Source organism: Thalassospira sp. ABL2_045, from assembly GCF_056161285.1.
The window spans coordinates 1-100,826 of the sequence record NZ_JBSWYV010000017.1; the positions used below are offsets into that span (position 1 = coordinate 1).

At 55.1% G+C, this 100,826-nt stretch carries 84 protein-coding genes; 32 read left to right on the plus strand and 52 right to left on the minus strand.

Translation table 11 applies throughout. The features are described 5' to 3' along the window. Positions 1–115 precede the first annotated feature (115 nt). From ACXAIA_RS18535 to ACXAIA_RS18585, 11 genes are all read right to left on the minus strand, one after another. Positions 116–1,576 carry an NAD-dependent succinate-semialdehyde dehydrogenase gene (locus tag ACXAIA_RS18535; RefSeq protein ID WP_475345376.1) on the minus strand — a complete coding sequence of 487 codons (1,461 nt, stop codon included), beginning with the start codon at positions 1,574–1,576 and terminating at the stop codon, positions 116–118. A 278-nt stretch (positions 1,577–1,854) separates the two neighbouring features. Next, the gene (locus tag ACXAIA_RS18540; RefSeq protein ID WP_475350653.1) at positions 1,855–2,979 is read right to left on the minus strand and encodes an ABC transporter substrate-binding protein; all 1,125 of its coding nucleotides are present in this window, start codon (positions 2,977–2,979) and stop codon (positions 1,855–1,857) included. Between the two features lie 7 nt (positions 2,980–2,986). Then, the gene (locus ACXAIA_RS18545; protein WP_475350654.1) at positions 2,987–4,201 is read right to left on the minus strand and encodes an MFS transporter; all 1,215 of its coding nucleotides are present in this window, start codon (positions 4,199–4,201) and stop codon (positions 2,987–2,989) included. A gap of 23 nt (positions 4,202–4,224) precedes the next feature. Next, the gene (locus ACXAIA_RS18550) at positions 4,225–6,132 is read right to left on the minus strand and encodes an IucA/IucC family protein (protein ID WP_475350655.1); all 1,908 of its coding nucleotides are present in this window, start codon (positions 6,130–6,132) and stop codon (positions 4,225–4,227) included. Next, positions 6,129–7,307 carry an NAD/NADP octopine/nopaline dehydrogenase family protein gene (locus ACXAIA_RS18555; protein WP_475350656.1) on the minus strand — a complete coding sequence of 393 codons (1,179 nt, stop codon included), beginning with the start codon at positions 7,305–7,307 and terminating at the stop codon, positions 6,129–6,131. Before ACXAIA_RS18555 ends, ACXAIA_RS18550 begins: the two co-directional genes overlap by 4 nt. Further along, positions 7,304–7,774, minus strand: a complete 471-nt coding sequence (locus ACXAIA_RS18560) for a hypothetical protein (RefSeq protein ID WP_475350657.1) — start codon at positions 7,772–7,774, stop codon at positions 7,304–7,306. The genes ACXAIA_RS18555 and ACXAIA_RS18560 overlap by 4 nt, the downstream gene beginning before the upstream one ends. Continuing rightward, positions 7,771–8,814: a PLP-dependent cysteine synthase family protein gene (locus ACXAIA_RS18565; RefSeq protein ID WP_475350658.1), complete on the minus strand. Its 1,044-nt coding sequence runs from the start codon at positions 8,812–8,814 to the stop codon at positions 7,771–7,773. Before ACXAIA_RS18565 ends, ACXAIA_RS18560 begins: the two co-directional genes overlap by 4 nt. After that, positions 8,811–10,217 (minus strand): Y4yA family PLP-dependent enzyme, encoded by a 1,407-nt coding sequence (locus ACXAIA_RS18570; protein ID WP_475350659.1) that lies wholly within the window; start codon positions 10,215–10,217, stop codon positions 8,811–8,813. The genes ACXAIA_RS18565 and ACXAIA_RS18570 overlap by 4 nt, the downstream gene beginning before the upstream one ends. 88 nt (positions 10,218–10,305) lie before the next feature. Then, entirely contained in the window at positions 10,306–12,765 is a 2,460-nt protein-coding gene (locus ACXAIA_RS18575; RefSeq protein WP_475350660.1) for a TonB-dependent receptor, read from the minus strand. Between the two features lie 122 nt (positions 12,766–12,887). After that, positions 12,888–13,856, minus strand: a complete 969-nt coding sequence (locus tag ACXAIA_RS18580; RefSeq protein ID WP_475350661.1) for a FecR family protein — start codon at positions 13,854–13,856, stop codon at positions 12,888–12,890. Positions 13,857–13,976: 120 nt separating this feature from the next. Further along, complete coding sequence (locus ACXAIA_RS18585; RefSeq protein WP_475350662.1) at positions 13,977–14,495, minus strand: RNA polymerase sigma factor; 519 nt, start codon at positions 14,493–14,495, stop codon at positions 13,977–13,979. A gap of 432 nt (positions 14,496–14,927) precedes the next feature. Here ACXAIA_RS18585 and glpD point away from each other — a divergent pair, with 432 nt between their 5' ends. The 8 genes from glpD (at position 14,928) to ACXAIA_RS18625 (ending at position 23,560) form a co-directional block, all read left to right on the plus strand. Then, positions 14,928–16,484, plus strand: a complete 1,557-nt coding sequence (gene glpD / locus ACXAIA_RS18590; RefSeq protein WP_475350663.1) for a glycerol-3-phosphate dehydrogenase — start codon at positions 14,928–14,930, stop codon at positions 16,482–16,484. Beyond that, positions 16,481–17,581, plus strand: a complete 1,101-nt coding sequence (locus tag ACXAIA_RS18595; RefSeq protein WP_475350664.1) for an ABC transporter ATP-binding protein — start codon at positions 16,481–16,483, stop codon at positions 17,579–17,581. The genes glpD and ACXAIA_RS18595 overlap by 4 nt, the downstream gene beginning before the upstream one ends. Before the next feature lie 15 nt (positions 17,582–17,596). Further along, positions 17,597–18,691 (plus strand): ABC transporter ATP-binding protein, encoded by a 1,095-nt coding sequence (locus tag ACXAIA_RS18600; protein WP_475350665.1) that lies wholly within the window; start codon positions 17,597–17,599, stop codon positions 18,689–18,691. A 14-nt stretch (positions 18,692–18,705) separates the two neighbouring features. Continuing rightward, complete coding sequence (locus ACXAIA_RS18605) at positions 18,706–19,578, plus strand: carbohydrate ABC transporter permease (RefSeq protein ID WP_475350666.1); 873 nt, start codon at positions 18,706–18,708, stop codon at positions 19,576–19,578. 1 nt (position 19,579) lies between these two features. Then, complete coding sequence (locus ACXAIA_RS18610) at positions 19,580–20,383, plus strand: carbohydrate ABC transporter permease (protein WP_475345367.1); 804 nt, start codon at positions 19,580–19,582, stop codon at positions 20,381–20,383. A gap of 24 nt (positions 20,384–20,407) precedes the next feature. Beyond that, positions 20,408–20,680: a DUF2160 domain-containing protein gene (locus tag ACXAIA_RS18615; protein ID WP_475345366.1), complete on the plus strand. Its 273-nt coding sequence runs from the start codon at positions 20,408–20,410 to the stop codon at positions 20,678–20,680. Positions 20,681–20,817: 137 nt separating this feature from the next. Beyond that, entirely contained in the window at positions 20,818–22,566 is a 1,749-nt protein-coding gene (locus tag ACXAIA_RS18620; RefSeq protein ID WP_475350725.1) for an ABC transporter substrate-binding protein, read from the plus strand. Between the two features lie 196 nt (positions 22,567–22,762). Next, positions 22,763–23,560 carry a tetratricopeptide repeat protein gene (locus ACXAIA_RS18625; protein WP_475350667.1) on the plus strand — a complete coding sequence of 266 codons (798 nt, stop codon included), beginning with the start codon at positions 22,763–22,765 and terminating at the stop codon, positions 23,558–23,560. Here the strand turns inward: ACXAIA_RS18625 and mobA are convergent. Beyond that, on the minus strand, positions 23,557–24,204 hold the full coding sequence (gene mobA, locus ACXAIA_RS18630; RefSeq protein WP_475350668.1) for a molybdenum cofactor guanylyltransferase MobA: 648 nt from the start codon (positions 24,202–24,204) through the stop codon (positions 23,557–23,559). The genes ACXAIA_RS18625 and mobA overlap by 4 nt on opposite strands. A gap of 258 nt (positions 24,205–24,462) precedes the next feature. Between mobA and sugE the strand changes: the two genes are divergently transcribed. Then, the gene (gene sugE / locus ACXAIA_RS18635) at positions 24,463–24,783 is read left to right on the plus strand and encodes a quaternary ammonium compound efflux SMR transporter SugE (protein WP_062955423.1); all 321 of its coding nucleotides are present in this window, start codon (positions 24,463–24,465) and stop codon (positions 24,781–24,783) included. On the opposite strand, the gene ACXAIA_RS18640 is transcribed toward sugE, so the two are convergent. The 8 genes from ACXAIA_RS18640 to aptA form a co-directional block, all read right to left on the minus strand. Next, positions 24,745–25,539, minus strand: coding sequence for a hypothetical protein (locus ACXAIA_RS18640; protein ID WP_475350669.1), 795 nt, complete (start codon positions 25,537–25,539; stop codon positions 24,745–24,747). The two genes, sugE and ACXAIA_RS18640, sit on opposite strands and share 39 nt — an antisense overlap. Before the next feature lie 145 nt (positions 25,540–25,684). After that, positions 25,685–27,136 carry a dihydropyrimidinase gene (hydA, locus tag ACXAIA_RS18645; protein ID WP_475350670.1) on the minus strand — a complete coding sequence of 484 codons (1,452 nt, stop codon included), beginning with the start codon at positions 27,134–27,136 and terminating at the stop codon, positions 25,685–25,687. A gap of 181 nt (positions 27,137–27,317) precedes the next feature. Further along, the gene (locus tag ACXAIA_RS18650) at positions 27,318–28,298 is read right to left on the minus strand and encodes an ABC transporter substrate-binding protein (RefSeq protein ID WP_475350671.1); all 981 of its coding nucleotides are present in this window, start codon (positions 28,296–28,298) and stop codon (positions 27,318–27,320) included. A 61-nt stretch (positions 28,299–28,359) separates the two neighbouring features. Next, entirely contained in the window at positions 28,360–29,517 is a 1,158-nt protein-coding gene (locus ACXAIA_RS18655) for an ABC transporter permease (protein ID WP_475350672.1), read from the minus strand. Then, the gene (locus tag ACXAIA_RS18660) at positions 29,514–30,443 is read right to left on the minus strand and encodes an ABC transporter permease (RefSeq protein ID WP_475350673.1); all 930 of its coding nucleotides are present in this window, start codon (positions 30,441–30,443) and stop codon (positions 29,514–29,516) included. The genes ACXAIA_RS18655 and ACXAIA_RS18660 overlap by 4 nt, the downstream gene beginning before the upstream one ends. Beyond that, the gene (locus ACXAIA_RS18665) at positions 30,433–31,224 is read right to left on the minus strand and encodes an ABC transporter ATP-binding protein (RefSeq protein ID WP_475350726.1); all 792 of its coding nucleotides are present in this window, start codon (positions 31,222–31,224) and stop codon (positions 30,433–30,435) included. The genes ACXAIA_RS18660 and ACXAIA_RS18665 overlap by 11 nt, the downstream gene beginning before the upstream one ends. A gap of 253 nt (positions 31,225–31,477) precedes the next feature. Beyond that, on the minus strand, positions 31,478–32,314 hold the full coding sequence (locus ACXAIA_RS18670; protein ID WP_475350674.1) for a nitrilase-related carbon-nitrogen hydrolase: 837 nt from the start codon (positions 32,312–32,314) through the stop codon (positions 31,478–31,480). 276 nt (positions 32,315–32,590) lie between these two features. After that, on the minus strand, positions 32,591–33,922 hold the full coding sequence (gene aptA, locus ACXAIA_RS18675) for an omega-aminotransferase AptA (protein WP_475350675.1): 1,332 nt from the start codon (positions 33,920–33,922) through the stop codon (positions 32,591–32,593). A 492-nt stretch (positions 33,923–34,414) separates the two neighbouring features. Here aptA and ACXAIA_RS18680 point away from each other — a divergent pair, with 492 nt between their 5' ends. The 3 genes from ACXAIA_RS18680 (at position 34,415) to ACXAIA_RS18690 (ending at position 36,993) form a co-directional block, all read left to right on the plus strand. Next, positions 34,415–35,053 (plus strand): TetR family transcriptional regulator C-terminal domain-containing protein, encoded by a 639-nt coding sequence (locus ACXAIA_RS18680; RefSeq protein ID WP_475350676.1) that lies wholly within the window; start codon positions 34,415–34,417, stop codon positions 35,051–35,053. A 126-nt stretch (positions 35,054–35,179) separates the two neighbouring features. Next, positions 35,180–35,944 carry a substrate-binding periplasmic protein gene (locus tag ACXAIA_RS18685; protein WP_475350677.1) on the plus strand — a complete coding sequence of 255 codons (765 nt, stop codon included), beginning with the start codon at positions 35,180–35,182 and terminating at the stop codon, positions 35,942–35,944. 233 nt (positions 35,945–36,177) lie between these two features. After that, a complete protein-coding gene (locus tag ACXAIA_RS18690) occupies positions 36,178–36,993 on the plus strand; it encodes a substrate-binding periplasmic protein (protein WP_475350678.1) in 816 nt (271 codons plus the stop codon). A 133-nt stretch (positions 36,994–37,126) separates the two neighbouring features. Here ACXAIA_RS18690 and ACXAIA_RS18695 read toward each other — a convergent pair whose 3' ends face one another. Genes ACXAIA_RS18695 through ACXAIA_RS18705 form a run of 3 tightly spaced genes read right to left on the minus strand, consistent with a single transcriptional unit; the run spans position 37,127 to position 41,095 of the window. Further along, on the minus strand, positions 37,127–38,398 hold the full coding sequence (locus tag ACXAIA_RS18695; RefSeq protein WP_475350679.1) for an allantoate amidohydrolase: 1,272 nt from the start codon (positions 38,396–38,398) through the stop codon (positions 37,127–37,129). 34 nt (positions 38,399–38,432) lie between these two features. Continuing rightward, positions 38,433–39,710, minus strand: coding sequence for an NAD-dependent dihydropyrimidine dehydrogenase subunit PreA (preA, locus tag ACXAIA_RS18700; protein ID WP_475350680.1), 1,278 nt, complete (start codon positions 39,708–39,710; stop codon positions 38,433–38,435). 26 nt (positions 39,711–39,736) lie between these two features. Next, positions 39,737–41,095 (minus strand): NAD(P)-dependent oxidoreductase, encoded by a 1,359-nt coding sequence (locus tag ACXAIA_RS18705; RefSeq protein WP_475350681.1) that lies wholly within the window; start codon positions 41,093–41,095, stop codon positions 39,737–39,739. 529 nt (positions 41,096–41,624) lie between these two features. Here ACXAIA_RS18705 and ACXAIA_RS18710 point away from each other — a divergent pair. After that, positions 41,625–42,050 carry an acyl-CoA thioesterase gene (locus tag ACXAIA_RS18710; protein ID WP_475345350.1) on the plus strand — a complete coding sequence of 142 codons (426 nt, stop codon included), beginning with the start codon at positions 41,625–41,627 and terminating at the stop codon, positions 42,048–42,050. On the opposite strand, the gene ACXAIA_RS18715 is transcribed toward ACXAIA_RS18710, so the two are convergent. The 6 genes from ACXAIA_RS18715 to ACXAIA_RS18740 form a co-directional block, all read right to left on the minus strand. Next, the gene (locus tag ACXAIA_RS18715) at positions 42,041–43,105 is read right to left on the minus strand and encodes an osmoprotectant NAGGN system M42 family peptidase (protein WP_475350682.1); all 1,065 of its coding nucleotides are present in this window, start codon (positions 43,103–43,105) and stop codon (positions 42,041–42,043) included. The two genes, ACXAIA_RS18710 and ACXAIA_RS18715, sit on opposite strands and share 10 nt — an antisense overlap. 33 nt (positions 43,106–43,138) lie before the next feature. Beyond that, positions 43,139–44,008, minus strand: coding sequence for a FadR/GntR family transcriptional regulator (locus ACXAIA_RS18720; protein ID WP_475345348.1), 870 nt, complete (start codon positions 44,006–44,008; stop codon positions 43,139–43,141). A 37-nt stretch (positions 44,009–44,045) separates the two neighbouring features. Continuing rightward, positions 44,046–45,053, minus strand: a complete 1,008-nt coding sequence (locus tag ACXAIA_RS18725) for an ABC transporter ATP-binding protein (protein WP_475350683.1) — start codon at positions 45,051–45,053, stop codon at positions 44,046–44,048. Beyond that, on the minus strand, positions 45,046–46,983 hold the full coding sequence (locus tag ACXAIA_RS18730) for a dipeptide/oligopeptide/nickel ABC transporter permease/ATP-binding protein (protein ID WP_475350684.1): 1,938 nt from the start codon (positions 46,981–46,983) through the stop codon (positions 45,046–45,048). Before ACXAIA_RS18730 ends, ACXAIA_RS18725 begins: the two co-directional genes overlap by 8 nt. Beyond that, positions 46,980–47,927 (minus strand): ABC transporter permease, encoded by a 948-nt coding sequence (locus tag ACXAIA_RS18735; RefSeq protein ID WP_475350685.1) that lies wholly within the window; start codon positions 47,925–47,927, stop codon positions 46,980–46,982. The genes ACXAIA_RS18730 and ACXAIA_RS18735 overlap by 4 nt, the downstream gene beginning before the upstream one ends. 80 nt (positions 47,928–48,007) lie before the next feature. Next, positions 48,008–49,576 carry an ABC transporter substrate-binding protein gene (locus ACXAIA_RS18740; RefSeq protein WP_475350686.1) on the minus strand — a complete coding sequence of 523 codons (1,569 nt, stop codon included), beginning with the start codon at positions 49,574–49,576 and terminating at the stop codon, positions 48,008–48,010. Between the two features lie 242 nt (positions 49,577–49,818). On the opposite strand from ACXAIA_RS18740, the gene ACXAIA_RS18745 reads away from it, so the two are divergent. The 5 genes from ACXAIA_RS18745 to ACXAIA_RS18765 all read left to right on the plus strand — a co-directional run bounded on the left by ACXAIA_RS18745 (position 49,819) and on the right by ACXAIA_RS18765 (position 55,951). Next, positions 49,819–50,484 (plus strand): DUF1028 domain-containing protein, encoded by a 666-nt coding sequence (locus ACXAIA_RS18745; protein ID WP_475350687.1) that lies wholly within the window; start codon positions 49,819–49,821, stop codon positions 50,482–50,484. A gap of 20 nt (positions 50,485–50,504) precedes the next feature. Continuing rightward, the gene (locus ACXAIA_RS18750) at positions 50,505–51,752 is read left to right on the plus strand and encodes an allantoate amidohydrolase (RefSeq protein ID WP_475350688.1); all 1,248 of its coding nucleotides are present in this window, start codon (positions 50,505–50,507) and stop codon (positions 51,750–51,752) included. A 349-nt stretch (positions 51,753–52,101) separates the two neighbouring features. Beyond that, the gene (locus ACXAIA_RS18755) at positions 52,102–52,536 is read left to right on the plus strand and encodes a universal stress protein (RefSeq protein ID WP_475350689.1); all 435 of its coding nucleotides are present in this window, start codon (positions 52,102–52,104) and stop codon (positions 52,534–52,536) included. A gap of 33 nt (positions 52,537–52,569) precedes the next feature. After that, positions 52,570–54,090 carry an alanine/glycine:cation symporter family protein gene (locus tag ACXAIA_RS18760; RefSeq protein WP_475350690.1) on the plus strand — a complete coding sequence of 507 codons (1,521 nt, stop codon included), beginning with the start codon at positions 52,570–52,572 and terminating at the stop codon, positions 54,088–54,090. Positions 54,091–54,304: 214 nt separating this feature from the next. Continuing rightward, positions 54,305–55,951, plus strand: coding sequence for a U32 family peptidase (locus ACXAIA_RS18765; protein WP_475350691.1), 1,647 nt, complete (start codon positions 54,305–54,307; stop codon positions 55,949–55,951). 81 nt (positions 55,952–56,032) lie between these two features. Here ACXAIA_RS18765 and ACXAIA_RS18770 read toward each other — a convergent pair whose 3' ends face one another. Next, the gene (locus ACXAIA_RS18770) at positions 56,033–56,638 is read right to left on the minus strand and encodes a DedA family protein (RefSeq protein WP_475350692.1); all 606 of its coding nucleotides are present in this window, start codon (positions 56,636–56,638) and stop codon (positions 56,033–56,035) included. A 110-nt stretch (positions 56,639–56,748) separates the two neighbouring features. Beyond that, positions 56,749–57,162, minus strand: coding sequence for a DUF3830 family protein (locus tag ACXAIA_RS18775; protein WP_475345337.1), 414 nt, complete (start codon positions 57,160–57,162; stop codon positions 56,749–56,751). A gap of 897 nt (positions 57,163–58,059) precedes the next feature. On the opposite strand from ACXAIA_RS18775, the gene ACXAIA_RS18780 reads away from it, so the two are divergent. Both ACXAIA_RS18780 and ACXAIA_RS18785 read left to right on the plus strand, forming a co-directional pair. Next, complete coding sequence (locus ACXAIA_RS18780) at positions 58,060–59,193, plus strand: type III PLP-dependent enzyme (RefSeq protein ID WP_475350693.1); 1,134 nt, start codon at positions 58,060–58,062, stop codon at positions 59,191–59,193. Positions 59,194–59,216: 23 nt separating this feature from the next. Continuing rightward, on the plus strand, positions 59,217–59,723 hold the full coding sequence (locus tag ACXAIA_RS18785) for a GNAT family N-acetyltransferase (RefSeq protein WP_475350694.1): 507 nt from the start codon (positions 59,217–59,219) through the stop codon (positions 59,721–59,723). Positions 59,724–59,917: 194 nt separating this feature from the next. Here ACXAIA_RS18785 and ACXAIA_RS18790 read toward each other — a convergent pair whose 3' ends face one another. The 3 genes from ACXAIA_RS18790 to ACXAIA_RS18800 form a co-directional block, all read right to left on the minus strand. Then, a complete protein-coding gene (locus tag ACXAIA_RS18790; RefSeq protein ID WP_475350695.1) occupies positions 59,918–60,358 on the minus strand; it encodes a hypothetical protein in 441 nt (146 codons plus the stop codon). A gap of 103 nt (positions 60,359–60,461) precedes the next feature. Then, complete coding sequence (locus ACXAIA_RS18795) at positions 60,462–62,024, minus strand: YbaY family lipoprotein (RefSeq protein WP_475350696.1); 1,563 nt, start codon at positions 62,022–62,024, stop codon at positions 60,462–60,464. Positions 62,025–62,158: 134 nt separating this feature from the next. Further along, complete coding sequence (locus ACXAIA_RS18800) at positions 62,159–63,049, minus strand: SMP-30/gluconolactonase/LRE family protein (protein WP_475350697.1); 891 nt, start codon at positions 63,047–63,049, stop codon at positions 62,159–62,161. Positions 63,050–63,353: 304 nt separating this feature from the next. Here ACXAIA_RS18800 and ACXAIA_RS18805 point away from each other — a divergent pair, with 304 nt between their 5' ends. The 4 genes from ACXAIA_RS18805 to fhuB are packed head-to-tail and all read left to right on the plus strand — an operon-like array spanning position 63,354 to position 68,095. Then, entirely contained in the window at positions 63,354–64,130 is a 777-nt protein-coding gene (locus ACXAIA_RS18805) for an ABC transporter ATP-binding protein (RefSeq protein WP_475350698.1), read from the plus strand. Between the two features lie 42 nt (positions 64,131–64,172). Continuing rightward, positions 64,173–65,138 (plus strand): iron-siderophore ABC transporter substrate-binding protein, encoded by a 966-nt coding sequence (locus ACXAIA_RS18810; protein ID WP_475350699.1) that lies wholly within the window; start codon positions 64,173–64,175, stop codon positions 65,136–65,138. 12 nt (positions 65,139–65,150) lie between these two features. Continuing rightward, entirely contained in the window at positions 65,151–66,086 is a 936-nt protein-coding gene (locus ACXAIA_RS18815) for an ABC transporter substrate-binding protein (protein ID WP_475350700.1), read from the plus strand. Next, positions 66,083–68,095: a Fe(3+)-hydroxamate ABC transporter permease FhuB gene (fhuB, locus tag ACXAIA_RS18820; protein WP_475350701.1), complete on the plus strand. Its 2,013-nt coding sequence runs from the start codon at positions 66,083–66,085 to the stop codon at positions 68,093–68,095. Before ACXAIA_RS18815 ends, fhuB begins: the two co-directional genes overlap by 4 nt. A gap of 15 nt (positions 68,096–68,110) precedes the next feature. Here fhuB and ACXAIA_RS18825 read toward each other — a convergent pair whose 3' ends face one another. The 4 genes from ACXAIA_RS18825 to ACXAIA_RS18840 all read right to left on the minus strand — a co-directional run bounded on the left by ACXAIA_RS18825 (position 68,111) and on the right by ACXAIA_RS18840 (position 72,820). After that, a complete protein-coding gene (locus ACXAIA_RS18825; RefSeq protein ID WP_475350702.1) occupies positions 68,111–68,527 on the minus strand; it encodes a hypothetical protein in 417 nt (138 codons plus the stop codon). Between the two features lie 90 nt (positions 68,528–68,617). Further along, entirely contained in the window at positions 68,618–71,023 is a 2,406-nt protein-coding gene (locus ACXAIA_RS18830; RefSeq protein ID WP_475350703.1) for a TonB-dependent receptor, read from the minus strand. A gap of 126 nt (positions 71,024–71,149) precedes the next feature. After that, entirely contained in the window at positions 71,150–72,220 is a 1,071-nt protein-coding gene (locus ACXAIA_RS18835; protein WP_475350704.1) for a FecR family protein, read from the minus strand. 75 nt (positions 72,221–72,295) lie between these two features. Beyond that, a complete protein-coding gene (locus ACXAIA_RS18840; protein WP_475345325.1) occupies positions 72,296–72,820 on the minus strand; it encodes an RNA polymerase sigma factor in 525 nt (174 codons plus the stop codon). 249 nt (positions 72,821–73,069) lie between these two features. On the opposite strand from ACXAIA_RS18840, the gene ACXAIA_RS18845 reads away from it, so the two are divergent. After that, a complete protein-coding gene (locus tag ACXAIA_RS18845) occupies positions 73,070–74,416 on the plus strand; it encodes a flagellin N-terminal helical domain-containing protein (protein ID WP_475350705.1) in 1,347 nt (448 codons plus the stop codon). Positions 74,417–74,527: 111 nt separating this feature from the next. Here the strand turns inward: ACXAIA_RS18845 and ACXAIA_RS18850 are convergent, their stop codons facing one another. From ACXAIA_RS18850 to kdgD, 5 genes are all read right to left on the minus strand, one after another. Continuing rightward, positions 74,528–75,322 (minus strand): NAD-dependent epimerase/dehydratase family protein, encoded by a 795-nt coding sequence (locus tag ACXAIA_RS18850; RefSeq protein ID WP_475350706.1) that lies wholly within the window; start codon positions 75,320–75,322, stop codon positions 74,528–74,530. Between the two features lie 37 nt (positions 75,323–75,359). Beyond that, entirely contained in the window at positions 75,360–76,646 is a 1,287-nt protein-coding gene (locus tag ACXAIA_RS18855; protein ID WP_475350707.1) for a TRAP transporter large permease, read from the minus strand. Continuing rightward, on the minus strand, positions 76,647–77,192 hold the full coding sequence (locus tag ACXAIA_RS18860; protein WP_475350708.1) for a TRAP transporter small permease: 546 nt from the start codon (positions 77,190–77,192) through the stop codon (positions 76,647–76,649). Positions 77,193–77,288: 96 nt separating this feature from the next. After that, positions 77,289–78,281, minus strand: coding sequence for a TRAP transporter substrate-binding protein (locus tag ACXAIA_RS18865; protein WP_475350709.1), 993 nt, complete (start codon positions 78,279–78,281; stop codon positions 77,289–77,291). 246 nt (positions 78,282–78,527) lie between these two features. Beyond that, positions 78,528–79,454, minus strand: coding sequence for a 5-dehydro-4-deoxyglucarate dehydratase (kdgD, locus tag ACXAIA_RS18870; protein WP_475345319.1), 927 nt, complete (start codon positions 79,452–79,454; stop codon positions 78,528–78,530). 278 nt (positions 79,455–79,732) lie between these two features. Here kdgD and ACXAIA_RS18875 point away from each other — a divergent pair, with 278 nt between their 5' ends. After that, positions 79,733–80,497, plus strand: coding sequence for a 2-keto-4-pentenoate hydratase (locus tag ACXAIA_RS18875; protein WP_475350710.1), 765 nt, complete (start codon positions 79,733–79,735; stop codon positions 80,495–80,497). Between the two features lie 84 nt (positions 80,498–80,581). Here ACXAIA_RS18875 and ACXAIA_RS18880 read toward each other — a convergent pair whose 3' ends face one another. The 3 genes from ACXAIA_RS18880 to ACXAIA_RS18890 form a co-directional block, all read right to left on the minus strand. Then, positions 80,582–81,478 (minus strand): SMP-30/gluconolactonase/LRE family protein, encoded by an 897-nt coding sequence (locus ACXAIA_RS18880; RefSeq protein ID WP_475350711.1) that lies wholly within the window; start codon positions 81,476–81,478, stop codon positions 80,582–80,584. 103 nt (positions 81,479–81,581) lie between these two features. Continuing rightward, complete coding sequence (locus ACXAIA_RS18885; RefSeq protein WP_475345316.1) at positions 81,582–82,298, minus strand: FadR/GntR family transcriptional regulator; 717 nt, start codon at positions 82,296–82,298, stop codon at positions 81,582–81,584. Positions 82,299–82,396: 98 nt separating this feature from the next. After that, the gene (locus ACXAIA_RS18890) at positions 82,397–83,386 is read right to left on the minus strand and encodes an aldose epimerase family protein (protein ID WP_475350712.1); all 990 of its coding nucleotides are present in this window, start codon (positions 83,384–83,386) and stop codon (positions 82,397–82,399) included. A gap of 163 nt (positions 83,387–83,549) precedes the next feature. Here ACXAIA_RS18890 and ACXAIA_RS18895 point away from each other — a divergent pair, with 163 nt between their 5' ends. After that, positions 83,550–84,281 (plus strand): FadR/GntR family transcriptional regulator, encoded by a 732-nt coding sequence (locus tag ACXAIA_RS18895; protein ID WP_475350713.1) that lies wholly within the window; start codon positions 83,550–83,552, stop codon positions 84,279–84,281. Here the strand turns inward: ACXAIA_RS18895 and ACXAIA_RS18900 are convergent. Continuing rightward, positions 84,278–85,039, minus strand: coding sequence for an HAD family hydrolase (locus tag ACXAIA_RS18900; RefSeq protein ID WP_475350714.1), 762 nt, complete (start codon positions 85,037–85,039; stop codon positions 84,278–84,280). The genes ACXAIA_RS18895 and ACXAIA_RS18900 overlap by 4 nt on opposite strands. Positions 85,040–85,254: 215 nt before the next feature. Here ACXAIA_RS18900 and ACXAIA_RS18905 point away from each other — a divergent pair, with 215 nt between their 5' ends. Beyond that, the gene (locus ACXAIA_RS18905; RefSeq protein ID WP_475350715.1) at positions 85,255–86,844 is read left to right on the plus strand and encodes an FGGY-family carbohydrate kinase; all 1,590 of its coding nucleotides are present in this window, start codon (positions 85,255–85,257) and stop codon (positions 86,842–86,844) included. Positions 86,845–87,092: 248 nt separating this feature from the next. Here ACXAIA_RS18905 and ACXAIA_RS18910 read toward each other — a convergent pair whose 3' ends face one another. Next, complete coding sequence (locus ACXAIA_RS18910; RefSeq protein WP_475350716.1) at positions 87,093–90,239, minus strand: efflux RND transporter permease subunit; 3,147 nt, start codon at positions 90,237–90,239, stop codon at positions 87,093–87,095. A gap of 11 nt (positions 90,240–90,250) precedes the next feature. Next, positions 90,251–91,390: an efflux RND transporter periplasmic adaptor subunit gene (locus tag ACXAIA_RS18915; protein WP_475350717.1), complete on the minus strand. Its 1,140-nt coding sequence runs from the start codon at positions 91,388–91,390 to the stop codon at positions 90,251–90,253. Between the two features lie 25 nt (positions 91,391–91,415). Between ACXAIA_RS18915 and ACXAIA_RS18920 the strand changes: the two genes are divergently transcribed. From ACXAIA_RS18920 to ACXAIA_RS18930, 3 genes are all read left to right on the plus strand, one after another. Further along, positions 91,416–92,222, plus strand: coding sequence for a TetR/AcrR family transcriptional regulator (locus ACXAIA_RS18920; protein WP_475350718.1), 807 nt, complete (start codon positions 91,416–91,418; stop codon positions 92,220–92,222). Positions 92,223–92,464: 242 nt separating this feature from the next. Beyond that, complete coding sequence (locus ACXAIA_RS18925) at positions 92,465–93,646, plus strand: hypothetical protein (protein ID WP_475350719.1); 1,182 nt, start codon at positions 92,465–92,467, stop codon at positions 93,644–93,646. Between the two features lie 3 nt (positions 93,647–93,649). Further along, on the plus strand, positions 93,650–94,021 hold the full coding sequence (locus ACXAIA_RS18930) for a VOC family protein (protein WP_475350720.1): 372 nt from the start codon (positions 93,650–93,652) through the stop codon (positions 94,019–94,021). An 85-nt stretch (positions 94,022–94,106) separates the two neighbouring features. On the opposite strand, the gene ACXAIA_RS18935 is transcribed toward ACXAIA_RS18930, so the two are convergent. The 3 genes from ACXAIA_RS18935 to ACXAIA_RS18945 form a co-directional block, all read right to left on the minus strand. Beyond that, positions 94,107–96,509 (minus strand): TonB-dependent siderophore receptor, encoded by a 2,403-nt coding sequence (locus ACXAIA_RS18935; RefSeq protein ID WP_475350721.1) that lies wholly within the window; start codon positions 96,507–96,509, stop codon positions 94,107–94,109. Between the two features lie 225 nt (positions 96,510–96,734). Further along, positions 96,735–97,829 carry a FecR family protein gene (locus ACXAIA_RS18940; RefSeq protein WP_475350722.1) on the minus strand — a complete coding sequence of 365 codons (1,095 nt, stop codon included), beginning with the start codon at positions 97,827–97,829 and terminating at the stop codon, positions 96,735–96,737. A 138-nt stretch (positions 97,830–97,967) separates the two neighbouring features. Continuing rightward, a complete protein-coding gene (locus ACXAIA_RS18945; RefSeq protein WP_475350723.1) occupies positions 97,968–98,495 on the minus strand; it encodes a sigma-70 family RNA polymerase sigma factor in 528 nt (175 codons plus the stop codon). Between the two features lie 485 nt (positions 98,496–98,980). Between ACXAIA_RS18945 and ACXAIA_RS18950 the strand changes: the two genes are divergently transcribed. Further along, entirely contained in the window at positions 98,981–100,720 is a 1,740-nt protein-coding gene (locus ACXAIA_RS18950; protein WP_475350724.1) for an autotransporter outer membrane beta-barrel domain-containing protein, read from the plus strand. Positions 100,721–100,826 lie beyond the last annotated feature (106 nt).

Below are 100,826 nucleotides of genomic sequence, written 5' to 3' on the forward strand. Positions count from 1 at the left end.
TGCCGTCGTCAGAAAAATGGTCACGATCCTCAATGCGAGAATGCGTGACCACTATGCTTTAATACTTGACGGTTAATACCGCTGCTTTTTCATTTCTGTAAAACGGTCGTGAGACTTATTCGTCAACGCCACCGATGCAGACATATTTGACTTCGAGGTAATCCTCGACACCGTATTTGGAGCCTTCGCGGCCGACACCGGACTGCTTGAAGCCGCCGAACGGTGCAACCTCGGTCGCCATGACGCCGACATTGACGCCAACCAGACCACTTTCAAGGCCCTCAGCCAGCTTCCAGATGCGCGAGATATCACGCGAGTAGAAGTAGGACGCCAGACCGAATTCGGAATCATTGGCCATCTCAAGCACTTCGTCATCGGTTTTGAACCGGATCAGCGGTGCCATCGGGCCAAAGGTTTCCTCGCGGAAGACCAGCATGTCGCGGTTGGCATCGGCAATCACGGTCGGCTGGAAGAACGAACCGCCTTTTTCATGACGCTTACCACCGGTAAGGATGCGGCCACCTTTGGAAAGGGCATCTTCAATCTGGTTTTCAACCTTCTCAACCGCCTTTTCGGTGATCAGCGGGCCGATGATCACGCCGTCTTCTGCGCCATTGCCCACCGGCATTTCGGCGACCTTGGCAGCGTATTTTTCAGCAAACTCGTCATAAACCGCATCATGAACGAACAGGCGGTTGGCACAGACGCAGGTCTGACCAGCGTTGCGGTATTTCGAAGCAATCGCGCCTTCGACGGCCGCATCGATATCGGCATCTTCGCAGACGATAAACGGTGCGTTTCCGCCAAGCTCGAGGCTGATTTTCTTGACCGTATCGGCACACTGACGCATCAGCAAACGCCCGACCGGGGTCGAACCGGTGAAGGTCAGCTTGCGAACCTTGGCGTTTTCGGTCATTTCCGCGCCAATTTCCTTGGCATCACCGGTGACGACCGAAAGCAGACCTTTCGGCAGGCCGGCACGTTCGGCCAGGATCGCCATGGCAAGAGCGGAATACGGCGTTTCCATTGCCGGCTTGACCACCATCGCGCAACCAACGGCGAGCGCCGGGGCCGCTTTACGGGTGATCATGGCGGTCGGGAAGTTCCACGGCGTGATTGCGGCACAAACGCCAACCGGTTCTTTCAGAACCATGACACGGCGGCCTTCGGCATAGGTCGGGATCACATCACCATAGATGCGTTTGCCTTCTTCGGCGAACCATTGCAGGAAACTTGAGGCATAGGCGATCTCGCCCTTGGCTTCGGGCAGTGGCTTGCCCTGTTCGGCAGTCATCAGCGCGCCAAGATCATCCTGATTTTCCATCATCAGGTCGTACCATTTCATCAAAATGGCAGAGCGTTCCTTGGCGGTGCGTTTTTTCCAGGCCTTTTGCGCCTTTTCGGCAACGTCAACCGCATGGGCAACCGCATCACGGCCAAGCACCGGAACCGTGCCAAGCACTTCGCCGGTTGCCGGATTGGTGACCTGTTCGGTTTTCCCGTCTGGGGCATCGACCCATTCCCCGCCGACATAGGCCTGCTGGGTGAAAAGAGTGGGGTCTTTAAGCGAAATCATTTGAGTGCCTCCGGAAAGCATTATTGGGAGCGACATGATCGAACACTGGTCCCTATCTAGTCTGCTCCGTGGTGGATGCCACATTTTTGCGAGATATTTCCCCAAAGGCAATCGCAAACCGGGCTTGCCACCCGCTTTGCCAGAAGATTGCACATATCTGCAGCCTTCGCGCAGAAATTAGAAGAAACTGCGACACTTACGCAAAAAGGCGGGAACAACCATCGTCGTTCCCGCCGCGATGTCGAATTTGGCCGTGCTGCCAAATGCCTGATGAAAGCCTAGTTTGAAAGCGACCCGAAATAGCCCGGCTGATAGTCAATTGGCAGAAACCGGTCATGAAGCTGCTTAAAGGTTTCATCAGGGCTCAGATCCGCAAACAGATCGGGATGGAACCACTTTGCCATCTGCTGAATGGCAACAAACTGATACGGGCTGTTGTAAAACTGATGCCAGACGGCATGAAAATTCCGTGTCTTTTGCGCATCTATCCCAAGATAGGCCGGACGGGTCGGATAGAATTCAAGCTTCTGCGTAATTTGCTTTTGATCAGCGCCCGGGCCAACCGGCACCCACTTTCCGCCTGGCACATAGACATCCCACATCGCACTGGTCACGATGATATGTGCCGGGTTTGAGACGATCACTTGTTCTGCATTGATCTGACCGAACGTTCCCGGGATCAGGTCCTTGGCAATGTTATCACCACCAGCCAGCTCAACCATCGCACCGAAATTGCTATCGCCAAATGAATGACAGCAATCCTCATAAAATCCGGCGGCACGGTCGATAAAGACCTTGGGGCGTTTTGGTTTTGCTCGCGCCAATCGGTCCGTAACCTTGGCAATTTCAGCAGCACGAAACGCAATCAGTTCCTCGGCGCGTTCTTCCTGGCCAAACAGCTTTCCAAACAGGCGGATGGAGGGCTCAGTATTGATTTCCGGGCTATTGCGGAAGTCGACATAGACCACCGGGATATCAAGTGCGCCAAGCTTTTCGATATAGGCGGCTTCTTCCACCGCGCGCTTGGTTTCAAGATTAAGGAAGACGATATCTGGTTTCTGCGCAATTGTCGTTTCGATATCAATCAGGCTTTGTTCCAGCCCCTCAAAGGCCGGGATGTCCGCAAAGGCCGGAAATCTGGTCAGATAAGCCTGATATGTCGCCGGGTCTGCCTCGATCAGGTCTTTGCGCCAGCCGACAATGTGCTTGGTCGGGTTTTCGCGATCAAGGGCGGCAATAATGTAAAGCTGGCGCCCTTCGCCAAGAACCGCGCGTTTGACCGGCACGTTAACGGCAACCTCACGCCCGGCAACATCGGTGACGGTGATGGTTTCTGCTTTGGCGGGTGCAAGGAAACCCGCGCCCAACAGCAGCGCAACCAGCATTTGAAACAGCTTGCTCATTGTCGTTTTACTCCCCTGGTACTTCCGTCGGGTTTGCCGCGCGATAAACAAACACACGCGTTACCGCGGTCAGCATCAGACCGACGAGATAGACAAAACCGACAAGAAAATAGATGTTTGAAAGTCCGGCACCTTGCGCAAACCAGCCGCCAACTGCGATCCCGGCAATGGATGAAAACTGTGCAGTGCTTTGCGCCAGCCCGAGCAAATGCCCCTGTTTGTGATCAGACGTGCTCCGCGATAGCAGTGCGGTCAGAACCGGCGTTGTTGCACCCAGAAGCATTCCCCACAGGAAATACATCGTGGCAAAGACAATGACAGAACTGGTCACGCCCGCCGTAAAGGTCACGACGACACATCCGGTGATTACCAGACAGATGCCGGTCAAAACCGCGCGCGCGGAGCGGCCCTCAAAACAGCGCGCCCAAAGCGACGCGGTTGTGACAAACCCCATCGCCAAAAGGCCGTAACACAACCCAATAACCCAGTTGCCGACATCAAACGTGCTGAGCACGTAAATCGAGAATGGCGATTGCGTCACCATCCGTGCCAGCAACAGGACACCAATGATCGCAAGCAAGGATATGACCTGTGGTGATCGCAGCATGCTGGGCGCAGTCCGTACGCTTCCGGCTCGATCCGTCTTCGCCCGGACCGGTGCTGAAACAGCCGGAAGCAATGCCCAAACCGAAATCATGCAAATCGCACACAGGATGGCAGCAGAGAAATTGATCCAAAAGAAGCTGGCGAGATCAAGGATCACCCCGCCGACCAACGCCCCGCCCAACGAGCCGAGATTGGTTGAAACCTGCAAATAGGCAAACAGCTTCGCCCGGCGTGCGGGGCTTTCGATGCTAACACCATAGGCCTGCGCTGGCGCGATATAGCCCGCACAGGCGCCTTGCAGGAACCGCAAGATCAGGATCGAGAAAACATCGCCGGCAAAGGCAAGTGCAAGTTGGGTTGCGGCCAAACCAAACAGAGCCCGCATCATCATCGCCTTGTGCCCGAACCGATCCCCCATGCGCCCCCAAAAGGTGCTGGTCAACATGATGCCCAGCATCGGCCCGACATACACACCGATGCTGGCAATGGAAAACAGATCATCTGAACGGGTCATTGAACGCAGATGAACGGGCCAGAACGGCCCGCTCATTTCCATAGCGCCCATCGACACCAGTTGCAGGACAAACAGGAGATGGATTTTCCATCGCACCGGCATCGTGTCCCTGAAGTGCAAGACCATTATGCAGAGGCCTCTTTGCCCATCGGATTTGGCAATTGATGCTGAACACGGTAATCGGCGTATTTCTGCAAATGCATCCGAAGAACCGAGCGTGTTGACCAACCTGCCTCAAGGAAAGTTTTGCGTTCTTCCTGCCAGAATGCATCGTTTCCAATGCGCGCTTTACTTTGATAAAACACGCGTTCGGTTTCTTCGCGCATGACATGCCACAAACGATCGTCGTCCAGCCCGTAATGGGATGTCAGTGACATTGCCATTTCGTGCAAGTGACAGACGTAACAAGCATCAATCACAAAGGATCGAACCGGTTCGATGTCATCATCGAACACGGTCGGCAGGATGCCCGTGTAGTAATAGGACTTAAGCTCCAACCCTTGGGCATTGAGCAGCGGCGCGAAGGTCCGTCCATCACCAAAGTCGCGGATCAACATGCGAACAGGATTGCCGTCTTCGTCAAACAGGATGGATGTGTTTTGCTGATGAGCTTCGAGCGCGATGCCATAAAGCATGTAAATCTGCAGCACCGGCTTCAGAACAATCTGCACGTAATGCCGGAAGAAACCGCTAACATCAAGATCAGCATCTACTGCACAAGCCCGATCAACCATTTCGGCAATCAGCGGTCGTGCGCCATCAGGCGTACGCGTCAATAGCGCTGCGACCGTTACCGGCAGCAATCCATCACTGCGATCAAACAACGTGTTGGTGGATCTGAAAATAACCGAGAGCAGTTTGCCCTCGGCATCATCCTGACGCTCGGCATGTTTGTAATGGATGCCGATATCTTCGGTGAAAAATTCCAGCAAATTGTCAAAGCCGTTTTCCTTTGCAAGGATTTGGCTGATCACTGTGCTGGACCGTGGTCCCATATGGATTGATTTCGCCTGAAGGCTACGCAGTTCACTAGTCAACCAGATCGCGATGGGCAATTTGATGAAGGGATCAATCGCTGCATCAACTGGCAGCATGGTCCGAAAAGACATGCTGGGTCGTGTTTGAATGTCGGGTCCATCGACGATCAGGATTTCATCAGAAATCAGATCAGCGAAATGACTTTTGACATGGTTTTCCAGATGCCAGCTATGAATTGGCAGTGGCAAATAGTCGTCTACCGATAGTCCCTTGGCCTCCAATGCAGTACGCCACTCGCCGTAAACACGACCCAGCTTATGGGCAATCCATACATAAATATCTGTAACACCCGCCATTAACTCAACATGGGTCATGTCACTGCGAATGGCTGCAAGGCGGACAGGGACTTCGGCGGCAAATTCCGGAGAAAGTTCGCGAACTTCCGACTGTGAGAGGTTTGGTTTGGTTTTCCAGGTCGGGTAAAATGGATGGCCTTCAAGCGACCCCCATTGATCAAGCAAGATGGCCGCTGTACGCGGATCTTTGCTTTCGCGCCAAAGCGCGATCAGACCATCCACACCGGCATCTGCCATTTCCGAAAGTAGCTCTACATTCCAGCTTGCCCTATGCTGACGCGCCAATGCGTCATTCTCGACGCTGTTTTGAATGTCGAGCTTAAGCTTTTCAGCCCCGATGTCAGCTGGTTCAAAGTCGAATTCCGGCAGAAGCGCACCAATCAAATCTACAACATCTGAAATCCTCCGCCATTGGCCATCAACACCTTCGATCTTGACGTCACCTTCATTGACAAAGGTGTTGGCAGGCGCGCTGCGCAGGACTTCGAACCAGATTGTTTCACCGTTCGACAATGCCAAAAGAGCTGAGCGGTCCATGCTTGAAAATTCAAGCCGCGCCGGATCAACGATGTTTTCGGCAAAGACGCAGCGAATGATGCGCGTGATCGCATTGCGCTGTGCCAAGCTCAATGCATCCCCCATCGTGAATTCAGATGAGTTTGTCGTTTGCGTTGCCTGAATTGGAAGTTCCTTGTTCATAGCTTGTGTCCTTCCTTCGGCCAGCTGTGGGGGAAGTAGTCGAGTGAAGATTTGGCAAGTCCGCCCATATAGGTGACGCACCAGTCAAAAATTTCTTCGATATGGGGAAGCGGAACCGAAAGCCGCCGCCCCATTTCGACAAGAAGGGCCAAGCCAAAGGCGACATCTTCTTCAAACGCACGGCTTTTCGGATCCATGATCAAGTTTTCTGATGAAGGGGTATCGGGGATCAGAGGTGCATGAATTCCGGCATAGGCCTGATTACTGCGCAGGACTGAGAGCATCGTATTGCTATCCTGAATTTGATCGCCATAGGCATCGACGATTTCATCCTTGAGCGGACGAACCGAGGATAGATCGACCGAAAGTTCCCGTTCAATCACCTTGCAAAGCTGCTGGCTTTCGCCATCACATCGTTCAAGGAAATAGGCTCCGATTTCCGGGCATTCCGACCACCAACAAATCGGCTTGCCAAACTGCCGATTATGCCACTGTCCGAACGGCCCGATCAGCCCATAAATCACCGAGCTGTGCATGATCGGATTGCCCGGTGTCAGCGTGATCTCGAGAAAGCTTTCAAGCATCACGACCGGAGCTTCGTAAAGCCGATTTAAATGCGCCAGCAACTGATCACGGCTTAGATCAACTTCCCGGTCATGGGTCGCAGCATGAAGCGTTGCCTTGGGCCCGCCCATGCGGACCGAACGGCCCGGATCAAGCTCGAACGCCGTGTGAGGCACATCCTTCATACCCCAAATCACGACATTGGGCAGGTCCCCCAATATCCTTTCCGCCAACCAGTCAAAGCCACAAAAGCCGGGAGTGGAGCCGACAAAGACCGGTTTTTCAGTTGCGACATAAGGGGCGATTTGCTCAAGCAACGCCATTCTGGCATGGGCCGGAAGCGTCACAATGATCACATCCGCATCGGGAATGACATCAGCGGCATTCGTGCTAACCCGGTCAAAATGCGCGGAAATTTGCCTGTTATCGGGCAAATGAGCCACAACAGGGTTACCCGAATTATGGGCGACCAAGACATTCGGGTTTCCGGTTAAAAGATTGACCGTCACGTCAGACAATTGTTTGAACAGGACAGCATTGAGATGCCCTGTTCTACCACCACCGCAGATCGTCACGGTAAGCGGGGTTTGAGGTGTGCTTTGGATCGTCATTGCTCATACTCCGACGTGCTTGCGACAAATCTATCTGCCATCGGCAAAGCAGGAACAAATCCACCCAAAACTGAAAGCGGTACCGAACTGCACGCCACCCAATCTGATGGAATGTGATGACGCGTTGTTTTCGGCGGATAGAGCAATCCACTATGCGCTCGCCTTCGGATTTCATCGGGTGTGACGATGAAATCCGGACGTCGGCTTTCGACTTGAATGGCTTGATAGTCTGCCAGAATACAGGGAACATATGTCAGCCTGACCTGGCGCGCGACGGACAAGCGATGATGCCCGTCCATCACGATCAGATCTTTCCATTCGACGACTATCGGTGTCGTCCAGTTGCCCGCCGCCATGATCTGTCCGCGAACATGATCCGCATTTGACGGAACATGTTCCTCGTGACGGCGCAGGCGATCGGTTTCAATCAGAACAATTGGCAGATGTGTCTTTGAGACGGCTGTCATGCCACATCTCCGACCGGAACATACCCGGCATTGGCATAGGGCCGATGAATTGGCAACCAGCGCGCCAATTTCTGCCAGATTGACGGATCTAGCAGCTTGCGTTCTGCCAGCCATGCTTCGTTGAAAACGGTATGAAGGTACTTTTCCCCACCATCGGCAATAGTGCAAACGACCGTGCCTGAAAGTTTGCCGGAATGGATAAGTTCAAGCGCCTTATAGATCGCGCCACCGGTCGAACCACCAACAAGAAGGCCAGTGTTTTGCGCCAGAAAACGTGCCGTTTCAAACGCCTCGGCATCGCCGACCTGGGTTCCGATATCAATCACGCTGAAATCAAGGACCTTGCCGATTTCATCACCCTTGGGGGTTCCGGTACCTGATTGATAATACGGATGCCCCGGCTGACCAAAGACGATGGATCCTTTGGGCTCCACACCCACGGTGGTGATGTTTGGGTTGAAATGCTTAAGCCCGGTGGCAATCCCGGTCAGCGAACCGCCCGTTCCCGTGCAGCCACAAAACGCATCGACCTTGCCATTGGTTTGTTCAAGAAGCTCGTCAACAAAACCGCGATAACCTTCCGGGTTGGCGGGGTTGTCGGACTGGTTCATGAAGATGGCACCGGGAATGGTGCTTCCCAGTTCGGCAGCTAGTCGTTGGCGTTCAACAACGGCGACTTCGTCTTCGGCATAGTCACCTTCAACGAAGCGAAGCTCTGCCCCCATTGATTTCATGACCGCCAATTTGTCCGGGGCTGCGTGATGGTCGACCACGGCAATAAAGCGAAAACCAAGTTCGGCCGCAACGATTGCCAAGCCAATACCGGTATTGCCCGAAGACGATTCAACGATTGTCCCGCCCGCCGAAAGTCTGCCATCGCGGATGGCCGCCATGACCATGCTGCGCGCCATGCGGTCTTTCATGCTGCCGCCGGGATTGTTCTTTTCGATTTTAAGCAACAGCCGTGCATTCGGGGCTGCTACTGGGACCTCCATAAGTGGTGTATTTCCAATCAGATTGCTTACCTTCGTCTCTATCATCGGGATGCTCCCTTGTGATCGTCCGATTGAACTGTCGCCAGATCGGCGCTGATGGAAACGCGGCGCGGCATTGGCACCCTGTGGAATTCATTTTCCAGAAGGTCCATCTGATAGCCGGCCGTGTTGGCGTAAACGAGCAAGTCGCCCGCTGACGGTTGGAATGGGAATGGCAGAAGGCGGTTGGTGATAACGTCTTCTTCAAGACAGCTATGGCCCGCGATATAGGCCCGCACCGGACCATTCTGCTCACGGGTCGAACTGGCGCATGACACCAAGATCGGATCGATCAGAAATTCCGATGCGAACCAGGTTTCACACGCGCTAAAGCTGCTGCCTTCGACAAACAGAACAAAGCTGCCATCAGGCTGGCGTTTGGTGCGTGCAATCCGAAAGACCGTGATTGCCGATTGATCAACAAGGCTCCTGCCCGGCTCAAGCGCCAGGGTGATGCCTTCGTCTTTCAGATATTGCGCAACCGATTTGCCATTTGGTCCGGCAGCCGACAGGAATTGATTGAGCCAATCATCAGCTTCATTTGGTCCGCCATAGGGGTAATAGGATCCCGGCACCTTGCCATTGCGATAGTGGCTTGATGGTTGCGCTTCAATGAAGTCAGTGTAGGTCGCGGTCTCAAGATAACGGATCGGAAGACCACCACCGATATCAACCATCTCGACGCGCAGCCCGTATTCACGGGCCACCATAATCCAGTCGGAAAGCTCTATCAGGGCCTGAACGCGGTTATCGGCCTGATATCCGCCAAGATGGAAATGGAACCCTTCAAACGCCAAATGGTTTGAGTTTTGCGCAACGACCTGCAAGCACGCATGAAGTTGTTCATGGGGAATGCCAAACCGGCTGTACTTGTTGCTGGTCGGGCGGAACCGCAAAAGAATGCGGGCCTTGGTCCCGGACACGTCGTCGGGCAAAAGCGCCAGCAGGTCCTGAAGTTCTTCGAATGAGTCGATGGAAATCAAGGCATTTAGGGCAATCAGTTCGCGATGAAATACATCGCCCTTTGCCGGACCGGATGCACAAAGATCCGAACCATGACACCCCGCCTCCAAGGCATCGCGAAGTTCAAAACGGCTTGAGACATCGACACCCAGACCGCATTGAACGGCCTCGGCAACAAGTGAATACGACTTATTCACTTTTGCGGCATAAAAAATTTTCGACTTCACGGCATGCGCATCCAGTACGCCTGCCAGTCGTGCGTGATTGATCTCGATGGTATGGGGAAACACCACATTTAAGGGCGATCCATACGTTCCGACCCAATCGTGCAGTTTGCTCTGTTGTTCGGTCGCCAAGGTCTGAATGACCGGATCAAGGAGTGGCTCCAGGATCGGCAATCTGGTTTCCTGAACGAAACCCGGTTTGTGTAAAGATTGATGGTTCATACGCTCCGTCCCATGACCCTTTGGGGTCTCTTTGCCAATTGACTTGGCTTGGAACAGGTGGCCCCACGACGGGACCACCTGATAAAAATCAGAAGTCCGCCGTAACCGTCAGCAAAGCTGTGCGAGGTGCGCCAAGTGAGAGCAGTCTGTAATCGTTGACGCCTGACCAGTATTTTTCGTTTGTCACATTCTGAACTGATGCGCGCACCGTCAACGGCGTTCCATACAGCTCAGTTTTGTACCGAGCACCAAGGTCAAGGGTCGTCCAGTCGGGAATACCCTGCACATTGTTTGTATCCACGAACTGTTCAGATGTGTGGGTAACCGTACCGCTTAGCGTCAAGCCATCCACAAACGGGGTATCCCATTCACCAACAAGGTTGATCTGCATTTCAGGCGTACCAACCGGCCGCTTTCCTTTGTTTGAAGAAATAACTGCTTTGGTGATTTCGGAATCGAGAAACATCACGCCGCCCATCAAGCGAACTTCATCGGTGACCTCGCCAAATACGTTAAGCTCGATACCGCGATTACGCTGTTCGTTATCGGCACGATAGACGTTCGTATCCGGATCTTCATCAGCACTCGGCTTGGTAATCTGGAACGCCGAAATAGACCCACCGATTGTCCCGAAATCAAGCTTAACACCTGTTTCAATTTGTTTAGCGACATAAGGGGCCATTGCCTCGCCCGAATTCGACGCTGTTGACGGGGCAATGTCGCCCTTGTTCAAGCCTTCAATATAGTTGGCGTAAACGGAAACCGTTTCGATCGGCTTGACCACGACCCCTACCATTGGTGAGATCGCACTATCTTTGTACGACGTGCTGACTACACCGTTGCTATAGCTGTCGGACTCGATGGTTTGATGACGAGCGCCAATGGTGAACAGTATCTGTTCATTCCAGAACGACATCGTGTCAGCCAACGCATACCCGGTTAATTTTGTCTCTGAAAGTTTTGGTCGTCCGGTAGGCGCACTGACAGCTATCGGTGCTGAGTACTGTACATTGTAGATGTTTGATGTCGCACCAGTTGCGGAGCTGCCAGTTCCTCGACTTACAGCATCTTGATAATGGGAGGCTTCAAAAGTTGCCTTGTGTGTTACGTCAAGAGTATCGAATTCTCCGCGAACACCTCCACTGGTAGACCAGCGATCTGTCAAAAAGCGGCGATAGGTCAAACCACTTTCTGCATAGTCACCATCCGAGTTCTGTAGGATAGGCGTACCGAACAATCTATCCAATTCAGTACGACCACCACCAAAGGCCCCAAACACTGTCAAGTTATCAAGTGCATCATATTCCGCTTTGATCATACCGGAACGATCAACTGCATCGGACCATTCCCATTCCTGGATGGGGTTTGTTGATCCGTCAGGTGCATCTGGAACGGCAAAAGTCGCTCCGCTGGATATGAAGAATTCTCGTGCTGGAGCATCCAGATTTTCGCGCTGATCAATCAGATCAATAGAAGCCCGGAAGTCATCGCCTTTGTAATCCAAAGCCAGAGCTGCTAGCGATCTCTCACGCGTTTGATGATCAAGATAGGTATCACCATTGTGGTAACCGCCGTTAAAGCGCACGCCAAACTCATCGTTCGCGCCAAAGCGTCGGCTGAAATCAAGGTTGCCACCACCCTGCTCGCCACGGCCGTAATCAACGCTGACCCGGTTCAGGTCTTCGTCTCCTGCACGTTTGGGTACGATATTGATAGCTCCCCCGACAGCGCCGGTGGGGGACATTCCGTTCAACAACGCATTGGGGCCCTTGATCACCTCGATGCGTTCCGCAAGGTTGGAATCAACGCGGAACGTAGGAGCGACCCCATAAGACCCATTAAATCCAACCTCACCGGCGTTAAACAGGTTCACGCCAAACCCACGGATTTGATAGGTATCAAGATTTGATGTTTCTGCATTCGGCGCGCGCACAGACGGATCATATTGCAAGACATCTGCAATGGTTTCGGCCTGCTGATCGGCTATATATTCGCTGGTGTAGCTGGTGATGCTGACCGGGGCGTCCATGATGTCGGTATTACCCAACATGCCCAGACGTCCACCGGTTGCCACCTGCCCACCGGCATAGGCCGGGGCCAGGTCGGATTGCGCGCCAGTGGCTTCGACAATGACCGGATCGGTCACCAATTCGCCACTTGCATTATCCTGCACGGTTGCATCGGTAATGATCAGTGAACGGCTGCCCGCAGCCCGGTAAGACAATCCCGTCCCGCGAATGAGAATGTCAATTGCTGCCGGCACGGAGAGATCCCCGCGAATTTCGCGCGTTCCTGAAATCTCGGGCAGTTCGATCATGTAGGCGATGCTCCAGCCGGAAACATCGCCAATCTGGCTGATGCCATCGGCGATGGAGGTCACGCTCAGATCAAAGCTGTATAGCGCCTGTGCGACTTCGACCTGATTTCCCGACAGGATCTGTTTATTGGTTTCTGCGGCCATCAAACCGGTCGGCAGACCGATAGTAGTCGTCATCAATAACGCCGAGATCAGGACATTCTTTTTTGATTTTGCCTGCTTGGAATACAAAATTCCCACTCCATTCCATGATTGGTTTTTTCAGGCAGGTCCCCCTGCATCTAGAAAAACAAACGAGCGGGAAAAAGAACTCCTCACATGAGGATCACGTTTTTTGCGAATTTTTCGCAATCTTAATAAATAACGGTCAACCAGGGTGAGGTTCTGACAACCTGTCCACCCACGGCAACACCAAGGGTTTCAAGGGATCTGGCCACATCGTCGGTCGGGAAACTCCCCGAAACCGTCTTGTTTCCGATCTCACCCAAAACCATCAAACGCCCCGGCGCAAAATTGTCCAGCCGGGCAATCAGGTCCGCAAGACGCACATTCTGCACGCTAAGACGCCCATGCATCCAGCTTTGAACGGAGGCGATATTAACCGCCTGCTTGACCTGCAGGCCGCCATCCCGGACAGCAACCTGATCGCCCGGCCCCAACAGAACAACGTCATCTGTTTCCACGCCGGTTGAAACCCGCACGGCCCCTTCTTCAACGCCGACCTGTGTGTTGTCTGTCAGGTAATCGACATTAAAGCGCGTCCCGACCACTTCCACCGTCGCGTCACCGGCCTGTACCCGGAACCGATCACCGTCACGATGCACGACATCGAAAAAGGCCTGCCCACGCAGGAGTTCGACATCGCGGTGCCCATCCTCAAAATCGGTTGTCATTGCACTGTTGGCCGCAAGAAAAACGGTTGATCCATCCGTCAGCGTAACTTCGGTGACGGTTTGGGCATTGGTCACAATATCGGCTTCGAAGTTTTCCAATGCATCCGGATTAAGGAAGATACCCACCGCCACAACCGCCGCTGCGGCAACAGAGGTGGTAACAATCCGCGCCGGAGAACACCAATCCAGAACCTTGCGCCAAGCAGAAACCCGGTGCGTATTTACCGCCGCAATGCGTACGGCCGGTTCTTCAACCTGTGCCCACAGAACGCGCATCTGATCATAGGCAAGCCGGTTACCGCGATCAGCATTAAGCCAATCGTCAAATTCGCTTTCCTCTGCGGATGTCAGCGATCCTCCGGCCCGTTTAACGTGCCAAAGTGCTGCTTCATCCTTTTGCGCATCGGTTGGTTGGGTGTCGCCTTGCATTGATCTTATGTCTGTCCACACGTTACCGGCCGCAGAAACAACCACGGGGCTGTTCTGTGATGTCTATACCTAATAAACGGATAACAGGGAAACATCCTCAAGCCGTTATCGCCAAACATTTCAGTCAGCATCACGATAGGCCTCCAACCGTTGCTGACAATGACGCATTGTGCGTGCGAGCTGCTTTTCCACCGCACTGACCGAAATGCCATACTTCTTTGCCAGCTTCGCGTTCGACACGCCCTCTACCCTATGCAAGACAAACATCTCGCGTGCCTTGGGGGAAAGTTCCTGCAAAGCCTGATCAAGTGCAGAAAGCGCCTGGCGTGACTGGGCATGTTCCTGGGGCGAAGACGTTTCCTTTTGCCAAAGCTGTGTTGGCAAAATGCGGCTCATGACATTTGTACGCCCGGCATTGCTGCGGTGATGGTCAATCACGGCATTGCGTACAGACGCATACAGAACCTTGACGTTTTCTTCCTCTGTTCCATGATCACCGGATCGCAGGAGCCGCGCATAAACATCCTGCACGATCTCAAGTGCGGTCTCACGATCTCCGACGCGCCGGTTCGCCATCGACACCAATTGTCGACGGTGATCCTCAAACAGCTTTGAGAGCGTGTTCTGCCAGCGCTTCATATTCAGATAATACCACCACCCATTGGTCACCCCTGACCGCGCCTGTTTGATCCAAAGTCACAAAACAGCCGGGTGACGCAACCTAGCAACAATGATAATCATTAGCAATCGCAAAACTTATAACGACCTTCAACACCGCAGATTCCGGGATACTTCCAGCTCTTTTTTTCAGTTTTAACCGATTCACTCGGATTTACCTGCCTGATTGCAAATGAAATAAAGCATCAGAAACCCCACTTCCCCATATGGCACTCAACAATATTTCAGTAATTACAATCTGTTACAAACCCGCAAGTGACGTTCGTTATCGAAAATTTCAAATCATCATAATTTTCGCTTGCAATTATTTTAGGCCATCCGTAACTTTTGTGAAACAACAGAACGGCAGTTGAGAACAGCTGTCACAAATAAGAGCAATTGGGGAGGAATCGGTTGCTCACTCCAGAAACATTTGACATCGCCATCATTGGCGGTGGGATCAATGGCACGGGCATCGCCCGTGATGCGTCGGGGCGCGGACTGAGCGTTTATCTTTGTGAAAAAGATGACCTTGCCAGCGCGACCTCGTCGGCCAGCACGAAGCTGATCCATGGTGGCCTGCGCTATCTTGAACATTATGAATTCCGCCTTGTGCGTGAGGCGCTGATTGAGCGCGAAGTTCTGCTGCGCGCCGCTCCGCACATCATCTGGCCACTTCGTTTCGTCCTGCCGCATGTAAAGGGCCTCCGCCCGGCATGGATGATCCGCCTTGGTTTGTTCCTGTATGACCATCTTGGTGGGCGCGAAAAGCTGCCCGGGTCCGAAGGCATCAAGCTTGCCACCCACCCGGCCGGTGCCCCGCTGGTCAAGGGCATGGAAAAGGCATTTGTCTATTCCGATTGCTGGGTTCAGGACGCCCGTCTTGTGGTTTTGAATGCCATGGATGCGCGCGCACGCGGGGCTGATATCGAAACGCGCACCGAATGTGTTTCGGCCAAACGCGAAGGCGATCTGTGGACTGTTACCCTGCGCGATATCGATACCGGCTCGGAAAAAACCATCAAAGCCAAATCACTGGTCAATGCCGCAGGGCCCTGGTGTGCGGAGCTTCTTGAAAGCCGGGTTGAGGCCAAGAAGAAACAGGGCATTCGCATGGTTCAGGGCAGCCACATTGTGGTGCCCAAACTGTTTGACCATGAATATTGCTATATCTTCCAGAACCCGGACGGGCGCATTGTCTTTGCCATCCCCTACGAGCAGGACTTTACCCTGATCGGCACCACGGATCGCGATTACAAGGGCGATCCGGCCAAGGTCGCGATTAGTGCTGATGAAACCAAATATCTATGCGAGCTGGCCAACACCTATTTCGAAAAGAAAATCACCACCGATGATGTTGTCTGGGCCTATTCCGGCGTTCGCCCGCTTTATGGCGATGGCAGCGAAGACGCATCGCAGGTAACCCGCGATTATGTTCTGGAAATTGACCGGGGCAATCAGACCGATGATGGTGCACCGCTTCTAAACATCTATGGCGGCAAGATTACCACCTATCGCAAGCTGGCTGAATCCGCGATGAGCAAGCTTTGCCCGCTGCTTGGCCGCGATGACACACGCTGGACGGCGGAAAAACCGCTTCCGGGCGGTGATATCCCCGATGCGGATTTCGAGCGGTATCTTACCGCGATGCACAAGAAGTTTCACTGGATTCCGGACGCACAAATCTACCGCTACGTGCAAAACTACGGCACACTCACCAACACGATCATAGGCGACGCCAGTGATCTGAAAGGGCTTGGAAAGCACTTGGGTGACGACGTATATGAGTGCGAATTGCGCTATCTGGTGGATCAGGAATGGGCCAGAACGGCCGATGATATTTTGTGGCGCCGCTCCAAATTGGGGCTGCACCTTTCGGATGAGACGCGTAATGCCATTGTCCAATGGTTCAAAACCGAACCGACATCGAAAAACACCGTGAAAGCGGGCGAAGGAAATACTGGAAAATGACCCTTACGCTTGAAAACATAACCAAGACCGTGGGTGGGGAGACCCATATCGACGATGTGTCGATGACGCTCGAACCGGGATCGTTCAACGTCCTGCTTGGGCGCACACTTGCCGGGAAAACCACCCTGATGCGGATCATGGCCGGGCTTGAGCCCCCGACCAAGGGCCGCATTCTGGTTGATAATGCCGATGTGACCGGCATGGCCGTGCAAAAACGCAATGTCGCCATGGTCTATCAGCAGTTCATCAACTATCCGTCGATGAACGTTTACGACAATATCGCATCACCGCTGAAGTTGCAGGGTGTTGAAAAGGCCGAGATCGACAAGCGTGTGCGTTCGACGGCTGAACTCATGCATATCGAACATCTGCTTGATCGCCTGCCCCAGGAACTTTCCGGCGGTCAGCAGCAACGTACCGCCATGGCGCGCGCCATGGTCAAGGATTGCAAATTGCTGCTGCTTGATGAGCCGCTGGTCAACCTTGACTACAAGCTGCGTGAAGAACTGCGCGAAGAGATCCCCAACCTTCTGGCTGAACGCGATACCATCGTTGTTTACGCCACGACCGAGCCGATGGAAGCGCTGCTTCTGGGAGGTAAATGTGCGGTCATGCATGAAGGCCGGATGACCCAATTTGGTCCGACGACGCAGGTTTATCACAACCCGGCCTCGGTCGAGACCGGCCTGATCTTTTCCGATCCGCCAATCAACCTGGTTGAAGCCGAAGTGCGCGATGGCGCGATATTCATGAAAAGCGGCCATCAGGTCCCGCTTGCGGGGCATCTGGCAAACCTTGGCAATGGTGATTACACCCTTGGCATTCGCGCCAACCACCTGTCGGTTGATCCGACCGGGGATGACACGGTCGCCATGCAGGGACAGGTCGAACTGGCTGAAATCACCGGTTCGGAAACCTTTGTCCATGTGCATTTCAATGATGTGTCCTGGGTCATCCAGGAAGAAGGTGTTCACAACCCGCGCCTTGGCGAAGCCACCCAGTTCTATGTCGACCCGACACGCCTGTTTGCCTTTGATGCGAACGGTGCGCTCGTGGCCGCGCCGCCGGTCGAAGTCACCAACGGCAAAGCGGCGTGAGGAAGAGTAAGTAAAATGGCACGTATTGATCTTAAAAGCCTTGCGCATTCCTACTTCCCCGATCCGAAAACGGACGAGGATTATGCGCTGCGTCGGATGGAACATGTCTGGGAAGATGGCGGGGCCTATGCCCTGCTCGGCCCGTCGGGCTGTGGCAAGACAACTTTGCTGAACATCATTTCCGGTCTTTTGCCCCCGTCACATGGGCAGGTCCTGTTTGACGGCAAGGATGTCACACAACTGGCCCCGGAAGAACGCAACATCGCGCAGGTTTTCCAGTTCCCGGTGATCTATGACACTATGACGGTCTATGACAACCTGGCCTTCCCGCTGCGCAACCGTGGTGTGGATGAAAAGCGCGTTGATGCCCGTGTGCGTGAAATCGCCGGCATGCTAGACCTCACCGGCAAGCTCAAGCAAAAGGCGCGCGGCCTTGGTGCGGATGAAAAACAGACGATCTCGCTTGGGCGTGGTCTGGTGCGTGACGATGTCTCGGCCATTCTGTTTGACGAACCGCTGACCGTGATTGACCCGCATCTGAAATGGGTCCTGCGTCGCAAGCTCAAGGAAATTCACAACAAGCTGCGCCCGACCATGGTCTATGTCACCCATGACCAGGTCGAAGCCCTTACCTTTGCCGACAAGGTCGTTGTCATGTATGGCGGCAAGGTCGTGCAGCTGGGAACCCCGCAGGAACTGTTCGAAAATCCGGCGCATACCTTTGTTGGCTACTTCATCGGAAGCCCGGGCATGAACATCATGGATTGCAAGATCGATGATGGTGCGGCCTGGGTTGATGGGCAGCGTATCGGTCTTTCGGATCGTCACCTTGACGCCATTTCAAAACAGAGCGGCAAGATCGAACTGGGCATTCGCCCCGAATTCCTGACCCTTGAAACCGGCAATGCCGACAAGGGTGCAGACGGGATCGAAGTCAACATCACCAAGGTCGAGGACCTTGGCCAGTTCAAGATCGCGACCACCCGGTTTGGCGCATCTGAAATCAAGGTCAAGCTTGGCGAAGACGAACAGGTTGTCGGCCAGTCCGGCATTCTGCGTTTCGCACCGGAATGGACCAAGCTTTACGCCGACAGTCAGTTGGTCGCGTAAGGGGGGATGAGGAAATGAACAAGATTACCAACAACAAGGCCTGGTTCCTCGTCCTGCCAGTGTTCTTTATCGTCGCGATCAGTGCGATCATTCCGCTGATGACGGTTGTGAACTATTCGGTTCAGGACATTTTCGATCCGCAGACGCGTTTCTTTGTCGGCACCGAATGGTTTGAACAAGTTCTTGGTGACAGCCGCCTGCATGACGCCTTGCTGCGTCAGATCATCTATACCCTTTCGGTTCTGTTTATCGAAATCCCGCTGGGTATTGCGGTTGCACTGACCCTGCCGCGCAAGGGCTGGGGTGTTTCGGCATCGATGGTTCTGCTGGCCCTGCCGTTGCTTATTCCATGGAACGTTGTCGGCACCATCTGGCAGATCTTTGGCCGTGCAGACATTGGTCTGGGTGGCTATCTGATCAACCTGATGGGCATTGATTACAACTATGCCCAGAACCCGATGGATGCCTGGCTGACCGTGCTTGTCATGGATGTCTGGCACTGGACCAGCCTGATTGTGCTGCTGTGCTATGCCGGTTTGCGCTCCATCCCGGATGCCTATTATCAGGCGGCCAAGATTGACGGCGCATCGCGCTGGGCCGTGTTCCGCTTCATTCAGCTGCCGAAGATGCAGTCGGTTCTCGTGATCGGTGTTCTGCTGCGCTTCATGGACAGCTTCATGATCTATACCGAGCCGTTCGTCCTCACAGGTGGCGGTCCGGGTAACGCAACCACCTTCCTCAGCCAGTTCCTGACCCGGATGGCAGTCGGTCAGTTTGACCTTGGTCCTGCTGCGGCCTTCTCGCTGGTCTACTTCCTGATCATTCTGTTGGTTTGCTGGGTTTTCTATACCGTCGTGATGAACGCCGGAAAGCAGGGGGAACAATAAAATGCAGTTCCAGAAACGTCATATCGGACTTCTTCTTTATATCCTGTTCCTGTTGGTTCCGATCTATTGGCTGTTCAACATGTCGATCAAGACCAATACGGAAATCCTGGGCGCAATGACCCTGTTCCCGGACAATCCGACATTGGCCAACTATGCAACCATCCTGACCGATCCGGCATGGTATACGGGGTATATCAACTCGATGATCTATGTCGGCATCAACGTGGTGATTTCACTGGTTGTTGCCCTGCCTGCGGCTTATGCATTTTCGCGGTTCAACTTTACCGGCGACAAGCATCTGTTCTTCTGGCTTCTGACCAACCGCATGGCACCGCCGGCCGTGTTCCTGTTGCCGTTCTTCCAGCTCTATTCAAGTGTCGGCCTGTTTGACACCCATATTGCTGTGGCGCTTGCGCACTGCCTGTTTAACGTGCCGTTGGCGGTCTGGATCCTCGAAGGTTTCATGTCGGGCATCCCCAAGGAAATCGATGAAACCGCCTATGTGGATGGTTATTCGTTCCCGCGCTTCTTTGCCACGATCTTCATTCCGCTGATCCGTTCGGGCATTGGTGTAACGGCCTTCTTCTGCTTCATGTTCAGCTGGGTGGAGCTTCTGCTGGCCCGTACGCTGACCTCGGTCGATGCCAAGCCGATTGCCGCCACCATGACCCGTACCGTTTCGGCATCGGGGCTTGATTGGGGTGTGTTGGCAGCCGCGGGTGTTCTCACAATCGTCCCGGGCGCCTTGGTGATCTGGTTCGTTCGCAACTACATCGCCAAAGGTTTCGCGATGGGCCGCGTGTAATCGGAAAACAGGAGGAATATCAAAATGGCATGGATGGCCTGGACCCCGATTACCGCCGCATTCTTTGGCTGCATCTTCTTGATGCTGATCGGGATGGGAATTTGGCAGGCGGTTTCACCGACCGTTCCGCGGCGTGGCTTTTTGCCACTGACCACCACACGCGGTGATCGTCTGTTTATCAGTTTGGTGGGCGCCGCCTACATCCATCTGGGCTGGCTGGCATTTACCGATGCCGCCCTTTGGATCGGCTCCATCATCGCACTTGTCTGGCTCGTCATTGTGATGCGCTGGGGCTAAGTCACCGGAACGGCAGTGCGTCCTACAGCGCTGCCGTTCCTGATCTATTCATTGCGCTGGGCTGTCCGTCTTCCCCCAGTGTTGATGACCGGGTTTACCGGATGAGCAATAAGGAAGACGACCAGGGAGAAAACGACATGATCGTTAAAGCCAAAGGTGCTTCGAGCGTTGTTAAAGGCAGCGCAGTTGCCGTCGCCCTTGGTCTTGCTGTGCTGGCAAACCCGGCCATGGCAGATCAATATACCGACGCAGCGAAGAAATGGGTCGACAGCGAGTTTCAGCCGTCGAGCCTGAGCAAAGACGCCCAGATGGCCGAACTGGAATGGTTCATCAAAGCAGCAGAACCGTTCCGCGGCATGGACATCAACGTGGTGTCCGAAACCATCACCACGCACGAATATGAGTCCAAGGTTCTGGCAAAGGCCTTCTCGGAAATCACCGGGATCAACCTGACCCATGACCTGATCGGCGAAGGCGATGTGATCGAAAAACTGCAGACCCAGATGCAGTCGAACCGCAACATCTATGATGCCTTCATCAATGACTCCGACCTCATCGGTACGCATGCGCGTTATGACGCGGTTGTGCCGCTGACCGACTGGATGGCTGGCGAAGGTTCGGACGTAACATCCCCGACCCTGGACCTTGATGACTTCATCGGTCTGTCCTTCACCACCGGTCCGGATGGCAAGCTTTATCAGCTTCCTGACCAGCAGTTCGCGAACCTGTACTGGTTCCGCTATGACTGGTTCCAGCGTGAAGACCTGCAAAAGCAGTTCAAGGACAAGTACGGCTATGACCTCGGTGTTCCGGTCAACTGGTCGGCTTACGAAGATATCGCCGAATTCTTCACCAATGACGTTGGTGAAATCGATGGCCAGAAAGTCTATGGCCACATGGATTACGGCAAAAAAGACCCGTCACTGGGCTGGCGCTTTACCGATGCGTGGCTGTCGATGGCAGGTGCAGGCGACAAGGGCATCCCGAACGGCCTTCCGGTCGACGAATGGGGTATCCGTGTTGAAGGTTGCGCACCGGCAGGTTCGAGTGTGACCCGTGGTGGTGCTGCCAACGGCCCGGCAGCGGTTTATGCCCTGACCAAATACATTGACTGGCTTAAGGCCTATGCCCCGCCAGAAGCAGCCGGCATGACCTTTGGTGAAGCGGGTCCGGTTCCGGCACAGGGTCAAATCGCACAGCAGATATTCTGGTACACCGCCTTTACCGCGGACATGGCGAAAAAAGGCACCCCGGTTGTGAATGACGATGGCACGCCGAAATGGCGTATGGCCCCGTCCCCGCATGGCCCGTACTGGGAAGAAGGCATGAAGCTTGGTTATCAGGACGTGGGATCCTGGACGCTGATGAAGTCCACCCCGCTTGAGCGCCGTAAAGCTGCATGGCTCTATGCACAGTTCACAACGTCGAAATCGGTTTCGCTGAAAAAGACCCTTACCGGTCTGACACCGATCCGTCAGTCTGACCTGGATACCCAGGCCATGACCGACATCGCGCCGAACTGGGGTGGTCTGGTTGAGTTCTATCGTTCCCCGGCCCGTGTTCAGTGGTCGCCGACCGGTACGAACGTTCCGGATTATCCGAAACTGGCACAGCTCTGGTGGCAGAACGTTGCCGAAGCTGTTACCGGCGAACGGACCCCGCAGGAAGCCATGGACAACCTTGCGAACTCCATGGACCGCGTCCTGCAGCGTCTGGAACGTGCCGGCATCGGTGGCGAATGTGCACCGAAGCTGAACGAAGAGCGTGATGCGCAGTACTGGTACGACCAGCCGGGCGCACCGAAACCGCCGCTCGACAACGAAAAACCGCAGGGTGAGACCGTCAAATATGACGATCTGATCGCGGAATGGCGTGCAGCCCAGTAACTCGGGCTACACTACTGGGGGTGTCGGGGGCGATTTTTTCGCCCCCGACCGTCCCGAGCTTTGTTGATCCCTTTTGATTTTTTCATATCCGACCGCCCGGTATTTTGCGGGCAAAGGTAACGTTTCCATGCGCCTGTTTTCCTCCCCCCGCCGGACTGTTCCCGCTCTTGGCCGTGCTGCCCTCACGGCATTGGCCATGAGCGGTTTTCTTTCCACCGGCGCTGTGGCGTCCTCGGCCCTTGATGACGGCATCAATGCTTATCGCCACGGGGAATTTGAAAAATCGGCGGGCATCTTTTCTTCGCTGGCAGACAATGGCGATGCCACCGCGCAATATCTTCTGTCCTGCCAGACCATCAATGGGGTCGGTGTCGCGGCCAACGAAGATGCCGGCTGGGCGCTGATGGAGCAGGCATCCAAAAACAATAATCCGGATGCCAGCGTTGTCATGGCGCGGCGTCTTGAAGCCATGGGCGGTGACAAGGCTGAAATTCGTGCGCTTTATACCGGTGCCGCCCAACATAACAACACCCAGGCGATGCTGTGGCTGGCCCTTGATGCCCTTGATCAGGGCAACGGCGCAAAGGCCGAAGCCCATCTGAAACAGGCGTGGGAGCTTGGTGATCCGCGTGCGGCCACCCTACTCGCCAACCGTTTTGCCAAAAGCGATATTGATCGCCTGACCTACTTGCGGCGCGCCGCCCAGCACGGTGAAATGCGTGCGGCGGCCTATCTCGCCGAAGAAGCCCGCACAGTTGATGACAAGGCCGAAGCGGTTGGCTGGTGCGCGATTGCGACCGGCATGCCCGGCCATAACGAAGATGTCGACTGGAAAACCATTGGTGATGCGGTGGAGGAAAATTGCGGCCAGTTCGACAAGGACCTGTCGCCAAAAGACCGCGCGATTAACCGCGAACGCGTCGATCACTTCCTGGCCGGGTTTTTCAAGAATTACGAGCCGTGGCAACCGTGGCGGGCCTGCGCGGTCGACTAACCCTGCTTTGATATAGCGCAGGCAAGGGCACTGTTAATCAGCTTCAGATCTTCAGGCGTGTTGACGTTTGTAAAGGGCTCCAGCCCGGAAACCTTATCTTCAAACACCACCCGCGGCGCATCCAGCGCCTGCAACGGTCCGCGCACACGGCGATCATCACGCGCCAGCAAATCCGCAATGACTGAGGCCGCATCGCGGTGCCACATGCTTGAAAGATAATGGTCACGGTCGGCATGGCTGGCAAAGGCAGCTTTGGCTTTTCCAGCTTGGGCTGCGCCCAGCAACCGCCCCAACATATCAAGCGGCACAATCGGGCAATCGACCGGGAAGGTCACCAGCCAGTCAATGCCATCGGGCAGCGCATTCAATCCGCCCAGAATACCCCCCAGCGGCCCCTGCCCCGGTTTGGGCGCATCACCAACCACCGGCAGGCCATAATCCGCAAACGCCTCTGCCCCGGCATTGGATGAAATCATCACCTGATCACATTGCGATTGGGCAACATCAATCACCCGCCCGATCAGGGTTTTGCCGCCGACCTCGCGAAACGCCTTGTTCCCACCCATGCGCCGTGCCTCGCCCCCGGCCAGAACAAGGCCAAGGGTCGGGATGTTGGTGGATCGCACTTGATCAGGTTTCGTCACGGTGTCGGCAAACCTTTGAATTGGGCCACGTAATTTGATGCCCTCATCATAGTCGAGAGCTTGGCGGCATGCATCCACCGTCTTTCCGCAAAAGCATATTCCAGCCCGCCCCATGCTGCACTGCGTCATTTTTACATTGTCGCGGTTAGCGCGTTGAACTAGACTGATTACAGATACTTCGACTTTCCACCTTGATACCGGACGACCGGTATTCCTGATCCGATCAATGGGGACGGTCCCGCAAGACAGGAGGCCCCCATGGCCTGGACAGCGTTGGTTATTGCCGGATTTCTCGAAATTTGCTGGGCGATTGGCCTGAAATACACCGAAGGCTTCACCAAGCCGATCCCAAGCGCGCTTACCATTGCAGCAATCGCGGCGAGTTTCTGGCTGCTTTCAATCGCCATGCGCTCCATCCCGATCGGAACGGCTTATGCGATCTGGACTGGCATCGGTGCGGCGGGTGCCGTGATCTTTGGCATCATCATGGTCGGCGAACCGGCCAACCCCGGACGACTGGTCGCCATCGCACTGATCCTGTCAGGGATCGTGATGCTGAAGCTGTTTAGCCCCAGTTGAGTTACCGCTCCCTTTTTGGTCATTACTTTGTCTCTCCGCAATTATTCGTTCTGCACCTTGATCAAAAAGGACAGAAATGACTTGGTATGCTCTGTCTGTGAACAATCCCGCAAGTATTGCAGCCAACGCACATCCATAAGGGTTTATTAGATTAGTTGTTTCGGAAGCAGGAGTAAGCATCAGAGACTCTCCGCCTTTGACGACGAAAAAAGCAACGAAGCCCGCAGTTATTCCTAAGAATTGATCAGCCGTGATTGAAGGTAAAACTCTACCCAGCTCTTCTTGTTTCAAAACTGCAGGTTTGTTTTTCCTCAAACTTGAGATGGTTGCTCCGACACCACCACAAAAAATCATTGATATTGCTAAAAGTAAATCAGAGCTAAAAAACATTTCATTATTATACGAAAAACTATATCCAAGTCCAAACGAACTACTTACTTCGAGACTCAGCAACCTTTTCAAATCATCCTTATAAGCCTCCTTTTCATTTAGATAGCTATTCAACCTTGAATCAAACATATCACTCGGGATACCGCTCGATGATAAATCTGATATTTGCTCGTTTATTTTTGAGATATTGGAATTCAATACATAATGTATTGAATTACGCGATGACAATTCTGAAACGCATATGACCGAAAATAGAATAAATAGCACGGTCAACGTAGCAATAATGGCAGCGCTTACTTTATTTAGAACACGTTCAACGAATAACGCTGATTTCGAATTCTGATGCTCATCCGATGAAGTTGTCATGTTAACATCCCCCCACAAACCGACACAAATCCATGGTGGAGCAGATCCAAACCCAAGACAATCTAAAATTTAGTTGGTAATAATGTAAAAGAAGACTGGAGGCGCAAGAAAGCGCCTCCAGGGATGGATACTTGAGATTTGCGCGTCAAACGCCTGCCGGAATCCCCTTACGCTCGACCTTACGCGGCGAGGTGATTTCTTTCCATTTGGAAAGCGCCTTGTTGACGGCCGGATACGGTTCGCGGGCGATGAATTCGCCGTCGCCGCATTTGGCAAGCACCACACCTTCTTCAGCCGCAATGCGGCCTCGGCTGAGTGTGTAGCGCGGAAGGCCTGTGACCTCGATGCCTTCGAACACGTTGTAGTCAATCGAGGACTGCTGATGTTCGGCGGTGATGGTTTTCGATGCCTTCGGATCCCAGACCACAAGGTCAGCATCTGCACCCACCAGAACCGCACCCTTGCGCGGATAGATGTTGAGGATCTTGGCAATGTTGGTCGAGGTGGCAGCCACGAACTCATTCGGGGTCAGACGACCGGTACCAACGCCATAGGTCCAGAGAAGCGGCATGCGGTCTTCGAGGCCGCCGGTGCCGTTCGGGATCTTGGTGAAATCGCCAACGCCATAGCGTTTCTGATCGGTGGTGAAGGCACAGTGGTCAGTTGCGACAACCTGAAGGCTGCCCGATGCCAGGCCATTCCAAAGGCCATCCTGATGTTCCTTGCTGCGGAACGGCGGGGACATGACGCGACGTGCGGCGTGGTCCCAATCGGGATTTTTGTATTCGCTGTCATCCAGAATAAGATGCTGGATCAGCGGTTCACCAAAGACGCGCTTGCCGTTCTGGCGCGCACGGCGGATCGCTTCATGCGCCGGTTCGCACGATACATGCACGATATAAAGCGGCACATTGGCCATATCGGCAATCATGATCGCGCGGTTACATGCTTCGCCCTCAACGTCGACCGGACGGGAATAGGCATGTGCTTCCGGTCCGTTATTGCCTTCGGCCAGCAGTTTGGCCTGCAGGGTTGCGACCACGTCGCCGTTTTCAGCATGAACCAGCGGCATGGCGCCCAGTTCCGAACAGCGCGAGAAGGATGCGAACATTTCGTCATCATCAACCATCAGCGCGCCCTTATAGGCCATGAAGTGCTTGAAGGTGTTGATACCCTTTTCCTGAACGATGGTCTTCATTTCATCAAAGACCTGCTCGCTCCACCAGGTGATCGCCATGTGGAAGGAATAGTCACAGACCGCCTTGGAGGATTTGTTATCCCAGGCCTGCAGCGCTTCCAGCAGCGACTGGTTCGGGGCCGGAAGGCAGAAATCGACAACCATTGTCGTGCCGCCGGCAACCGCCGCCTTGGTGCCGCTTTCAAAATCGTCTTCGGAATAGGTGCCCATAAAAGGCATTTCCATGTGGGTGTGCGGATCAATACCGCCGGGCATCACATAGCAGCCGTCGGCCTCGATCACCTTGTCCCCGGTCAGGTTGTCACCGATCGCGGCAATCTTGCCGTCTTCGATCAGGATATCGGATTTGTATGTCAGGTCTGCGGTAACAATGGTTCCGCCACGAATAACCATGGACATGGGTGGCTCCTTGTCTGTCTGAGGGCTGAAAAGTTGCGGGCCATCCCGGCATTTCACCCGTTGTCTGCAAACACCCCGAGGGTATTCAATCGTCGTCGCTCTTCGTACGTCGTTCGGGAGGCAATCCCGTCCGGCGAGGCCAAAACCCCGCCGGACGGACAAAGATCACAAGACGTTGAAATTACATCTTGTCGGTTACAGCGTGGGTCCACGCACCTTCCGGCTCCTTGGTGATCACCGGATCGGAACCACCCGAAAGCAGGCTGTCAACGGTACGCTGATAAGCTGCTTCGTCGAGAACCGCGGAATCACCAAGCAGTTTGGCGATTTCGGTCATCATGCGGACCTGGTGTTTTTCGGTCTGGGCACCGGTCATGTCGTTATCAAGAACGATCATGGCGGCATCTTCCGAGTTTTCTTTCGCCCAGTTCCAGCCCTTCATGCTGGCATCGACAAAGCGTGCCATCTTGTCGACGAAGGCCGGATCCGACAGGTTGTCTTCAAGAACATAAAGACCGTCTTCAAGGGTTGCGACGCCCTGGTCTTCGTATTTGAAGACTTTGAGGTCTTCGGCCGGGATACCGGCATCAATCACCTGCCAGTATTCGTTATAGGTCATGGTCGACACGCAATCGGCCTGCTTCTGGATCAGCGGATCAACGTTGAAGCCCTGCTTAAGGACGGTCACGCCATCATCGCCGCCTTCGGTCGGAATGCCGAGTTTCGACATCCAGCTCAGGAACGGATATTCGTTACCGAAGAACCAGACACCAAGGGTACGACCCGGGAAGTCATCCGGGCTTTCAATGCCGGTTTCCTTCAGGCAGGTCAGCATCATGCCCGATTTGGCGAACGGCTGTGCGATGTTGACCAGCGGCACACCCTTTTCGCGCGATGCCAATGCGGACGGCATCCAGTCAATGATCACATCGGCACCACCACCGGCAATCACCTGCGGCGGGGCAACGTCCGGACCACCCGGATTAATCGTCACGTCAAGATCGGCTTCTTCGTAAAAACCTTTGTCGAGTGCGACATAGTAGCCTGCAAACTGGGCCTGCGTGACCCACTTAAGCTGCAGGGTTACCTCGTCTGCTGCCATCGCGGAAAACGATGCCAACCCGAAACTCAACCCCATAGCAGTCGAAATAAACTTATTCATTCGTCGATGTCTCCTCAGGTTGTAGTCAAGTCCTCCCGGCGGGTCGTCTTGTTTTATGCCTTTAATGGCGACGTACCCGGAATGACGGATGCCATGACGTTGCTTTTCTCTCAATATAAGCCACGGCTCCGTAGAAGGCGGTCCCCGCAAGGGCCGCCAATGCGATTTCCGCCCAGACCATGTCGATATTCATCCGCCCCACCTCGGTCGAGATGCGGAAGCCCATACCAACAATCGGGGTGCCGAAAAATTCGGCGACGATTGCGCCAATCAGCGCAAGCGTGGAATTGATTTTAAGTGCGTTGAAAACAAACGGCATGGCTGCCGGCAAACGCAGACGAAACAGCGTTGACCAATAGCCCGACGCGTATGTCGACATCAGATCTTTTTCAAGGTTCCCGGCCGCATTCAGCCCGGTGACGGTATTCACCAGCATCGGGAAGAAGGTCATGATCACGATCACGGCTGCCTTTGACTGCCAGTCAAAGCCAAACCACATCACCATGATCGGCGCGACACCAATGATCGGCAGGGCCGAAACCATGTTGCCCAACGGTAAAAGACCGCGTTTGAGGAACGGCACACGGTCAACCGCAATCGCGACGATAAAGGCCGATCCACAACCCATGACATAGCCACTCAGCACCGCCTTCACAAAGGTCTGGTGGAAGTCGGACGCCAGAATGTCGGTGGAATTGACAAACCGTTCACCGATCATGCTGGGCGGCGGCAGAAGAACCTGCGGCACGCCAAAGCCCGAAACAACGACTTCCCAGACAAACAGAAGCCATACGCCAAAGGCCACCGGCACAATCACGTTGGCCAGATGTTGCTTGCCACGGTCCAGGCTGTGGAAATTGGCAATCACATCAATCCCGCGCCAGACAAACGCCCAAAGCGAAAGAATGAACAACCAGAAACCAAGCCCGGCATAGCCGGCGACACCATGGTCATAGAGAACACTCACCGCCTGCCAGCAGCCAAACACGGCAACCGCCAGAATGACGACGCCAGCCTTGACCGACCGCACACCAAGCCAGGTAAAGGCCGCACCGGCGATCACGCAAAGCGCCATGGCAATGGCAAGACCGGGAATATCACCAACAAAGGCAACCTGTTTGCCGGTATCACCATCAATCCCCGACAACGGAAAGATCAGGGCCAGCAACGCCGTAATCGCCGCAACCAGACAGAATTTATCGAGTTTCATCTTGGTCATGGCTTTACCCCCATGCGCGCAAGGACCTTGCGTTCACACCAGCCCACGATCACCACAAGGATGGCCGCCACAAAGGCCGCTGTCAGAAGGGCCGACCAGATTTGAATGGTCTGTCCATAGTAGGAACCGGCAAGCAAACGCGCACCAAGCCCGGCCTGCGCACCGGTCGGCAATTCGCCAACGATGGCACCAACCAGACTGATCGCAATCGCGACTTTCAGGCTGGCAAACAGATACGGCATGGCGGACGGCAAACGGAGCTGCCAGAAGGTCTGCCATTTCGAAGCATTATAGGTCCGCATCAGGTCAAGCTGGATCACTTGCGGCGAACGCAGGCCTTTGACCATGCTGATCGTGACGGGGAAGAAGCACAGATAGGTCGAAATAACCGCCTTTGGCACCAGTCCCTTGATCCCGATGGCGCCCAGAACAACGATGATCATTGGCGCGATGGCAAGGATCGGAATGGTTTGCGATGAAATCACCCATGGCATCAGGCTTTTTTCAAGCGTCATGACATGAACAATCCCCACCGCCAGCAACACGCCCAGCAAGGTACCGATCCCAAAGCCCAGAAGGGTCGAGGAAAGCGTCACCCAGCTGTGATACACCAGCGAGCGTTTCGACGTGATCTTGATGGCAAAGATGGTTTTATACATCTCGACCGCGACCTGATGCGGGGCGGGCAGGATCGGACGATCCTGTGCCAGCGTATCCTCGATCAACTGGCCGGTGGTCCAGGCCTGATCGGCACGGTCATAACGGTCAATCTGGGTCGGCGCGTTCATGAAAACGGCCCCGACATACCACAAAACAAGAAGCGCGATCAGAACAACGCAGACAGGTCCGGTTTGGCCCGACATCATGCGCGTCCAGATCGATGGTCCGGCAAGCGTGTCGGTCATGGAAGCAGCATTACTCGTCATTGCTGTGCCCCGCACGCAGCCCTTCACGTACCCGATGCGCAATCTCGAGGAATTCCGGCGTTTCGCGGATATCGAGTGTGCGGTCTTTCGGGAAGTCGGTTTCGATCACATCAATGATCCGTCCCGGACGCGGTGACATGACGACAATCTTGGTCGACAGATAGACCGCCTCGGGGATGGAGTGGGTGACAAACGCCACCGTCTTGTTGGTCCGCGCCCACAATTTCAGAAGCTGCTCATTAAGGTGATCACGCACGATCTCATCAAGTGCGCCGAACGGCTCATCCATCAACAGCAGATCGGCATCGAAGGACAGGGCACGCGCAATCGATGCACGTTGCTGCATGCCACCAGACAGTTGCCATGGGAATTTCTTTTCAAAGCCATTGAGCTCGACCAGTTTCAGGGCCTCCTGGGCGCGCTTGACGCGCTCTTCCTTGGAGATCTCCATGATTTCGAGCGGCAAGGTCACGTTGCGTTCGATCGAGCGCCACGGAAGCAGGGCCGGTGCCTGAAATACATAGCCATAAGCACGCTTTTCACGCGCTTCGTGCGGCGTCACACCATTGATCGAAATGTCACCGCCGGTGGCTTGCTCCAGATCGGCAATCACGCGCAGAAGCGTGGTTTTGCCGCAACCTGACGGACCGATAAAGGAAACGAAATCGCCTTCTTCGATGGTCAGATCGACATCGGAAAGGGCGTACACAGGACCATCTGCCGTCTGAAAGGTCAGCGACAGTTTTTTGATATCAACAACAGCTTTTTTTGATGCGGGCATCTCAGCAACATTATTGACGACTTGTTTTAGCGTCATGGGGTTTCCCCTGATCGTATGTCTCTCTTCCGGACCAGAGATTTCTGGCCCGACTTATTGGAAGCCTCCCTCAGGGACGTTGCCCTGAACCCTGTCGACATTTGATCAAACGCATAAAGCCCTTGCCCGGTCATTGCCGGGAATGGGGAATGATACCCCAGCTGTCGATCAAGGCAAAACGGCGAGCAGCAAGAGGCCGCTCGCCGGTATCATGAAATCAGTTTCCGTCGGTCAGACGGCTATAGGTCGACGGGCGACGGTCGCGGAAGAACTGCCAGTTGTCGCGAATTTCGCGCACCATCGACATATCCATGTCATGGACCAGCAATTCGTCCTGATCGCGTGATGCCTGGGATTCAATCTCGCCGCGCGGGTTGACGAAATAGCTCTGACCGTAAAACTCGCCAATGTTCCAGGGCGCCTCGGTGCCAACGCGGTTGATCGCGCCGATGAAGCAGCCATTGGCCACAGCCGATGCCGGCTGTTCGAGTTTCCAGATATATTCCGACACCCCGGCAACGGTCGCCGACGGATTGACGATATATTCCGCCCCGTTCAGTGCGAGCGCACGCCAGCCTTCCGGGAAGTGGCGGTCATAGCAGATGTAAACGCCAAGTTTGCAATACTGGGTGTCAAAGACCGGCCAATCCGATGCGCCCGGCTTGAAGAAGAATTTCTCCCAGAAACCGGCGACATGGGGGATGTGGGTTTTGCGGTATTTCCCAAGATAGGTACCATCGGCATCAATCACGGCAGCGGTGTTGTAATACACGCCGGTGATGTCTTCCTCATAGATCGGAACAACGATCACCATTTTGTATTTTGCTGCCAATTCACACATCAGTTGCGTGGTCGGGCCATCGGGGATTTTTTCCGCGGCCGCATACCATTTCTTGTCCTGGCTCGGACAGAAATAAGGCTGGGTGAAAACTTCCTGAAAGCACAGGACCTGCACACCTTTTTTGGCTGCCTCTTCAATATAGGGCAGATGTGCGTCAATCATGGCCTTGCGGATTTCTTCTGGCGTCTGATCGGTTGACCCTTTCAGACTCATTTGAATCAGTCCGCCTCTCAGCATCGACATCCGAGATACCTCCTTGATCTGATATTTTTATGTCCTTGCCAGCTTTTGCTGATCTTTGGACTTATGTCTTCTCGCGCCCCAAGAACCCTGTTTTGTTTTGTGCGGGTCCATTCCCAGACGGGACGCGATCAGAAAAATCGCGAAACAGATGTTTCCTCCGAGCGTTGCAGAACCGTTTGATTTTTATCAGCCCTGCAAGCTGTTGCCCCTGCCCGGTTGAACGGGCAAGGGGCGCATGTCGTGATCTTAATCGATCTCTTTAAGCACTTCGCGCAAGGTGCCGAACAGCTGATCAATGTGTGATTTTTCAAGGATCAGCGGCGGCGACAGCGCAATAATGTCACCCGTGGTACGGATCAGGATGCCTTTCTCGAACGCCTTCAGGAAGGCATTGAAGGCACGCTTGGTCGGGAAGCCTTCAATCGGCTCCAGCTCGATCGCACCGATCAGGCCCAGGTTACGGACATCCTTGACCAGCGGCAGGTCGATCAGGCTGTGCACTGCATCTTCCCAATACTGACCAAGATCCTGGCCCTTGGTATAAAGACCATCCTCTTCATAGGTCTCAAGCGTTGCCATGGCTGCCGCACAGGCGACCGGGTTACCCGAATAGGTGTAACCGTGGAACAGCTCGATCATGTTTTCGGCACCGGTCATGAAGGCATCATGGATGTCATCGGTGGCAAACACAGCGCCCATCGGAATGGTGCCGTTGGTAAGGCCCTTGGCCGTCGTGACCAGATCCGGCTGAACACCAAAGTAATCAACAGCGAACGGCGCGCCGAGGCGACCGAAACCGGTGATGACTTCATCAAAGATCAGAAGAATGCCGTGCTTGGTGCAAATCTCGCGCAGGCGTTCCAGATAGCCCTTCGGCGGGATCAGAACACCGGTGGAGCCCGCAACCGGCTCAACAATCACAGCCGCAATCGTTGACGGATCATGCAGCGCGCAAATGCGTTCAAGATCCTCGGCCAGATATGCCCCATGTTCGGGCATACCGCGGGTGACACCGTTTTCTTCGGGCAGATAGGTGTGACGCATGTGGTCAACACCACCCAGCATCTGGCCAAAGGTTTTGCGGTTGCCCGAAATACCCCCGACGGAGATACCGCCAAAGTTCACACCATGGTAGCCGCGTTCGCGACCGATCAGACGGGTGCGCTGGCCATCGCCGCGTGCACGGTGATAGGCCAGGGCGATTTTAAGCGCGGTCTCAACCGATTCAGAACCGGAATTGGTATAGAACACATGGTTGAGATTGCCCGGCATCAGCTGCGCAAGACGGCTTGCAAGTTCGAACGCCTTGGGATGGCCCATCTGGAACGCCGGTGCGTAATCCAGCTCATCCATCTGTGCCTTGACCGCTTCGACGATTTTCGGACGCTTGTGACCGGCGTTGCAGCACCAAAGGCCTGCAGTGCCGTCAAGAATGTCGCGGTTGTCGTCAGTTTTGTAATACATGCCGTCCGCCGAGACCAGCATACGCGGGGTCTGCTTGAACTGACGGTTGGCCGTAAACGGCATCCAGAACGCCGAAAGATCGTTCGGACGGCTGATTTTCGTGGTGGCTGTCATCAAAAGGTCTCCCGTACCTTTTTAAGTGCTTCTCTCGACCGGTTCGGTGGCGGGCACCGTCCACCGGCATCTGATTTTGTTCTTCCCGTTTCGCGAAAGGTATCTGGTCCACTGACCAAAATGTCGCACATTCGCCTTCCGGAAAGGCCCGTGAAACGGGCACGTCAAAGTCGTTAGCATGAGACATGCCCATGCACTAGCGCTTTAACACCACCGCGGAACTGTTTCGAATATTCGACCGTCAAACACCATTTCGGCGACCCTGATTTTTGTTTACGGCGTCTATTTTGTGTTTATCTTTCATCGGTACTGTTCGATATTTCGGACAAAACCGACTCTTGACCATGGCTTGGCACGACGCGCATAAAAAAAGTTTCTTTTTGATATTAGAAGTAGAGGTTATTTTAACCTGACCAAACGGTCAAGATAAATGACACAAAACACAAAGCCCGATTGAGAACCACCAAAATCGGCGCGAAACGGGACCATAAAATGAGCACAAAACCCGCAGTAAACGGCGCACACAAGGCGGCGATCCGTCAGGAAAACGAAGAACAGATTCTGGCGGCTGCCGAACAGGTCTTTGCCGATTTCGGGTTCAAGGGCGCAACCACAGCGCGGATTGCTGAAACCGCCAATGTTCCCAAGGCCAATGTGCATTATTATTTCAGCACCAAAGAAGCACTTTATCGCCGCATCATGGAAGATGTCTGCGACCACTGGCTTGAAGCCGCGATGACGTTTGACAACAGTGCCGACCCCGCCCTAATCCTGCGCGGATATATCGAAGCCAAGATGGATCTGTCGCGCGTGCGCCCCTATGGGTCGCGCCTTTGGGCCAATGAAATCATTCGTGGTGCCAAGTTTTCTTCGGAATACATCTCGACCACGGTCAAAAACTGGCTCGATAGCCGTGTGGTGGCAATCCGGGGCTGGATCCGTGAGGGCAAGATGGATGACGTCGAACCCTACACCCTGATGTACATGATCTTCGCCACCACCCAGCACTATGCCGACTTTGGCCGCCAGATCGAAATTTTCAACAACGACAAACCGCTTAGCGACGCACAGTTTGCCGAAGCCAAGGAAAATGTCGTGCGCATTATCCTCAAGGGTGTAGGCCTGTCCTGACTTTCAACCACCGCCATCTTTTTTCGGCCCTAAACGCCCGTTTGCGGTCGACGCAAGTTGAATAGATAAGCCCCCGTTCATATCTGCATAATCAGTCATAACGCGGAAACGGACGGGGCGGGAAAAATGCGGCTAAAGCTGCCACACGCCAAATTTATTAGAATATTTTCATTCTGTGCGATAGCTGCACTGACAGCAGGCGCTGTATCGCCGCTCAAAGCCCAGCAACCCGGTGCTCAAAGAACAACCTGTGACCGGATCACCATCGGCGGTCCGGCAAGCTGGCAACCGGTTTCCTATATCGCACCCGATGGTCGGCAAACCGGTCTAGGGATTGATATCATCCGCGAATACGCAAAGCGTGAAGGCATCAATGTCCAGGTTGATATCGAACTCCCCTGGGCCAGGGCCCTTGATTTGTTGCTTCAGGGCAAGATCGATGTCACCGCCGGTGCCTATTTCAATGATGAACGCAAACGGGTGTTTCAGTATAGCGATCCGTTTTACACCGATGACATCATGGTCTTTCAGCATGTCGACCGGCGATTTGGCTATGCCGGGATCGATGATCTGAAGGGATATCAGGGCGCGCGTCCGCATGGCGGCAGCCTTGGCAACAAGATCGACGCCTATTCCGAACAGCTGCTTGATATCGTTTATTCACCAATCAATGACCACATCTTCGATCTACTGCTTGCAGATCATGTCGACTATGTTTTGCTTGCACGTTACGATGGGGTAGCAACGCTTCAAAAACTGGGCGCCCAGAACACGATCATCCCGGTGGAGCCGTCGGTTGATCGCAATCCCGTCCGCCTGATGTTTTCGCGCAATAGCCCGTGCGTTGAACATGTTGAACGGATCAATCTGCTGATTGCCGAACTTACGTAAAACGGCACCATCAATGAACGCACCCAGTATCATCTGGAGCAGACCGTTTTCGATCATGAGGCCGGGAGCTGATCCCACCCTTTTGCGCCTCTTTTTCGCAGTTTTTCGCCGAATACACACCACCTCTGTATAGTTGAACAATCTAAAGAACCACCCAACTTTAGATATCACTTATAATAACGACGTTTCAGACGAACATGGTGTGCATCAGGCTCTCAATTTGTGCAGTCGGCATGTTTCTGCTTGCCGGGGTTCTTTGGAGGGGAATACCGCAGCTGGTATCCCCCGCCCTTGCCCAATACGCCTCGACCAAGCCAGCACAGACGGCCGCAGTCAAAACCACCTGCCGTACTCTTTCGGTTGGCGGTGCCAATGGGTGGGAGCCCATCACCTATATCAACGATAATGGTCAGCATACCGGTCTTGCCATCGACATTTTGCAAAGTTACGCCAAGCGCAGTGACCTGAAGCTTGATCTCAATCTTGATATCCCGTGGCCGCGCGCCATTCAGATGTTGCGCAATGGCGAACTTGACATCATTGCCGGGGCCTACTTCACCAATGAACGCGACCAGATACACTTTTACAGTGTGCCGTTCGCCAATGACGACATCATGGTGTTTCAGCATCGCGACAACCGGTTTGCGGTCACCGACCTGCATGATCTGATCGGGTATCGCGGGGCCCGCCCGCAAGGTGGCAGCTACGGCGAATATATCGACAAGTTCGCCGAACAACGGCTTGATATGATTTTTTCACCGACGGGCAACCGCATCTTTGACGTGTTGATGAAGGGCCGGGTGGATTACGTCATGCTGGGCCGGTTTGACGGGCTGATCAACATCTATCGCGACAAACTCGGCGACGATATCAAGATCGTCGAACCGCCGGTCGACAGTAACGAAGTGCGTTTCATGTTCTCACGCAAAAGCCCCTGCATGGCGCATGTCAAACAGATCAATCTTCTGATCGAGGAACTGAGCGAAAACGGCAAGATCGAATTCTGGACCCGTAATCATCTGACCGACATATACGAAGGCGAAAGCTAGGCTCAGGCCCCGCGCTTCTCTCCCCTCGCCCACGTGCCCACCTGAAAACAAGAAAGCAGGGCCCATGATACGCCCTGCTTTCTCAATGTCTTGTATCTGGTTCGGGAGGTTTTCCTTCCCGAAACAGAAATACCTATTCCGTCATCACGGTTTCATCGGCCTTGGCCAGAACCGCATTGAGCAGAACCTGTCCACCGGCATCCGACCATGGCTTGTGGATTTCCTCGATCTCGTTGTGGGAAATACCATCGACACACGGGATGAAGATCATCGCCGTCGGGCAAACCTGTGCGAGATAGCAGGCGTCATGCCCTGCCCCCGACACGATTTCGCGTGCCGAGAAACCACCAAGTTCTGCGCCCTTGCGCACCGCATCGACGCAGGATTTATCGAACGGAACCGGTGCGTAATAGAATATCTGCTCAAGCTCGGTCTCAAGGCCGATGTCAGAAGCGATTTTCTCAACCCCTTTACGGAACGCCTTGTCCATATCGGCCAGAACCGCATCATCGGGATGCCGGAAATCAACCGTAAAGAAGACTTCGCCCGGGATGACGTTGCGCGAGTTCGGATGGATCTGCATCATGCCGACCGTGGCACAAGCCAGCGGGGATCGATCCAGACCGATCTTGTTGACCAGTTCGATCACGCGTGCTGCACCCAAAAGCGCATCCTTACGCGTTTTCATCGGGGTCGGGCCGGCATGGGCTTCGACACCGGTGAACTTGACTTCATACCAACGCTGGCCCTGGGCATCGGTGACGATACCGACATCCTTGCCTTCGTCTTCAAGGATCGGACCCTGTTCGATATGTGCTTCGAAATAAGCCCCCATCGGGTGGGCATCAATGGTGGCTTCGTCCGGCCCCATATAGCCGATCCGTTCTAGTTCCTCGCCCATGGTTTTGCCATCGACGTCGGCACGGGAATGACCGTATTCAAGATCAAAGACCTTGGCAAAGACGCCCGACGCCACCATTGCCGGCGCAAAGCGCGAGCCTTCCTCGTTCGTCCAGCAAACGACTTCGAGCGGCGCTTCGGTTTCGTATTTGGCTTCATTAAGCGTGCGGATGACCTCAAGCCCGGTCAGAACGCCATAAACGCCATCATACTTGCCGCCGGTCGGCTGGCTATCGAGATGGCTGCCCATCACGACCGGGGGCAGGTCTGGGTTGCGGCCTTCGCGACGGGCAAAAATGTTGCCCATCTTGTCGATACGGATCGAACAGCCCTCGGCCTTGCACCATTCGATGAACAGATCACGGCTTTCACGGTCAAGATCGGTCAGGGCCAGACGGCAAACGCCGTCCTTGTCGGTTTTGCCGATCTTGGCCATTTCCATCAGGCTATCCCAAAGGCGGTCACCATCAATAGACAGGTTACGTGCACTGGGTTGAGCAGTCATTTAGTCAGTCCTTCTTGGTTGGTGGCGCTTTGGGTTATTCTGCGGCCATGCGCATCGGGTTAAGCGGATGTTCCGGCCAGGTCATGGGCGGCTTGTCGGTCTTGACCGGTTCCATGGTGATGCAATCGGGTACCGGGCAAATGTGATAACACAGGTTACAACCCACACATTCCTCGTCAACGACCTCGAACACACGGCCGCCTTCGGGCTTGTCGGTCATGGTAATTGCCTGGTGCGAAGTATCTTCACACGCAATGTGGCAACGACCGCACTCGATGCAGTTATCCGGGTTGATCACTGCCTTGGTGTCGAAGTTCATGTTAAGCTCGTTCCAGTCGGAAACCTGCGGAACGGCTGCACGGGTGAACTGTTCGACACTGGTATAACCCTTGTCGTCCATCCACTGGCTCATGCCGTCAATCAGGTCATCAACCACGCGGAAGCCATAGATCATTGCAGCGGTACAGACCTGAACCGCGTTCGAACCCAGCGACATGAATTCGACCGCATCTTTCCAGGTGGTGATGCCACCAATACCGGAAATCTCGAGATCGCGGGTTTCCGGCGCGCGGGCGATTTCCGCAACCATGTTGAGCGCAATCGGCTTGACCGCCGATCCGCAATAGCCGCCATGGGTGCCTTTACCGTCAACAACCGGTTCCGGGACCATGTTGTCGATATCAACCGAAATAATCGAGTTAACAGTGTTAATCAGCGATACGGCATCTGCCCCGCCCTTCAACGCTGCTTCGGCCGACCACAGGATGTTGGTGATATTCGGGGTCAGTTTGGTGAAGACCGGAATATCCACCGCGTCCTTTACCCAACGGGTGACCTGTTCGACCATTTCGGGCACCTGACCAATGGCCGAGCCCATGCCACGTTCGCACATGCCATGCGGGCAACCCAGGTTAAGCTCCAGACCATGCACACCGCTTTCGGCGATCTGCTGGGCCAGGTCCTTCCAAGCGCGTTCCTCGATCGGGGCCATCATCGACCCGATGATAACATGATCAGGGTATTCGACCCGGCACTCGCGGATTTCCTGAAGGTTGGTTTGAAGCGGACGGTCCGAGATCAGCTCGATATTGTTGATACCCAGCAGACGACGGTTCTGGTCATGGTGCGCGCCATAGCGCGAGGATACGTTGACCACGGGCGGATCAATGCCCAGCGTCTTCCAGACAACCCCGCCCCATCCGGCTTCAAAGGCACGAACGACGTTGTATTTCTTGTCCGTCGGCGGCGCGGATGCCAGCCAGAACGGGTTTAGCGAATCAATACCGGCGATTTTGCAGCTTAGATCAGCCATTTTTCTCTCTCCCTTTGGCTAGCGGTTCACGCGGATTTCAGGAATGCATCAATGGCGATGGCGGCCTGTTTGCCGTCCTCGACCGACTGAACGGTCAGGTCTTCGCCACTCTTGATGCAGTCCCCACCGGCGAACACGCCCGGGGCGGTTGTCTGATAGGACTCATCGACCACGATCTTGCCGCCGGTGATCTCCATGCCGGCGAGGTCATCGGTTTTGATTTTTTGTCCGATGGCCTTCAAAATCTGGTCTGCACGCACGTCAAAGGTTTCGCCAGTACCGACAAGCTTGCCATTGGCATCAAGTTCGGTCTTTTCGAACTCCATGCCAAACAGCTTGCCATTGGCCTTGATCGCAACCGGTTTTGCCCAATAGCGCACGACAACACCGTTGGTTTTGGCAAGGTCCTGCTCGAACTCGGTCGCAGACATGTTTTCCGCACCCCGGCGATACACAAGGGTCACTTCCTCAGCCCCCAGGCGTTTGGCCTGAACCGCGGCATCAATTGCGGTGTTACCACCGCCAATCACGATGACCTTGTCCCCAACCGGCATGTCGGATTTCGGTTCGGTCTGACGCAGTTTTTCGATGAAGGTGATGGCATCATCAACGCCCGGGAAATCTTCGCCCTTAAGGCCCAGATCATTGGTCGACCCAAGGCCGACACCGACAAAGACGGCATCATATTTGGCTTTCAGGTCGGCAAGATTGATGTCCTTACCAAGCGCCTTGTTATATTCGATTTCGATCCCGCCAATGCCCATCAGGAATTCGACTTCGCGCTGGGCGAAATCGTTGGTCATCTTATAGGCGGCCAGACCATATTCATTAAGCCCGCCCGGTTTCGGCTTGGATTCAAAGACAACAACGTCGTGACCCAGCATCGCCGCGCGGTGCGCGCATGACAGGCCCGCAGGACCGGCACCGACAACGGCAATCGTCTTGCCGGTTTTGGGCGCCCGTTTGAACGGATGGGGCAGATCGCGCTCCATCAGATGATCAACCGCATAGCGCTGCAGGCTGCCGATCTCAACGGCGGTATCTTCGGCGACGTTACGAACGCAGGCCTCTTCACACAGCACTTCGGTCGGGCAAGCCCGGGCACAGGTGCCGCCCATGATGTTGGCTGACAAAATGGTCTTTGCCGCGCCATCCGGGTTGCCGGTGCTGATTTTGCGAATGAAGCTTGGAATATCGATTGATGTCGGGCATGCGGTCACGCATGGCGCATCATAGCAATACAGGCAGCGGTTGCTTTCCGCCATGGCCTGCAGCGTGGAATAGGCCGGGTGCAGATCGGAAAAACCGTCAACTGCGTCATTGTGACCAGCACCGCCATGAACGGCGCCGGATTTTGAAGCTTGCTTGGCCTGCAAGGTGGTCATTTGTTTGTCTCCCTGCCAAAAAGGCGTCCTCTCCTGACGTCATCGAGAGACAAAACAAGAATGAAAATACAATCGACCGCGGGCCAGATGTGATCGCAGCTTCTGCGCGATCTGGATACAACTATGGCGTCACGTGGACGGGCGGGCCCGACCAACTCAGGATCTCTCGTACTGACATTCTTGGCGTATCCGTTCAGCTTAAGCTGAACTGTTTCCCAGTATTTGATCTGCCGTGTTTTTATGGTTTCGGGGTTATCCCCGGTTGATGACACGTGCAGATGCCTCTCTCTGACAGAAACAGCATGTCCAATCCTGATCATTTGGTCAAGATTAAAAATCCGAATTCTTGGTTGAAGACCAAAACACCCCTGTTCGCCTTGGAAAACCGCGCTTTGGCATAAGCTGGCAGCGATGGTTTTTCAGGGCATCGAACATTTCGCATGTCCCTGATTTGGCAATATTTTATGCTGGCTTTAATTGGACGAACTAAAGTAACGTTATCGCATAAACCCATATCGGAACGCCTTTGATGACCCTTAAAAACGATGCAACCGACACCCTGCCCGACCGTCAACCGTCGGTTCGTGCCGTTGCCATGCCATCTGATACCAACCCGACCGGGGACATTTTTGGCGGCTGGCTGATGTCACAGATGGACCTTGCGGCTGGCACCGCCGCCGCACGGCGCGCAAAGGGCAGAACGGCCACCGTCTTTGTCGACAGCATGTCGTTCCTGCGTCCGGTTCATGTGGGGGATGAGGTTTCGTTCTTTACCGACATCATTCATGTCGGGCGCACATCACTTCGCATCAATGTGCAAGCCTGGCGCCAGACCCGGTTTGAAGAAACATCTGATAAAGTGACCGAGGGCGTGTTTACCTTTGTCGCACTGGATGAAGACGGCCGTCCCCGCCCGCTTGATCCCACGCCAGAAGAAAGTGCGTCTCAGGCCTGATCGACCATCGGACTTTTAAGATAAGCCACCAGCAATTCCGCGACGGAAACGAAGCTGAAGATATGGGCGCGCTCATGCCCGTGCGACGCATCCAGCCCAAAACAGATCAGAGACGCCCGCGTGTCATATCCGGCCTCAAGGGCGGCGGCGACATCGCTGCGGTAAAATTTGAAAACATCGCGCGAATGTTCGATCCCGCCGGCTTCACAAAGATCAAGCAGATGGCGGTTAAGTTTGCGATCAAACGGACCTGACATGTCCTTCATGGCGATGGTCACGCCATATTCGCTGGTGTTTTGGCCCGGCGCAAAGGTGCCGTTATCCACCGCCACCAGTTCGGCAATGTCATCATCAAGAATATGCGGCGCCCCAAGACCGACTTCCTCGGCAATGGTGAACAGGAACTTGCAGGTTACCGGCAGCTTTTCCCTGCCCGTGACCACCGCCCGGATCGCCGCAAGCACCGCCGCTACACCGGCCTTGTCATCAAGATGGCGCGACACGACAAAACCGCTGTCGGTAAATTCGGCGTTGGTATCAACCGCAACCATATCCCCGACATTAACGCCAAGCGCACGCACATCAGCGCCGTTTGACACCCGCGCATCAAGACGCAATTCAAGCTGCTCCCAGGTTGCGGGCTGGGTATCAATTTCGGTGTTATAGGTATGACCCGACGCCTTGATGGTCAGGATGGTACCGCGGATGGTCTTGCCGTGATCGGTATAGACCGTCACACGCGCGCCTTCGGCAAAGCGCGATGACCAATGCCCGATCATGGAAACTTCAAGACGGCCATTATCCTTGATCTGTTTGACCATCGCCCCCAGCGTATCAAGATGTGCGGCAACGGCCCGGTGCGGTTTTTGCTGTTTACCCGGCACGGTCGCACGGATCGCCCCACGACGGGTCAGTTCAAACGCAACCCCCATATCGCGCAATTCCGCACAGACAAACTCAACCGCTTCCTCGGTCATGCCCGTCGGGCTGTCAATCGTCAGAAGCTTTGCCAGAACAGCGCTGAGATACTGCCGTTCGATATGGGTTTCAGACATGATCCCCGTCCTTGAATATTATCTGCTTTGACATCAGTGTTTGGTCGCAAGTCCCGAAAGTGCCCGCAGTTCGGCACTTGGCGACAGATCACGCGGCACATCGATATTGCCAGACCGGAAGAAACGGTTTTCAACCACCGCTTCCTGTTCTTCCATCAAACGTTGGGCGGCACACATATGCTGATAGGTCACCGCACGCGCGGTTTCCCCGTCCCCCTTACGAAGGGCCTCGATCAGGCGAAACTGATAGTTGCGGCCGGTTTCGCGCAGTTCGGTATTGGGCTGGTCATAGATCTTTTTGCAGACCGTCAAATTCATCAGCAAATCGATCATGAAGCGGCAGATAAAGGACAACAGCGGATTGGGGCAAAGCTCCACCAGCATCAGATGGAATTCCAGCTCCTTGATGCGTTGCAGCCGGGCTTCCTCGATCGAGGTCGGATGGCTTGCATACCATGTCATGACCTCTTCAAGGCGTTCGAAATCATCTTCTTCGAGATGGCCGATACAGGCCGCGGCCATTTCTGGCTCCAGCAAAATCCGGAGCTCGTAAATGTCGCGGATCGTCAGATCCTTGAAAAAGAAATAATTGGCCAGTAGTTCGACCGCGCGCCCCTCGGACACGGTATCGATAAACGCCCCGCCGCCCGGTCCGGTGCGGGTGGCGATAATCCCTTGGGTTTCCATGGATTTTAACGCTTCGCGCACCGTGCCCTTTGATGCCCCCAGAAGGGTGATCAATTCGGCTTCCTGTGGCAGACGTTCGCCCGGGCGCAGGCCGGTTTGCGCGATGTAATCCTTTAGCGCGTCGGCAATGATATCGGAACGCTTCCGCTCGCGCTTGCGCGGGCGTGTGGTCAGTTCCAAGTCCTGTTTCGGCCCCTTGATCGGGTTCTTTGTCATTTGTGTTTCCCTGTCGCGCCAAAAGGCATTTCGGCGCCTATTCTATCCTGTTTGCCGACGTTGTCACCGGATTGAGCGGATGCAGACATGCCGCATCGTGATTATCAAGCCCATATTGTGCATCCGGCACGGTGGCAACACAATCATCCTGGGCTCGTGGACACCGCGGTGCAAAGGCACATCCCGGTGGCGGGGCCAGCGGATCGGGCAATTCCGCGCTGGCATCTTCGACCGTCAGGCCGCGTTTGCCCGGCACCGGCGCACTATCAAGCAACAACCGGGTATAGGGGTGCTGCGGCTTTTCAAAAAGCGCGCGTCCGGGCGCCTGTTCAACCACCCGGCCGAAATACATCACCGCCACCCGGTCACTGACCGCCTCGACCACCGAAAGGTCATGACTGATAAACACATAGGTCAGGCCAAATTGCGCTTTGAGCTCGGCTAAAAGGTTAAGCACCTGCGCCTGAACGGACACATCAAGGGCCGATACCGGCTCATCAAGCACAATAATTTCCGGTTCAGCGGCCAATGCCCGGGCAATGCCAATGCGCTGCGCCTGCCCGCCGGAAAATTCATGCGGATAACGATCAAGAAATTCCGGACGCAGATTGACCGCGTCCATCAATTCCTTCATCCGCTGATCAAGCGCATCGCCCGAAAGCCCGCGCAAATGACGCAAGGGTGCCGCCAGCGTTTCACGGATCAATTTGCGCGGATTAAGCGAGCTGATCGGATCCTGAAAGACATACTGAATGCGCTTGGACAGGGCATTGCGATCAGCCGCCATCAGATCGTTCATATCCGATCCGGTCAGCGTAATCGTGCCTTCCGTCGGGTGATCAAGACCGACCAGCATGCGCGCCAGTGTCGACTTGCCACAGCCAGATTCCCCGACAATGCCAAGTGTTTCGCCCTTGCGCACGGCCACATCAATACCGCGCACGGCATAGACCGTCGGCTTCTGCCCTCCCAACAATGTTCGCCCCCCACCAAAGGTGCGAACAAGGTCGCTTGTTTGCAAAACGACGTCAGACGTCTCAGACATTTGCCGCCTCCATCGGTTTGATACAGCGCACCCCATGCCCGTCGCCCAGATCATCAAAGCTGATCTCGCCAACCCGGCATTTATCCTCTGCCCTCTCGCAACGATCAGCAAAGGCACAGCCGGCAGGCAGGTTGTTCACCGCCGGCGGCAGGCCCGGAATAGCGGCCGTGCGGCGGTCCGGTTCACCCAAACGCGGCACGCAATCAATCAGCCGCTTGGTATAGGGATGGGCCGGATGGCGAAGCACCTGTTCGGTCGTTCCCATCTCAACAATTCGTCCGGCATACATCACCGCCACGCGATCACAGATTTCCGACACCACACCAAAATCATGGGTGATGAACAGGACCGACGTCCCGTGATCGGTACGCAGATTGTTCATCAGTTTCAAAATCTGCGCCTGCACGGTGACATCAAGGGCCGTGGTCGGTTCATCGGCTATGATCAGTCGCGGCTCATTGGCAAGCGCCATGGCAATACCGACACGCTGGCGCATGCCACCCGAAAGTTCATGCGGATAGTTTTCCGCCCGGCGTTCCGGATTGGGAATACGCACCATGCCCAAAAGCTTGACCGCCTTTGCCCAGGCATCCTTGTAACTGATGGCATTATGGGCGCGGATCGCCTCAACCAGCTGATCGCCAATCGAAAACAGCGGATGCAGCGTTGAAAGCGGGTCCTGGAAGACATAGGCCGCCTTGCCACCACGAATGTCACGGACCTGACGTTCGGACATGTCAAACACGTCTTTGCCATCAAACATCACCCGACCGCCGGCAATCGTGCCAGGTGGGGATGCGACAAGCCCCAAAAGCGAAAGCGCGGTAACCGATTTGCCCGATCCGGACTCACCGACCAGCCCCACGCATTCATTTTTCCCGACCGAGAAACTGACACCGCCGACCGCCTTATAGGTATCATCGCCCAGAACAAATTCGGTGCGCAGCTCATCAACGGCGAGAACCGTGTCATCGGAAACGGCGTTGCCTGTGCCTTCGTCGCTGCGATCAATTTTGGTCAGCGGTGCCGGACGGGCCAGTGCGCCTGATTTCAAACGCGGATCCAGCACATCGCGAATACCATCGCCCAGCAAATTGATGCTCATCACCAGGATAAAGATCATCGCACCGGGAATGGCCGAAAGATGCTGTGCGGTTGTGATCAGTTTGCGCCCCTCGCCCAGCATGGAGCCAAGGTCGGCCTGCGGCGGCTGCGCGCCAAGCCCCAGGAAGCTAAGCCCTGCGGTTTCAAGGATCATCCAACCCACCGTGGTCGAAATCGTAATCACGATCACCGGCATCACATTGGGCAGGATTTCGGTCAGAAGGATCCGGATATGTCCCTTGCCAGACAGCTTGGCGGCATCAACGAATTCCCGGTGCGCGATGCCAACTGTGACGCCGCGAATATTACGGGCAAAGAACGGGATATTGACGACCGCAATGGCATAAAGCGCATTCATCAAGCCCGGACCAAGAGCCGCGACAATTGCCAGTGCCAGCAGGATATAGGGAAAGGCCATCAACATATCGATGCCGCGCATCATGATGTTATCGGTCCGCCCGCCGAAATAGCCCGATACGATCCCAATAGTCGATCCGAACAGGGCCGCGACCAAGGATGCCGAAATCCCGACTGCCAGACTGACCCGCGTGCCCCACAGCAAACGTGATAGCAAATCACGGCCAAGGTGATCAGTGCCCAGGAAATGCCCATCGGATAATGGCGGCAACAAGCGTTGCGCCGGGTTGGTCACATCCGGATCGGGCTGCGGCAGGATTGGCGTAATCAGGACAATCGCCACCACAAGGGCCAGGATCACCGCCCCCATCAGGGCAAGCTGGTTGCGCGCCAGAAGCCTGAAGGCCGATGGTCGTGCGGAGCGCTTTTTGGTTTTGATGTCCTGTGCTGTTGCTGTGTTGCTGGTCATGCCTTCACCCTCGGATCAAGCAGATGCTGCAACACATCGGCAAACAGATTGAACAGAACATAGCTGCCCGCGACAAGAACAACCCCACCCTGCACCAGCAGGATATCACGGGTTGAAATCGCATTGACCAGCATGCGGCCGATGCCCGGCCACTGGAACACGGTTTCAATATAAACTGCCCCGCCCAGGACAAAGCCCGCCTGCACCCCGATCACCGGAATGACATTGACGAGTGCCGCCTTGAAGGCATGGCGATAAATCACGCGGTTTTCATCAAGTCCCTTGGCCCGTGCGGTACGAATGAAATCCTGACGCAGCACTTCAAGCATGTTTGAGCGCGTCAGTCGGGCAATAATCCCGGTCGCCACGACCGCGAGCGTGATAGAGGGTAAAATCAAATGGCGGATTAGATCAGGCAAATCCCCGCCGCCATAAATCGCATACATACCGCTGACCGGAAGCCACCGCAATTCAACGGCAAAGAACATCATCAATAAAAGACCCAGCCAGAAACTGGGCACGGAAATGCCAATCAGAACCGCAAAGGTCAGCGCCTTGTCGGCCCAGCCATACTGACGCACAGCGGAAATAACACCGGTCAGAAGGCCAAAAATTGTACAGAGAACAAGAGACGTTCCCGCAAGGATCAGGGTCGCACCAAACCGTTCGAGAATTTCATCCAGGACCGGTCGGTTCAGGCTGTAAGATCGCCCGAAATCGCCCTGAAGCATATTGGTCAGCCAGATCCAGTATTGTTCGACCATGGTTTTGTCCAAACCAAGATCGGCGCGCAATTTCGCGACATTTTCCGGCGTGGCATAGGATCCAAGGATCGCCAATGCCGGATCACCGGGGATCATCGACATAATCAGAAAAACGATCACGGTCAGGCCGAATAACACCGGCACCATCAGGATCAATCGACGTAAAATATAGACGTGCATGGCAGGCTCGTCTGGCTAAGTGCGGGAAACGGAAATTAAAACAAGAATGCCGGGGCAGGCTGGCCATGCCCCGGCATTGATCAGTTCTTTACGACGTCATCAAGCAGCAGGAAGAAGGACGGCTGCAATTTGAAGCCATCAACCAGCGTGCTTGAAACCGCGTTCTGTTTCCAGTTCGCGATAAAGGCCCACGGCGCATCGTCATAGACGATTTCCTGCATCTCGCGATACAGCTTGGCGCGTTCGGCCTGATCGGTCGAAGAGCGGGCTGCTTCAAGAAGCTTGTCGACTTCCGGGTTGGAATAATAACCCGAGTTGAAGCCACCCTTGTCCGGCCATGCATCGGTGCGCAGTGCCAGATACGGCAGGGTGTCCGGATCGTTGGTCATCCATGCCATTTCTGCCATGTCCGCCTTGCCTTCAAGACCCGGGTTCACCTTGCCAAGGAAGGTGTTCCACTCATAGGTCTCGATGGCCACGGTCAGACCGATCTGGGCCAGGTCTGCCTGAATGGCAGCGCCCATCGGCACCGGATCAAGCATGCCCGAACCGCCTTCGGTGACATAGAAGGTCACCTCGGCACCTTCGGCGCCAGCTTCCGCGATCAGCTGTTTGGCCTTTTCGATGTCATGCGGATACGGCTGCAGTTCCTCGTTATAGGCCCATGCAAATGCCGGCGGGGTCGGGCCGGTTGCGATTTCGGCGGTCCCCTGAAGCACGTTTTCAACCAGTGCCTTTTTGTCGATGGCATAGTTGATCGCCTGACGGACTTTCTTGTCCTTGAACGGACCTTCCTTGAGGTTCAGGATCAGGAACCACAGGTGCGGACCTGCCTGTTCATAGACGCTGAAGTTATCGTCACCCGAAAGCTGGGTCAGGCTGTCTGGCGGCACTTCGACCATCAGATCAATACCACCTGCCATCAGCTCGGCCACACGGGTATTGGCATCCGTGATCGGACGGAACACCACCGCCTCAAGCTTGGCGGGATCTTCCCAGTAATCGTCGTTGCGCACGACAACCACCTTGGCATTGCTTTCCCATTCGGCAAACTTGAACGGGCCGGTACCCACCGGATTACGACCGTAATCCGCACCACCTTCACGCACTGCTGTCGGCGAGACGATCAGACCGGTCGGATAGGCAAGGTTGGACAGGAACGGCGCATAGGGCGCGTTCAGTTGGAATTTGACGGTCAGGTCATCAACGACCTCGACCTCTTCCACCGCACTAAAGAAGAAGGAAAGCGGGAAAGGACCAGTGTCATGTTCGGGATGATTTTCATCAAGCATACGGTCGAAATTGTATTTCACCGCCTCGGCATTGAACGGTGTGCCGTCATGGAAGGTCACACCATCGCGCAAGGAGAAGGTGTAAACCGTCCCGTCATCAGAGATCGTCCAGCTTTCTGCAAGGGCGGGCTCAACTTCAAGCGTGCCGTCCTTGTAACGCACCAGACCATCGTAAACATTCATCAGAATGCGGAAATCATTCACGGCGGTCACCGCCGCCGGATCAAGTGATTTGGGTTCGGCAATCTGACCGACCACCAGCACACCTGGTGGTGTCTGGGCTTCGGCCGGGCCGAAACCGATTGCGGAAACCGCAAGGGCTGCTGCTGCAAGCACCCCCTTAAACAGGCTTTTCATTCAAGCCTCCCATGTTGAAACCTTCCTGTTACCCCCGGTTCATACCGAACCGATCGACAACGCACCGCTTGTGAGGTGTTCTTTTTTGATTGAACGTTTCCCGAGTTCCGAACCCGTTGTCGATGCATTCGGATGTCACGGTTGCAAAACATATTTATAATGATAAATTCGAATTGAGCAAATATTTATCATGATAAATGCAAGACAGCATCCTCGACCAAGCTGTCCATCAGGCGGGAAACATGACCTACACAATCGTTGCCAGAGACCCGAAAACCAACGCGATCGGCATCGCGAGTGCGACGGGAAATCTGGCTGTGGGCGGCTTTGTTCCACATATCAGACCCGGTGTCGGTGCCATCGCCACACAGGGATTCTCGACAAATTTCTGGTACGGGATCAACGGGCTTTCACTGCTTGAACAGGGCGAACGTGCGGAGTCGGTGCGTGAAAAACTGACCCGTGAGGACAATGGACGCGACTGGCGACAACTGATCATCCTTGATCACAATGGTGAAACCGCCGTCTGGACCGGTGAGAAAAACCGATCGGAAACCGCCCAGATTACCGAACGCGATCTGGCGATTGCCGGCAATATGTTGGCCCATCCCAACGTGCCCGATGCCATGCGCGAACGGTTCGAAACCATGCGCGACGGCGACGAACCGTTTGAAAAATGCATCCTCGAAGCCCTGATTGCCGGGTTTGATGCCGGCGGGGATGTGCGCGGCACGACATCGGCCATGATCAAGGTCATGTCACCAGATCGCCTGCCGCTTGATCTGCGCGTTGATGACCATTCCGATCCGCTGCGCGAACTGATGCGCTTGTATGGTAAAACCCAGGATCCGGAATATCGCCGCTTCTTTGATCGCCTGCCGACCCCCGACAATCCCCACCAATACTAGGAAACAGGGCCCCAACCGCCATGCTTGGCCAACTGATTTATGACCGCCTTGAGGACGCCGCCACCCACAGCCAGCCTGGCCCGGGCGTCACCCGCCTGTTTCTGAGTGACGAGCACCGCGCGGTCACCCCGATGATTCAGGACTGGATGACCAAGGCCGGCTTGATCAGTGAAATTGATGCCGCAGGCAACATTGTCGGGCGCGACCAGAAGGCACTTGATGGCGCGCCAACCCTCATCATGGGATCGCATCAGGACACTGTCGTTTCAGGCGGGAAATATGACGGCATGCTGGGCGTGGCCCTGCCGATTGCGGTGATTGAGCACCTCAATAAATCTGGCGTCGATCTGCCATTCGGGATTGAAATCGTCGCCTTTGGCGATGAGGAAGGCACGCGCTTTCAATCAACCCTGGTCGGATCACGCGCCCTTGCCGGTAAGCATGACCCGAAATCACTTGAAGCCACCGATGACAAGGGCATTTCGGTTGCTGATGCCTTGCGGGATTTTGGCTGCATGCCAGAAGACATCCCTGCCCTCAAACGTGACAAGGCCAATGTGCTGGGCTTTATCGAAACCCATATCGAACAGGGTCCGGTTCTTGAAAAACGTGACCTGCCGGTCGGGGTTGTCACGGCATTGACCGGTATTGAGCGCCACCGCATTCGCATTCAAGGGAAGGCCAGCCACGCTGGCACCACGCCGATGAATGACCGGCATGACGCACTGGTCGCCGCCGCCGATGTCATTCATCAGGTCGAAGGCGTCTGTTCGATGACCGATGGCATGGTCGGTGTTGTTGGCAAAATTGAAGTCAGTCCGAATGCGGTCAATGTCATTCCCGATCATGTGGATTTGACCATTGAGTTGCGCGCGCCTGAGCGCATTGTCCGGGTTAATGGCCGCGGGCAGATCCTGTCCGCCCTGCCCAATATCGCGACCAACCGTCGCGTCGAAATATCAGCCGATCTGACCTACGAGGCCGAAGGCGTGCCATGTGCCAACTGGATCATGGATGGGTTGGGTCAGGCGATTGGCGAACAGGGGATTGAGCCTTATCGCCTGTTTAGCGGGGCGGGCCATGACGGGCTTGCCATGCATGACCTTTGCGATATCGGCATGCTGTTTGTCCGCTGTCGTGATGGGCTCAGCCACCACCCCGATGAGGCCGTCACGCCTGAGGACATTGATGTTGCGGCCAAGGTTCTGATCGACTTTTTACAAATGGTCGGCCCGATAAAGGGGCTTTTGGGCAAATCTTCGCGCTGACAGAGCCGGTTATACGCACTTTTTTTAAGCGTTCTTGCAAAATATTCCCACGCGCGCCGATCCTTTCGGCGCGTTTTATTTTGTTTTGCCGCTAAAAACCGCATCCAAACCGGAAACCAACATCGCGCCTGATCAACTTTTTGGCGAATTTATTTCAGTTTTATGTATCATTCCTCCATGTCGTTTCACTTGGCGTCGGTGAAATGCAATTCGGGGGAACCGTCGTGTGCTGGCGTCATTGGCCGGGGTTGCGACCCTGGGGCGGCATGGTACAGGCCGACACCTGTATTTTGAGAAGTGGGAGTATCTCAATTCGACATTTCAGTCTCTGATCAGGAGAAGAAAGCACATGACCGATCAGCCAATTCTTCTGGGCTATGACGGAACTGATGCCGCGCAGCGCGCCGTGGAATTCGCGGGAAAACGTGCAACAGCAGAGGGCTGCGCAGTCCATCTGGTTTACGTTCTTGAATGGTCCCCATACAGCTTCCTGTCGACACAGGAACTTGAAGAACGCCATCAACGGCGAACAGAAGAATTGTCGCGGGCAGAGGAAACGCTCAAGCCCGCCTTGGAGGCACTTAACAAGCTTAAAATACCGGTAACTTCGGAAGTCCGTTACGGCCATTCCGGCGAACTGATCTGCAAAATCGCCGAAGACAAGGGCGCATGCCAGATCATTGTCGGCCGGAAAGGTGGATCGGCACTGGGCGCGCGGCTGCTGGGCAGTTTGCCGCTTACACTGGTTCAGGCATCGCCTGTTCCGGTCACTGTCGTTCCCTAAGGCAATCACACGAAGTTTAACCGGAGAAGCATCATGTTCTGGAAAAAGACAGCAGCGGCCAGCGCCGTTGCAATGATGTCGGCCATCCTGCCGCAAATCGCACACGCGCAGGAAGCCGGCCTTGATGACAAAATCAATCAGGCGATCGCACCGATTTCAAATGTGATTGCCGGTACCATGTTCTATTCCGTGCCGATTGCCGGCACTGCCTTTCCGCTGATTGTCGGCTGGCTGGTGGTGGCTGCAACGATTTTTACGCTCTATTTCGGTTTTGTGCAGTTTCGCAAATTCGGCCACGCCATCTCGCTGGTGAAGGGCGACTATTCCCATCCCGAAGATGCCGGTGAAGTTTCGCACTTCCAGGCGCTCGCCACCGCCCTTTCGGGTACGGTCGGGCTTGGCAATATTGCCGGTGTGGCCGTGGCTGTTTCCATCGGTGGACCGGGTGCGACATTCTGGATGATCCTTGCCGGTCTGCTTGGCATGGCATCGAAATTCACCGAATGTACGCTGGGTGTTAAATACCGCACCGAACTGCCTGACGGGCGTGTGTCGGGCGGTCCGATGTATTACCTGTCCAAGGGATTGGCTGAAAAAGGCAAACCTGGCCTTGGCAAGGTTCTGGCCATCCTGTTTTCGATCTGCTGTATCGGCGGTGCTGTTGGCGGCGGCAACATGTTCCAGGCCAACCAGGCCTTCCAGCAGGTCGTCAATGTCACCGGCGGTGAAAACAGCTTCCTGGCGGGGTCAGGCTGGTTGTTTGGCCTCGTCATGGCAATCATTGTCGGCGTCGTGATCATTGGCGGGATTAAATCCATCGCCAAGGTGACCGAAAAAATCGTACCGCTGATGGCGATCATCTATGTCACCGCAGGCCTGATCATTATCATCAGCAACATCTCCATGGTTGGCGATGCCTTTGCCCAGATCTTTGTCGGGGCCTTTACCGGTGCCGGTGTTGCCGGCGGTGTTGTTGGTGCGCTGATACAGGGCTTCAAACGTGCGGCCTTCTCGAACGAAGCGGGGATTGGCTCGGCGGCCATTGCCCACTCGGCCGTGCGCACCAAGGAGCCGGTTACCGAGGGCTATGTCGCCCTGCTCGAACCGTTCATTGATACGGTCGTGATCTGCACCATGACCGCCCTTGTCATCACCATCAGTGGCGAACTTAATTCCGGTCTGACCGGTGTTGAGCTGACCTCGGCGGCATTCGCTTCGGCCTTCACCTGGTTCCCGCTGATCCTGGCGCTGGCAGTTGTGCTGTTTGCCTTTTCAACCATGCTGTCATGGTCCTATTACGGGCTTAAAAGCTGGACCTATCTGGTCGGTGAAGGCAAAGGCAAGGAGATCATCTTCAAGCTGTTCTTCTGCCTGTGCGTTATTGTCGGGGCTTCCATGAGCCTCGGTCCCGTGATTGATTTCTCGGACTCCATGATCTTTGCCATGGCGATCCCGAACATCATCGGTCTTTATTTCCTGATGCCCGTCGTACGCGGCGAGATCAATCAATACTGGAACAAGATCGACAGCGGCGAGATCAAGAAGGTCAAATAAGCCGAAATTTTGAAACGATTCCAAACACCCCTGCCCTTGGCGGGGGTGTTTTGGTTTGCGCCTTGCGCCTTGCGCCGATGACATGGCAGCTCCTCAAGCCCGCGGCTATGCAAACCCCGGCAAATATGCGATTTTAATCGGCACAGGCAGCAGGCTGTGATAGAAGCCGCGCCAGAGAGATTTCCCGTATGACCTATAAGAAGACCCGCAAGTGATGAGTGATCAATCGCGCCGTTCCGAATTGCTGATGCCCGCAGGCTCGCTCGAAAAGCTGAAAGTTGCCGTGCTTTATGGCGCAGATGCCGTTTACATGGGCACACCGGACCTGTCGCTGCGCGTCAAAAGCCAGATGTCACTGCAAGACGTGGTTGACGGCATCGAATTTGCCCACAGCCATGGTGTGCGGGTCTATCTGACACTCAACCTGTTTTCGCATAACAAGGATATCGACAAGCTGCCGGAATATGTCGATACCGTGCGCAAATGTAAGCCCGATGGCCTGATTGTCGCCGATCCGGGTGTTTTCATGTTTGTCCGCGAACATGCGCCGGAACTTGACCTTCATGTCTCGACCCAGGCCAATGTCTGTTCCTGGCAAAGCGTGAAATTCTGGCAGAGCATCGGCGCGAAGCTCGTCGTGCTCGGCCGTGAGGTTTCCTATGAGGAACTCACCGAAATCCGCGAAAAATGCCCCGACATCAAGATCGAGGCCTTTGTGCATGGCTCCATGTGCATGACCTATTCGGGGCGTTGCCTGCTCTCGAACTTCATGGCTGAACGTGGGGCGAACCAGGGGGCCTGTGCAAACTCGTGCCGTTGGAAATACAAAGTCCACATGAAGCTCAAGGACGGCACGGTCAAGGAACTCAAACTGACCGAGGAAAACCTCGAAATGTTTGACTTCTTCCTTGAAGAAGACATGCGTCCGGGCGAGCTGATGGAAATTCAGGAGGACGAGCGTGGATCCTACATCCTGAACTCCCGCGATCTTTGCATCATGCCGAAGCTTGAGGATTACCTGAAAATCGGTGTCGACAGCCTCAAGGTCGAAGGCCGTGGCAAAAGCCCCTATTACGCCGGTCTCGTTGCCCGTGCGTACCGCATGGCAATTGATGACTGGTACAAGGATCCGGAAAACTGGTCGGCCGAAGAATACATGAAGGAACTCTCGACCATTCCGAACCGGGGCTACACGCTGGCCTTCCATGAAGGGCGCCTGACCAATTACGCGCATGGCTATGACAGCAACACCAATGTCTCGGATTGGGAATTTGCCGGTCAGATCGTCGAGGTCGAGGACGACGCGTTTATCATGACGGTGAAAAACCGCATGCTGCCGGGTGACGTGATCGAAATCGTCCCGCCGCGTTCGCGCCAGACCATTTTCATCCGCATGTATGAATTCATCGATGCCAAAACCGGCAAGGTCGGTGAAGCCGTGCACGCCAACACCCATCCGCTGATCCGCCTGCCGTTCTCGCTGTTTGAACAGGAAGACCCGGAATTCCTGCGTCGTGAAATCCTCCCGATGACCATCGTGCGCAAGGAAAAGGCCCTGTCGGAAGATGAATGGCAGCGCCTGAAACTTGATCAGGAAGGCCACAAGATCGAGATGGGCAAGGGCAACGAAGACCGCTATGACGCCAAGCGTGATGCGCTTCAGACCGCCCTTGATGACCGTCAAAAGGAACGCTCCTTCCGCACACCACGTGTTGGCACCAAGGGCTGCTGTGGCCGGGGTTGCAATGGCTGCCTGATCTTCTGGCACGACCCGACCTACGCCAAGGCACGCGAAGTTCTTGCCAAGCGCAAACAGGGCGAGATGCTTGAAAAAGACGGCAAGACGATTGCCGCTGAATAAGCAGCCCGCACATCGCAAATACACAAACGGCAGCCTCATCAGGCTGCCGTTTTGCTTTGTCAGGTCATGATCCGGCGATGATCAGTGCTTGGCACTTTCCGCGGCCTTTTCGGCCTGCGCTTCAAGCTTGTCGATCCGGCGCAGGGCAAACCAGCCGATAGTGATAAAGACCAAAAGCAGCATCGGGCTGAGCATCGCAAGGTTATGCTCGATCAATTCCGACATCCCCTCGCCGACGCTATAGCCCAGACTGAAATAAAGTCCGGCCCAGAGGACCACTGATGTGATGCTGAGCGGCAGGAAGCGGATGAACGACATCGAACTCATGCCGACCGGGAAAACGCCGAATGAGCGTACCCCGTGTGGATAACGGCACAGCAGAATATAGGCGATGCCATAATGCTCAAACAGACGCAGGGTCTTGCGCATCCACATCGACAGCGCGTCGGGCATTTTCGCGACAATCGCATCGCCATATTTCCGCGCCAGACCAAAGCGCAACATATCGCCGATGAACCCGCCGACAATCATCGCAGTCAAGGCCGGTACAGCCATCAGGCTTTCAGCCGCAACCAGCATGCCGGCAAACACCGGCAGGATACTGGCCTTGCTGACACAGTAGGTAAAGATCAGGATATAGATGAACTGCTGATATTCCTGAACCCACTGATTGATTGTTTCAAACACGCTATACCTGACCGGAAAAATTGCAGACGGGATGGCCTTTTATGCCAATCGGCGCGCACAGAGAAGTGCGCCCGATCACACAGTCATCCCACAACCACAGTGGCTGTTACTTATGCCAGCTCGAACTTGATCGGCTGTGCGCCTTCCCAAAGCGTCATCTTGCCAAGCTTCTCGACGTCTTCGAGATTGCTGGTGATGGTAATGAAATGGTTGCCGGCAAGCTGGCCGACCTTGGATGCGAAATGTACCCCGCCATAGGCCAGCAGGATTTCGGTTTCGCTGATCCCACCCGGATAGAGGATGATCTGGCCCGGGGCCGGGAAGCTGGTGTGGTTTTCATAATCCACACCGAACTGATAGTCGCCCAGCGGCATCCAGACACCCTCGCCGCTCCAACGCACATGGACAGCCTTGCTTTCAAACGGCATGCGATCGACGAACGCCTTGCAGGTATGCGGCGCTTTTTCGATTTCAAGCACCCCGTCAAAGGTGAACGGGCCTGCGGTGATTTTGATATTGGACATAAGAAATTCCTGACTGGGCGGCGCCAAAGTGCAGCGCGTGATACGACGCGGCAAATTCGGGCCGGGACAAATGCATGTCCCAAGGGCTACACCGCCCGCCCATAAGCGTCAATCGCCTTGAAAATCGGCTTCAACTTATGCGCAAATTGCATTGCCCCATACCAAAACCTGCCACCTGAACCTGTTGCAAATCCCGAATGCGGCCATTCGCGCCATTTTTTGCGTTGCGGCATCACTTCTTCGACGATCCTGCGATTGTTTCAGGACAAAACGCATGAAAATTCCACTTGCACACAAATTGGAACAGGCGTAAATCCCGCCTTGCCCAAAGTCGCACGTGCCTGTGGTAGTCCTGCTTACTGGAACCCGTAGGACTTACTTAAAGCAACGACGGTGTAGGGCTTTTTTGGTCTCAGGTGGCGTCCAAATCCACCGACACTAAAGAGGCACACCATCATTGCCTAGAGTTTCTCAGTTCTTACTGGAAACGCTCTGCTGGGCAGATTTGTCTCAGAGCTAGGAAAAGAACGAAAAGCGTAGCGGGGCTAGGGTTGAGGTCTTTGACGACGCTATGTGACAAATCAGACCAGCCTGAACAGGTTTGTTGTCTGACGCCGCTGGTCGTCGTTATGCATTTTGAACGATGCACCGCATCGCCCTGCAATGCATGCCTAGCCAGCAACTCCAGACATCAAACAGAGCGCTTGCAGTAAGAACTGAAAAACTCGTCGTGCGGAACGGGAACTCCCCATTCCATAGCGAGGCAGACTTAACTTCGCAGTTCCGGCTGGCCCCGGGGCTAAACAGCATGCAGGTAGTCCGCGTCATCGCGCCTCCACCGCGCGCACGCATCAGGTACTCGCACGCTGCCATATCGTGGAATGGGAGAACGCCCCAATGGCAACTCAGCGTATTATTGATTTTCTGGCACAGAACCGTCCGGAGGGCCCGTGCCTTGTCGTTGATCTCGATGTTGTTCAGCGCAACTACGAGACCTTCACCCGTGCGCTGCCGAGCTCGCGCATCTTCTATGCCGTCAAAGCCAACCCGGCACCGGAAGTTCTGAGCCTTCTTGCCGATCTTGGCAGCAATTTTGACACCGCATCCGTTCCGGAAATCGAAATGGCGATGGCTGCCGGTGCAACCCCTGACCGCATTTCCTTTGGCAACACGATCAAAAAGGAACGCGACATTGCACGCGCCTTTGAACTTGGTGTGCGTCTTTATGCCGTTGATTGCGTCGAAGAAGTTGAAAAAATCGCCCGTGTCGCACCGGGTGCGCAGGTTTTCTGCCGCATTCTGACCGATGGCGTTGGCGCAGAATGGCCGCTGTCGCGCAAATTTGGTTGCGCACCAAGCATGGCACTCGAAGTTCTTGAGCATGCCCATCACATGGGCCTTGATGCCTATGGCGTGTCCTTCCATGTCGGGTCGCAGCAGTGCAATCTTGATGCGTGGGACACCGCCCTGTCTGAGGCATCGTCGATCTTCCGGACCCTGGCGGACAAGGGCATTCATCTTCGCATGGTCAATATGGGCGGCGGTTTCCCGACCCGGTATCTGCGCGATATCCCGGCGACCGAAGCATATGGCGCGGCAATTGTTGATGCGCTTCACAACCACTTTGGCAACCACATGCCCGAAACCATCATCGAACCGGGCCGTGGCATGGTCGGTGATGCCGGTGTGATCAAAGCCGAAGTTGTTCTGATTTCGCGCAAGCATGCCGACGATCCGGTGCGCTGGGTTTACCTTGATATCGGTAAATTCGGTGGCCTTGCCGAAACCATGAACGAAGCAATCCGCTATCCGATCACAACCATCCATGACGGCGGCGAAGTGGCCCCCTGTGTTCTGGCCGGTCCGACCTGTGACTCTGCCGACGTGCTCTATGAAAAGACCCCGTATGACCTGCCGGTCTCGCTCACCATCGGGGACGAGGTCCTGATTGAAGCAACCGGGGCCTATACCACCACTTATGCATCCGTGGCGTTCAACGGCTTCTCGCCGCTTGCCGCCTATGTCATCTGACCCCATTCGGGAAAGACAGGCCAATGATCACGATTGATCGCGAAGATGCCTATGCGCACATCGAACGGGAAAAGCTGCTGGATCGCGTCATGGGGCCGGCACGGTTTGGGAAATCGTCTGAAATCCTGCGCCGCAACCGCCTTCCGGCGGATGGTCTGACGTTTGTCGCCTTTGATGACAAACAACTGATCGGCACGGTCCGGCTGTGGAATGTCAATGCCGGCGATGCCGGGGATGCCTTGCTGCTTGGCCCGCTTGCGGTTGACAAGATCTATAGCGGATCCGGGGTTGGTGCCGGTCTGGTTTATGCCGCCCTGAATGCCGCGCAGTCTGCTGGTCACCGTTCGGTTCTTCTGGTCGGGGATCCGGATTACTATGCGCGCTTTGGCTTCAATGCCACGCCTGCAAGCGGGCTTTTGATGCCCGGCCATTTTGATCGTCACCGGTTCCAGGCGATCCATCTTGGCAATGACGATGTTTTGAGTGGATCAACCGGCATGCTGAGTGCCACCGGGGCCATGATCCACTAGAACATCAAGACATATCACCAAAAAATCCCGGCCAGATTTCCCCGGCCGGGATTTTTGTTTTGGTCGACGAACAAGCATACTCATCGAGCACATCCCCATAATCACTTCACCGCAAAGGTTCCTATTTCAATCGCTCATTAGTAAGCAGCGATATCACTCCTCGAAGCAATAAGAAGATATGTCGTCAGCAGATCTCACAAAATAGAAGATCTACCTTTTTCTTTCCTATACCTTGAAACATTAACTATATGCGCCGCCAGAAAACCAAATCCATAAAATGATATCAAAACATAAGGCCTAAGTTCTTCGACTGCGTAAAAAACAATTAATGAAAATGGAAATGCAAGAGGAAGGACGATCATATTTTTTAAATTTGATTCCGACGGACGAACCACTTCATTCTTAAAATATTCTATTTGTCTGGAAAACCACTCAACACTTCTGACAAATGTATCTACAAAAGTCATAATGCCAACCAATAAAGACGGGAAGTATATTGATTTTCCGCCAAAACGGTAAAAACCTAAACTATCACATACAGCACATACAAAAATTGCGACGCTAATAATTCTTAAAAGCCACGTCCATTTCTTACTAAATATTTCATTATACTTATCAATAAACCCTGCTATCATTTTTATCTCGCAGAATATCTCTCCCCGACGCAACTACAGTAGTGCATTGCACTACTGTAGAAGGTGAAAGCGCCAAGATTAAAACGCCAACGCAGCTCTGGTGCTAGCAGGTCTTTTCCGACAACCAACCCACAAAGACGCCCTTCTGCACAAGCCGTTCATGGGCAAAGCATTCCCCGTCGGGATAAGCACCACTGGCCGGAGTGAACCGGACGATGTCTTCGCCGGGCAGAATGTTGGTGGTGGTTTCAACCAGTTCGGTCTGCGCGGTTCCCATGCCGTCTGCTGCCACCAGACAATCATGACGCCCGCCATTGCCATTGATCGTGCGCACCCCAACCATACCATGGTTCATCGGCCAGGCTTTCAGCACCGAGACCAGATCACCGGGATTTTTGGCAAGGCAGGTGGTGATTGCCGGCATCATTTCATCAAAATAACGCGTCCAGACCCCGTCTCCTTGTGCTTTCAGCTCCTCGACCGAAACCACCGGGAAATCGCCGGGTGCAAGGGTAAGACTGGCGGCCTCGGTTGGCATGGCAGAAACGGCGCAATGGAAATCGCCGGACGGGGTTGTCCAGATGGCATCTGCCCCCTTGCCGCGCAATTCATACATCTCGTTGCCATAACCATATCCTGATCCGGTTGGCATTTGCGCCAGACTGATCGGTTCACGGCCCCGGAATTCAACAATGGCGCGCTTGGCATCCTGATCAAAGGTCACAGCAAAACGGCTTTTGTCATCACAGATGAACAGCTCCGGACCGGTGCGCGGATCCGGCGTGCTGTTAAGCTGACTTAGCATGGCATCAATCCGACTGAGCGCCACCTTGCTTTGCGACAGCGCCCCGCTGATTTCATGTTCGTCGGGCTGACTGACAAAGCCATTGACGGTTTTGCTCCCCGATGTGAACCGGCCCTTCGCAAAATCAAGTTTAAGGGTGTATTGCAACGGCTGATCATCGTTGGCACCACCGTAATTGACCCGCTTTGCCTCCTCGGCAAAGCGCAAAAGCTGCCCATTGCGGTAATAGAGCTTCACGTCACTGGTTCCGTATTCGCCAAGATCGCGATGCTCATCAACCAGAACCGGCTCGCCCTCTGGCGAGATATAGGCATTGTAGGTCACGGTGTGATCGGATGCGGAATACTGCCCGGGAATGACGCGCATGTCGGTCAGTTTGGCGTCAATCGCGGCAATATCAGCGTCAATCCCCGACGCATCGCCCTTGCTTTGCGGCCGCGCAATTTGGCGCACAAGGATGTCAACATCGCTTGGCGCATCGCGGGTCAGGACCGGATAGGCCTGATCATTGCGAAACAGAAGATCACCCTTTTCATTGACGATTTTCGCTTCGACCACATAGCTCATGCGCGGGTCGATATCTTCTGCGTCATAGGGCAGGATGAAAACCATCGGCGGGTTGGCGACCGGTTGACGCAAGGACGCGATTTCAACCGACGGCGCATCGGCGCGCGACACATCAAGCAATCGCACGACAAGAAACGTATTGTCTGGCGAAAGGGCGATACGTTCGCGATAACTGACCGATCCGGTGACACTGTTGCCGGGCGGTTGCAGGGCCGCACAGCCCGACAATATCCCGACCATGCCAAGGACAATCATTGCCCTCGCCCACATGGTTGTGGCGGTTACAGGTTTCATTTTAACCCCGGTTTGCTCGTTTTTTGGTGGCGCGTTTGCCGCGCAACATAATGGTGACGCCAAACATAGCGAAAACCAAGGCCAAAAATGGGCAAAACAGCTGCCTTGCCCGATTATGGGACACAAAGGTCGCTTTAGCCGGCAAATCGATGGCATGGCTGCCCGGCAACATCGGTCTGGATTGAAAGCAGCGCCCCTTCAAGGTCATTGCCATTGTCCTCCAACCCGACCGAGGCCGAGGTGATATAAAGCGTTTTAAGATCCGCGCCGCCAAACACACAGCTGCTCGGTTGGGTGACCGGCAGTTCGATCACACGGTCCACGCTGCCATCCGGGGCAAAGCGCATCAGACATCCCCCGCCCCAGCGCGCATTCCAGATATAGCCATCCGCATCCATCGCCGAGCCATCCATATTGCCGCGATCCTGCGGGCCAAAGAACGGCTTCGGGTTGGATGGCACCCCGGTTGCCATGTCAAAGTCATAGACATCAAGCGTATTGGTGATGGTGTCGCCAAAGAACATTTTCGTGCCGTCATCCGACCACAGCAAGGTATTGGAAATCCCGATATTTGCCCCGAACCGGACCACTTCACCGTCAGGCCCGACACGATTAAGCGTCCCGGTCGAAATGGTCACGGGCAGATCTTCGCCATTCGGACCGATATTGTTTTGCATGGTGCCATGCCAGAAGCGGCCCATCGGATCGACCCGGCTTTCGTTTGATCGGTTACCGGCATGGTCGCCATCGGGGGCGACAAACGGTGTGGTCTTGCCGCTTTCGGGATCAAGAAACGCCAACCCGTCGGCAAGGGCCACCAGAAGACCATCCTTTTCACGCGGCACGATGGCCGCAACCGGCTGATCAAACGTCCAACTGCGCGACCCGCCATCCTCTGGGCGCAGGGCATAGGCGGTCTTGCCGACAATATCGACCCAATACAGCACCCCGTCTTTGGCATCCCAATGCGGGCCTTCGCCCAGCGTACATCGAAGGTTCGGCAAAACGGTTTTGACGTTGGACATGGTTTCTCCCTGATGACGATGCGGTTGTTTTTCCGCTTTGTATTTGTGTGATTATTCAAATCCCGGCACAAAGCCGAACGCAATCACAATCCCTGATTATTATTGCTACCCAAAATGGCTTTACCTGAAAAGTCATTTTATATGATGATTGTGCAATCCGTGTTATTTTTTGGCGCTCTGCAATCGCAACTCGGTTGCATTTGAGCTGCGTAATTGATAAGCATTCTCAGACTTTACAGCGCGCTTATCTGCCGCCGATTGGCGATGGCGCAAGTGATCCATCCCCGGCGCATGAGTTCTTTCCATGTTCGATCTGACAGACGTCGCTTTCAAAAGCGATGGCAAAAAGCCAAAGACATTACTTGAGAGCATCACGGTCGGCTTTCCGACCGGAGCGTTCAGCGCGATTGTCGGCCATAACGGATCGGGCAAAAGCACGCTGATCAAGCTTCTGGCGCGTAAAAACAAACCGGCATCAGGTGCTATCGCCCTTGATGGGCAGGACCTTGCCAACCACGGCACGCGCGATTTTGCGCGCAAGGTGGCCTATTTGCCGCAAAACCCGGTTGTGCCGCCGCATCTAAGCGTGCGCGAACTGGTGGCGTTTGGCCGCTATCCGTGGCGCGGGGCCTTTGGCCGGTATCGCGACGAAGACCATGCCAAGATCGATCAGGCGATGGCACTGACCCATGTGACCGGCTTTTCCGATCGTCTGGTCGCAAGCCTGTCGGGCGGGGAACGCCAGCGCGTCTGGCTTGCCATGTTGCTCTCCCAGGATGCGCCGGTGCTATTGCTTGACGAGCCGACATCGGCCCTTGATGTCGGCCATCAGCGCGACATTTTGCAACTGATTGCCAGCCTTAAAGACCAGAACAATCTGACCGTGATTGCGGTTTTGCATGACATCGACATGGTGGGTCGCTTTGCCGATCACATTCTGGCATTGCGCAGCGGGCGAACCTGTTGGCAAGGCACCCCGCACGATTTCATGAATGGCGAAACACTGCGCGATATTTTTCAGACCGATATCGACGTCATCAAACTCAGCAATCCGGAGCGGTGTGTCAGCTATGTCGCCTAACATGCCAGTTCTTTCACAACGCCAACAGGGATCAGGAAAATCATGATGTTCAAGCCTTGGGTGGCTCGCAAAATTGCGGGCCTTGCAATTGCCGCCGGAACCGCTGCTGTCGTCGTTCCGTCCCTGACTGCCAGTGCCGGGGAAACCTATTCCCATGAAATGGGCGAAATCACACTTAAGACCCACCCGAAACGCTTTGTGGCCTCCAACTGGTCACTGACTGAAAGCCTTCTTGCGCTTGGCATTAATCCGGTCGCCATCCCCGAGACAGACGGATACCGTCTTTGGGTGGTAAAACCCGAACTGCCAGAAAAATTCATTGATCTCGGCAACCGTCGCGAACCCAACCTTGAAGCACTTGATGAAGCGAAACCGGACGCCATCCTGATCGGTAGCGAAATCTCGATGGCCTACGACAAGTTATCAGACTATGCGCCGACCCTGGTTTATTCGATCTATAATACCGGCAGTGACGAACCCGCGATTGACCGGGCCGAAGCGCTTTTGCGCAATGTTGCCAAACTGGCGGGCAAAGCCGATACCGCCGAAGACGTCATTGCATCGGTCAATGCCCGCATTGAAGCCGCAGCAGCGCGAATTCGCGATCATGTCGGCGATGATGCCAAATTCGCCGTCGTGCGCATTCTTGATGACTCTCATTTCCGCATTCATGGCAAGACGTCGCTGTTTGGCTCTGTCCTTGGCCGCATGGGCTTTGACAATGCCTGGGACGGGGAGGTCAATGGCTGGGCATTTCGCAATGGCGATGTGTCGGATCTGGCCAAAATGGGCGATGTACAGTTTGCCTATGTCGAGCCGGTCGCTCCGACCACCCGCGAAAGCCTGTTTAACTCCGCGATCTGGAAAGCCATGCCGTTTGCCCGTAACGGTAATGTCCATGCCATCCCGTCCAGCTGGACCTTTGGCGGGGTTTTGTCGGCTGCACGCTTTGCCGAACTGCTGGCCGATGCCGTCACCGGCACTGACACCTCCGCAAGTGGTTCGTAAGGGATACGTGGCATGAAGATCCTTCGCGCGCTTGTCGGCCCGGTTTTGCTGTGCGCTGCCGTTATGATCACGGCGATGTCGCCCGCCATGGCCGATCCGATCGAGATCGAGCATGAACGCGGCATCCTGCGCCTTGATGCCCCGGCCAAGCGGGTTGCGACCATCAACTGGTCCTTTACCGAAAGCGTGATTGCCCTTGGCCTTGATCCGGTGGCGATTGCCGACCCGCAGGATTATATCGACTGGGTTGCCAAGCCTGACTTGCCAGAAAGCTTTGTTGATCTTGGCCAGCGCGCATCACCCAACCTCGAAGCCCTTCGGGCGTCAAAGCCCGACCTGATCATCAGCGTTCCCGATATCGGCATGGCGTATGAAAAACTGGCCGAAATCGCGCCGGTTCTGGAACTGCGTTTGTTTGATGGCAAAAATCCAGCCTTTGAAACCGCCCGCGACGTTTTTGGCAAAATCGCCAAGGCCACCGGGAGCGAGGCAGAGGCCAAAGCGTATCTCGCGGATGTCGATCAGAAGATGATCGATTATGGCAAGCGCATCAAAACCGCCATCGGCCCGGATCAGAAGATCAACGTTGTCTTCTTCTTTGATGAAAGCAATGTCGGGATTTTTGCCGATATCTCGCTGCCAGGTTCGGTGATGACGGCGATGGATGTGCCGATTGCCTATGACGGCGAGGTCAACAAATGGGGCTTTGGCCGGGGTGGGCTCGAAATTCTGGCCCCCTATGCCAAGGAAACGCTGGTCTATACCAATCCGGTGCCCGATGTGGTGCTCAACAAGCTTCTGAATTCCCCGATGTGGAAGGTGATGGATTTCACCCGCAACAACCGGGTGTATGAATTGCCTGCCGTCTGGGCCTATGGCGGGGTGCCCTCCGCCCTTCGCTTTGCCCGGCTTCTGACCGAGACGATTGAAAGCGGCCCGCAACAATGAGCAATGCGGCAGCACACCGTTCGCGCATCTCGGACACCACCTCTATTCCGGCCATCCTGACCGGTGTCTTGGGCATCCTGACCCTTGCCGTTCTGGTGATTGATTTCTGGCCCTATCTTGCCAATGGCAGCATCTCGCAGGCGGTGTTCAGCCCGGATGAAACCGACTTTGATCAGATCCTGTTTCATTTCAGCACCCTGCCCCGCCTTGCGATGGCGTTTCTGTGTGGGGCTGGGCTGGCACTTGCCGGAGCGGCGACCCAGACGGTGTTGCGCAATCCGCTGGCATCGCCAACCACCCTTGGCGTTGGCGCCGGTGTTGAATTTGCCCTGACCCTGTTTGTCCTGCTGGCCCCGGCATCGCTCGCCATGTTTCAGGAGGCCTTTGCCCTTGCCGGGGGTTTGATTGCGCTCGGTGCGGTTTATCTGATTGCGGCCAATCGCGGCAATGCGACGCTGTGGCTTATTCTCGCCGGGATGATCGTCAATCTGCTGTTGCAGTCAGGGTCGCAGATCATCTTGCTGTTTAACGAGCAATATCTGCAATCGATTTTCATGTGGGGGGCCGGTGATCTGGCCCAGAATGGCTGGGACGATACGCAATTTGTCTGGCCACGTGTGCTGATTGGCATGATTGCCATTCTGGCCCTGTCACGCCCGCTTGATCTTTTGGCGCTTGGCGATGACACAGCGGGCTCATTGGGGGCAAAGGTCACTGTCCTGCGCCTGCTGATCCTTGGGCTTGCGGTATTTATCACCGCATGCGTAATTTCAGCGGCTGGCATGATCGGATTTGTCGGGCTTGCCATCCCCGCCGCCCTTCGCATTGCCGGACTTTCGCGATCGCGTGATTTGATGATCTATTCGGTTTTCACCGGCGGCTTTGCGCTTCTGCTCGTCGATTTTCTGGTCCGCCAGCTGAATGCCTTTGGCGGCGATCCGCTGCCGACCGGGGCGGCAACGGCCCTGTTCGGTGCGCCGTTTATCATCTTCATGCTGCGCAAGGCGCGCATCATGCCGGGCAACCAGAATGATGATCAGCACAGCGATCAACAGATCGTCTCGAAAACAACGCTTTCGATTGCGCTTGCCATCAGCCTTGTGGTCGGTGTTGTGTTTTCCCTGTTCGTCTCGCTTGATGGCAGCGGATTTGTCGTTCTGGGCTGGCAGGACAGCAGTCTAGATATCCTGATCGGGCGATCTGAGCGCACCTTTGCCGCGATGATTTGCGGCGCGGCACTGGCGGTGTCGGGTACGCTTATTCAGCGCGTCGGGCGCAACCCGCTGGCCAGCCCTGAAATCACCGGGGTGAGTTCGGCCACCGCCCTTGCCATGATCCTTGCCCTGTCTGTTTTCGGGTTTGGGCAGCGCGCGGAACTGATGGTGATCGGGGCTGCTGGCGGGATTGCATCGCTTTTAGTGTTACTTGCCCTTTGTCGCAAATTCACCCATGCACCGCATTACATGTTGCTCAACGGCCTTGCCATGACCGCCATTCTGGGCGCGATGGTCCGCATTGTCCTGACCCGAAGCGGCACACAGACATCGATGCTGATGTCATGGCTGGCTGGCACGACCTACTTCACCAATATGAACGAGGTGATGATTGTCGCCGGTGTTACGGGCATTCTTCTGGTCGTGGCAATCGCGCTGCGTCGCCCGCTTGAACTGGCATCGCTTGGCACGGATCAATCAATCTCGCTCGGTCTTGGCATTTCCGGCTTCCAGTTCGCCATGATGCTGCTGGCCGCCATTCTGGCCGCCAGTGCAACACTTCTGGTCGGACCGCTGAGCTTCGTTGGGTTGATGGCACCGCACCTCGCGCGCGTCGCAGGCTATCGCCTTGCCGGCGGGCATTTGCTGGGCGCGGTTCTGATCGGGGTCAATGTCATGATGGTTGCCGAATGGCTGGCGCGGAACATGATCTATCCTGCCCAACTCCCCACCGGCCTGATCGCCGCCCTGATCGGCACCGGTTATTTCCTGATTTTGGCGGCCCGCAAACGTTAGCCCGGGGAAATCCCCTTAATCGCTTGAAACAGATGCCCAGTTGCGCGCCAGCTCAAAGGCGTGATCAAGGTTGTCGGTGTGTTTGACGGCAAAGGGCAACATGCGGGCAAAGTTGCTGTCCTCGGCATCCTCGTGCGTGTCTTCATGGTCATGATCATCACCGCCGTGATGATGGCCTTCGTCGACGCGGATCAGACCCTTGGCAAACACATCCAGCCGATCACGGTGGCGCTTGAACCAAGCGGCGGCCTGTTTGCGGATTTCGTGGTCCTGATTGATAAAACCCGCCACGCGAAAGATCAGAATGGCTGGTTCGCGGCGTTCGGCCAGGGCATCAAGGGCCGCGATATAGGCCTTTCCGTCTGCATCACTTTGCTGATCAATCATTTCAAACAAAACGATATCGCTTTCGGGTGTTGAGGATCGGAACATCTCGCCTTCTCCTTGCGCGATTGGCCCGGCGGAGGTCCGCCGGGCCATGGATCTTATGAATGTCTCAGGCCGTACTTGGCCAGGTCGCGATCAGAACTCGCGGCGATAGCCAAGCGTGATCGTGCGGCCATGACCGGCAACCGAATAGCCACGCAGTGCGGTCGCCGCCGGGTTTTCGTAGCTGGTATCAAGAATGTTCTCGATCCCGAAACGCGCCGTTCCGCCCAGCAACGGGTAGTTCCCCGACAGATTGAAGACCAGGCTCGGCTTGATCTTTTCATCCGCAATCCGGTAACGGCCCGCCGTATAGGTGCCGTCAAAACGCATGTTCAGATCATCCCAGACATAGCTATCAACGTAACCGGTAAAGCGGAACGGCGACGGAATGCGGTTATTGGGCAGCCAGCTGTCAAGATCACCGTCCTCGTTGGTGTCATAACGGCCTTCGACATAGGATGCCAACGCCCCGATATAGGTGTCTTCCGAGATGTCATACTCGCCCGTCAGCTCCGCCCCGATAATGCGTTCCTTTTCCTGGCTGAGCGTGTTGGTAGAGCTGTCATAGTTATCGCCGCGGTCATTGGTGCTCATGTAAACCGCAGCCGTGGAGCGGAAATCATCCCCGTCATAGCGGCCTGCCAGCTCATAGGTTTTGACCTTGGACGCCTCGACATCAATGTCATTGAAGTTAAGCGGAATGGATGTCCCCGTCAGACCAGCACGACGGGTATAAGCCCCGACGTCAGGCACAGAAAAACCTTCGCTATAGCTAAATGACGTATCAATACGATCCGTCCAGTGCACCACGGCAGATGCATTGTAGGTCACCGCATCATAGGTCGTTTCACCACCCGTGAAGGCCGCAGCGGCCAGGATCTGCTGCGCAACACCGCCGTTGTAGCGCATATAGCTCGGGCGGGTGAAATCCTTGACCGTCAGGTCATATTCCTCGTAACGCACACCACCGGACAGATCGACATATTCGGTGACCGGTGCAGAAAGCTGGGCAAAGACCGCCTTGCCATCCTGTTCCATCGGCGCACCGATATCCCGGTCGCTGACCGTGCGGTATTTGACATCATCAAAGGTCAGATCCCCACCCCAAGTCAGGGTAAGGCCTTCATAGGCGGCGTCAAGGTTGGTATCGGTCGAGAGCTTCACACCGTATTTGACGGTATCAATAACCGATTGACCGAGCGGGTCTTCAATCGCGCCATTGCTGGCAAGCGAGACAAGACCAGGGTTATGATCGGCATGGTATTCTGCCCGTGCAGCCTGTTTATAGCTGTCATTGTAAAACAGCTTCAGATCGCCAACACCGATCTTGCCGAAATCAAACTCGTACCCGGCAGTGAAATACTGGCTTTCATCCTCAAGCGGTTGCGCCAGATAAGGCGTGTCATATTTGACCGACACCGGATCGGTTTCGAGGTCCGGATAATATTCGATATCCTGACGATAGCGCACGACTTCGGAAGACAGGAACATGCGATGGCCTTCTGCGAGCGTCACACCCGCCTTGCCAAAGACATTGAGGTCTTCGGCGTTGTCAAAGCCGCCCTGGCCGAGCATCGCGTCTGACGGCACTTGATTGCCATAGCCGTCATAGGCATTGCCGGTTTTTGAACCGGTAACACTGGCAGCGAGATCCACCGCGCCGATGCCACCACTGCCCGACAGGGTCAGGGACGGCGAGAAGCTTTCGCCGATGTCATCGGTGTAGCTTTTGACATGGCCATCGACGACAAACACGTTTTTGCCGACCTCGCCGGTCTTGGTGATGATGTTAATCGTTGCCCCGGTTGCGCCATCGCCGTTCAACGCGTTCGAGCCCGGGATGACTTCGATGCTTTCAACCTGCTGGATGTCGATCATCGAAAGAATACGGCTGCTATTGCGCAGCGGGGTGTTCCGCGCCACCCCGTCAACCAGCACCTGCACATCCCGACCACGGAAGGTTTCCGTGCTGGCGATCAGGCTTTGGTCATCAAACATGAAACCCGGCACATTGTTGCGAATGACATTGGTGATGTCGCTGCTTTTGGCTGACTGGGCTTCGATCTGATCCGAACCGATCACCACGACCGACGGCGACATGGTGGCAATCGAACGGCGCGAACGGGTTGCGGTCACCATGACTTCGGGCAAGATCAAGTTGCCCTGTGCGCCGCTGGTGGTCGCCGATACCGGGCGGATAATCACACTATCATCCGAGACGAACTCAAACCCGTAGCCCGACCCCGACAGAAGGCTTTGCAAAGCATCGCGCGCCGACATGTCCGCAGACAGATTGCCACTTTCCATCCCGGAAAGATCGCCCTGCACGACAAGCTGCAAACCAAACTGATCGGCCACCTGATCAAGGGCGGCACGCAGATCACCGGCCGCGACCGTAACCGTCTGTGCGGTGTCGGCTGAGTTTTGTGCCAAAGCCTGCGGGACCGATGCGATCATCAGTGTGGCAACAAGTGCCGTGCTGCCCAAAAGACGGGACATTCCAAAGTTCCCGGTTTCCCCAAGTTTCACGATATTCACGTTATAACCCCTTCGCATGAAGATAATAATGCAAATCACTATTACCTTCATGACGAACACCCCCGCGAAATGAGGAGGTGAAATTTTCTATTTTTTTGAAATTATTCTGAAACCGCCCGGAACAGTGCGGTCTGTCAGGCCGTAGGCCGCCAGAATAGCCCCATAGGCCCCGTCCGGTTTGGTCAGATCGAAACTGCCCGAAACGGTGATGTCGCCCATGCGCGGATCGCGCACGAAGCTTTGATCATCCATCAATGGCGACAGACGGGCGAACAATTCATCAATCGGCATGTCATTGACCACCCAGCGGCCCTTGCGCCATGCCGCGACACGATCAAGTGCCACCGTGCCATAATGCATATCACCATCCCCGTCCTGCCAGGATGCCCGCCCGGCGACCAGGCGTGCCAAACGAACGGTGCGGTTTTCGAGATCCACCGTGCCTTCGGATACCTCAACCCGGAAATGCCCACCCCATTTCGAGGCGCTGAATGCTGTCCCCACCGCTGTGGCTGTCAGTTTATTAAGATGAATGCGAAGCGGCCGTGCGCTGTCCTTGGCGACTTCAATAAATACGCCGCCTTCAAGGACGGTCAGATCGCGGTACTGATCGCTATAGGCCATGGCAACGCGCGTGCCCGGCTCCATCCAGATACGCGATCCATCAGACAGTTCATGCACTTCGCTGACAACGCCGGGATTGCTGGCGGCAATCAGATCCGCATCGGGTTGAAACGCCGAGTAGCCCCAAAGCCCTACCAGCAACAAAATGGTGAAGATTGCCAGCATCGGACGCGCGCGCCGTTTGGCTGACCGCATGCCCGGCAGGCGGCCATTGCCACCTTCAAGCGCGCCCAGCCGTTCGAGATCACGACGCACGGCTTCGCTATCAAAGCCAAGATGGTCTTCCTGCTTTGGCGCTTGTGATTCTTTGCCAATATCCTCAAGACCGGAAAGATCAGCGGCGGCGATTTCCATGCTTTGCCATATCTGACGTGCGCGGACGAGGCGTTCGGGATTTTGCGGGTCTGCTGCCTGCCAGCGTTCAAAGGCGATTTCTTCAGCCGCCGTCAGCTGCACATCATCAAGGCGCACAGCCCAGTAATCGGCAATGTCATCATTGCTTTGGCAGTCGTCAGGATAGCGGAATTCGGTCATGGCAGTGTCGTAACCCGGCTTCTGGCTGATGATGTTGTTGTATATGTGACGAACAAGCCGCGCAAAAGAGGATGTTTAATTTTCATGGCGTGCCAACACCTGTTTGCAATGTCCAAGCGCCTGACGCAAATGCTTTTCGACCATATTGCGACTGATGCCAAGATGGTCCGCCGCCTCCACCGTACTGAGGTGATCACGCTTGCACAGCAAGAACACTTCGCGGCAGCGCGGCGGCAGGTCGTCAATCGCGCGTCGAATGATATCAAGGCGCTGGCGATCCGAGCTGATCTGTTCCGGGGTCGCAGACTGGCTTGTCGCCCCGTTCATGTCACTGATTTCTGCCGGATCGGTGAATTCAACCGGGTTGCGGTTGTTCCGGCGCAAGGCATCAATTGCCAGGTTGGTGGCCATGCGCATCAGAAAAGCTGGCGGGTTGGCGATATCGTCCGGGTCGATATTCCGGTGGCGCAGTTGGACATAAAGGTCCTGCAACACGTCATGGCTTTCGTCGCGCGCGGGCAGATATTTCTGCACCTGCCGCAGCAAACGATCACGATATTGCTGATAAAGACTATCCCAGGAACGGTCGCAGACCGCCATAGCTGCACATCCAGAATTCGATAATGATAACTGTTATCATTTTCATTAGTGCTTATAAGCAATCCCGACCATGCGTCAATTCAAAAAGCAGATGGCCTTTTGGGAGGCGATAACGAGCCCCCTTTCCCCTAAATTAGAATTTCCTAGACAAGATCGCACTTTAATAATAATTATAAATACAGGATTCAATCCTGAATTGCGCATTTTACAAGTAGTAAATCGTCGCCAATTTCCAAGTAGGACAACAAAATGGCACTAAACATCATATCAAACTATGCAGCCAATGTTGCACATCGCAACCTGTCTGCTTCTGACGCGATGGCGACGCGGTCGCTATCAAAGCTGTCCTCCGGTACGCGCGTTGTTTCTGCGCGCGATGATGCTGCGTCCATGGCGATCGGCGCACGACTTAATGCGACGACCCAGGCGCTTAAAACTGCATCTGTTAACGTTGGTCAAGCCAACTCGATGCTGCAGATCGCCGATGGTGGCATGGCCACTATTGATGACGTCCTTGTCCGGATGAAAACGCTGGCGGTGCAGGCATCATCGGGCAACCTTTCTGATACCGAACGCGGCTTCCTCAATGACGAATTCACCGAGCTGCGTGACGAAATCGACCGGATCGCGTCCTCGACCAACTTTAATGGCATTCAGTTGCTTGGCGATGGTGGTGACGTATCGATTAACCTCACACCTGGTACTGCCAATGCCGCGCTCACGCCCGCTTTCGGCTTTGACGGGTTCGCGATCACGGACAACAATTACTGGGCACAAGACGCAGCTGAAGATGGTGTCGACGATAACGGGATTGAGATAAGAATTAACGAAGGTTCCGGCGAGCAGGTCATCATGACTGTGCTTACGGCAATTGACGGCTCTATCGAGCGGACCCAATCAATTGATATCACTGATTTGGCAGCAACCGGCGGAACGCGCGCGATCGCTGCCGGTGAAAATGCGGTTTTGAACTTCGACGAGTTGGGCCTTTCAATTACGGTAAACACCAACTTCTCGGATTCTGTTGATTACGTCAGAGCCGGTACCGGCGGCTCCAACGATTTCGGTTTCAATTCAACCAATACCGATTTCATGGGAACTGGCGTCGATACATCCGCGGGCCAGTTCTTCTTCATGGAAGAGGATAAGGGGCAGAAGCTTGCCAACACAATTGACTTCCAGGTTGGCGGCGGCAACACCGCGAATGATCGTCTTTCAATTGACCTGAGCGCGGTTGACTCTTCGGTTTTGGGGGCGTCCGGGCTCGGTCAGGAAACGCTGGAAGACCTTGGCACAAATGCTATTAACACTGCTGCTGGTGCCCAGAACGCGGTCGAAGTTGTGACACGTGCGATTGATGATTTGCAACGCGCCCGTGCTGCAATCGGCACATCCCAGAACCGTCTGGACTTTGCCGCACAGAACCTTGCATCGACGCAGGAAAATACTGAATCAGCGCGTTCCACCCTGCTTGATCTGGATGTTGCAGCCGAAATGACGGCCTTTACCTCCAAACAGATTTTGGTTCAGTCCGGCGTCGCCATGCTGGCCCAAGCCAACCAGATGCCGCAAAACCTTTTAAGGTTGCTGCAATAACGGCATAAGTTCCGGCAAACTTTATGGACGTGCCTACCTGTTGCAAAAAGGGCCCGAACGAGATTCGTTCGGGCCCTTTTTGCGGTTTTGAGATCGAAGGTCGCTGTTAAATCAGTCTTCGAAATGCCCCTTGGCGGCAAAGCCACCGCCCTGATAGATCACAGCCGGATCTTTGCGGTCTTCGGGCGGGAAGGCCGCCTCGATCTCGGCACGGTATTGCTCGGAACTGTCTTGCGGTTTCCAGCCGAGGAAGTCCGCATGGGCGTTGTTCCACCATTTCGATTTGTTGTCCGACACACCATACATCACGAGATGGCCCGTCATGGGGGCGGCAAAGATCGCCTTCATCAGCGAGATGAAATCACGCGGGCTCATCCAGGTCGAAAGCATGCGGCGATCACGCGGCTTTTCAAAGCACGACCCGATGCGCAAGGACACGGTTTCAACATCGAACTTATCATAATAATAGCTCGCCACCGCTTCGCCATAACATTTGGTCACGCCATACAGGCTATCGGGGCGCAGTTCGGATTTGTCATCAAGCTTTTCGGTGCGTTTGTGGAAACCAATCGCATGGTTGGAGCTGGCAAACATGATGCGCTTAACGCCATTCTGACGCGCACCTTCATACAGGTTATAGGTCCCGGCTAGGTTGGCCTGAAGCAGGTCATCAAAGGCCGCCTCGATCGAAATCCCGCCCAGATGAATGATGCCATCAACATCCTTGGTCAGTTCGATTACGGCTGCACGATCGGACAGATCGCATTGCACGACTTCCTCGTTCGGACCGGCCGGGTCGATCGGCGAAATATCGGACAGGCGAATGACATCGGCATAGCCCTTAAGCCCTTCACGGCAAATCTTGCCAAGGTTTCCACCGGCACCGGTAATCAGCAAACGTTTCATAACCATCCTCTTTGATATCAAATCTTCCGGCGACCACTTACCCGCCGAACACAAGATTCGGAAGCGTCATGGAGATCGCAGGAATATAGGTTGTCAGCAAAAGCGCACTCAGGATCGCCAGATAAAATGGCCAGATCGACTGCACGGCTTTTTCGATTTTGACCCCGCCAATCGCGCAGCCGACAAACAGGCACGAGCCCACCGGCGGTGTACACAGGCCAAGGCCCAAATTCATCATCAGCACCATGCCGAACTGGATCGGATCCATGCCAAACTGCATGGCAAGCGGCAGGAAGATCGGCGTACAGATCAGGATGAGGGCCGCCATATCCATAATCATGCCAGCAATCAGCAGCATCACATTGATCATGAGAAGAACCATGATCGGATTGTCGGTGATACCCGTGATCGCCTCTGCCAGGGCATCTGGCACCTGATAAAACGCCAGCATGTAGCCATACGCCGACGCACAGCCGACCAGAAGCATCACAAGGGCGGTTGTCTTGGCCGATTGTTTGACCGCGGCAACAAAGCCCGTCCAACTGAGCTCACGATAGACAAAGCCGGTAATAATCAGCGCATAGGCAACCCCTATGGCGCCAGATTCCGTGACGGTAAACACGCCACTCAAGACACCGCCGACAATAATCACGGCCGTAAAGAAGCCCGGAATGGCGCGAACTGCGGTGCGCCAGACCACCGACCAACCGGGGAACGGTTCCGCCGGATAGCCGTGCCGGATCGCCACCAACCAGGTGGCAAGGCCCAACAACACACACATGATGAGCCCCGGCACCACACCGGCCATGAACAGCTTGGAGATTGAAATGCCCCCGCCAGCCGCCACGGCATACAGGATCATGTTGTGGCTGGGCGGGATCATGATGCCGGCAATCGATGAGGTCACCGTGACGTTGACGGCATAATCCGCGCGGTAGCCTTCCTTTTTCATCACCGGGATCAGGATCGAGCCAAGGGCAGAAGTATCGGCCACGGCTGATCCGGAAATGCCCCCAAACAGCATTGATGAAAACACGTTCACAATGCCAAGGCCGCCGCGACGACTACCGACAAGGGCGGTTGCGAACTGCACCAGCCGCGAGGCAATCCCGCCATGAAGCATCAATTCGCCGGCAAAGATGAAGAACGGAATGGCCAAAAGCGAGAAGGCACTGACACCCGATCCGATGCGCTGAAAGGCAATCAGGGTGGGCAGTCCTTCGAAGAAAAACGCACCAAGGGCAGCAACACCAAGTGCGATAGCAACGGGCATACCAATCAGAATACCGATGGCAAACACGCCAAGAAGAATGGTCATGCCCATTTATTCAGCATCCTTGTTAAGCAAGTCATCGTGATAAAGTCCGGCGCGTGCAATCGTTTGCCATCCGGCAATGATCTTGAGGATATGCACCACACTGTAAAACATGATCCCGGCACCGCAGACCGCCATCGGCACGGATCGCCAGCCATCGGAAATATGAATGATCGACATGGTTTTGGCCCAGTTAAAGGCCACCAGATCCATTCCGCCCATCAGCATCCAGTAGCCAAACCACGCCATGGCGCCATAACTGATCACAGCCACGATTGCCGCGATTTTAGGCGGCAAGGCGTCACGGAAAAACGAAACGGAAAGATGGCTGTTGTCGCGCATGCCGGCTGCGGCCACCGGGAAGGTGATCAGGACAATCAGGATAAGTGACACCTGTTCCACCCAGGTTGGCGTTTCATTAAGGACATATCGTCCAAACACCAGCCAGGCAAAGCTGGGGATAAGGCTCACAAGCGCCAAACCACCAATCAGGTTCAGCACACCTGCGATGCCCCCCCCGAGACGGTCGATCAAAGTGATAAGACGAGAAAGCATCTACGCGCCGCCAGAAAAAGATAAACCGGAAATAGAATAAACACAGTCAAAAAGAAGGGCGACGAGTTTCTCGTCGCCCTTCAAGATTTTCAGGTCTTATTTCTGCGCGTCCTGCATCGCCTTTACCAGACCTGCCAGATCCGGGTTGGCTTTCAGGAAGTTGTCATAGACCGGCTGCATGGCATCCTGGAACGCCTGCTTGTCAGCGATTTCGTTAATTTCGATACCCGCTGCAATGACTTTTTCCTTGGACTGCTCGGCACGGGCGGCCCAGGCCGCACGCTGTAGCGTTACTGACGCATCAGCAGCTTCGTGAACGATCTTTTTCTCTTCGTCCGAAAGGCCGTCATAAAGCGCTTTGTTCATGCACAGGCATTCCGGCAGGATCAGGTGCTGGGTGACCGAGTAGTATTTGGCCGCCTCAAAATGGCCGGAGCTGTCATAGGACGGATAGTTGTTTTCCGCACCATCGATCACACCGGTTTTCAGCGACTGATAGACCGAGCTATAAGCCATCGGCGTTGCGTTACCGCCAAGCGAATCAACCATCTGCACATAAAGATCGTTGCTCATCACGCGGAATTTCAGACCTTCAAGGTCGGCCGGTGTGTTGATCGGGTGCTGGGAGTTATAGAAGGAACGCGCGCCCGAATCATACCAGCCAAGCGGCTGCAGGCCGGCGTTGATCAGGCCATCGGCGATCTGCTGACCGGCCGGGCCGTCCATGACGTCATGCATGGCATCGACGCTTTTGAAGATGAAGGGCAGCGAAACAACGTTGGCTTCGGGCGCCACTTCACCGAGCGGGCCGAGGTTGAAAACAGCCCAGTCCAGACCACCAAGGCGAACCTGCTGAATGGCATCAGGCTGGTTGCCCAGAACACCGCCGTGATAGACCTTGGCTTCAAGGTCGCCACCGGATTTTTCATTAATCTGCTTGGCGAATTCTTCCATGCCGGTCGAAACCGGGTATTCCGGCGGATGGATGTTCCAGCCGCGCCATTCTTTGGCCTGCGCACCGGATGCCAGCGCAACCGAAACGGCTGCAGCCGCAATCGTCAGTGTGGTGGTCTTCATAAACTTGTTCATTTGGGTTCCTCCCAGACAATTTGATGTCTACTGCGTTAAAGCCTTGTTCGCCCTTTTGGGTCTTGTTCTTGTCATATAATCTTACAAATCGCTACTTGTAAACACAACTGTAAGAAACATTAACAACTACTCGAATAGTCCATTCAAAATCCTGTGTCCCAATTGTCAGCTGGGTTCACAAGTTACCCCCGGCAGAACCACCTGCCGGGGTATCAGCAGGTCATATGCTGGCATCGCCAACATGGTTTATGCGGCGCGCAATGCGCCCTCGCCATAAGCCTTGCGGATCACATCGGCCAGCATGTCATGTTCCCCGTCCGTCAAATCGGTCAGCGGGCTGCGTACCGGGCCGGTATCACGTCCGATCACGCGCATGCCAGCCTTGACGATGGAAACGGCGTAGCCCTTGCCGCGATTACGAATATCAAGATACGGATAGAAGAATTCCTTGAGCACGCGTTCCATGGCCGCGTCATCATCGCGGGTCAGCGCATCATAAAAATCAAGCGCCTGCTGCGGCAGGAAGTTGAAAATCGCCGAGGAATAGGTCGTAACGCCAACCGCCTTGTACGCCTTGGCAAAAACCTCAGCCGTCGGCATGCCACCGATATAGGACAGGCGATCACCAATAACGGTGCAAACCTTGGTCACCATTTCGATATTGCCATGGCCATCCTTGAACCCGACCAGGTTCGGGCAAACCTCACACAGCTTGGCGAGTGTTTCGGCCGTAATGATGGAATTGTCGCGGTTATAGACAATCACGCCGATATCAACCGCATCACACACTGCCTTCACCCGGGCAAACAGGCCTTCCTGCTCCGCCCCGATCAGATATTGCGGCAACAGCAACAGACCATCCGCACCAGCTTCTTCGCAGGCCTTGGCCAGATCCACGGCCATGGCCGTACCATAGCCACAGCCAGCGATGATCGGGGTATCGCCCGCGACTTCCTTGGCCGCGCGGACGGTCTCGACGACCTCGCCCGGGGTCAGGGAAAAGAACTCGCCCGTCCCACCCGCAGCAAACAGCGCGGTTGCCGGGAATTGCGACAGCCAGCTGACATGTGCGCGATAGGTTGCAAGATCAAGCGCCCCGTTGGCATCAAAAGGCGTCACCGGAAAAGAAAGCAACCCGGCGCCAATCGCCTTTTTCATCTCTAGATAGTGCATCAAGGGTCCCTAATGTCTGAATGCGTCAAAATAACTATGACGATTCTATAAATTCATCATATTACTTTGTCAAACATAATACTCAGACTTTTCAACAGCCCCTTGAAACCCGGAAAAACTAAGGTTTGAGCCATATTCTTCTGATCTGCGACTTTGGTCTAAAGCGCGATATTCGGGGTGTATTTTTCGAATCGGGTCGATTGGTATGATGACTTTGCCATCAAAGCCCGCTAGGCTCTGGCGATCCAATTCTATCGCCACAAGCAAGAAGCCCGAACATGACCGATATCACTGCCGCCAGTCGCATCCTTGCCGATGCTTTTACCAACCACACCCTGATTGATCCCCTGCCCAAAGACATTGCCCCCACGAGTTTTGACGAAGCCTATGCCATTCAGGATGCCACCCTGGAAAAGGTCGGCATTGCCCAGGCTGGCTGGAAGCTTGCGGTTGCCACCCGCGCGGCACAGGAAAAGATCGGCGCAGATGGCCCGCTTGTCGGGCCGTTGCTGGCGGGGCGCATCCTGGGTGATGGTGCGGCGATCACCACCGATGACATCAACTTCCCCAATATCGAGGCGGAAATTGCCGTTGTCATGGACAGCACCCCTGCCCCGGATGCGACATCAAGTGACATCCTTGAGCACATCAAAAGCATGCATCTCGCGATCGAGATTGCCAGCCGCCGCTATCATGAAAAACAGGACCCGATCCAGACACTGGCGGACCTTAATTCGACCAGTCACTTTGTCCTGGGCCCGGAGATTGAAGGTTGGCGCGATCTTGGCTTTATCGGCGGCAAAGTCACCACCAAAAGCGACGGTGACGTGCTTGCCAGCAATGATGATCCCGATGCCTGGCCGGAAATCTTTGGTGGGTTGGAATATCTGGTCGGCTTCCTTGCCAAGCGGGGCAAAAGCCTGAAGGCAGGGGACGTGATCACGACGGGCGCCTGTGCGACGCCGACCATCACCCCACATGGCAAGATCGAGGCGGTGTTTGAGGGGCTTGGCACCGTGACAGCCGAAATCAAAAAGGTTTGATCTCACCCGTCCATGCCCAAATACCTCAACAAAAAAGCCATGCGACAGTCCGTCGCATGGCTTTTGTTTTACCGTATGGCTGGCTTAGCCGTTTTCGCGGAATTTCGCGACCGGCACACCCGGCACTTCGACCCGCAGCTTGACCAGCTTGCCGGCATCGGGGAATTCCGCACGCTTTTCCGGACTGTAATTTTCCTGATGGCTGGTGACATAAAGCGTCTTCATGTCCGCCCCGCCAAAGCACGGCATGGTCGGATTGGGCATCGGCATCGGAATGGATTTCAACAGCGTGCCATCCGGGGCAAAGCGATTGAGGTTGCCCGCCGACACCCCGGCCGACCAATAGCAGCCTTCAAGATCGACCGCACCACCATCCGGACGACCCAATGTATCATCCAGATCAAGATAGCGCGTGCAGTTGGAAATCCTGCCCGTCGCAACATCGAAATCCCAACGATTGACCCACGGCCCGCGTGAGTCGGAATGATACATTTTTGATCCGTCGGAGGACCAGGCAATGCCGTTGGAAATCTTGAAGCCGGTTGCCTTTTCTTCGACCTTGCCATCTGCCGTAATGCGATAGAGTGAGGCAATCGGCATCTTTTCCGGATTATCATCCATGGTTCCGACCCAAAACGCCCCGTCCGGGCCGATCTTACCATCATTGGTGCGGCTGTTGATCCCGTCTTCGATCCGGCACAGCGGCGTGCGTTCATCGTTTTCGGGATCAAGAAAAACGATATCCTTGCGCAGCGCCACAATGATGCGCCCCTGATCGGTCAGACCAAAACAGCCAAGCTCGCTGTCGAAGTCCCATGTCTTGCGCGCACCAGTTTCGATATCAAGCGCATGCAGCTTGCCATTTAGGATATCGGTCCAGTAAAGCCGGTTGCGGTCTGCGTCCCAGTTGGGGCATTCCGCCAATGTGAAGGTTTCATCAGACAGCACTTCCGGCTGATACATCACACCACCCGTCATCATATACACTCCCGAATTCATATGATTAATTATTGTTGTGTTCAGGTGTGCCGTAACCGGCCCCTGCTTGTCAACAGGGCTTTGCCATCAGGATGGGGGATGGACGTTATTTGTCGCGGGCGTGATCGGTAACGCGCTGGCGCGCCTGATGGAGGTGATAGCGCATCAGAAGTTCGGCACTATCGCCATCATGGCCCAGGATCGCATCATAAATCTGGCGATGCTCGGAAAGGACCTTTTGGGCGCGCTCGGCCGATCCGCCGCGCGTGATGTTCAGCGCCACGCGCATGGATTTTGCCATCACTTCATGAAGGGAATTAAGGATGGTGACGAAAATCTCGTTCCCGCTGGCACGCGCAATCGCCATATGAAACGCCAGATCGGCCTTGTCGGCGATGTCGCCTGCCGCCACCCCGTCTTCAAGCATTTTAAGCGCGTTTTCAATTTCACGATGATGTCGGGAACTGGCGCGCTGGGCCGCCATGCGGGCGGTCGTGCCTTCAATCGCAGAGCGGGCTTCAAAGCAGCGCAAAAGCCCGGCGACGTCGCTGACGCCGCCAAACTCGATCAGGCCTTGGGGCGGGCGCTTTTTGACAAATGACCCAACCCCCTGACGGGCATAGACCAGGCCATCAGATTGCAGCTTGCGCAATGCTTCGCGCACGACCGGGCGCGACACACCAAAGGACGCGCAAATCTCATTTTCCGAGGGCAGCTTTGATCCTTCGGCGAGATCGCCAGAGACAATCTGCTCAAGGATCTGGCCATAAAGCTGATCGGCGAGTTTTTCGCGTTTCTGGACTCTTAGCAGCAGCTCGGACATCCGTCCCCCGGACTTGTTATCTTGTAAAACTTACTTGTAAGTTTTATCGACAAAATCCGGGTCGGTAAAGCCCCGGCACTTTGGCGGGCTTTTGCGCGTCAATCGACCAGTGAATAGTCGCGGTTGCCGGGCTTTCCAAATACTTCGTCTTCATCGGCCAGATCGTTATCGGGCTGATCGAGCAAGTGGGGGATCAGCGTCATCGTGCCGCTAAGCGTCTGGTTCTTATCAAGCACGACAAGGTCGCCATGTTCCTTGAATTCCGGACGGTTATGGACGTTTGGCACGTGCGAGACCGGCTCGACACAGAACGTTTTGCCGTCTTCGGGGATATAGAACTGAACGTTGGAAAGCGTGTCACTGGCGATCATTTTCACGCCATAGCCCGCATCGCCCCAAAGCATGTCAGCTTCAAGGTGCCAACCGGCATAATGGGCATCAAGCGCCAGGTTATGACGGATCATGCGGCCATCGGAGAAATCCCGGCCAAGATCAATCACCGTGCGCGCGGTTGGCAGCATGTCCTCGTCAGTTGCGAAACTGTCCGATGCAATAAAGGCCACCGAAACATCGTCGCCGCCCGGGAACCATGGATGCAGACCAATGCCATAGGGCATCGGGGTCCGGCCAAGGTGACGCACACCGATTTCAATCGTCACATCACTCTCGGTCACCTTGAATTCCTGCCAGGCGACATAGACAAAGCCGCTTTGCGGATCGTCATGTTTGTGATTGAAGCGCAGCGTATCAACTGTTGGCCGTTCGATCTTCCATTCCGAAGATCGGCCAAAGCCATGAATGGCATGCGGGCTTGGCGGGCGATTGGCCGGGACCTTGACGATGCGACCGTCAAATTCAAATTCAGAAAAGGCCAGCCGATTGGCAAACGGCACCATCGGGAAACAGCCCAGACTTGACGGATTGCCAGATGCAATCGCCTCGGGTGTTACCGGCCGCAAAAGATTGATGATCCCTTTGCCATCCGGGCGGATCCAGTCGATCCGCGATATCGCCCCGCCATCGGGGACGATCCCGATCTGAAAGGGACCACTGTTCCAACGGTATTCAGGTTCGCCTTTTTTGGCCATTCCTGCGCGCCTCAAATCCAACCGAAATCATATGATGACTTTACAGAGGTATCATTCCTCGATTAATTGGAGATGGTAACTCTGTTGGCGCCAACCAAACCTTAACGCCAAACCGCCATTTTTATATCTGGTTGTTTTACACCGGATTTATCGGATACGCAAAATGAACAAGCCCCGTGTAGCGACACCGCCCCGCAAAGTATCACTGACCGAAAAAGTGATTGCCAGCCTGCGTCAGGAGATTGAAAGCGGGCAGCGTGAGCCCGGAACCAAATTGCCGACCGAACCGGTCCTGACCGAACAGTTCGGGGTCAGCCGGACCGTGGTGCGCGAAGCGATTGCCGCCCTTAAGGCAGATGGCCTGCTTGAACCGCGCCAGGGGGCCGGGGTTTTTGTTCTATCACCCCAAGTGCGCAGCAGCGAAACATCGATCTTTGCCGTCGATTACGCGCAAGTATCTGATGTTCTGGAAATCCTCGAACTGCGCATGGCGGTCGAGATCGAGGCCGCCGGCCTTGCCTGCACGCGAAGCTCGGTCGCGCAGCAGACCAAAATCTTTGAAGCCATGGTCAAAATGGAACGGGCGCTTGAAAAAGGCGATCCGACCGAACAGGCCGATTTCGAGTTTCACAGCGCGATTGCTGCGGCAACCAACAACCGTCGCTTTGCCGAGTTTCTGGAACATCTGGGTGATAAAACCATCCCGCGCGCCCAGCTGCGCCGCCGCCCGCCCGAGGCCAAGGATCAGAAAGCCTATATGCAGATGATCATGGGTGAACATCGAAGTATTTATGATGCGATTGCCGCCCGCGACGAGGATACCGCACGAAAGGCGATGCGCGCCCATCTGAGCCAAAGCCAGACCCGCTATCAGAAACTTCTGACCCAGCGTTAAGCCGCAATCGCCCTGGCCAGAACGGCCATATCCGCGATCACGATATCGGCCCCGGCCGCGTAAAGTCGCTGGCTTGCCGCTTCGCGGTCCGCGACATAATGCCCACCGCCGACAAACCCGATGCATTTCATGCCAGCAGCCCGTGCCGCCGTTACACCGGCAACGGAATCCTCGATCACGATGGTATTGGCCGGCGCATGGCCCATGCCATCCGCTGCATGCAGGAAAAGATCTGGGGCCGGTTTGCCGTTCTCAACGAAATCGGCACTATAGACCCGGCCATCAAACCATGGACCAAGGCCCGTGACCTGCATGGTTTTTTCCAGACGCTCGACCGAACTGCTGGACGATATGCAAAAGGCGATATCGCGCGCCTTAAGGGCGGCCAGAACATCTTCGATCTGATCGATCTTGGTCAGGTCGCGGTCGTAACGGGCAAACAGCATTTCATAGTAAAACGGCTTGAAGGCTGCCGTTACGTCCTGCCCGGTCTGCTCCTTGATATATTCGATCGGAGCGGAGCTTGATCTTCCGGTAAAGCGATCTGATACTTCCGCAAGGCTTAGCGGGGCGCCAAAATGATCGAGCACATCCACAAGGGTCGCCAGCGAGATCGGTTCGCTATTGACCAGCACCCCGTCGCAGTCAAACAGGACAACAAGACAGGCGTCAAACAGACCTGTGATGTCTGATGCTGACGTTACGATCTTGGCACCGACAGCATCGGTCGGGCCTTGGACTTCGTTTCCTCGGGCCATGTTGAACCTGGCTTGTTTCATTTATGTTATCGCCACAGCCTAGCTAAGGTGTAAGTTCAGCGTCAACAAAAATGAACATTTGACCAATCAATGAACTTTTGATCAACTCAGGCCAAACTGAGCCCAGAACAGATCAAATAACAGACCAGACAAAAGACCACCCGGCACCCTCAAACAGCAAGAAAGCCGGGGGAATTGCGGAGGAGTACCCCATCATGAGTCCCAGCTATCCCTGCTTTGTCGGCGTGGATGTCGGAACCGGAAGTGCGCGCGCCGGCGTGTTTGATGCCACTGGAAAATTGCTTGGCAGTGCGGCACATGCGATTGCCATGAACCGGCCAAAACCCGATTTCGTCGAACAAGATTCTGAAAATATCTGGCAGTCGGTCTGCCAGTCTGTCCGTGATGCACTCGACAAATCCAAGATCGCGCCGCGCGATGTTGCGGCCATCGGGTTTGATGCGACCTGCTCGCTCGTGATCCGCGATCAGGATAACAAACCGCTGGGCGTGACACCGAATGGTGCGGATAACTGGGATGTGATTGTCTGGATGGACCACCGCGCGGTGCGCGAGGCCGAGGAATGCACCGCCACCGGTGCAAAAGTTCTGGAATATATCGGCGGCACCATGTCGCCGGAAATGGAAATCCCCAAATTGATGTGGCTGAAACGCCACCATGATGCCGCCTGGCAGAAAATGGGTGCTGCCTATGATCTGGCCGATTTCCTGTCCTTCCGCGCAACCGGCAGCAATGCACGATCCTGCTGTACGGTGACGTGCAAATGGACCTATCTTGCCCATCAGGATGAACCGTGGGATCGCGATTTCCTGAAATCCATCAACATGGAAGACTTAAACGACAAGATCAACATGCATGACCCTGCCCTTGCGGTTGGCGAACTGATCGGGAAACTTTCCGAACAGGGGGCGGCTGATCTTGGCCTGACGACTGATTGCATCGTTGGTGCCGGCCTGATTGATGCCCATGCCGGTGCGTTGGGCACGCTGGGTGAATATCTTGATGGCAACCTTGATCAGCATTTCGCCATGATTGCGGGCACCTCCACCTGTCATATGGCATTGTCAAAAGAACCGCGCTTTATCAAGGGTGTCTGGGGGCCCTATTTCGGGGCGATCGCCCCCAATCTTTGGCTCAACGAGGGCGGGCAGTCGGCCACCGGCGCGTTGCTCGATCATATCGTTGCCATGCATCCGTTTTCCCATGCCATGGGGCGCGATGCGCACAAGCTGGCCGGTGAAAAACTGATGCCGATGATGGCAGAGAAAACCGACCTTGCGCCGCGCCTGCATGTCTTGCCTGATTTCCATGGCAACCGATCCCCCCTGGCCGATCCCGAAGCACTCGGGGTGATTTCCGGTCTGACGCTTGATCAAAGCGAGGAAAGCTTCCTGAAGCTTTACTGGGCAACGGCCTCTGCGATTGCCTATGGCACGCGCCACATCATCGATGCGATGAACGATACCGGTTATGACATCACCCATATCCATCTGAGTGGCGGCCATACCGCAAGTCAGGTTCTGGTGAAACTCTATGCCGATGTCACCGGCTGCACGGTTGTGATGTCAGATTGCGAGGAGCCGGTTCTTCTGGGCTCTGCCATGCTGGCCGCCGGTGCGCTTGATGCCGATGGCGGACTTGCAACGGCGGCCCGCAAGATGGCGGGCAAGGAAAGCAATCATGCGCCCGACCCGTCTGCCAAGGCCGATCATGACCGTCGCTACGCGATTTTCCATCAGATGCACACTGATCGCCAGAACCTTGATCGCATGAGCAAATCCTGATCTTTCGCGGCGCAAAACTGCGATATTTTGGGGCTTGGTGCGGGTTTGGCGCAACCTGCCCTATCCAAAAGGCGCTTGACCTTACTTTGGGTTAAGGTCAAAACAAAAGGGCCGATGCAAAAGCATCGGCCCTTTCTTTCGCACGCGCAACGGCGGGGTCGGGGGATCATGCAGATTGAAATATATCTGCACCGTCACGGCGCGATGCCGTTTAAGGCCAGCCTTTTGATCAAGGCTGGCCTTAAATCTTATTCAGCCGGATGTTCGTGGGCTGCCTGGACTTCGTCCTTTTTCTTCCGGTTCTTGGCAAAGGTGCCGACAATCAGAACAAAGAACAGCGGCACGAAGAAGATCGCAAGCACGGTTGCCGAAATCATCCCGCCCATCACACCGGTACCAACGGCCACACGGGCCCCGGCACCAGCACCGGTCGAGATCGCCAGCGGCACGACACCAAGCGTAAAGGCCATCGACGTCATGATGATCGGACGCAGACGCTGACGGGCAGCTTCGACGGTTGCATCCAGAAGGCTCATACCGTCGTCGTAAAGTTCGCGGGCGAACTCGACAATCAGGATGGCGTTCTTGGCCGACAAACCAATCGTGGTCAGGATGGCCACCTGGAAGTAGACGTCATCAGGCAGACCACGCAGCATCGCTGCGATCACCGCACCAAGAACACCCAGCGGCACAACCATCATCACCGAAATCGGGATCGTCCAGCTTTCATACAGCGCTGCAAGGCACAGGAAGACGACGATCATGGACAGGGCATACAATGCCGGTCCCTGCTCGCCCGCTTCGCGTTCCTCATAGGACAGCCCCTGCCATTCCAGACCGATATCACCGGGAAGCTGCGAGACAAGCTGTTCCATCGCCGCCATGGCATCACCAGACGCAACACCCGGTGCAGCGGCACCCTGGATGTTAAGCGACGACAGGCCATTGAAGCGTTCCAGACGCGGAGAACCATATGTCCACTCGCTGGTCGAGACAGCCGAAATCGGCACCATCTCGCCCGACTGGTTGCGGACATACCAGTAATCCATGTCTTCGGGCATCATGCGGTATTTGGCATCCGCCTGCATGTAGACCCGTTTGACGCGGCCGTTTTCGATGAAGTCATTGACGTAGCTTGAACCCCAAGCAGCCGCCAGCGTCTGGTTGATATCAGCAAGGTCTACACCAAGGGCGCTGGCCTTTTCCTGATCAATGTTGATGTTGAACTGGGGCGTATCGTTCAGACCGTTCGGACGCACACCAACAAGACGGGAGTCCTGTGATGCCATGCCCAGCAGCTGGTTACGGGCGGCAATCAGGGCCTCATGGCCAACGCCACCACGGTCAACAAGCTGCAGGTCAAAGCCGTTTGCCGTACCCAGTTCGACAATCGCCGGCGGGGCAAAGGCAAAGACCATGGCTTCGCGGATACCGGCAAACGCACCATAGGCACGCCCGATCACCGCATCGACTGACTGATCCGGACGGGTACGTTCCGACCAGTCTTTGAGGTTCACGAACGCAATACCCGCATTCTGGCCACTCCCGGCAAAGGAGAAGCCGGCAACGGTGAACAGACCATCGATATTTTCGGCCTCGTTCTCCATGAAGTGGGTTTCGAGCTTTTTCAGAACCTCAAGCGTACGTTCCTGTGAAGCACCGGCCGGCAACTGCACCATGGTGAACATGATGCCCTGGTCTTCTTCCGGAAGGAAGGAGCCCGGCAAACGGCCAAACAATGCAACGAGTGCGGCAACAAGAATGCCGTACACAAACAGATAGCGCCATTTACGGTTCACGACATGGCCAACACTGCCCTGATAGAAGTTGTTGGTCTTGTCAAAGCCGCGGTTAAACCAGCCGAACGGACCTTTTTTCTTGGACGGGTCGGTGTGACCGGGTTTCAGCATGGTCGCACAAAGGGCCGGTGTCAGAACGATTGCCACGACCACCGAAAGCACCATCGCCGAAACGATCGTGATCGAGAACTGACGATAAATCGCCCCGGTCGACCCGGCAAAGAAGGCCATCGGCACAAACACGGCTGAGAGAACCAACGCAATACCGATCAGCGCACCAGTGATTTGGCTCATCGATTTCCGGGTGGCTTCGCGCGGCGGCAGACCATCTTCGTGCATCACACGTTCGACGTTTTCCACCACAACAATCGCGTCATCCACCAGAAGACCGATGGCCAGAACCATGGCAAACATGGTCAGCGTGTTGATCGAATAGCCGAATGCCGCCAGAACCCCGAACGTCCCGAGCAGAACAACCGGCACCGCAATCGTCGGAATAAGTGTCGCCCGCCAGTTCTGCAGGAACAGGAACATCACCAGGAAGACGAGAACAATCGCCTCAAACAGGGTATGGACCACTTCCTCGATCGAGACTTCAACGAACGGGGTCGTGTCATACGGATAGACAATCTCGATCCCTTGCGGGAAGAACGGCTGCAACTCGGCCAGACGGGACTTGATCGCCTCGGCGGTATCAAGCGCGTTGGCACCGGTTGCAAGGTTGATACCGATACCGGTTGCCGACTGCGCATTATAGCGCCCGACAATGTCATAGCTTTCGCCGCCGATTTCGATGCGCGCAACGTCCCCAAGACGGACCTGCGCACCGTCTGTTTCAACTTTCAACAGAATGTTGGCGAACTCATCGACCGTTTGCAGTTTGCTTTGGGCCGTGATGGTTGCGTTGATCTGCTGGCCGGAAATTGCCGGTGCACCGCCAATCTGACCCGCCGTGACTTCGGTGTTCTGCGCCTCGATGGCGGAATTCACATCCATCACAGTCAGGTTGTAGGACAGCATCTTGTTCGGATCGAGCCAGATGCGCATCGCATGCTGGGCACCAAACACCTGTACGGAACCAACGCCGTTCACACGCGCAATCGGGTCTTCGACAGACGAGACAACAAAGTCCGAAAGGTCTTCGGCATTCATCGAACCATCGCCAGACACAAAGCCGACAACCATCAGGAACGAACCGCTGGATTTGCTGACCGTCACACCCTGTTCCTGCACCTCGGCAGGAAGGGATGACATGGCAGCCTGCAGTTTGTTCTGCACCTGAACCTGGGCAATATCCGGGTCTGCTTCGGGCTCGAACGTCAGGGTAATCGACGCCTGACCATTCCCCGACGAGGTCGAGGACATGTAGCGCAGATAATCAAGACCGTTCATCTGTTGTTCGATCACCTGGGTGACCGTGTTTTCAACAGTCTGGGCCGAAGCACCGGGATAGGATGCTTCAATTTCGACAGAAGGCGGCGCGATCGATGGATACTGCTCCACCGGCAACTGCCAAAGCGAAAGTCCCCCCGCCAGCATGATCACCAGGGCGACAACCCAGGCAAAGACGGGGCGATCAATAAAGAATTTTGCCATTGAATAAGTCCTTATTCGGCGGCTTTGGCGGTTTCAACAGGCTGCGGCGCGACCGGGGCACCCGGTCCGATGCGCTGGAGGCCATCAACAATCACCTGAACACCGTCTTCAAGACCATCGGTGACCAGCCAATCCTGACCCTGCGATTTTTCAATCGTCAGATCGCGCGAAGCAACCTTGCCATCCTCGACGACATAGGCATAAGCCGAACCATCCGGGCGGCGCATGACGGCTTTCTGCGGGACAAGGAAGGCGTCCTCAAGATGGCCCTGACGGACCTGACCACGGACAAACATGCCGGGCAGAAGGGTACCTTCCGGGTTCGGGAAGACCGCACGCAGACGGACCGTGCCGGTGGTTTCATTCACCGTAACGTCGGAGAATTGCAGCGTTCCGACATGCGGGTACTCCGCACCGGTCGCATCAATGATCAGGTTAACTTCAATCTGACCTTCGGCAACACCCTTGATGCGGCCGTTCTGAACCGCCTGCTTGATTTTAAGCAAGCGGCCACCGGCCTGGGTGACATCAACATAGATCGGATCAAGCTGGGTAATCGTCGTCAGTTTTGCCGACTGGTTGGTCGTGACCAGCGCACCTTCGGAATAGTCCGAAGACCCGATCTGACCGGAAATCGGTGCCGTGACCGTGGTATAGGCCAGATCAATACGGGCCTGCTCCAGCTCCGCACGGGCTGCGGCAACAGCCGCCTTTGCCTGTGCCTCGGCGGCAACCGCATCATCATAGGTCTGCTGGCTGACGGCCTGCGACTTGATCAGCGGATCATACCGCGAACGGGTCTTGGTCGTCTGATCAAGGGTGGCACGCTGACGGGAAAGTTCGGCCTGCGCTGCGTCAACGCGGGCGAGGTAAACTTCCTGATCAATCATGTAAAGCTGCTGACCGGCTTCAACAAACGCACCTTCGGTAAAGTTGCGTTCCTTGATAATGCCATCGACCTGCGGACGGATGTCAGCCTGGCGGAAGGCCACGGTACGGCCCGGCATTTCTTCGACCAGACCAACGGTCTGCGCTTCAAGCGTTACGGTGCCGACCGGCGTCGCCTGGGGCTGCTGCTGGGCGTTAGCCTGCTGCTCACCGCCATTATTTTCCTCGCTGCAGGCTGCAACAAGAACGACAAGCGCTGCCATACCAGCGAATTTCAAACAAGATCGCATGGACAAAATGCTTATTCCTTCTAAGTCCGCGCAAAGCAGTGTGGTGGGCTTTGCCATTGCTTTTATAAATACTGTACGGTACAGTACACTTTGTGCGCTGCACGATCAAGGCCCAATCAGAGCAAAGTCAAGAAAGATGAGTGAAACGCCAGAAAAGCTTGAAAAACAACACGCTCGCGGTACGGCACGCCGTCGCGCGATGATGGATGCTGCATGGGCGTTATTGCTTGAACGTGGCTTTTCCGGCGTGACCCTTAATGATGTTATTTCGCAATCAGGTGGGTCACGTACAACCCTTTACGAAGCATTTGGCGGAAAGGATGGCTTACTGGCTGCGGTCATGACCGAACAATGCAAGGAGTTCTCCGCGGAACTGCATATTTCGCTGGAAACCGATCTCCCTCCCCGTGATGCCCTGACGGACTTCGGCACGAAACTGGCCCAAAAGATAGTAACCGAGGAAGTCGCCCGCTTCACTCAAATTCTGTATTCCGAAGGCCAGCATTTTCTCCCCCTGATTGAGAAATTCTTTGAAGTCGGCCCTGACAGCACCCGCAAGCACCTTGCGGATTACCTGTCGCGTCAGGAAAAACTTGGCCGGATCAAAATTGACGATCCTGACCATTCGGCGGAAATGTTCGAATGCCTGATCATTGGTGACTGGCAATCGCGCATCATGAAACACAATCCCCGCCCGCCCATGACCGAACAGGAAATCAGTGAACGCGTATCGCGGGCGGTTGATACATTCCTCTGCGGTATTGCAACCCCCGAAACGCGCGAAACGTTTGGCTGCGGCGAATAGCCCCCCCTTCTCTTTTCGTCCTTACTTTTGTAAACAACGTCAGACCGTTCTTAGGCCTCCCTCCTGACAGCATCCTGTCAGGTGTGCATGGGACGGCGGGTATTTTCGACGGGTGACCTGCATCACACCGCGTTTATTTGCCCTAACATTACCAAAATTGCGATAAACTCTGGTGCGTGTTTCCGACAGGGCCCCGACAAAACGATGCATCATGCGTCGATGGAAAGCGGAAGGATCACACCATGCACTTACGAATGGCACTTCCCGGCCGAAAGGCACTTACCGGGTTTGGCGTGCTTGCACTTTCCATTGCAAGCCTGACCACCCGTGCGCATGCCATTTCCGTCGAAGATGCCCGCACCGCCATGGATGCGATCCTGATGCAATCAGGCATTTCCGCGACCGAGGTTGATGCCCGAACGGTCGATGGCGATGCGGTCGAGCTGGTCTATGATGGCATTTCGCTTGATCTCAGCGGCTATTCCAGCCCGCGCCAACTGGTGATGGATGATGTTCTGGTCTCCGTGCGCGATACCGACAGCGCCGATCAGGTTGATCTGGATGTCAAACTGCCCGAAACCGCCAAGATGCTGGCAGAAGCCACCAGCGATCAGCGCGATCTGACGCTGCGCAATGCGGGCGGCTATTTGCGCTGGGATACCGCGCGCAACGTGCCGGTGACCTTTGACGGTTTTGCCGATTTTCTGGTTGGCGAGGAACCGGTCACGCGCAAACACTGGATGATGAACGGCCTGATCATTCAATGGCTGCCGGAAATGGCGCGCATTGCCTGGCAGGCCGCCGAATGGACCGGCCCGAACCGCGAAAAGCGGGGCTCAATCAAATCGGCCAACTTCACGCTCTATCCCGGGGAAGACGGCAACACCCATCTTGATTACGCCCATGATGGCTTGTGGCTGCCAAGCCTTCTGCAGCCGCGCACAGTAAGGGTCAAAACCAGCAGTGCGGGCCTGCCCTGGTCCGAAGCCCAGCCGATCATTGAAAAGGGCTTTCACGATATCCTGACCGGCACCGCGCCGCGCTTTGCCCGCCGCCAGATTGGCGATGCACTGTGGAAAAAGGCGGCGCAAAATGGCGCCCCGGTCACGGTTGACGAGTTCTATGTCGAATCCCGTGGCCTTGAAGCCCTTGGTTCCGGCGAATTCATGGCCCAAGCCGCCGCACGCTATGGCTTTACCGGTGATTTTGATTTCCGGCTTCTGGGGCAGGAGAAACTCGTTGATCTGCTGGGCACGCCCGACAGCCCGACCCTTTTGGGGGCGCTTGTCCCGTTTGCGGTCAACGGCCTTGCCGCCGGACGCCCCGGACCGCAAGGCACCACCGAATATGATGGCCAATTGCTGCCCGATGGCCGGGTGGTGATTAATGGCCTGACGGTGTTTCGCACCGCAGATGGCAGTTAGGTAATGGCGACTGCAAACACCGGCCCATGTAGCCGAATAGTGATCTACTGCCATGACCTTGATGCCATGGCGACCTTTTACAGTAGCCATTTCGGCTATCACGCTTTTACCATCGAAGGCGACCGCATCATGGAACTTCGCCCCATGGATGGCGGCCTGATCCTGATGCTTCATCCCGCTGGCAAAGGGCAGAAAGCTGGCCAGTCATTGATCAAGCTGGTCTTTGATGTTGAGGATGTACAGAGTGCCCGAAACACCTTAATCGAAGCCGGGGTGGATGTTGGCCCGATCCATCAGGCGGACAATTACGCGTTCGCAAATCTCAAAGACCCGGCAAGGAATTCGGTTTCCATCTCCAGCCGGGCGTTTGCCTGATCAACATCCTGCAAACAATCAAGCCGCCATAGAAACGGCCGCCTGTCACCACAACAGACGGCCGTTTCTGTTGGCAACTAAGTGATTACCAGCTGTATTTCAGGGTACCGAGAACGGTTCGACCTGGGCCGTAGTAATCTTCGCTGTAAGAGTAAGCGACATACTCACGGTCAAACAGGTTGGAAACATTGAGAGCAAGGCTGACATTGTCGGTGACCATGTAATTGATCATGGCGTCCGTCACCGCATAGGCGCTCATCGGCAATGTATTGCCGTTATCAGCATAGGTCCCGCCAACATACCGAACACCCGCCCCAAAGGTCAGATCCCCGACAGAGCCCTGCCCCGGAATGGTGTAATCAAGCCAGGCAGATGCCACCTGATCGGGTACCGATGCCGGGCGCTTGCCAATGTTGGACTCAGTCGCGTCTTTGGTGACCTCGGCATCCATATAGGTGTAGGCCAGCGTCGCATTCATGTTTTCAAACAGCTGAAACTTGCCTTCGAGCTCCAATCCACGCGAGTTGACCTCACCCACCTGATTGCGTTCGGTCGATGAAATCCACTGCACAACATTTGTTTGGGTCAGATCGAAAAGGGCTGCGGCGAACAGGGCATCGAATGCTTCGGGCTGATATTTGACACCAACCTCATACTGCTCACCTTCCTGCGGTTCCGGGCCGTTGTCATAGTAACCGGCATCCGAATAAATCGGCTGAAACGATTCCGAATAGTTGCCATAGACAGATAACCCGTCGGTGACCTTGTAGGTCAGACCAAGACGCGAGGTGAAGGCTTCATCGTTACGCTCGATCGTGGTCAGTCCGCTCGTCCCCAGAGAGTCCAAGTCAGTCTGAACATAATCATATCGACCGCCAAAAGTCAGAATCCAGTCATCATCGATGGTAAGCTGCTCTTGCGCGTACAGGCCATAGCTATTCTGTTCGGTCTGGGCATCCGTATTGAAGCTCAGACTGACGCAAGACACACCACAATAGCTTGGATTTGTCACACTTATGCCCGGTGCTGATGCGGTATAGGCCCGCTCATCATTATAACCATAGGTGTAATCGAACCCGACCAGCGACTTGCTGTCGAAGAGATCCCAGGACGTATCGTATTCGACCTGGTTGTCGACAGAAAACCGGTTGAGCTCCCCACGGGTATCCGTGCCAGTACGTGAGCTCGTCGGATCACCATTCGAGTAAAGATGCTGATAGGTCAGATCGACATGGTTGTAGCGCGCGTTCTGGCGAAGCTCGAGATTATCGTTTAGCGCGTGTGAAAACTCATACCCGACATTGGTTTCTTCGGTATTGAAGGTATGGAAACCCGGCTCACCAAGGAACGTGTCCGGATCAACGTCTACACCGCGCGGAAAGCCATACCCTGGCGTGCTTTTGCGGTTATTGTAGTTGGTCAGGATCGTCAGTTCCGTGCCTGCCTTGGGCTTAAAGGTAAAGGCCGGCGCAATATAGAGACGATCATCTTGTGAGTAATCCTGACTGCTCGACGCATCCTGCCACAAGGCCGTCAGGCGGTAGCTCCAATTGCTGTCTTCTGCGAACTTGCCACCGACATCTCCGCCCCCGGTCAGATGGTCTTCGCCAAATGTCGTAAAGACCTCGCCATGGGCCTCGTCCTGCGGGCGCTTGGTCGTTGCATTGACCAGACCGCCCGGTCCGTTCAAGCCAAACAGGCTGGAAGTCGATCCCTTCAGGATATCAATCTGCTGCAGACCATAAGGCTCCATCCGGCCATTGGTGAAGTTATACACCCGCATCGGCAGGCCATCGCGATAATAGCCAAGCGTTGATTGATAAAACCCGCGGATGCGCACGAAGTCGGAGCGCTGATCCGACCCGTACTCATCGACCGTCACGCCGGATGTGTATCCAAGTGCCTCAGCAACACGTTGGACATTACGCGTTTCCATCTCCTTCTGCGTCACCACCGAAACCGCCGATGAATCGTCCAGAATGGGCGTATCGGTTTTCGAAGCGGTCCGCGAGCGCGACGCTACAAAACTGTCGGTGATGGCGTCGGTGGGGCCAGATGCCTCTGCCGCATTGGCTTCAACGCGAAGCGTATCAAGGAATTGCTCGCCAGCACTGCTGGTGACGGCTTCGATCACGACCGTGCCGTCGCTGGTGACATCGTAATCAAGACCCGAACCGCGCAGCAAAGCCTCAAGGGCGGTGCTTGTGCGCATGCTGCCATTGATTGCTGGCGCATCAAGGTTTCGCGCAAGCGCCCCGTCAACCGTCACCTGCAAACCGGCCTGCACACCAAACTGTGCCAAGGCGCTCGTCAGCGACTGGGCCGGAATATCAAACGCGTGTTCTGCTTCGATCCCGCTGGCACTGACCTGTGCGCTGGCAGTGCCCGCAAACACGACCGGTGCCAAGGCGGTTGTCATCATCAAGGCACTGGCTATTACCACAACACGACCACGATTTTGCAGTCGGGCTGTACCCCCATTCATCATTTTATTCTGTCTCCGTTTCATGTCCTATGCCTGAACCAGATTGAGAATGCAAACGCTTCTCAATGACGCATAAAAGACAAAACGGCTGCCGATTTTGTTTTTTCAAAAATTTTTATGGAAATTCATCACATTGGCGAAAAACCCGCAAAATTCTGCGGGTTTCCGATACGTGTTTTTTTCACAAACTGAGAAAAGCGGGATGCCGAAATCAGACATCCGAGGTCATCAGGATGGCGACACCACCAGAATCCACGGGGTGATTTCACGCACGGTTGCCTTCTGTGCGCGTGCCATACCACGCAGCGCCGAAACCGGATCATTAAGGCGATAAACCCCTGTCACCGTCTGGCTTGCCAGGACCTCGTCGGTGATCACGATCGTGCCGTTAAAGTAACGACGCAACTGATCGACTACTTCCGAAAGCGGCTGGTCCTGCGCAATCAGCTGGTTCTTGCGCCATGCGCCGATCTGGCTGGTGGGTGTGTCGCTGCGAAGCACCGACCCGTCCCGGCCAACACGCACCTGCTGACCCGCTTCAAGCTTTTCAAACACGGCGGGAACATCGGCGGCATTTTCAACCTGCACCAGACCATGCTCGACGCCGACGCTTGAGGCACTTACGCCCTCGGACACATCAAATCCAGTGCCTAGCACAGTGACGGTCAGGTTATCCGCCCCGACGCGAAACGGTTTTTGCGGATCGGGCGTCACGTCAAAGAACGCCTCGCCATCCAGCAACTCGACAAAGCGTATGGTGCCATCAAAATGCACCGTAATCGCGCTTTCCGGGGCAAGGGTGACGGTGCTGTTATCCGCAAGGGTGATCGTGCTGATCTCGCCGGTTGCCGACACATGATCGGCCTGCATCCGGGTGGCAATATCCGGTCCGATGACAGCCGCCATCAGGGACGCCGCCACCGCAACACCGCCCAACCCGATCCCGCGCCAAGACATGTTGCCCCGCTTCTGAAAACGGGTTTGCGCCGAGATGACCTTGCTTTCGGCAACCGCCTTTTCGTAGTCAATATTAAGCAGGGCGTCGACCGCGTCATTCGGTTCACAGTTCGCGTCAGAAGCACCGTTGCGTTTGGCATCAAGGAACTGTTGCCAGTCGGCCTTGCCGGCCGGTTTGGCCTTTGCCATCAAATCGGCTGTACGTTTGGTGGCATTCCAGGCATCCAGATGGGCCGGATTTTGCGCACACCAATCGGCAAACCGTGATTGCAGATCAGGGTTATTCGGCTCTTCCTGCAAGCGGATCAACCATTCGGTCGCGTCCTGCGCTGCCTGCTTTTGAACTGGATCGGTTATCCCTGCCATCACCCTATTGCGTCCCCGTTGCACCGTTTGGTGCCTTTCGGGCCGTATAGCCCAATTCGGTGAAGACGTCACTACCTCTGCGGGTTTTGCCGCCAAATTCTTCGCGATGGCAATGTGCGGCCCAACGATCAAAGCACCTCATGGCCAGCCGCCCAGCCGCTCGCGGCAATGATCAATCCCGTCAGTGACAAGCTTGTGGGCAAGCGGCACGGAAATTTCGAGATAGTCGGCAATCTCGCGCAGTTTTGCTCCGCCAACCCGATGCATCTCACATGCTATGCGCGTGCGTTCGGGCAATTCGGCTAATGCCTGCATCAGGATTTCATATTCGTCCTTATAGACCACAACGGTTTCCGGGTCCGGGCTGTCGGATGCCTGTGTCTGCACGACAACATCATAGTCGGACGCACCAGTCAGGCTGCTTTCGCGCGCATCGCGGCGTTTGCTGTCAAGGGCAAGGTTGCGCACGATCCGGTAAAGATAACCCGTCGTGTCCTCAAGGAACCGGCCGCGGGTCGCATCGTCAAACCGCAGCCATGCTTCCTGCACCAGATCTTCGGCCTGCACACGGTTGCCGATGATGCTGCTGGCATAGTTCATCAGCGCCGATCTTTGGCGCATGAACAGGCTAAGCGATGACGCGTTTGAGGGTACGCTTCGGGGCAATCAGAAAGTCCTTTGCAGAATGCGGACAGGTGCCCAAAAGCACAAAGTCCGCGCGTGCCGCCACGATTAACGCAAATGATACTGATTATCAACAGCTATCACGCACCCTATCCATCCGGCCAAGACAGCTTTTATGCCTGCCGCTTGCACCCTGCACCCACGGCACGTCCGCCCTCGGCCACACAGCAGCGAATTTCTAACATCCCTGTAAGGTTCGCAGTCATGACACAGCGGTAAAACGATCGTCCTGCGTACCCATAAACCCCACCTATACGTTTTCTTAGATTGACACTTACGCCTCTGGATTGCAAACAAACATAATTTTAATGTGTAATAATAAAATGGCGGAGGACGCGCGTGTGGAGCATCGGGCAACAAGACTTGTTAGCAACACGCTGAACAAAAAAAATGGGCGAAACAGCTCTGACAAACTCAAGAAGCAGATAATCAGTCACCTCGTACGGCTTTGTATCGCAACCGCATTTTTGGTTGCCGCCCCCCATAGCGTATATGCCTATAGCGTCACGGACGATAATGGCGTTGCAACGACAGCAAAGACGATTACAAACGAAGCCATCGGAACATTTGGCGGTGATGAGATAGCGTTTTTTCAGGACGCCAACCCGGCCCCAGCCGGTTTTGCCGCAGGTGACACGCTAGAAATTTCATTGAGTGGCGGGGCGACTTTTGCGGATGCCAACATGGTCTTTGAAGGCATGCATGGTGGCGCAGGTAACGGAGACCTGACATGGGTAACCTTTTCGGGCTCTCCACAAGGAAAATCAACGATCAGCCTTACAATAAAACAAGGCACGAACCCGGCATCATTTGCTCTGTTTGACGGCTTGGTTCTAAGCGGTGACACATTTGCCGGACAAACCACAAACTTCAATCTTCCCCAGATTGCCGGACGAGATATCTTTATAACTTTCACCTTGCGCGACTCTGTCGGCACGCTTAAGGGAACGGTACAACAAAAGCTGTTTGACAACACGCTTGCCCCTGCGGGCGATCTTGCAGAGTCCCAATCGGCGATTAAGAACGTCATCTCGACCCACATTCGAAACATGACATCGCAAAGCGTCGGTCTTTCAGGATTGATTACCGGACGCGGTTTTGGGCGGGGTGGCGGCAGCCTTGGCGATTTGTTTGGCGGCAATGCCGAATTTGGAAATGCGCTGACTGAATCTACGGGCCTGACATTGCCGGTTGCCTTGGAACTCAGCGACGGTCAGGGCAGCTTTGCCGCAAACCTCAATAGCGTGATGAACTGGACCGGAGAACTGGCCGCAGGAAACCAAGGTACAGGTAATCTTCCACCAAGCGAGTTTTCCGACTTTAAGAGCCCGCTAAATGCCTGGGTCAAGGGAAGATGGGAAGGCATCACTGACAGCCGAGGCGGCACCGAAGGTGATGGCGATTTCGGCCTGTTCATGACCGGTGTCGACTATCGCCTGAACAAGGACACCATGATCGGTGTTCTGGGACAATATGACCTCTATAAAACATCCAGCACCGGCCAAAACAGCCAAGGCAAGGGCAAAGGATGGATGATTGGCCCCTATATGGTTTCCCGACTGGACGAAAACCTTATCTGGGACGGGCGCGTCGCCTGGGGAAAATCTCACAACAAAATCAATCCGGTCGGCCGGGGCTGGGACGAATATGATGGTGAACGTTCTCAGGTCGAAACCAATCTGACCGGCGACATCCGCACAGATGATTGGGAGTTTTACCCGCAAATCGGCGTGAACTATTTCCGCGAAAGGCAAAAGGCCTACACAAACTTTGGCGGGGAGCGGATCGAAGCCCAGACAATAACCTTTGGAAACCTGACCTTTGGCCCGGAAGTTGTCCGCGTTTTGAAGGTTGAGGATGGACCGACATACCGGCCGTTCGTTGCCCTTCGGGGCATCTGGGATTTCCGCGCACCTCCGATTGATCATGACAACGGAAGTCAGGTAAACACGGAAACCATACGCGCCAGAGCAGAGCTTGGTGGCGACATCACATTTGCCGATGGCGGCAGTATCTATGCCAAATACGCCTATGATGGCATTGGTCTTGCGAACTATGAAGCACACAGCTTTGAACTGGTTGCCAACACGCCTGTGACATTCGGCTTCTTGCCAGACAATACAAAGTTCAGGTCATCGTTTAATCAGGCGGTAAACACCACCCGGGCAAGCACTCTGCGTGTGGGGCTCGATATTCCGCTGAATTGACCTACGCCTGAAAACAAAAAGCAGCGGTATTAACCGTCAAGTATTAAAGCATAGTGGTCACGCATTCTCGCATTGAGGATCGTGACCATTTTTCTGACGACGGCAA

Bases quoted from the DNA above. Each gene is read 5' to 3' on its own strand.
- ACXAIA_RS18785 (WP_475350694.1), top strand. From the start codon at position 59,217: ATGATCACGATTGATCGCGAAGATGCCTATGCGCACATCGAACGGGAA.
- ACXAIA_RS18560 (WP_475350657.1), bottom strand. From the start codon at position 7,774: ATGACAGCCGTCTCAAAGACACATCTGCCAATTGTTCTGATTGAAACC.
- ACXAIA_RS18895 (WP_475350713.1), top strand. From the start codon at position 83,550: ATGAACAAGCCCCGTGTAGCGACACCGCCCCGCAAAGTATCACTGACC.
- ACXAIA_RS18910 (WP_475350716.1), bottom strand. From the start codon at position 90,239: ATGGCAAAATTCTTTATTGATCGCCCCGTCTTTGCCTGGGTTGTCGCC.
- ACXAIA_RS18535 (WP_475345376.1), bottom strand. From the start codon at position 1,576: ATGATTTCGCTTAAAGACCCCACTCTTTTCACCCAGCAGGCCTATGTC.
- ACXAIA_RS18780 (WP_475350693.1), top strand. From the start codon at position 58,060: ATGGCAACTCAGCGTATTATTGATTTTCTGGCACAGAACCGTCCGGAG.
- sugE (WP_062955423.1), top strand. From the start codon at position 24,463: ATGGCCTGGACAGCGTTGGTTATTGCCGGATTTCTCGAAATTTGCTGG.
- ACXAIA_RS18795 (WP_475350696.1), bottom strand. From the start codon at position 62,024: ATGAAACCTGTAACCGCCACAACCATGTGGGCGAGGGCAATGATTGTC.
- ACXAIA_RS18655 (WP_475350672.1), bottom strand. From the start codon at position 29,517: ATGACCAAGATGAAACTCGATAAATTCTGTCTGGTTGCGGCGATTACG.
- ACXAIA_RS18810 (WP_475350699.1), top strand. From the start codon at position 64,173: ATGATGTTCAAGCCTTGGGTGGCTCGCAAAATTGCGGGCCTTGCAATT.
- ACXAIA_RS18690 (WP_475350678.1), top strand. From the start codon at position 36,178: ATGTTTCTGCTTGCCGGGGTTCTTTGGAGGGGAATACCGCAGCTGGTA.
- ACXAIA_RS18745 (WP_475350687.1), top strand. From the start codon at position 49,819: ATGACCTACACAATCGTTGCCAGAGACCCGAAAACCAACGCGATCGGC.
- ACXAIA_RS18605 (WP_475350666.1), top strand. From the start codon at position 18,706: ATGAACAAGATTACCAACAACAAGGCCTGGTTCCTCGTCCTGCCAGTG.
- ACXAIA_RS18835 (WP_475350704.1), bottom strand. From the start codon at position 72,220: ATGACCGAATTCCGCTATCCTGACGACTGCCAAAGCAATGATGACATT.
- ACXAIA_RS18750 (WP_475350688.1), top strand. From the start codon at position 50,505: ATGCTTGGCCAACTGATTTATGACCGCCTTGAGGACGCCGCCACCCAC.
- ACXAIA_RS18695 (WP_475350679.1), bottom strand. From the start codon at position 38,398: ATGACTGCTCAACCCAGTGCACGTAACCTGTCTATTGATGGTGACCGC.
- ACXAIA_RS18845 (WP_475350705.1), top strand. From the start codon at position 73,070: ATGGCACTAAACATCATATCAAACTATGCAGCCAATGTTGCACATCGC.
- ACXAIA_RS18875 (WP_475350710.1), top strand. From the start codon at position 79,733: ATGACCGATATCACTGCCGCCAGTCGCATCCTTGCCGATGCTTTTACC.
- ACXAIA_RS18765 (WP_475350691.1), top strand. From the start codon at position 54,305: ATGAGTGATCAATCGCGCCGTTCCGAATTGCTGATGCCCGCAGGCTCG.
- ACXAIA_RS18680 (WP_475350676.1), top strand. From the start codon at position 34,415: ATGAGCACAAAACCCGCAGTAAACGGCGCACACAAGGCGGCGATCCGT.
- ACXAIA_RS18860 (WP_475350708.1), bottom strand. From the start codon at position 77,192: ATGCTTTCTCGTCTTATCACTTTGATCGACCGTCTCGGGGGGGGCATC.
- ACXAIA_RS18855 (WP_475350707.1), bottom strand. From the start codon at position 76,646: ATGGGCATGACCATTCTTCTTGGCGTGTTTGCCATCGGTATTCTGATT.
- ACXAIA_RS18815 (WP_475350700.1), top strand. From the start codon at position 65,151: ATGAAGATCCTTCGCGCGCTTGTCGGCCCGGTTTTGCTGTGCGCTGCC.
- ACXAIA_RS18755 (WP_475350689.1), top strand. From the start codon at position 52,102: ATGACCGATCAGCCAATTCTTCTGGGCTATGACGGAACTGATGCCGCG.
- ACXAIA_RS18715 (WP_475350682.1), bottom strand. From the start codon at position 43,105: ATGTCTGAAACCCATATCGAACGGCAGTATCTCAGCGCTGTTCTGGCA.
- ACXAIA_RS18565 (WP_475350658.1), bottom strand. From the start codon at position 8,814: ATGATAGAGACGAAGGTAAGCAATCTGATTGGAAATACACCACTTATG.
- ACXAIA_RS18880 (WP_475350711.1), bottom strand. From the start codon at position 81,478: ATGATGACGGGTGGTGTGATGTATCAGCCGGAAGTGCTGTCTGATGAA.
- ACXAIA_RS18760 (WP_475350690.1), top strand. From the start codon at position 52,570: ATGTTCTGGAAAAAGACAGCAGCGGCCAGCGCCGTTGCAATGATGTCG.
- ACXAIA_RS18735 (WP_475350685.1), bottom strand. From the start codon at position 47,927: ATGCACGTCTATATTTTACGTCGATTGATCCTGATGGTGCCGGTGTTA.
- fhuB (WP_475350701.1), top strand. From the start codon at position 66,083: ATGAGCAATGCGGCAGCACACCGTTCGCGCATCTCGGACACCACCTCT.
- ACXAIA_RS18850 (WP_475350706.1), bottom strand. From the start codon at position 75,322: ATGAAACGTTTGCTGATTACCGGTGCCGGTGGAAACCTTGGCAAGATT.
- ACXAIA_RS18710 (WP_475345350.1), top strand. From the start codon at position 41,625: ATGACCCTTAAAAACGATGCAACCGACACCCTGCCCGACCGTCAACCG.
- ACXAIA_RS18550 (WP_475350655.1), bottom strand. From the start codon at position 6,132: ATGAACAAGGAACTTCCAATTCAGGCAACGCAAACGACAAACTCATCT.
- ACXAIA_RS18620 (WP_475350725.1), top strand. From the start codon at position 20,818: ATGATCGTTAAAGCCAAAGGTGCTTCGAGCGTTGTTAAAGGCAGCGCA.
- kdgD (WP_475345319.1), bottom strand. From the start codon at position 79,454: ATGCACTATCTAGAGATGAAAAAGGCGATTGGCGCCGGGTTGCTTTCT.
- ACXAIA_RS18730 (WP_475350684.1), bottom strand. From the start codon at position 46,983: ATGACCAGCAACACAGCAACAGCACAGGACATCAAAACCAAAAAGCGC.
- ACXAIA_RS18570 (WP_475350659.1), bottom strand. From the start codon at position 10,217: ATGAACCATCAATCTTTACACAAACCGGGTTTCGTTCAGGAAACCAGA.
- ACXAIA_RS18890 (WP_475350712.1), bottom strand. From the start codon at position 83,386: ATGGCCAAAAAAGGCGAACCTGAATACCGTTGGAACAGTGGTCCCTTT.
- ACXAIA_RS18790 (WP_475350695.1), bottom strand. From the start codon at position 60,358: ATGATAGCAGGGTTTATTGATAAGTATAATGAAATATTTAGTAAGAAA.
- ACXAIA_RS18615 (WP_475345366.1), top strand. From the start codon at position 20,408: ATGGCATGGATGGCCTGGACCCCGATTACCGCCGCATTCTTTGGCTGC.
- ACXAIA_RS18775 (WP_475345337.1), bottom strand. From the start codon at position 57,162: ATGTCCAATATCAAAATCACCGCAGGCCCGTTCACCTTTGACGGGGTG.
- ACXAIA_RS18940 (WP_475350722.1), bottom strand. From the start codon at position 97,829: ATGGCAGGGATAACCGATCCAGTTCAAAAGCAGGCAGCGCAGGACGCG.
- ACXAIA_RS18540 (WP_475350653.1), bottom strand. From the start codon at position 2,979: ATGAGCAAGCTGTTTCAAATGCTGGTTGCGCTGCTGTTGGGCGCGGGT.
- ACXAIA_RS18805 (WP_475350698.1), top strand. From the start codon at position 63,354: ATGTTCGATCTGACAGACGTCGCTTTCAAAAGCGATGGCAAAAAGCCA.
- ACXAIA_RS18930 (WP_475350720.1), top strand. From the start codon at position 93,650: ATGGCGACTGCAAACACCGGCCCATGTAGCCGAATAGTGATCTACTGC.
- ACXAIA_RS18585 (WP_475350662.1), bottom strand. From the start codon at position 14,495: ATGAAGCGCTGGCAGAACACGCTCTCAAAGCTGTTTGAGGATCACCGT.
- ACXAIA_RS18665 (WP_475350726.1), bottom strand. From the start codon at position 31,224: ATGCCCGCATCAAAAAAAGCTGTTGTTGATATCAAAAAACTGTCGCTG.
- ACXAIA_RS18825 (WP_475350702.1), bottom strand. From the start codon at position 68,527: ATGTTCCGATCCTCAACACCCGAAAGCGATATCGTTTTGTTTGAAATG.
- ACXAIA_RS18610 (WP_475345367.1), top strand. From the start codon at position 19,580: ATGCAGTTCCAGAAACGTCATATCGGACTTCTTCTTTATATCCTGTTC.
- hydA (WP_475350670.1), bottom strand. From the start codon at position 27,136: ATGTCCATGGTTATTCGTGGCGGAACCATTGTTACCGCAGACCTGACA.
- ACXAIA_RS18905 (WP_475350715.1), top strand. From the start codon at position 85,255: ATGAGTCCCAGCTATCCCTGCTTTGTCGGCGTGGATGTCGGAACCGGA.
- ACXAIA_RS18865 (WP_475350709.1), bottom strand. From the start codon at position 78,281: ATGAACAAGTTTATGAAGACCACCACACTGACGATTGCGGCTGCAGCC.
- ACXAIA_RS18740 (WP_475350686.1), bottom strand. From the start codon at position 49,576: ATGAAAAGCCTGTTTAAGGGGGTGCTTGCAGCAGCAGCCCTTGCGGTT.
- ACXAIA_RS18935 (WP_475350721.1), bottom strand. From the start codon at position 96,509: ATGATGAATGGGGGTACAGCCCGACTGCAAAATCGTGGTCGTGTTGTG.
- ACXAIA_RS18915 (WP_475350717.1), bottom strand. From the start codon at position 91,390: ATGGCAGCGCTTGTCGTTCTTGTTGCAGCCTGCAGCGAGGAAAATAAT.
- ACXAIA_RS18650 (WP_475350671.1), bottom strand. From the start codon at position 28,298: ATGAATAAGTTTATTTCGACTGCTATGGGGTTGAGTTTCGGGTTGGCA.
- ACXAIA_RS18660 (WP_475350673.1), bottom strand. From the start codon at position 30,443: ATGACGAGTAATGCTGCTTCCATGACCGACACGCTTGCCGGACCATCG.
- ACXAIA_RS18625 (WP_475350667.1), top strand. From the start codon at position 22,763: ATGAGCGGTTTTCTTTCCACCGGCGCTGTGGCGTCCTCGGCCCTTGAT.
- ACXAIA_RS18925 (WP_475350719.1), top strand. From the start codon at position 92,465: ATGCACTTACGAATGGCACTTCCCGGCCGAAAGGCACTTACCGGGTTT.
- ACXAIA_RS18830 (WP_475350703.1), bottom strand. From the start codon at position 71,023: ATGTCCCGTCTTTTGGGCAGCACGGCACTTGTTGCCACACTGATGATC.
- ACXAIA_RS18545 (WP_475350654.1), bottom strand. From the start codon at position 4,201: ATGCCGGTGCGATGGAAAATCCATCTCCTGTTTGTCCTGCAACTGGTG.
- ACXAIA_RS18555 (WP_475350656.1), bottom strand. From the start codon at position 7,307: ATGACGATCCAAAGCACACCTCAAACCCCGCTTACCGTGACGATCTGC.
- ACXAIA_RS18840 (WP_475345325.1), bottom strand. From the start codon at position 72,820: ATGGCGGTCTGCGACCGTTCCTGGGATAGTCTTTATCAGCAATATCGT.
- ACXAIA_RS18580 (WP_475350661.1), bottom strand. From the start codon at position 13,856: ATGCAAGGCGACACCCAACCAACCGATGCGCAAAAGGATGAAGCAGCA.
- ACXAIA_RS18705 (WP_475350681.1), bottom strand. From the start codon at position 41,095: ATGACCACCTTGCAGGCCAAGCAAGCTTCAAAATCCGGCGCCGTTCAT.
- aptA (WP_475350675.1), bottom strand. From the start codon at position 33,922: ATGACAGCCACCACGAAAATCAGCCGTCCGAACGATCTTTCGGCGTTC.
- ACXAIA_RS18595 (WP_475350664.1), top strand. From the start codon at position 16,481: ATGACCCTTACGCTTGAAAACATAACCAAGACCGTGGGTGGGGAGACC.
- ACXAIA_RS18685 (WP_475350677.1), top strand. From the start codon at position 35,180: ATGCGGCTAAAGCTGCCACACGCCAAATTTATTAGAATATTTTCATTC.
- ACXAIA_RS18920 (WP_475350718.1), top strand. From the start codon at position 91,416: ATGGACAAAATGCTTATTCCTTCTAAGTCCGCGCAAAGCAGTGTGGTG.
- ACXAIA_RS18900 (WP_475350714.1), bottom strand. From the start codon at position 85,039: ATGGCCCGAGGAAACGAAGTCCAAGGCCCGACCGATGCTGTCGGTGCC.
- ACXAIA_RS18725 (WP_475350683.1), bottom strand. From the start codon at position 45,053: ATGTCTGAGACGTCTGACGTCGTTTTGCAAACAAGCGACCTTGTTCGC.
- ACXAIA_RS18640 (WP_475350669.1), bottom strand. From the start codon at position 25,539: ATGACAACTTCATCGGATGAGCATCAGAATTCGAAATCAGCGTTATTC.
- ACXAIA_RS18720 (WP_475345348.1), bottom strand. From the start codon at position 44,008: ATGACAAAGAACCCGATCAAGGGGCCGAAACAGGACTTGGAACTGACC.
- ACXAIA_RS18800 (WP_475350697.1), bottom strand. From the start codon at position 63,049: ATGTCCAACGTCAAAACCGTTTTGCCGAACCTTCGATGTACGCTGGGC.
- ACXAIA_RS18670 (WP_475350674.1), bottom strand. From the start codon at position 32,314: ATGAGTCTGAAAGGGTCAACCGATCAGACGCCAGAAGAAATCCGCAAG.
- ACXAIA_RS18600 (WP_475350665.1), top strand. From the start codon at position 17,597: ATGGCACGTATTGATCTTAAAAGCCTTGCGCATTCCTACTTCCCCGAT.
- preA (WP_475350680.1), bottom strand. From the start codon at position 39,710: ATGGCTGATCTAAGCTGCAAAATCGCCGGTATTGATTCGCTAAACCCG.
- ACXAIA_RS18885 (WP_475345316.1), bottom strand. From the start codon at position 82,298: ATGTCCGAGCTGCTGCTAAGAGTCCAGAAACGCGAAAAACTCGCCGAT.